A 111,310-nucleotide genomic window follows, 5' to 3' on the forward strand; every position below is an offset into this window, starting at 1 on the left:
CGGACTGGTTCCGCGGGCGCCTGCCCGACGACTGGTTCAGCGAGATCGAGGTGCGCACCGACCGTGAGGAGATCACGGTGCTGGGCACCCTCGGCGACGACCGGGCGGGTGGTGCCGAGGGCGCGGAGGCGGAGGGCCGGATCAGCCGGTTCCGTGCCGACACCAAGGCCGAGCGCATCGAGATCGCGCTGGAGGCGCAGGCCCGCTACGAGCGCAAGGTCTCGTGGGGGGTGCGGCTCGGCGACACCGAGGCGCTCTTCACCCACGTGGCCGCACCGGTCATGACCCGGCTGCGCCAGCCCGAGCGCCAGGTGCTCGACACCCTGGTCGACGCCGGCGTGGCCCGGTCGCGCTCCGACGCCCTGGCCTGGTCGGTCCGGCTCGTCGGCGAGCACGCCGAGGAGTGGCTGGGCCAGCTGCGCGATGCCATGGCCGAGGTCGACAAGCTGCGCGGCGAGGGCCCGTCCCTCTGACGCAGCACCGACCGACGACGAAATGCGTGGCTCGGCACGGGGCCGACCACTAGCGTCCCCGCCATGACGATCGAGCGGCCCGAGCCGTCCTTCAGCAACGACGAGGTGGGGATGCTGCGCGCCTTCCTCGACCACTACCGCGGCACCATCCGCCTGCAGGCGTCCGGCCTCACCGACGCGCAGCTCGACCAGCCGCTCCCGCCCAGCGACCTCACGCTCGGCGGGATGCTGAAGCACCTCGCCTTCGTGGAGGACTACTGGTTCTCCTACAACCTCGCCGGACACGATCCCGCGCCGCCCTGGGACACCGCGCCGTGGGACGACGACGAGGACTGGGACTGGCACAGCGCTGCCGGGCAGACCCGCGCCGAGCTCGACGACCTGCTCGTCACCGCCGTCCGGCGCTCCGACGCGTGCCTCGACGCCGCCCTGGCGGCCGACCCCGACCTCGGCCGCCCGGTCGCGCGGCCCCGCCCGCCCGAGAAGGGGGAGACCGCGACGCTGCGGTGGGTGCTGGTGCACATGGTCGAGGAGTACGCCCGCCACGCCGGGCACGCCGACCTGATCCGGCAGTCGATCGACGGGGCGACCGACGTCTAGGTCACGTGTCCTGGTGCAGGCAGAGCACGTTGCCGTCGGGGTCCTTGAACCAGGCCGCCTTCTCGGCGCCGAGCACGCACACGTGGTCGACGGTCGTGAGGTCGGGCAGGTCGTAGTCGTCGAAGACGACCCCTCGGCCCTCGAGGTCGCTGATCTCCGCGTGGATGTCGTCCACCTCGAAGCTCATCGCGGTGCTCCCCGACGGCGTGCTGTCGGGTCGCGGGAGCAGGACGAGGGTGGACCCGCCGTCCAGCGCGTAGACCGCGCTGCCCTCGTCGTTGGTCCCCGTGTAGTCGAGCCCCAAGGACTCGGAGTAGAACGTGCGCGACCGGTCGACGTCGGTGACCGGCATCATCATCGCGACCGTGCGGTGCGTGAGCGCCATGGCGCGCCTCCCTCTGCCCCCGTCTGGCTGCCCCCGTGGTCGCTCCCAGTGTGCGCCGGCCGGGCGCGTCGCGGCACCTGCTCCAGACCGGAGAATCCGGGGAGATGTCGTGAGGTTTGCGGCAGCAGCGCGGTGCGCACCGGCCGATCTGGTGGAATGGGCCCATGGCAGACCCGATCCGCATCTACCTCCTCGACGACCACGACGTCGTGCGGGAGGGCCTCAAGTTCCTGCTCGAGCAGCAGGAGGACATCGTGGTGGTGGGTGAATCGGCCTCCGCCACGGAGGCGGCGGCGCGGATCCCCGCGCTGCGTCCGGACGTGGCCGTGCTCGACGCGCGGCTGCCCGACGGCTCGGGCATCGAGGTCTGCCGCACCGTGCGCGCGATCGACCCGACGATCAACGCCCTCATCCTGACGTCGTACGACGACGACGAGGCGCTGTTCGCGGCGATCATGGCCGGCGCCGCGGGCTACGTCCTCAAGGAGATCCGCAGCTCCGACCTGGTGAGCGCGATCCGCCACGTGGCCGCGGGCAAGTCGCTGATCGACCCGGCGATGACCGCCACCGTGCTGGAGCGGATCCGCAACGGTCCGAGCACCCCCGACGAGCTGGCCTCGCTCACCGACCAGGAGCGGATCCTGCTCGGGCACATCGCCGAGGGCCTGACCAACCGGCAGATCGCCGAGCAGATGTTCCTCGCCGAGAAGACGGTCAAGAACTACGTCTCCAGCATCCTCGCCAAGCTCGGCCTGGAACGTCGCACCCAGGCGGCCGTGCTGGCCTCCAAGCTGCTCGGCGACCAGCACTGAGGCGACCCCCGCGAGCGGGGCCCGGGACCTTCTGGGATGTTGCGGGACCTTGGTCCCCCCGGTCGGTGACGGAAGGACCTGATGCCGCGCGCCCCGCTCGGCGACTCTGGTGGTGACCCAGAAAACACACCACCGAAGGAGGGGATGACGATGAGCGTCATCCATCGCCACCGCCACGAGGTCGAGGCCTTCGAAGCCCCGGTCGGCGTGAGCCACGAAGAGAACGACCGCGGCCCCTGGTTCCACCGGGCCCTGGCCACCCTGCGGATCGCCTACGGAGTCACCTTCCTGTGGGCCTTCCTCGACAAGACCTTCGCACTCGGCTTCCACACCGGTTACGACCAGGAAGGCACCCTGGACCGGTTCGGCCCCGCTGCGTGGATCAACGGCGGCAGCCCCACGGAGGGCTTCCTCTCCTTCGGTGTCCCTGCTGACAACCCCTTCCACGGGTTCTTCACCGGCCTGGCCGGGCACGCGATCGTCGACTGGCTGTTCATGCTCGGCCTGCTCGGCATCGGCGTGACCCTCCTGCTCGGCGTGGGGATGCGGATCGGCGCAGCGGCCGGCGCGCTCATGTACGCCTTCATGTACGCCGCATCGCTCCCGCTGGAGAACAACCCCGTCGTCGACGACCACCTCGTCGGCATCATCGTGATGGCGGTCCTCGCCCTGGGCGCGGCCGGCACCACCTGGGGGCTGGGTCGCTGGTGGAACCGCACGGAGGTGGTGGAGAACTACCCCGTCCTGAGGTGACACCAGGCCCCCCTCGAGACCCGGCGCCCTCCCGGCGCCGGGTCTTCTGGTGTCCGCTCAGCCCTGGAGCGGCACCCGCCAGACCAGCACCGTGCCGCGCTCCCCGACCGGCGCCACCTCGAGGGTGCCGCCCAGGTCGTTGGCGCGGCGCCGCGCGTTGCGCAGGCCGCTCTCCGACACCTCCGTCGGGAGGCCTACGCCGTCGTCGGCGACACGCAGCTCGAGCAGGTCGGACCCGACCACCACGTCGACCTCCGCCGAGTCGGCGAGCGCGTGCCGGGCCACGTTGGAGACCGCCTCGCGGAGCACCGCGAGGAGCTGGGAGCCGAGTGCGGGCGGCACGACCGTGTCGATGGGCCCGGAGGTGCGCACCACGGGGGTGAAGCCCAGCACGGGGACGTACTCCTTGACGAGCTTGCGGATCGCCGAGCGCAGTGAGTCGCCTCGGCGGTCCTGCAGCTCGAAGATCGTGCCCCGGATGGCCTTGATGGTGTCGTCGAGCTCGGCCACCGACTTGTCGAGGCGCTCGGTCACCGCGCCGTCCCCGGCCATGGCCGCCACTCCCTGCAGCTGGAGCCCAGTGGCGAAGAGTCGCTGGATCACGATGTCGTGGAGGTCGCGGGCGATCCGCTCGCGGTCGGACAGCAGCGCCATCTCCTGCCGGTCCGCCAGTGCCTGGGTGCGGTCGAGGGAGAGCGCGACCTGGTCGCCGAAGCCCGCGAAGAGGTCGCGGTCCTGCACGTCGAGCAGCCCCGCGTCGGGGTGGGTGACCGCGACGAGGGCGGTGACCGGCGCAAGGTGCGAGCGCAGCGGCACCACGACCATGGGTACGTCGTCGACGCGGGTCGTGGTGACCGGGCTGCCCGGTCCCACTCCGGCCTTCTGCCGCGCCGCGCCGAGGAGCCGGGAGACCTCCGCGGGGTCGGCGTCGGGCGCGACGCTGAGCGTGTCGTGCTCCGGGCCCAGCGAGGACCACAGGGCGACCGCGTGCGCACCGGAGACCTGACGGGCGGTGGAGACGATCTGGTGGAGGGCGGTCGGCAGGTCGACCGGCGGCTGGAGCAGCTCGGAGAGGTCGGCGGAGGCCTCGAGCCACTGGCGCCGACGCTCGCTCAGCGCGAACGACCGGGCGTTGCTGATGACGTAGCCGGCGGTGCGTGCGAGCTCCTCCACGAGGCGCTCGTCCTCCTGCGTGAACGGCCCACCGCCTGCCTTCTCGGTCAGGTAGAGGTTGCCGAAGACGGTGCCCCGGATCCGGACCGGCATGCCCAGGAACGTCGTCATCGGCGGGTGGTTGGCGGGGAACCCGACCGACGCCGGGTGCGCGGACAGGTCCGTCAGCCGGAGGCCCGACGGGTCCTCGATGATCACGCCGAGGATGCCGCGTCCGCGGGGGAGGTCGCCGATCGCGGCGCGGGTCCGCTCGTCGATGCCGGTCGTGATGAACTCGACCAGCTCGCCGTCGCGGCCGAGCACGCCCATCGCGCCGTAGCGGGCGTCGGTGAGTGCGGTCGCTGCCTCGACGATCCGGGTCAGGGCGAGGTCGAGGTCGAGGTCGCTGGAGATCGCGGTGACGGCCTCCAGCAGGGAGCGGGCGTCAGCGCCGAGGTCCGGTGTGTGCGTCACACGGGTGATTGTGGCGCAACCGGACCGGGTTCAGGCGAGACGACGTACGGGCAGGTGCGCCCACGGGTCCCACCCGCCGCCGAGCTGGCGGCCGCTGAGCTCCGTCCAGGGGATGCGGACGACGAGGTTGCGCTGGCCCTCGGCCCACGGACGCGGCTCCCAGTGGCGGCCGATCTCGGCGAGCTCCTCGGGGTCGTCGACGAAGGCGGCCCGGCCGCGGGCGGAGACGCTCCAGCCGCGCTGGTTCTCGTAGTCGAACTGGTCGACCTCGAAGCAGAGCTGGGCATCGCGGCCGTAGGTCCCCAGCAGGCTGTAGGCCGTCGTGCGGACCAGGATCGACTCCCCGTCGACCGCGTAGTTCACCGGCACGATGTGCGGCCCCGTCGGGGTGCTGACCGCCACGCGGCCGGCGATGCCTGCGCCGAGCAGGCGGATGCAGTCCTCACGCGAGAGGTCGAGCATGGTGCGCATGGGAGTCTCCTTCGTCGTCGAGTCCCAGCCTCCCTCTCGCCACGGCCAGGAGGCAGGGCCGAAGGTCCCGCGCGGTGGTCCTCAGGACCCGGAGTCGACGATCGGCCCCCGGACTTCGAGCGCACTCGACGTTGACGGGCGGGTCTAGCGTGGAGGGCGTGACCCAGAGCGAGACCCAGATCCCGAGCCAGCACCCCGACGCCAGCACGCTCGGCCAGCTCCGTGAGAGCGGCCACCAGCTCAGGACGCTCCGCGAGGAGATCCGCGACAACCTGCTCGACCGGCTCGGCCGGGGCGAGGACCCGTGGCCCGGCCTGCACGGCTTCGCCGACACCGTGATCCCGCAGGTCGAGCGCGCGCTCCTCGCCGGACACGACATCGTGCTGCTCGGCGAGCGGGGCCAGGGCAAGACCCGTCTGCTCCGCTCGCTGGTCGGGCTGCTCGACGAGTGGACCCCGGTCATCTCCGGCTCCGAGCTGGGCGAGCACCCCTACGAGCCGATCACGGTCGCGTCGCGCCAGGCCGCGGCGACCTACGGCGACGACCTGCGCATCTCGTGGCGCCACCGCGACGAGCGGTACGCCGAGAAGCTGGCCACGCCGGACACCTCGGTCGCCGACCTGATCGGCGACGTCGACCCGATGAAGGTCGCGGAGGGCCGCCACCTCGGCGACCCGGAGACCATCCACTTCGGCCTGATCCCGCGCAGCCACCGCGGCATCGTGGCGATCAACGAGCTGCCGGACCTCGCCGAGCGGATCCAGGTCGCGATGCTCAACGTGATGGAGGAGCGCGACATCCAGATCCGCGGCTACGTCCTGCGGCTGCCGCTCGACGTGCTCGTGGTGGCCAGCGCCAACCCCGAGGACTACACCAACCGCGGCCGGATCATCACCCCGCTCAAGGACCGCTTCGGCGCCGAGATCCGCACCCACTACCCGCGCGAGGTCGAGGAGGAGATCGCCGTCATCGCGCAGGAGGCCGAGCTGGTCGCCGAGGTGCCCGACTACCTCCTCGAGGTGCTGGCCCGCTTCACCGCCAACCTGCGCGAGTCGCAGTCGGTCGACCAGCGCTCGGGCGTGAGCGCCCGGTTCGCGATCGCGGGGGCGGAGACGATCGCCGCCGCGGCGCTGCACCGCGCCACCACGCAGGGCGAGGACGTGGCGGTCGCGCGCGTCGTCGACCTCGAGACCGCCGTCGACGTCCTCGGCGGCAAGATCGAGTTCGAGACGGGCGAGGAGGGCCGCGAGTCCGAGATCCTCACCCACCTGCTGCGCACCTCGATCGCCGAGACCGTGCGGGCGCACCTCGCGGGCATCGACCTGCGGCTCCTCGTCGACGCGATCGAGGAGGGAGCGATGGTCACCACCGGCGCCCGGGTCGGCGCACGCGACTTCCTCGCCGGTCTGCCGGTGCTGGGCGAGTCCGACCTCTACGACCAGGTGTGCGACCGGCTCGGCGCCACCAACGACGGTGAGCGGGCCGGCGCCCTCGAGCTCGCGCTGGAAGGGCTCTACCTCGCCCGCAAGATCGGCAAGGACGCCGACGCCGGGGAGACCGTCTATGGCTGAGCTGCGCGAGCGAGCGGGCGAGACCGTCCTGCGTCCCGGCACCGCCGCCGACATTCCGGCGCTGCGCGCCCTCGGCGAGGCCGTCGTACCCCCGACCTACGGACCCATCGATGCGGCGTACGCCCGGCTGATGCTCGACCAGTGGTGGACGCCCGAGCGCTTCGCCGACACCCTCCCGCGGGTGCGGATGCTCCTCGCCGAGCGCGACTGGCACGTCGTCGCGATGACCAGCTTCGGGCGGCTCTCCGCCTCGCACCGCGACTTCCCCCACGTCACCGGCGACCGCGAGGTGATGTGGAAGCTCTACGTCCACCCCGACCACCAGGGACTCGGCATCGGGCGCCGGCTGCTCGCCGAGGTCGAGGCGATGGTGGAGGGCGAGGAGCTGTGGCTCGAGGTGGTCGAGGGCAACGACCAGGCCTTCGCGTTCTACCGCGCCCACGGCTTCGAGGAGGTCGAGCGCGTGAGCGACCGCCGGTGGCCCGACGACGTCTGGCTGCGCAAGGAGCTGCGCCGATGACCCGACCCAAGGACCGTTCGCGGTTCCACCGCTACGAGGGCGGCGACCCGCTCGCCCCGCCGGTCGACCTGGCCGAGGCGCTCGACCAGATCGGCCAGGACGTGATGGCCGGCTACAGCCCCGAGCACGCGATGCGGGAGTTCCTGCGGCGCGGGGGCGCCGACCAGGCCGGGCTCGACGACCTGGCCCGCCGGGTCGCCGAGCGGCGCCGCGAGATCCTCCAGCGCCACGACCTCGACGGCACGCTCCGCGAGGTGCGCGAGCTGCTGGACCAGGCGGTGCTGGCCGAGCGCGGGCAGCTCGCCCGCGACATCACGATGGACGACGCCGACCGCACGCTGCGCGAGATGACGCTCGACAACCTGCCGTCGTCCACGGCCGCGGCGGTGAGCGAGCTGTCGTCGTACGACTGGCAGTCCAGCGAGGCGCGCGAGGCCTACGAGCAGATCAAGGACCTGCTCGGCCGCGAGCTGCTCGACCAGCGCTTCGCCGGCATGAAGCAGGCGATGGAGGGCGCGACCGACGAGGACCGCGAGGCCGTCTCCGAGATGCTCTCCGACCTCAACGACCTGCTCGAGAAGCACGCCCGCGGCGAGGACACGGACCAGGACTTCGCCGAGTTCATGGACAAGCACGGCGACTTCTTCCCCGAGGCCCCCCAGGACATCGACGAGCTGCTCGACTCGCTGGCCCAGCGGGCCGCGGCGGCCCAGCGGATGCTGAGCTCGATGACGCCGGAGCAGCGCCAGGAGCTGATGGAGCTCTCGCAGCAGGCCTTCGGTTCCCCCCAGCTGATGGAGCAGCTGGCGCGGATGGACGCGAACCTGCAGGCACTGCGACCGGGTGAGGACTGGTCGGGCTCGGAGTCGTTCGACGGCGACCAGGGCCTGGGGCTCGGCGACGGCACCGGCGCCCTGCAGGACCTCGCCCAGCTCGACGCGCTGGCCGACCAGCTCGCGCAGTCGCACCACGGCGCCCGGCTCGACGATGTCGACCTCGATGCGCTCTCGCGGCAGCTCGGCGACGAGGCGGCGGTGGCGGCGAGGACGCTGCAGGAGCTCGAGCGGGCGCTGCGCGACAGCGGCTACCTCAAGCGCGGGTCCGACGGCGAGCTGCGGCTCTCGCCCAAGGCGATGCGCCAGCTCGGCAAGGCGCTGCTGCGCGACGTGGCCGACCGGATGAGCGGGCGCTCCGGCGCCCGCGAGACCCGCACGACGGGCCTCGCGGGCGAGCCGAGCGGGTCCACGCGGCGGTGGGAGTTCGGCGACACCGACCCGTGGGACGTGCCCCGCACGATCGGCAACGCGGTGCTGCGCGACGGCGGCGCGCGTCCGGTGCGGATCCAGGTCGACGACATCGAGGTCGTCGAGACCGAGGCCCGCACCCAGGCTGCTGTGGTGCTGCTGGTCGACACGTCGTTCTCGATGGCGATGGACGGTCGGTGGGTGCCGATGAAGCGCACCGCCCTCGCGCTGCACCAGCTGATCCGCTCGCGGTTCCGCGGCGACGACCTGCAGCTGATCGCCTTCGGTCGGCATGCCCAGGTCATGGAGATCGAGGAGCTCACCGCTCTCGACGCGCGGTGGGCCAAGGGCACCAACCTGCACCACGGCCTGCTGCTCGCGAACCGGTTCTTCCGCAAGCACCCCAACGCGCAGCCGGTGCTGCTGGTCGTCACCGACGGCGAGCCGACCGCCCACCTCGAGGCCGACGGCGAGGTGTGGTTCTCCTACCCGCCCCACCCGCTGACGATCGCCCACTCCGTGCGCGAGCTCGACGCGGCCGCGCGCCTGGGGGCCCAGGTCACCTTCTTCCGGCTCGGCGACGACCCCGGCCTGGCCCGCTTCATCGACTCGATGGCCCGGCGGGTCGACGGGCGGATGGTGAGCCCCGAGCTCGACGACCTCGGGGCAGCGGTGGTGGGGTCCTACCTCGGCTCACGCGGCCCGGGGTCGTCGTACCGCGAGCAGTTCGGCGACTGGTACGGCGGCCGCGGCTTCTGGGTGTGAGCGTGGAGCAGCGCCCGCGCGGCTAGCTGCCCGCCGCCTCGAGCATCCGCAGCAGCTCGGCACCCATGTGCTCGATGACGGCGTCGAGGGCCTTCTTCGGACGCACCATGACCGTGAAGTCGACGATCCGGCCGTCGGCGTCCCACGTGATCATGTCGATGCCGGAGACGTCGAGGCCGCCGACCTCGGTGCGGAACTGCAGCACGGCGGAGTCCTCGCCGAGCCACTCGCGCTCGTACGTCAGGTGCGGTCCGAGGACGGTGAACGCGGCGGTGAGGTAGCCGACGACGGTGTCGCGCCCGACCTGCGGCGTGTGCACCGCGGGACTGCGGAAGACCGCGTCCTCGGCGATCAGCGCCGGCAGCCCGGCCGGGTCGCGGCTCTCGACGACGGCGTGCCAGCGGGCCAGGGCTTCGGCGGAGGGGGTGGCGGCGTCCATGGACGTCATCGTGCCACCCGGGCTCCTCGGTGCCGGTGTACTCCAGTGGCAAATGGTCGTGGGTCACGCCGTCCGGCAGCCGTTCGTCGCTGGACTACCCCAGCGCCACAGCCGTTCGTCACTGGACTACCCGGGGGCGGTGCCGCGGTCGCGGTCAGTCCGCGAAGCCCGGGAGCGACTCCTCGAGGATCTCCCGGAACGGCGCGGTGGCGTTGAGCTGGCTCAGCAGGCCGATGGCCCCGATCCACGTGCGGTGGATCAGGAGGTACGACGTCGGCAGGTTGAGCTTCATCGCGAGGGTGAAGGCCTCCGAGCGGGGGTCGTTGACGCGCTCGAACTGCTCGCGCATCCACTCGCGGGTGAAGGTGAAGCGCTCCTGGGCGGCCGGCTCGATGAACGGCGCGAGGTACTCCATCACCTGGTGCGGGTCGACCTCGATCCGGTCCTTGATGAAGCCCTCGGCGCGGAGCCCGGCGACGAGCGACTCCTCGTCGTTGTCCAGGGCGATCCGCATCAGCCGCCCGGTCGCGACGGGCATGCCGCCCTCCTCGAGCCGCGCCACGGCGCCGAAGTCGAGGACGCCGAGGCGGCCCAGGCCGCCGTCCGGGGCGGGCAGGACGCGGAAGTTGCCCGGGTGCGGGTCGGCGTGCAGCATGCCGGTGCGGTTCGGGCCCTCGAAGAGGAACCGCACGAAGATCTCGCCGTAGTGGTCGCGCTCCTCCTGCGTCCCCTCGCGGATGACGTGCGCCAGCGAGTGGGGCGACTCCATCCACTCGGTCACCAGCACCTCACCGCCGACGGCCACCACAGCGGGTACGACGATGTCGGGGTGGTCCGCGAACGCCTCGGCGTACGCCGCCTGGGCCTCCGCCTCGAGCGTGTAGTCGAGCTCGTCGGCCGCGCGCGCCTGCAGCTCGGCCACGAGGGGCTTGATGTCCAGGCCCGGGAACACCGGCGCCACCCCACGCGCGACGCGGGAGATCTGGAGCAGGTCGGACATCAGCGCCTCACCGGCGCCGGGGTACTGCACCTTGACGGCGACGTCGCGCTCGGTCGGCTCGTCGGAGGCGTGGTCGACCCAACGCCCGCGGTGCACCTGCCCGATGGACGCGGCGGCCGTCGGAGCGCCGTCGAGCCAGACCAGCCGCTCGGGCCAGTCGGCCCCGAGGTGCCGGGTCAGCTGCTCGCGCACCGTGGCGGTGGGCATCGGGGGAGCGGAGTCCTGGAGGGCGGTGAGGTGCTCGCGGTAGGGCGCACTGACCTCCTCGGGCAGTGCCGCCTCGAGCACGCTGAGGACCTGGCCGAACTTCATCGCGCCGCCCTTCAGCTCGCCGAGGGTGCGGAACAGCTGCTCGGCGGTGCGCTGCTGCACCTCCGTCAGCACGGACTCCGCGGACCGGCCGCCGAGGCGCTTGCCGAGCCCCATCGCCTGCCGTCCGGCGTAGCCGAGGGGGAGCGCCGCGAGTCGTGCCGTGCGGGCGGCGGCCTTGCGGGGCAACTCGGTCATGGCGCCATTGTCCCTGCCAAGGCAATGCGGTTGTCACATCGCCGCGTGACCTGGCGCACGCCGGCTCGTTGAGCGGGGTGACGACATCCCCACCTCGGGAGGATCCACGTGAGTCCCCAGCTGCCCCTCAAGCCCCTGCTCGCCGTCTCGGCGACCCTCCTCGCCGCGACGGCAATCCTGACCACGGGAGGCGGTGCCTCCGCGGCCGATCAGGCCCCGACCGAGCGGGCCAACGTCTCCGACTTCCTCGCCGACCAGCTGGCTGGTCTCGCCGGGAGGACGTCCGTGATGGTGCACGGCACCTCGATCACCGCCGCCCGCCAGGCGGTCGCCGCGACCGGGATGGCCACCCAGGGCGAGTTCCGCAAGATCGGCGTGGTCGTCGCCAACGCGACGAAGAGCCAGATCGAGGCGGTCCGCACCCAGCCCGGGGTGACGTACGTCGAGGGTGGCGCGCAGCCGATCGACTTCCTTCAGGAGACCTCGAACATCGCCACCCGCGGGGCCGAGGCGGCCGCGACGATCACCGGTGCCGACGGCACCCCGCTCACCGGCAAGGGCGTCAGTGTGGCGGTCATCGACTCCGGCGTCGACCCCACCCACCCCTACCTCACGGAGGCCGACGGCTCCTCGGCCGTCGCCGCCAACCTCAAGGCGCTGTGCGAGCCGCTCACCGAGACCTGCTCGGTCCAGCGGCTGCCCAGCTCCGTCGACACCGACACCCTCTCCGTCGGCGGCCACGGCACCCACGTCAACGGCATCGTTGCCGGCCGCCCGACCACGCTGAGCGACGGCGGCAAGGTCCAGGGCGCCGCCCCGGGCGCCAAGCTCGTGTCGATCTCCACCGGGGCGGGCATCGTCATCCTCGGCGCCGACTCGGCCCTCAACTGGGTGCTGGAGAACCACGCGGCCCCCTGCGGCGCCGGCGTCCCGGTCTCGACCTGCCCGCCGATCAAGGTCACCAACAACTCCTACGGTCCGACCGGCGGGGGCGCCTTCGACCCCGAGTCGGCGACGGTGAAGATCCAGCGCGCGCTCGCCGCCGAGGGCGTGGTGACGGTCTGGGCCGCCGGCAACGACGGTGGCGACGGCTCGGCGAGCCTCACCAACCCGCCCGGCCAGGACCCGACCGGCGGCATCCTGTCCGTGGCGTCGTACAACGACCAGGACACCGGCACCCGCGACGGCACCGTGTCCGAGTTCAGCTCCCGCGGCCTCGCCGGCGACGCCTCCACCTGGCCGGACGTCTCGGCGCCCGGCGAGAACATCACCTCGTCGTGCCGGCCCTACCTGGTGATCTGCTCGACGGGCCTCGACTTCCGCAACGGCCCGGGGCCGCTCGACATCGGCACCTTCAACACCATCAGCGGCACCTCGATGGCCGCTCCGCACGTCGCGGGCATCGTGGCGCAGCTGTTCCAGGCCGACCCGACCGCGACCCCCGCCGAGATCGAGCAGGCGCTGAAGGTCTCGGCCCACAAGTTCACCGACGGCGCGCCCTACCAGGCGGGTCCCCTCGGGACCACGTCGTACGACAAGGGCTACGGCCTCGTCGACGTGGTGGCCGCCGTCGCGGCGCTGGGATAGCCGGCACCGACACAGACCCCCTCGCGAGGGGGAGCACCGTGCACACAGGGGCGCGGTGACGAGGGCGGACGGGGAACAGGGACCCCCGTCCGCCCTCTCTGCTCGCTCCGCTTCCGGGGGTCGAACGTCCGGAACCTCTGCCACGCTGGAGGCATGGAGATCGAGTTCAGCGGTGAGCTGGTCGAGTGGCGGGGTCCCTCGCCCTACCACTTCGTGCCGCTGCCGCCCGACGAGGCCGACCTGGTCGACGAGGTGAAGGCCGACGTCGTCTACTGGGGCGTCGTTCCCGTGCGGGCGTGGATCGGCGACACCGAGTTCACTACCTCGATGTTCCCGCGCGAGGACACCTGGTTCCTCCCGGTCAAGGACGCCGTGCGCCGCGCCGAGCAGCTCGAGCTCGGCGAGGTCGTGCCCGTACGGCTGCAGGTCGGACGGGACTGATCCACGGCAGGGCAACGTTTCGGCAAAAGCAGCAACCGGGTCTGGTCGACCGTGGGACGTTCCTCGGGTCAGTGACGGGATACGACGGATCGGGTTCGCACAGGTGGACACTCACGCACCGCTGGTCTCGACCGCGGCCACCCGCAGGACGGTGATCGCGGCCGGTGCCGCCACCGTCGTCACGGTCGCCGCGCCGGACGTCGCCGAGGCCGCCGTGCCGACGCGATCGCGCTTCGACAGGCTCGTCGGGGAGACGTTCGAGGCGACCCGGGAGGGGCGCCGGCTACGGCTGCGCCTCGACGCGGTGGAGGACGCCTCCTACCGCCCACCCCGGCTGCGCGGCGCCCGGCTGGCGACGTGGCGCCGGGAGTCCTACGTCCTGGTCTTCAGCACGCGCGCCACGCTCGAGCAGGGCACGTGGAGCCTGAGGGCCCGCCGCTCCGGACGGTTCCGGATGTTCCTGGTCCCTGGCGCCGACAGGGGCAAGCGCACGGCCGTGACCGCGACCTTCAACGGATGGAGGGGCTGATGTCGACCCCGTACATCGGTGAGATCCGGCTCTTCGGCGGCAGCTTCGCGCCGGTGGGCTGGATGTTCTGCCACGGCCAGCTGCTGGCGATCTCGGAGTACGACACCCTCTTCAACCTCATCGGCACCACCTACGGCGGCGACGGCCAGTCGACCTTCGCCTTGCCCAACCTGTCGTCGCGCGTGCCGGTCCACCAGGGGAACGGCTACGTGCTCGCCGAGACCGGTGGAGCCGAGGAGGTCACCCTGACCGTCGGGCAGATCCCGGCGCACTCCCACCCGCTCATCGTGTCGACGCAATCGGCCAGCAGCCGGTCGGCGGTCGGTGGCGTCCCCGCCGCACCCGGCTCGGACGTGGCGTGGGCCGCGGCGACGGCCGACGAGGCGATGGGGCAGACGAGTCCCACCGGCGGCTCGCAGCCGCACACCAACCTCCAGCCCTACCTGGGCATCTCGTACATCATCTCGCTCTTCGGCATCTACCCGTCGCCGACCTGATCAGGAGCACCCATGTCAGGCCAAGATCCCTTCGTGGCGGAGATCGCCCTCTTCCCGTTCAACTTCTGCCCGCCCGGGTGGGCGTGGTGTGACGGGCAGCTGCTGCCCATCAGCCAGAACACCGCCTTGTTCTCGCTCCTCGGCACGTTCTACGGCGGTGACGGCAAGAGCAACTTCGCGCTGCCCAACCTCAACGGCAGGGTGCCGGTCGGCCACGGCCAGGGACCGGGCCTGTCGGTCTACGACCTCGGGCAGGAGGGCGGCTCCGAGACCGTCACGCTGCTGCCGACCGAGATCCCGGCCCACTCGCACACGCTCACCGGGTCCTCCGGCACGGCGACGACCGCCAACCCCGCGGCCGCCGTACCGGCGACGACGGAGGCCGAGCTCTACCACTCCACCGGCCAGGGCTCCGGGCCGCTCCTGCCCACCGGCGGCTCCGCGCCGCACAACAACATGCAGCCCTACCTGACGCTCTACTACGCCATCGCCCTCCAGGGCGTCTATCCGTCCCGAGGCTGAGGTCCGACGATGTCTTCCCTTCCGTTCCTGGCCGAGATCCAGTGGGTCTCCTTCAACTTCGCGCCGAAGGGCTGGGCGCTGTGCAACGGGCAGCTGCTCCCGATCAACCAGAACCAGGCGCTCTTCTCGTTGCTCGGCACCACCTACGGCGGCGACGGCCGCGTGAATTTCGCCCTGCCCGACCTCCGTGGCCGCCTGCCCATCGGCGTCGGCCAGGGCCACAGCCTCGGCGAACGGGGTGGCGAGGCCGCCCACACGCTGAACGTCAACGAGATGCCCACGCACGCGCACGGCTACCCCGTCACCGACCACCGCGGCACCACCGGTGACCCCGGCGGCCCCGCGGGCACGGCGTTCGCCAGCGGCGAGCGCGTCTACAGCGCCCCCGCCACGGCCAACGCCACCTTCCACCCGTCGGCGGTCGCGAACGCGGGTGGCAGTCAGGCGCACCTCAACATGCAGCCGTTCCTGACGCTCACCGCGATCATCGCGCTCCAGGGCATCTTCCCGAGCCACAACTGACCCGAAGGACCCCCGTGCCTCTTCGTCACCGCCTCGCCGGCGCCACTGCGCTGACCCTGGCCGCGACCCTGCCGAGCCTCGTCCAGGTGCCCGCACATGCCGGTGCCCTGGGTGCCGGCGAGACCGTCGTCTCGGGCACCACCACGCCCGCCGGAGTCGGCGAGTCCGTCGTCGCCGCACTGTCGGGCGGTCGCTCCCTGGTCGTGTGGGAGGGCGTGCGCACCGTCGCCACCGGCACCGCGCAGGGCCAGAAGCGGGAGATCTACGGTCGCGTGCTCGACGCTGCGGGTGCCGCGACGGGCGTCCCGGTGCTGGTGGCGCGGATGGGCGGGGTCGACGACGCCACCCAGGACGCCGCGGACCCGGCGGTCGCCACGCTGCCCGACGGCAGGGTGGCGCTCGTGGTCGCCGGTGACGCCCTCGCGGACACCGCGGGTGCCCCGACCCCGACCGACACGACGAGCTGGCAGATCCAGCTCGGCGTCGTCGACCCCAGCGCCCTCGGCCCGGTCACCCTCACCCCGCTGACCTCCGTGGCGCCCGGCGACCCGGCGTACGACCAGCAGCACCCCGACGTCGCGCTCGACCACGGGCTCCTGCGCGTCGTGTGGGACGGCGACACCCCGGCCACGGGTGAGGGACAGAGCCACGTCTGGACCGCGCAGCGCGCGCTGGACCTCACTGCCGTCTCGGGCCCGACGCAGGTCAGCCCGTCAGCCCCCGCCGGGGCGGCGTACGACCACACCCGCCCGCGCGTCGCGGCGACGACCGCACCCGGCAGCCCGAACGCCATGGTGGTCTGGGAGGGCGTCGGGTCCGTCGACGCCGGTGGCCCCCTGCGCCGCGTGCAGGCCGCCCGTCTCACCGGCGCCACCGCCGGCCCGGTCCCGACCCTCGGCATCGGCGCCACCCGCGACTCGGGCATCGAGGAGCTCGCGCCCGACGTCGCGGCTGCAGCGAACCAGTTCCGCGTCGTCTGGTCGACCAACGCCGGATCCGGCTACCGGATCAACACCGCGGCGGTCGGTGACACCGGCACCGTCACCCAGACGGCGACAGAGATCTCCGGCGGTCACGACACCTGGCCCTCGGTGGCCTTCGACGACGGCCAGCCCGGCCAGTTCGTCGTCGACTTCGCCCGCCGGACGTCGACGGCCGGCACCGGTCACCACGAGGTGGTGTCCGGCCGTTACGGCGCCTCGGCCGACCGGCTCGAGCCGTTCACCCAGCTGAGCACGACCGACACCGACGCGTCCTACGACAACGCCGAGTCGATGCGACCCGCCACCGCCGCGGCGGCCAGCGGGGCGGTCCTGCACGCCTGGTCGCGGGTGCGCCAGGACTCCGGCGCCGGAGTCGCCACGCGGCGCTCGGCAGCGCTGGTCGACCTCTCCACCACCCTCTCGATCACCCCGGCGCGGCCCACCCCGGCCCGGGCCGGCATCAACGCGGCCGACACCGTCACGGTGGCCATCGGCTACGGCACGACCGCCGCCTCGAGCGGCCGCGCCGCCAGCCGCCTGACCCTCGACTTCCCGGGCTTCACCGCCTCCTCGAGCACGATCACCGGCCCGGCCGTCGCCTCCGGCGGCGGGTGGGACGTCCCGGCGATGGCGCCCGGCGCCCGTGGCACGGTGACCCTCTCCGGCACCATGGACGCCGCTGCAGAGGGCACCCTCCGCAGCGCCAGCGCGGCGCTCGCGGTCGCGACCGGCCTCGTCGTGGACGACCCGTCGACGAACAACACCGCGACCAGTTCGGTGACCATCGACCACCCGCCGGCGGTGACCGGGATGACCCGCCTCGACGCCACGCCGAGCAACGACGCGGTCCGGTGGCGCGTCGACCTCGACCAGCCCGTCACCGGCCTCGCCGCCGGCGACTTCGCGCTCGCGGCCACCGGCCTCACCTCGCCCTCGATCACCGGTGTCACGTGCGGAGTCGCCAGCTGCACCGTCACCGCGACCGCGACAGGCACGGGCCGCCTCACCCTGCGGGTGCCCGCCTCCGCCACCGCGACCGACGCGACCGGCAAGGCCCTGGCCACCGGCAACCTGCCCTTCGACGGGCCCGCCTACGACATCGACACCGTCGCGCCGACCGTCACGAACACCGCCCTCGGACCGGACCCGAGCAACGCGGCGCTGGTGGAGTTCCGCCTCGACTTCTCCGAGCCTGTCGCCCAGCCGCAGTCCGCCCAGCTCACGGTCACCGGCGGCACGCTGTCCTCGGTCGTGCGCACCGGCGCCGGATCCGGCCTCGCCGACTCCTGGACCGCGCGCGTCACCCCCGCGGGGGACGGTGCCGTCACCCTGACGCCCGGGGCCGGCGCCGGGCGCGACGCCGCCGGCAACACCAGCCCCGCCGGCAGTGCCGCCTCGACCACCTCCGACCGCACGGTCCCGGTCGTCACCCTCACCGGGCCGACGGCCCCGCAGCGGACGGCGTACGACGTCACGGTGGACGCGAGCGAGACGATCACCGGCCTCGGCACCGGCGACTTCTCCGTCACCGGCGGCGCCGTCACCCGGCTCACCGGCTCGGGGCCGTGGACGGTCCGGGTCCAGCCGGACACCGAGGGGCCCGTCGTGCTGAGCCTGCCCGCCGGCTCGGTCACCGACGCGGCCGGCAACCCCAACGCGGCGGTGTCGAGCACGACGACCTACGACGTCACGCGTCCCGGCGTGGTCGTGTCGTCGGCGGCGGCCGAGCGGACGGGCGACGACCCGATCGGCTTCACGCTCACCTTCACCGAGCCCGTCACCGGCCTCACGGCCGGGGACCTGGCCGTCACCGGCGGCACCGCCACGATGTCCGGCTCCGGCGCCACGCGCACCGTCCTGGTGGCGCCCGCCGGCGAGGGCCCCGTGTCCGTCGCAGTCCCCGCCGGCGTGGCGGTCGACGAGGCGGGCAACACCAACACCGCCGGCCCCGCCGTCACCCGCACCTACGACGTCACCGGCCCGACGCCCCAGGTGAGGACGTCCACGTCATCGCCGACCAACGCCGCCTCGTTCCCGGTCACCGTGACCTGGCCCGAGGAGGTCACCGGCTTCACCGTCGGCGACGTGGCGGTCACCAACGGCACGGTGTCCGGCTTCGCGGGCGCGCACGACACCTGGACGTTCGCCGTGACCCCCGCAGCCGACGGGGAGGTCCGGGTGTCGGTGCCCGCGGGAGCCGCGCAGGACCTGGGCGGCAACCCGTCGCTGGCGGCCACCCGGCTCGACGTCGTGGTCGACACCGCGGCGCCCGGCGTCGGGCTGTCGTCGGCGAGCGGCGACCCCACGCGCAGCGCCTCGATCACGGTCGACGTCACCTTCTCCGAGCCGGTCTCGGGCCTCTCGCCCGACGACTTCGTGCGCACCAACGCCACGATCGCGGACCTCTCCGGCAGCGGGTCGACCTACACGATGACCGTGTCGCCCCTCGCCGAGGGCGTCTTCGGCGTGCGCCTCCCGGCCGGGGCCGCGACCGACGCGGCCGGCAACGCCAGCACCGCCGGCAGCGCGCTGCACCGGACCTTTGACGCGACGGCCACGGCACGGCTCGCCTACGCCGGCCCGGCGCTCGTCAACGCGCCGGTCCAGCTGACGCTCACCCTGAGCGATCCCGCGCCGATCGTGGCGGGCGACCTCACCACGACCAACGCCGACGTCACCTCGGTGGCGGGGGGCCCGCGCGTCTACGACGTCGTGCTCACGCCGACCGCCGACGGTCGGGCGTCCGTGCAGCTGCCGGCGGGTGCCTTCACCGACGCCGCCGGCAACACGAGCAGCGCCTCGGCGGAGGTCGAGGTCACCTACGACGCCACCCGGCCGACCGTGACCGACCTGGCCGCTCCCGCCCGGGCCAGTGCGCCGTACGCCGTCTCGGTCGAGCTCTCCGAGCCGGTGCAGTCGCTGTCCGCCGCCCAGGTCGTGGTGACCAACGGCACCGCCGGTTCCGTGGCGGGCGCCAGCCGTGACTGGTCGTTCGTGGTCACCCCGGCCGCCGACGGCCCGGTCACCGTCCGGCTGCTCGACGACGCCGCCCGCGATGCCGCGGGCAACGCGAGCGTGGCCAGCGGGACGGTGTCGACGACGTACGACGCAACGGCACCGACGGCCACCCTCACCTCGCCGACCGCGGCCGTGGTCACCACGTCCCCGATCCCCGTGGTGATCGCGTTCTCCGAGGCCGTCACCGGCCTGGCCGTCGACGACGTCGAGGTCACCAACGGCACCCTCACCAACCTCGTCGGTGGCGGGACCCGGTGGACCGCCGACCTCGTCCCAGCGGACGACGGCACGGTCACCGCCCGCGTGGTCGCCGATGCGGTCACCGACCAGGCGGGCCATCCGTCGCTGGCGAGCGCGACCCTCACCCGCGAGCTCGACTCCACCCGTCCGACGCTCGCCCTGACCTCCCCGCTGGGGGGCACGGTCACGGCCTCGACGATCCCGGTGACGGCCACCTTCAGCAAGCGGGTGCTCGGGTTCGGCGAGTCCGACCTGCAGACGACCCGGGCGACCGTGGCCGGCTTCACGCAGGTCGACGACCGGACCTGGCACTTCGACCTCGTCGCAACGGCGGACGGCCGGGTCGGCGTGAGCGTCCCCGAGAACGCTGCGGCCTCGGCCGGCGGCAACCTCGCCTTCGGGGCGTCCCTCGAGCTCGCCGTCGACCGGGCCGCGCCGGTGCTGCAGGTGAGGGGCCCCGCGTCCGTCACCGAGGACGGGCCGGTCACCTTCACCGTGACGGCCAGCGAGGCGGTCACCGGCCTCGACGAGTCCGACTTCTCGGTGTCCGGCTCGGCCGGCCCCGGCGCGATCGCGCTGACGCCGGTCTCCGCCGGCACCTGGCAGGTGGCGGTCAGCGGCATGGGCACCGCCGGTGACGTCACCCTGGCCGTCCGCTCCGGCGCCGTCTCCGACGCGGCCGGCAACACCTCGGTCGCGACCTCGGCGACCGCGGCCTGGCGTCGCTCCGGGCGGCTGGAGGCGTTCGCACTGGTGCAGCGCCCGGGCAGCCGCCAGGGCAACCGGGTGTCCCTGCCGGTCGCCGTACGCGGTGACGCCGTCACGTTCGAGGCCACCTCCTCGAACCAGCGACTCCTGCCCGCCTCGGCGATCAGCGTCACGGGGTCGGGCTCGGTGCGTCAGCTGACCCTGGCGGCCGGACACGCCCGCTCCGGCACCACCACGGTGGTGGTGACGGCCCGTGCCGGTTCCGTCGTCCGGACCCTCACGCTGCGCCTCGTCGTCGGCGACGCTGGCGACGAGCGACTCGTGGGCGGACGCGGCACCGACGTGATCCTCGCCCGCACAGGCGTGGACGCGATGGTCGGCCGCGGCGGCGACGACCACCTGTACGGCGGGTACGGCCGCGATCGCCTCGTCGGTGGTGCGGGCGACGACCTCCTGGTCGGCGGACCGGGTCGCGACGACCTCGTCGGCGGCTCCGGTGCGGACCTCTTCGTCACCTGGGGCAGGGACGACCTCGTCGACGTGCGCGCGGCCCGGGGCGACCGGGTGCTGCGTGCGTCGCGCGCCCTGCAGCGGCTGCTGGGTCCGTGACCTCGGCGGGCCGGTCCAGTCCGGCCCGCCCACCGGAAGCAACCTTCGGGGCTCCTGCGGCGTCCCTTACGTGTCCCCGTCCGGGGGCACGACACGAGAAACGGAAACACCATGCGCCGCACCGTCCTGAGCGCAGCCGCCCTGTCGGTGGCTGCCCTGACCCTCACCCAGCTCGCCCCGGCGACCGCCGACGGGATCGGCGTCTCCGACCCCGACGACCTCGCCCACGGCGTCGACCTGCTGTCGGTGGAGGTCGAGCACAAGGCCAGCAACGTCGTGGTGACCACCACCCACGTCGACCTCCAGGAGTCGTTCCGCAGCGGCTCGTCCGGATCGGTGTTCATCGACACCGACCCCGCGGACCCCGGCCCGGAGTACGTCTTCACCGGCGGGTTCTTCATCGGCACCGACTACCAGCTGCTGACGACCGACGGCTTCGCGCACTCGGCGTGGGGCGAGCCGGTCGAGGGGTCCTACCGGATGAAGGTCGACTACGACCGGGAGATGGTGCGGTTCCGGATGTCTCGCGAGGCGATCGGTGACCCCGACGAGGTGCGGGTCGCCGTGCGCGTTGCCGGCACCCGCCGCAACGGCGCGAACACGAAGACCGACTGGCTCGGTGCTCCGCGCTCCTTCACCGACTGGGTCGCGCAGTAGCCGTAGCCGCGTGGGTCGACGATCGCTGGCAGCGGCTGCGAGCGATCGTCGACCTCGACGAGACCGGGCGTGCGGCCCTCACTTGATCTCGCGGACCTCCTGCGGCCAGCCGCACCCCTCGGCGACGCGAGCCGCCCACATCTTCGCGGTCTCCAGGTCGGGCACCTCGATGATGGTGATCCCGCCCAGGTACTCCGTCGTCTCGGTGTAGGGCCCGTCGGTCACGACCATCGTCCCGCTGGTCCCGTCGGCACTGAACGCCTCGGCGAGGTCCTCGACGAGACCGCCGGCGAAGAGCAGCACGCCCGCCTCGGCCATGTCCGCGACCACTGCGGTCGACGGCTCGACCCGGCCCAGGAACCACTCCTCGTCGTGGTCCCCGACCCACTGCTGGTTGAAGTAGATGGCGTACTTCGTCATGTCGCTCCTCCGTCGTGGGCCGCCCGGTGCGACCCGTCACCACAATGACGGACGAGCCGGGCGCGGATCGACAGTGGCGCGACGCGAACCGGGAGCTGGCTCATGCGGTCGCGGGGAACGACACCCCGGTGTCGGCGTGGCAGCGGTAGCCGAAGGGGTTCTCGGCGCCCCGGCTGTCAGGTAGTCCCATACGTTCTGGACGCACCACACGCGTGAGAGCGTGCAAAACGTATGGGACTACCCCTGCGTGAGGGAGGTAGTCCCCTACGTTCTGGACGCCCTACGACCGCTTGTCCGGTGGGCGCGGGCCCTGGAGCGCTCAGGCGGTCTCGGGGAACGACACCCCGGTGTTGGCGTGGCAGCGGTAGCCGAAGGGGTTCTTGGCGAGGTACTGCTGGTGGGCGTCCTCGGCGTAGTAGTACGGCGTCTCGCTGGCGGGGCGGATCTCGGTGGTGATCTCGCCGAGCCCGCGGCGGGCCAGCTCGTCGCCGTAGAGCTTGGTCAGCTCGCGGGCGGTCTGCTCCTGCTCCGGGGTGGTCCAGTAGATCGCCGAGCGGTACTGGGTGCCCACGTCGTTGCCCTGGCGCATGCCCTGCGTCGGGTCGTGGATCTCGAAGAACTTCTTCACCAGGTCGGCGTACGACACGACGGCCGGGTCGAAGACGACGCGCACGGCCTCGGTGTGGCCGGTGCGGCCGCTGCAGACCTCCTCATAGGTCGGGTTCGGCGTACTGCCTCCGGCGTAGCCGACCGAGGTGGACCAGACGCCGGGGACCTGCCAGTAGATCTCCTCGGCGCCCCAGAAGCAGCCGAGTCCGAGGACGGCGACCTCGAGGCCGGCCGGCACGTCGTCGGTGACGACGGGCGTGTGCAGCACCAGGTGCTCGCCGAGGTTCCACATCGGCTCCGCACGGCCTCGCAGGGCCTCGTCGGGCGTGGGCAGGGTGGAGGGCTTCCCGAATCCGAACATGCCCCCATTCTCCCCGGTCACGCAAGCGCGGGACGCGCGTCTCGGGCGCCGGCCGCCGAGGGCCCGGTGGTCTAGTCGTCGTAGTACCACCGATGTGCAGCCACGCGGAGCCGGAGCACTGTGGACGCGCCAGGACATCACCACCGAGAGGAAGCTGCTCATGTCGTCAGGCTCGCCACGTCGTTCATTGCGCCGGCTCATCGTCGCCGTCGTCGTCGGGGTCATGGTCGGGGGCGGCCTGATGGCCGTCACGCCGGCCGGCGCCGAGGTCTCCCAGTCTCTTGCGACGAGCTGGAAGAAGATCTGGAAGAAGGAGCTCAGGCCGCTCGCGGACAAGCGCTACTACACCAAGAAGAAGTCGGACTCGACGTTCGCCACCAAGGCCGAGTCCGCCGCCGCCGCGGCCGCGGCCCAGTCGGCGGCCAACTCGGCCACGGACTCCAAGCTGGGGAGCTACTACAAGAAGACGGAGTCCGACGCGAGGTACGCACCCACGCCGACGGTCATCCGCGGCTCCTGGTCGATGATGGACAACGCGCCTGCCATCGGCACCTACCTCAGCACCGACCTCAACTGGGGCTACACCTTCACCGGCCCCCTGACCGTCCACTTCGTCCCGGCGGCCGGTCCCGTTCCCGCGGGCTGCTCCGGCAGCGTGGCCGCGCCCGGAGCCGACGCCGGCAACCTGTGCGTCTTCGCCTTCGGGACCAGTGGCGTGAGCGCCATCGACATCCGCAACGTGTCCAACCTCGCGGGGACGACCGCCCCGTTCGGCGCCAACCTGTTCGCCACCTCGACGGTGGCGGGCAACGTCTACGCCTACGGCTCGTGGGCAGCGCGGGGCACCGGGCTCGCGGCCGGCGCGCCGCGGGTCACGCCGAGCCAGGGGAGTGGCTCGACCGTCCCCGGTCAGTGACCGGCTGACCGACGGCTCCAGGGAGGGACGGCCGCCACGCCGTGGGTGTGGCGGCCGTTCCGTCGTCCGCCGGTGGGCGGCGTACGGCCCTCGAGGTCTACGCTCGCGGTGTGACCCAGGAACGCGCCAACAAGGCCGGGTTCGAGACGCGTGCGATCCACGCCGGCTACGAGCCCGACGCGATGACCGGGGCGGTCAACCCGCCCATCTACGCCAGCAGCACCTACAAGCAGGACGGCGTCGGCGGACTGCGCGGCGGCTACGAGTACAGCCGCTCCGCCAACCCGACCCGTACGGCGCTGGAGGGTGCGCTCGCGGCCGTCGAGGAGGGTGAGCGCGGGTTCGCCTTCGCCTCCGGCCTGGCCGCCGAGGACACCGTCATCCGGGCACTGACCCGTCCCGGCGACCACGTCGTGATCCCCGACGACGCCTACGGCGGCACGCACCGGCTCTTCGACAAGGTCGCCAAGGTCTGGGGCACCGACCACAGCCCCGCCTCGGTCGCCGACACCGAGGCCGTCGCCGCCGCGATCGAGCCCGGCCGTACGAAGCTGGTCTGGGTCGAGACCCCGACCAACCCGATGCTCACCATCGGCGACATCGAGGCGCTGGCGACGGTCGCCCACGACGCGGGAGCGCTGCTGGTCGTCGACAACACCTTCGCCTCCCCCTACCTCCAGCAGCCGCTGACGCTCGGCGCCGACGTGGTCGTGCACTCGACGACCAAGTACGTCGGCGGCCACAGCGACGTCGTCGGTGGAGCGGTCGTCGTGCGGGACCTCGACCTCGCCGAGAAGGTCGGCTTCCACCAGAACGCCATGGGCGCGGTCGCCGGACCCTTCGACGCCTTCCTCACCCACCGCGGGCTGAAGACGCTCGCGGTCCGCATGGACCGCCACTGCGACAACGCGGAGAAGATCGTCGAGTTCCTCGACGGCGACCCGCGCGTCACCGAGGTGATCTACCCCGGTCTCGCCGCCCACCCCGGCCACACGGTCGCCGCGCGCCAGATGAAGCGCTTCGGCGGGATGATCTCCTTCCGGGTCGCCGGCGGTCTCGAGCAGGCCCTGGCGGTGTGCGAGCGCGCGGAGGTCTTCACGCTGGGCGAGTCGCTCGGCGGTGTCGAGTCGCTGATCGAGCACCCCGGCCAGATGACCCACGCCAGCGTCGCCGGCACCGACCTCGAGGTCCCCGCCGACCTGGTCCGCCTCAGCGTCGGCATCGAGAGCGTCGAGGACCTGGTCGCCGACCTCGACCGAGCCCTGGGCTGACAGCGGTGGATCCGGACATCCGTTTCACGCTCGCCAACGAGCGGACGTTCCTCGCCTGGGTCCGCACCGCCATCGGGCTCGTCGCGGCCGGCGTCGCGGTCTTCCACCTCTTCGAGGTCACGGTGGCGACCACGACGCTGTCCCTGGTGCTCCTCGCGGCCGGAGCCCTCGCGGGCGCGGCGGGCTACTCGCACTTCCGCACGGCCGACCGGGCCATCCGTCGGGGGGAGACGCTGCCCACGCACGCGGTGACGGCCGTCGTGATGACCGCTGCGGTGCTGATCGCCGTCGCCGCCGGCGTCGCCAGCGTGCTGGTCACGTGAGCACGGTCGTCTGCGTCGACTTCGGGTCGACGTTCACCAAGGCCGCGCTCGTCGACCTCGCCAGCGGTGAGCTGCTCGCCACCGCGAGCCATCCCACGACGCTCCCCGACGCGGACGGGCGCGGCGACGTGCTCGACGCGTACGACGCCTGCGTGGCCGCGCTGGTCGAGCAGGACCACCGCGCCGCGGACGCCGAGGTGCTCGCCTGCTCGAGCGCCGGAGGCGGGCTCCGCATCGCAGTGGTGGGCAACGAGGAGCTGGTCACCGCCGAGGCGGGCCGCAGGGTGGCACTCTCCAGCGGCGGCAAGGTCGTGCTCGTGCTCTCCGGCGGGCTCGACGCCGCCCGCCTCGCCGACCTCCGTGCGGCCGAGCCCGACGTGGTGCTGCTCGTCGGTGGCACCGACGGCGGCAACTCCGAGGTGCTCGAGGGCGACGCGGCCTTCCTCGCCGACGCCCGGTGGGACGGTCCGGTCGTGGTCGCGGGCAACGTCGAGTCGCAGGACGTGGTGCGCTCGCTCCTCGCCCGCTCGGGCACGCCCCACGTGGTCGCCGACAACGTGGTGCCGAAGATCGGTGTGCTGGCGCCCGACAGCGCCCGCCGCGCGATCCGCGAGATCTTCCTGACCCACGTCATCGGCGGCAAGCACCTCAGCAGCCGCACCGACAGCCGGGGGCGGACCTTCACCGGCATGGTCCGCGGTGCGACGCCCGACGTCGTGCTGACGGGCGTCGAGCTCCTGGCGCGCGGCCTCGACGAGGAGCACCGCGGTGCGGGCGACGTCGTGGTGGTCGACGTGGGGGGTGCCACGACCGACGTGCACAGCGTGGTCGAGCTCGACCCGGAGGACAGCGGGCTGGCCCGCGAGGTGGTGGCGACGACGCCGGTCACGCGCACCGTCGAGGGCGACCTCGGCATGCGGTGGTCGGCGATCTCGACGGTCGAGGCGGCCGGGCGCGACGACCTCCACGAGGCCGCCGTACGCCGCCGGGCGCAGCCCGACCTCCTCCCCGGCTCCGGCGCCGAGCAGGACGAGGACCTCGAGATCGCGGCCGTGGCCGTGCGCCTAGCCCTCGAGCGGCACGCGGGCCGCAGCAAGGTCGTGGTCAGCCCCGAGGGCCGTGTGGTGGAGCGCAGCGGCAAGGACCTCCGGGAGGTCGACCTGATGGTCGGCTCGGGCGGCGTGCTGCGCCACGGCGGCCCCGACGCCGTACGCCGGGTGCTGCTGCCGGCGACCGGCGACGCGTTCGAGGGTGGCTGGCAGCTGCCGCGCGACCCCGTGGTGGTCGTGGACCACGACTACGTCCTGGCGGCGGCCGGTCTGCTGGCCGAGACGCACCCCCTGGCGGCGCACCGGCTGGTGGGGCGCCTCGCGAGCACCGGCACCCGTTAGCGTGGCCGACGTGACCGAGCGCACGCCCGAACCCGAGAGCGACGAGGAGTCGGGCCGCCGACGCCTGTTCGCCGCCCTGTCCCGTGGCGACGACGACGGGCTCGCCGAGCGCATCGTCGCGCAGTGGGCGCAGATGCGCGCCGAGCGGCGCGAGGAACAGCCGGCGTTCACCACCGGCCCCTCCAACTTCAGCCGCGCCCAGGTGCCGTGGGGCCTCGACCTCGCTGCGGCCTGGTCGTGGCGCCTCATCGTCATCGTCGTCGCGGGCCTCGGCGTGCTCTGGACGCTGAGGTTCTTCGCGGTGATCACGCTGCCGCTGGCGGTCGCGCTCCTGATCGCGGCGCTGGCCGCTCCTGTCGTGGCGGCCCTGCGCAGGATCGGGCTGCCCCGCGGTCCCTCGACCGGCATCGTGATGCTGGTGGGGATCGCGATGGTCTCGCTCCTCCTCACCTACGTCGGCCAGCAGGTCGCGCAGGGTGCCACCGACCTGGCCGACTCGGTGGTCCAGGGCCTCGAGCAGGTCCGCGACTGGCTGCGCACCGGACCGCTCAACGTCTCCGACTCCCAGCTCGACGGCTACATCAAGGAGGTGCAGGGCGCGATCACCGACAGCACCGGCACCAACGGCATGGTCACCCGGGTCACCGAGGTCGGCACGGCGGTCGGCCACGTGGTGGCCGGCTTCTTCATCGTGCTGTTCTCCACCTACTTCTTCCTCTCCGACGGCGCGCGCATCTGGTCGTGGCTGGTGCGCATCGCCCCGCGCGCGGCCCGCGAGCGGGTCGACGCCTCCGGGCGCGTCGCCTGGGTCTCGCTGACGCAGTTCGTGCGGGCCACCGTGCTGGTGGCCCTGGCCGACGCGATCGGCATCATGATCGTGGCGGCGATCCTCGGCGTGCCCTTCGTGATCGCCATCGGCGTCCTGGTCTTCCTCGGCGCCTTCGTGCCCATGATCGGTGCGACCGTCGCCGGCACGGTCGCCATCCTGGTCGCGCTGGTCGATCAAGGCCCCTGGACCGCGGTGCTGATGCTCGGCGGCGTGATCCTCGTCCAGCAGATCGAGGGACACATCCTGCAGCCGTTCCTGATGGGACGCTTCGTCTCGCTGCACCCGCTGGGCGTCATCGTGGCCATCGGCTGCGGCGTTCTCGTCGCGGGCATCGCCGGCGCGCTCATCGCCGTGCCGCTGGCCGCCGCGGGCAACGCAGTCGCCCAGCACCTCGCGAGCTACACCGCCATCGGCGACGACGACCCCGACGAGGCGCTCGACGAGGACAAGGCCACCGACGGCGTGCCACCCGATGCCGTCCCCGAGGATGACAGCCCCCTCGCCGGACCGGACGCGTCCGGCGACGACCACCAGAAGGACCGCGCATGAACACCCCACGACGTTCGTCTCCCCCGCTTCGCTCCGCCGAAGAACGCCGCGGGGACCCCGCATGAGCGATCAGGTGAGCCTCGACGACATCCGTGCCGCGCGCGAGATGCTCAGTGACATCACCCTCACCACGCCCATGGAGGGCGCCCGCTGGCTCTCGGCGATCGCCGGGGGACCGGTGCGCCTGAAGTGCGAGAACCTCCAGCGGACCGGGTCCTTCAAGGCGCGCGGCGCCTACGTCCGCATCGCCCGGCTGTCCGAGGAGGAGCGGGCGCTCGGAGTCGTCGCGGCCTCCGCGGGCAACCACGCGCAGGGCGTCGCGCTCGCCGCGTCGACGCTCGGCATCTCCTCCACGGTCTTCATGCCCGAGGGCGCTCCGATCCCCAAGGAGAAGGCCACCCGCGGCTACGGCGCCGACGTGGTCTTCCACGGCCGCTACCTCGAGGACTCGCTGGCCGCGGCCCGCGAGTTCTCCGAGCGCACCGGCGCGGTGCTGATCCACCCCTTCGACCACGTGGACATCGTGGCGGGACAGGGCACCCTCGGCCTCGAGGTGCTCGAGCAGGCTCCCGACGTACGCACCGTGCTGGTGCCGACGGGCGGAGGCGGGCTCCTGGCGGGTGTCGCGATCGCGATCAAGGCGCTGCGACCCGACGTCCGCGTGGTCGGCGTGCAGGCCGAAGGCGCCGCCGCCTACCCCGGGTCGCTCGCCGCCGGGCACCCGGTGGCGCTGGAGTCGATGAGCACGATGGCCGACGGCATCGCGGTCGGCCGCCCCGGCGACATCACCTTCGCCGCCGTGCGCGACCATGTCGACGAGATCCTCACCGTGTCGGAGGAGTCGCTCTCCCGCGCCCTGCTCTCGCTGGTCGAGCGCGCCAAGCAGGTCGTCGAGCCGGCCGGCGCAGCCGCCGTCGCGGCGATGCTGGACAACCCGACCGGCTTCGAGACGCCCGCCGTGGCGGTGCTGTCGGGCGGCAACATCGACCCCCTGCTGCTCAGCAAGGTGATCCGGCACGGCCTCGCAGCCGCCGGGCGCTACCTCTACCTCCGCGTCTGCATCCCCGACCTGCCCGGCGGCCTCGCCTCGCTCCTCACCGAGATCGGCGAGGAGGGCGCCAACGTGCTGGAGGTCGCGCACGAGCGCATCTCGCCGTCCCTCACCCTGAACGAGGTCGAGGTGCGCATCCAGCTCGAGACCCGCGGCGAGTCGCACGCCGAGCACCTGCGCGCGCGCCTGCGCGAGCGCGGCTACCGCGTCTACGACTGAACGGCGCCACGCCGGCGCCCGAGGGACCGGGAACGACGAAGGAGCGGTGCCCCAGCCAGTCCCGAGGATCTCGGGGGTGGCCGGCGCACCGCTCCTGCGCGGTCCGGGCGGTCAGGACCGGTAGGGCTCCGCGTCGACGATCTCGACGGAGAACTCCTTGCCGGTGGGCGCGGTGTAGGTGACCGTGTCGCCCTTGCTCTTGCCGTTGATCGCGGCACCCATGGCCGTCTGCGGCGAGTAGACGTCGAGGGTGTCGCCCTCGGAGAGATTCTCGCGGGCGCCGAGGAGGAACTTCTCCTCGTCGCCGCCGTCGATGCGTGCGGTCACGACCATGCCCGGCTCCACGACGCCGTCGTTGGGCGGCGTCTCGCCGACCTCGGCCTTGCGGAGCATGTCCTCGAGCTGACGGATCCGGGCCTCCTGCTTGCCCTGGTCGTCCTTGGCGGCGTGGTAGCCGCTGTTCTCCTTGAGGTCGCCCTCGTCACGAGCCGCGGCGATCTTCTCGATGATCTCCTGCCGCTTGGGGCCCCGGAGGTCGTCGAGCTCGGCCTGCAGCTTGTCGTAGGCCTCCTGGGTCAGCCAGATGGTGCCCTGGTCGGTCATGTCGGTACTCCTGCTTCAACGTAGAGATTCAGGTGCTGGATGCGGGTGTGCCTCAGCGCGACCGCATCTGGTCGGTGGAGCCTTCTTCCGTCCGATCGGGGTCAGCGCGGCCGCAGACGTGGGCCAGCGCTGCCGGACGGGCAGGACAACAGGCTAGCAAGCCCGGAGGAAAAGCGCAGGTCCGTGGCCGGCAAGGCGCTCCGGGGCACGTCGCAGGGACTCAGCGGGGTCGGTTCTGGTCCTCGGTGGTGCAGCCGAGCTTCTCGACGGACGTGGCGCGGCGCTCGGTCCGGATCACGACCTCGTTGTCGCCGTCGACGGGGGTGAAGGCGAGCTCCCCGACGGCCGTCTTGTCCTCCGCGAGGGCGCGCAGGCGGCAGGTGGCCGTGACGTCGTCGCCGCTGAGCCGGACGTCGAGCCGGGCCGTCACCTCGTGGTCGCTGGTCACGTCGAAGGACACGATCTCGGAGCGCACCTCCGGGGTGCCGTGGACCCACGCCACCCAGCCCAGCCAGGTCAGGCCGACCGCCGCGAGGCCTACGGCCAGCGCGATGGTGACCGGTCGTCGCCAGGCGGAGGGCGAGCCGTAGCGGTCGGCGAGGTCAGTGGTCACGACCACGAGGGTAAGTGCCACCTCCTAGACTCGCGCCCATGGCCCAGCCCACCCCCGACCGGACCCGTACGGGACTCCGACTCATGCACGTCCACGCCCACCCCGACGACGAGTCGAGCAAGGGCGCAGCCTCCACCGCCAAGTACGTCGCCGAAGGAGTGGACGTCCACGTGGCGACCTGCACCGGCGGCGAGCGCGGGTCGGTGCTCAACGCGAAGATGGACCGGCCCGAGGTCTGGGAGAACATCACCGAGATCCGCCGCGAGGAGATGCACCGCGCGCGCGACATCCTCGGCATCCGCCAGGACTGGCTCGGGTTCGTCGACTCGGGCTGGCCCGAGGGCGACCCGAAGCCGCCCCTGCCGGAGGGTTGCTTCGCGCTGGTCCCGCTCGAGGAGGCCACCGAGCGCCTGGTCCGCGTGATCCGTGAGTTCCGGCCGCACGTGCTGACGACCTACGACGAACGCGGCGGCTACCCCCACCCCGACCACATCCGCTGCCACGAGGTCTCCGTCGCCGCCTACCACGCAGCCGGCGACCCGGACCGGTTCCCCGACGCGGGCGAGCCGTGGCAGCCGCTCAAGCTCTACTACCACCACGGCTGGAGCTGGGCGAAGACCAACGCCCTGCACGAGGCGATGCTCGCCCACGACCTGGAGTCGCCCTACACCGAGCGCCTCGCCACCTGGGAGCGCGAGCCGGAGTGGGACGACCGGATCACCACCCGGGTGCCCTGCGGGGACTACTTCGGCGTCCGTGACCAGGCGTTGCTCGCCCACGCGACCCAGATCGACCCCGACGGCATGTGGTTCGCGATCCCGCGCGAGATCCAGCAGAAGACGTGGCCGACCGAGGACTACGAGCTGGTCGACAGCAAGGTCGACACGACCCGCCCGGAGGACGACCTCTTCGCCGGCATCCCGACGCCCGCTCCCTGACCCGCGAGTGGGACAATGGACGCATGCTCGAGCTGCTGATCACCCTCGCCGACGACCCGACGCCGTCTGACAACGACGTCGTCGCGGGCCCACTGGGCTTCGCGATCTGGATCTTCCTGATCCTCGCCGTCGTCGTGCTGGCGTTCAGCCTGGTCAAGCAGCTGCGCAAGGCGCAGGCCGCCAAGGACGCCGGGGTCTACGGCGACGAGCCGGTCACGCCCGAGCAGAAGGCCGACTCCGAGGGCTGATCAGCCCCGGACCGCCCGCACCAGGCAGTCCCACGCCCGACGTCGTTCCTCACCACCGTGCTCGTCGGCTGACCTGACCTCGCGCGCGACCCGCTCCGCCCGCAGCACCGTGACCTCGAACCCCGCGAGGTCGGCCAGCACGTCCTCGGCCGTCATCAGGACCGACGGGTCCTGCGGGCCGCCGGTGCCCTCGGCGAGGTTGGTCGAGTCGTGTGCGACCAGCAGCAGCGTGCCGCCGGGTCGCAGCATCGTGAACGCGCTGCGCACCGCGCGGCGCCGGTCCTCGGCAGGGAGCTGGAGGTAGGCGACCACGACGAGGTCGACCGGCTCCGGCGGCTGCCAGGTGGTGGCGTCGGCGCAGACCCAGGTGACCTCGATCCCGGCCTCGGCGGCGAGCCGTGCGCCCTTGTCGAGGGCCACCTGCGAGAAGTCGACGGCGGTCGCCGCCCAGCCGCGGGAGGCGAGCCAGATGGCGTTGCGGCCCTCGCCCGCGGCGAGGTCGACCGCGGTCCCCGGCGGCAGGTCGGCCAGCTCGGCGGCCACGAACCCGTTGGGCTCACGTGACCACACCAGCTCGCTGGCGGCGTACCGCTCGTCCCAGTCCCGTGCGTCCATGACACCAGCCTAGGTCCGGACCGGTCGGCACGTCAGGCGGTGACCCAGGCCCCCGCGCGCATCACCCGGACCACCTCGAGGCGGTCGTCGAGCACCACGAGGTCGGCGCGGCGGCCGGCCTCGAGGGCGCCGACGTCGCTCAGGCCCCAGGCCCGCGCGGGCGCGGTGCTGGCGGCGTGGACGACGTCGAGCAGCGGCAGGCCTGCCTCGCGTGCGGCGAAGCGGACGGCGGCTGCCATGGTGAGCGTGGAGCCCGCGATCGCGCCGGTGCCGTGGCCGTCGGCCAGGCGGGCCACGCCCTCGCGGACCTCGACCTCCATCGGCCCGAGGCGGTAGTCGCCGTCGGGTGCTCCGGCCGCGGCCATGGCGTCGGTGACGAGCAGGCAGCGTCCGGGTTTGGCGGCGAAGACCGTGCGCAGCACCGCGGGGTGCAGGTGCACGCCGTCGGCGATGAGCTCGACGTCGACGGGGGACTCGAGCAGGGCGCCCACCGGGCCCGGGTCGCGGTGGTGGAGCGGACGCATCGCGTTGAACAGGTGGGTGCCGAGGCGGGAGCCCGCGTCGATCGCGGCGCGCGCCTCGTCGTAGGTCGCGTCGGTGTGCCCGATCGCGGCGACGACGCCGCGGTCGGCCAGGAGGCGGACGGCGTCGATGCCACCGGCGAGCTCGGGGGCGAGGGTGACCATCCGGACCGCGCCGTCGCCGGCGCCGAGGAGCGCCTCGACCGAGGCGCGGTCGGGCGCGGCGAGCGAGCCGGGCTGGTGCGCGCCCGAGCGCCGCGGGCTCAGCCACGGCCCCTCGAGGTGTACGCCGGCGAGCCGGCCGTCCTGGGTGAGCAGGGCCAGCTCACGCACGGCGTCGACCATCCGCTGCGGGGTGTCGGTGACCAGGCTGGCCGCCATCGTCGTGGTGCCGTGCGCGAGGTGGGTGTCGGCCACGACCGCGGCGGCGTCCGCCGTACCGGTGTCGAACGACGCGCCACCGCCACCGTGCACGTGGAGGTCGACGAACCCCGGCGCGAGGGTGGCGGCCCCGAGGGCGAGGTCGGGCGTGCGCGGGGGTGCGCCCTCGCCGACCTCGCTGATGCGGTCGCCGTCCAGGAGCAGCCACCCCGGCGCGAGGATCCGCGCCGGGGTGACCACCTGGTCAGCAGTGAGGAGCACCGTCACGCGCTGGTGTCCGCCTCGACGAGGGACTCCTCGCCCTCGTCCTCGCGGCCGGGCGTCTTCAGGTTCCACTTCCGGATCACGAACCGGAACAGGAAGTAGTAGAGGGCGGCGTAGGCCAGGCCGATCGGGATGATCAGCAGTGGCTTGGTCGCGATGTTGAAGTTGAGCGCGTAGTCGAACAGGCCGGCCGAGAAGCCGAAGCCGTCCTTGATGCCGAGCGCGTTGACCAGCGCCAGCGAGGTGCCCGTCAGCAGGGCGTGGATCACGTAGAGCGGGAACGCGACGAACATGAACGCGAACTCGAGCGGCTCGGTGACGCCGGTGAGGAAGGCGGTGAGCGCGGCGGACAGCATGATGCCGCCGACGAGCTTCTTGTTCTGCGGCTTGGCCTCGTGCCAGATCGCCAGCGCGGCGGCCGGGAGGGCGAACATCATGATCGGGAAGAAGCCGGTCATGAAGGCACCTGCGGTCGGGTCGCCAGCGAGGAACCGGGCGATGTCGCCGTGGTAGACCTCGCCGTTGGCGCTGTACTCGCCGAAGATGAACCACGGCGGGTTGTTGAGGATGTGGTGCAGGCCCAGCGGGATGAGCAGGCGGTTGAGCGTGCCGTAGACGAAGCCGCCGAGGACCGCGTTGTCGGTCACCCACTCACCGAGCGAGGTGATGCCGGCATCGAAGGCCGGGTAGACGAAGCTCATCAGCACGGAGATGACCAGCATCGCGAACGCGGTGATGATCGGGACGAAGCGGCGCCCGCCGAAGAAGGCCAGGTAGGGCGGCAGGGAGATCCGGTGGTAGCGCTGCCAGAGCCAGGCGCTCACCAGGCCGGCCACGATGCCGCCGAGCACGCCGTAGTTGATCAGCTGCTGGTCGGCGCCCTCGTCGGGCAGCCCGAGGATCACCGGGGACATGGCGTCGCCGACGGCCTTGAAGACCAGGTAGCCGACCACGGCGGCCAGCGCGGTCGAGCCGTCGGCCTTCCGGGCCATGCCGATCGCGATGCCCACTGCGAAGAGCAGCGGCAGGTTGGCGAAGAGCGCGTTGCCGGCCGCGCCGATCACGGCGGCCACGTCGGTCCAGCCGAGGCCGTCCGCGCCGAGGAGGTCGGGCTGGCCCAGCCGGAGCAGCAGCGCGGCCACGGGGAGGGCGGCGATCGGGAGCATGAGGCTGCGGCCGAACTTCTGGATGGGCGCGAGGTTGAACCTGCGCCTCTCCGTGCTGGCGGTCCCGCCCGAGGCGGTGTCGTGGGTCGTCACGATGGATCCCTTCTGGTGGTGCTGGAGGTGGTGCGGTTGCGGGTGGATGCGGTCGGGGTTGCGTCGGGTGAGGCTGGGGGAGGCGTGGCCCCGAGGGTCATGTGGACCTGGTAGCGGTCGCCGCGGTAGCGCGAGACGACGTGCTCCAGGGGGCGCCCCCCGGCGCTGGACACGCGGCGGAAGACGAGCAGCGGTGTGTGCACCGGGGCCTCGAGCCGGCGCGCCATCGCGCCCTCCGCCGCCTCGCCCCACAGGGTCTGCTCGGCGGCGTCGATGGCGAGGCCGTAGCGCACGTCGAAGAGCGTGTAGAGGGACCCGGAGAGATCCTCGGCATCGAGGCCGGGCAGCAGCGAGGTGGGGTACCACCCCTGCTCGAGGGCCATCGGCTGGCCGTCGGCGAGCCGGATCCGGTCGATGCGCCAGGCGGTGCCGCGGGCGCCGAGGCGCAACGTCGAGGCGACCTGTGCCGGCGGACGCTCCTCGTCGACGCGCAGCAGCCGGGTCGAGGGGGTCAGCCCGCGCCGGAGCATGTCCTGGGAGAACGACGCCAGGTGCAGCCGGCTCTCGACGCGCGGGCGGGCGACGAAGGTGCCCTTGCCCTGGATGCGGTGCAGCAGGCCGCCGGCGACCAGGTTGTCGATGGCCTTGCGGACCGTGGCGCGCGAGACGTCGTACGTCGTCATCAGCTCGCGCTCGGAGGGGATCGCGACGTCGGGTCCCAGCTCGCGCACCGCGAGCTCGGCCAGCACGTCGCTGAGCTGCGCGTGCTTGGGCCGGGGGCCGTCGTCGATCCTGCGGGGCATCGGCACCTCTCGACGTCGGCGGAATTGATTGGTACGGTCTGGTACGTACCAGTTGGGAGCATGAACCCAGCGCGCCGACCTTGTCAAGGACCGCGATGTCGACCACAGCCCAGCCCCCGGCCCGGACGCAGATGGCGTCCGAGATCGCCGAGCAGCCCGCCGCCGCCCGGCGCACCCTCGACCACCTGCGACCCGAGCGCGAGCGCCTGCGCGCCCTGTTCCAGGGCCGTCGCCGCGTGCTGCTCGTCGCCCGCGGGTCGAGCGACAACGCCGCCATCTACGCCCGCTACCTCCTCGAGGTGTCCGCCGGCGTGCCGGCCGCACTGGCCGCGCCGAGCGTGGCGACCCACTACCGCGCACGCCTCGACCTCGACGACACGCTGGTCGTCTCCGTGTCGCAGTCGGGCTCGACCGCGGAGATCGTGGAGACCCAGGAGTGGGCCCGGGCGTGCGGGGCGGCCACGGTGTCGGTCTCGAACGTCGCCGACTCGCCGCTCGCGGCGGCAGCCGACCTCGCGCTCACCACGCAGGCCGGTCCCGAGGTGGCGGTGCCTGCCACGAAGACGTACCTCACCCAGATGGTCGCGCTGGGCGTGCTCGCCGACGCGCTGGGGCCCGCTGACTCGGGCATCGCCGCCGACCTCGGCCGCGTGCCCGACGCGGTGGACGGACTGCTCGGCCAGGACGTCGAGCCGGCCGCCGAGGCGCTCGCGGGCGTGGAGCGCGTCATCGTCTCCGGGCGCGGGTTCCTCCTCGGCACCGCGCTCGAGACAGCGCTCAAGATGGAGGAGACGTGCCTGCGCCCGGTGCGCGGCTACTCCTACGCCGACCTGCGCCACGGACCGATCTCCGTGGTCGGCGATGGCGTGCTCGCGGTCCTCGTGGCCGCCGCCCACGGGCCGCTCGCCGAGCCGATGGCCGAGCTCGCCGACGACCTCCGCGCACGCGGCGCGCGGGTGCTCGGGCTCGGGGGCACGCCGGCGTTCGGCGAGCGCTGCGACGTGCACCTCGCCGGTCCGGACCTGCCGGAGACCGTGGAGCCTGTTGCGAGCATCGTCCCGGCACAGATGATGATCGAGCGACTGGCACTCCGGCTCGGGCTGGACCCCGACAACCCGCGCGGCCTCAACAAGGTCACGCAGACCGACGTCGGTCGCTGATCCCCAGCCCGGCACCACCGACCCACCCCGACCCACAAACGAGAGGAACCACCATGAGCAGCAAGGCCGAGCAGATCCTCGCCGGCCTCGGCGGCGCGGACAACGTCGTCGAGATCGAGGCTTGCATCACCCGTCTCCGCACCGAGGTCAAGGACGGCTCCCTCGTGGACCAGGCCGCCCTCAAGGCCGCCGGCGCGCACGGTGTGATGGCGAGCGGCACGGTCGTCCAGGTCGTCGTCGGGCCCGAGGCGGACAACCTCGCCGACGACATCGAGGACCTGATGTGACCCCTCCTCCCGTCCCCGTCCTCGCCCCCTGTCCCGGTCGCGTCATCGCGATGACCGATGTGCCGGACCCCGTCTTCGCCGAGGAGATGGTCGGCCCCGGCGTGGCCATCGAGCCCGGCATCGAGCCCGACGGCGGTGCCACCACGGTGCTCTCGCCGATCGCGGGCACCGTGGTGAAGGTGATGCCGCACGCCTTCGTCGTCCTCGGCGAGGGGGTCGGCGTGCTCGTGCACCTCGGCATCAACACCGTCCGCCTCGGCGGCGCGGGCTTCGAGGTGCTGACGACGCAGGGCGCCCAGGTCGCTGCCGGCGACGCGATGGTGCGGTGGGACCCGTCCAGCATCCCCACCTCGCACGACGGGCACGAGCTCTCGACCGTGGTGCCGATCGTCGTGATGGACGCGCCGAAGGGCTCGGTCGCCAGCGACGCCGTCGGCGGCTCGGTCGCGGCCGGCGACCTGCTCTTCACCACCTCGTGACGACCGCCCGCCGACCCGGAGCCCTCCTGCTCGACCTCGACGGGACCCTCGTCGACTCCGAGCCGCTGCACCGCCGCGGCTACGAGGCGTACTTCGCCCACCAGGGGTGGGACGTGCCCGACCTGACGATCTTCACGGGTCGCCGGGCCGAGGACGTCTTCGCGACCGAGCCGGGGCCGTGGGCCGGCCTGGACCCGATGGCCGTGCTCGAGGGGGTGCTGCGCCACGTCCCCGACGAGGCCGCCGCGGCGCTCCCCGGCGCCCGCGAGCTGATCGAGGCCGCGCGCGACCGCGGCACTCCTGTCGCGATCGTCACCTCCGCCGGCCCGGCGTGGGTCGAGCGCTCCCTCGTCGAGTCACTGGGCCTGTCACTGACGAGCGTCGACGTGGTCGTCACCGCGCGCGACGTGGTGGACGGCAAGCCACATCCGGCAGGCTTCGCGCTGGCCTGCGAGCGGCTGGGAGCCGACCCGGCCCTGGCGGTCGCAGCCGAGGACTCGCCGGCCGGCGTGCGCGCCGCCATCGGTGCCGGCGTGCGCCACGTGCACGGGATCGCCACCACCCACGCCCGCTCGGTGCTGGTGGACGCGGGTGCTGTCGAGGTGCACGACGACCTCCGCCCGCTGCTGACGCTGCTCGAGGGCTAGGCGCGGGGCGTCCACGGCTCGCTGTGGGCGATGATCCGCTCGACCTCGGCCTTCATGTGCCGGGCGATGTCCCCGCCGGGGTCGTGCGCCACCTCGATGCCCTCCACCTCGTCATGGACCGAGCCGACGACGAAGATGTTCTCGTCGTTGTACTCGTTGGCCGGCGCGGTGTAGTTGAAGCTGCCGGCGACCACGACCTGCTCGTCGATGACCATCAGCTTGTGGTGCAGCTTGCGCAGGTGGGCGAACGGGCCGTCACGGCGTGGCACGAAGAGCTCGATGTTCTCGTGCACGAGCCAGGGCGGTGCGGCCCAGTCGTGCGCGGCCTGGCCGCGGTCGAGCACGCCGCGGATCTTCATCCCGCCCCGTGCCAGCGCCAGCATCGCGTCGTCGATGCCCGAGGAGCCCGCGAAGGTGAAGATCGCGAAGGTGATCTCCTCGGTCCCCTTGAGCATCTGCTTCATGATCTCCAGCTCGGGGGTGTGGTCCGGCGCGAACAGCACCTTCACCGGCACCCCGGCCAGGTCGTAGGTCTTGGGCACGTCGCCGTGCAGGCCCCGGCCGAAGGAGCCGCGACGCAGCTGCTCGACCTCGGTGGCGTACTGCCGGCACACGAAGGCGTTGCGGAAGACGAAGACGTGGTTGAGGTTCTGGTGGCAGTCGGTGACGGTGAAGTTCGCCGACCCGGACAGCAGCGCCGACGTCGGCGTCGCTGTGCCCTCGTAGTCGCGCAGCACGAACTTCTGGTGGAAGATCCTCGGGTTGTAGTCGCCGCGCACCTGCACGTCGGAGCGCAGCAGCGCCGCCAGGATGCGCCGGTTCTCGGCGAGCTCGGTCTCGTCGTCGCCCCACTGCACCCGTCGCAGCGCGTCCTCCGGGGTCTCGCCCGGACGTGGGACCGGGAGGGTCGGCGGGGTGCCGGACAGCGGCGAGCGCAGGTAGTCCTGCTCGAGGAACAGCTCGACCTTCACGCCCCGCCAGCTCGCGTCGAGCAGCGCCTGCGCGATCACCGGGTTGTCCAGCTCCTGCACCGCGACGGCGAGCGTCGAGCGCGCCCCCGCGATGAACTCGCCGATCACCGTCTCGAGGTCGTCGGCCGCGCCGAGCTCCGTCGGCCCGACGAAGGCCTCGATCTTGCCGCTCGCGAAGACGGTCATGACATCGCATTGTCCTCCGACGGACGGTCGCCGACCGTCCGGGCGTGCGGCCGGCCCGGATCGTCGAGCGCGGGCGCCGACTCGCCGGCGCGCAACGCCTCGAGCTGCGCGCACACCGCGGTGCCGTAGAAGAAGGCGATCGACGACAGCAGCGCCCACAGCAGCAGGGCGAACACGCCGGCGAGCGGGCCGTACACGCTGCCGAAGGACCCGCTCAGCGAGACGTACGTCGCCAGGCCGACCGTCGCGAGCGCGCTCAGCAGGACCGCGATGCCGGACCCCAGCGCGAGCCAGGACAGTGCCGGCTGCCGCCGCCGCGGCGCGTGGTCGAAGAGCACGGCGATGGTGAGCACGAGCAGTGCCAGCCCGCCGGGCCAGCGCAGGACCTCCCAGGTGTCGACCGCCCGGTCCGACCAGCCGTAGCTGTCCGCCATCGCCTCGCCGAAGGCGCCGCCGCCGACGATCATCAGGAAGCCGATGCCGACGGGCGCCGCCAGGACGGCGGTCAGGACCGCGGCCCGGCCGTACTTCGCAAGCGCCTTGCGGTCGCGCCGGATGCCGTAGATGCGGTTGGCTCCGCGCTCGACCTGCGCCATGGCGGTGGTCATCGAGACGAGCGCGAAGGCGAGACCGAACACCAGCGCGACCTCGCCCGCGACCTCTGCCTCGTCGGACTTCTCGACCGCGGTCGTGAGCGCGTCGCTGTCGCCGGCGCCGGGGGACAGGGAGTCGACGACGTGCGCGACCACGGCCGCCGGGCGCTCCTCGTCGATGTCGGAGGCGAGGCCGGTCAGCGCGAGCAGGAACGGGACGACGGCCAGGCAGGCCTGCAGGGCGAGGGCGCGTGAGTTCGTGAACCCGTCGCCGTAGCGGAACCGCACGAACGACTCCACCGCGATCGCGCGCAACCCGTGGCGCCGGGCGAGGTGCCAGGCATCGAGCGCGTCGAGCTCGTCACCGTCCATCTCCGTGGTGACGGGCACGGTCCGGGCAGTCGTCATGGCGGCACCCTAGGCTGACGAGGTGTCGGAGCCGACGAGGAACCGGGAGACGCTCGACTCCTACGAGCAGATCGCGCGCGACTACGCCGAGTCGACCCGGGGCACGCCGAGGGGCGTCGCTGCCGAGGCGCTCGACCGCCTGCTGGAGCAGCTGCCGGCGGGTGGAACGCTGCTCGAGCTGGGCTCCGGACCCGGCTGGGACGCCGACTTCCTCGAGGAGCACGGGCTGCGGGTGCGTCGTACGGACGGCACGCGGTCGTTCTGCGACCTCCAGCGGGCCCGCGGTCGCGCGTGCGACCTGCTGGACGTGACGGTCGACGGGCTGACGACACCGGAATGGCCGGCGTACGACGGGGTGCTGGCGCTGTTCGTTCTCCAGCACGTCGAGCGCGGGGCCACGCGCGACGTCCTTGCCAGGGCCGGCGCCGCCCTGCGACCCGGCGGTGCCCTGCTGGTGTCGATGCGCGAGGGCGAGGCCGACGACGAGTCGTGGCAGCTCGGGTCGTCGGGGCGGCGCTACCACGTGACGCGATGGACGCAGCACGAGTTCGAGGGCCTGCTGGTCGAGGCCGGGCTGACCCCGACCTGGCACGTCCGGCTCGAGGACGACGAGGGCGACTGGCTGCTCGTCCTCGCCACCCTCCGCTGACCGGGCACTTCGTCCCCGTCCGGACGGCTGACCGGGCACGTCGTCCCCGTCCGGACGGCTGACCGGGCACTTCGTTGCGCCGAGTCCTTGGGTGACGGTCAGGCCTCGCGGACTACCGCCTCCAGTGCGGCGACCGCGGCGGAGGCGTCGGGCAGGGCGCGCATCTCCTCGGCCACGGCGCGGCACCGGTCCCTCATGACGGCGTCGGCCAGGACCTCGCACGCGGCGCTCGCCACTGCGGCGGGGGAGCAGCCGGCCGCGTCGAGGGTGGAGGCGAGACCCAGCTCGAGCGCGCGACCCGCGTTGTGCGGCTGGTCGGCGCCCAGGGGGAGCAGCAGCGACGGCAGGCCGTGGGCCAACGTCGACATCAGGCTGCCCGACCCGGCGTGCGACACGACGAGGTCGACCGTGGGGAGCACCTCGGCCTGGGGCACGAATCGCTCGACCCGCACGTGGGGCGGTTGCGGGCCGAGGTCGGCCGGGGCCACCCCGCGTCCGACCGTCACGAGGACCTCGGCGTCGAGCTCGGCCAACCCAGCCACGAGCCGCTCGAAGAGGTCGCCGGACCCCCTGTTGAAGATGGTGCCGAGGGTGACGTAGATCCCGGGCCGCCCCGACCGGCCGGACGCCTCGGGGACGCTCCCGGACCGGTAGTGGAGCGGCTCCAGCGGCAGAGGCGTGTCGGGACTGCGGAACGACGGCGCGAAGTCGGACAGCACGAGCCCCGCGGTCAGACGGCTGAGCCCGGGGTCGGGTGCCAGCCCGTGCTCGGCGCGTACGACGTCCAGGCGCGACGCCACCAGCTCCGGTCGCACCAGCAGGCCGGAGGCGAGGACGAGGTGCGTGGCGACGGGCACGCCGGCCAGCTCGGCCGCGATCGTCGTACCGAGGTCGGTCTCGTCGCGCAGGACGAGGTCCGGACGGAACTCCCCGATGATCTCCGGCACCGCTCCGGCCATCCGGCGGGCGCCGCGGTCGGCGAAGTTGTCGGCGAACTCGACCTCGGTCGCCCGGGCGTCCATCACCTCGAGCGGCTCGCGGGGCTGGCTCGCCGTGGCCGGGTCGTGGTGTGGTCGCGGACTCGTCGCGAAGGCCGCGAACCCCGCCTCCTCGATCCGCGGGACCAGCCCGCCGGAACCGGCGATCGCCACCTCGTGCCCGGCATCGCGCGCCGCACGGGCCAGGGGGAGGAGCGGAGCGAGGTGGCCGAGGCCGCCGACGAAGGTCACGAGGAGCCGCATGGTGGGCTCACCCTAGTGACCGGGGGTGCCCGACCCCGCCTCCAGCCGGTCGGCGAGCCCGGTCCCGGGTGTCGGTCGTCCCCGCCAGACTGGGGACATGCGGGCTCGGGAGCGCAGCAGCGGGTTGGGTGCACGGGTCGCCGTGGAGCCACGGCGGTTCTACGACGGCGGCCGGCTGGCCCACGACGGCGGCCCCGGCGAGCCGCCCGATCCGGGCTCCGACATGAGGATCGTGCTCGAGCGCCACTCCGAGGAGGGCGTGGAGACCTTCGCCCTCGAGCGGCGTCTGGCCTACCTCGACCGTCACGTCGGTGAGATCCTGGTGCCGGCAGATCCGGGCTTCCGCACCGACCTCACGTCGGTGCCGGCGTTGTTCACCTGGCTGGTGCCCAAGACCGGTGCCCACCTACCGGCCGCCCTCCTGCACGACGCGCTGGTGGCCGGCCGCGGCGACCCCACGTCCTACGTCTCCACCGCGGGCGTCGACATCGACCGGGTGACGGCCGACCGGATCTTCCGCGACGCGATGGCCGACACCGGCACCGGTGTGGTCCGGCGCTGGATCGTCTGGACGGCCGTCACGGTGGCGACGGTCTTCGTGGGGCGGGCCGTGCCCTGGTCGCCCGCGAAGCACTGGTCCTACCGGGTCGCCGCAGCCCTCACGATCGCCACGATCCTCTACCTGGGTTACAGCTCGACGAGCGACCTGCTCGACCAGGCGTGGATCGGGGCGGTCGAGGTGCCGTGGATGGGCGACCGCCCGTTCTGGGTCGAGCTGGTCGGCGGCTTCTCCGGCGCGGTCGTGCTGCCGCTCGCGCTGAGCCTGCTGTGGGGGCGGCTCCGGATGGCGGGTGCGATCGCCGGGGTGATGCTCGCGGTGCTGCTGCACGTCACCGTCGGGCTTGCCGTCATCGCGGCGGCCTACCTCGCCCTGGAGCGGCTGGCCCGGCGCTCGCCCGTCGCGGCCTGGACGCTCGCCGCGGTCGTGGTCGGCGGGTCCCTCGTCACCTTCGGGGCGCTCAGCCTCGGCTGACGCCGATCTGCGCGAGCCAGCGGCCCGCGAACGTGTCGGGGGGGCAGGTCCTCGGTGACCAGGTGCAGGCCCGACTGGAAGGCGAACGCCACCAGCCCCAGCGCCGCGGCGGTGACCACCATGCCGCTGACGTTGCGCGGGAACGCATCCCCAGTACGACGACCGGGAGTGACCGATGGTTTCGTGACTCCGCTCACCGGACCGGGACGAAGCGCCCGGTCGGCGTCTGGGACGGGGACGAAGCGCCCGCTCAGTGCCTCAGCCCCGAGGACGCGCGAGCGGAGCGAGCGCCAATGTCACCGCAGCGAGTACGTCGCGAGCGAGACGCCGATGTAGTGGGCGACAAAGGCGAGGACCGTGAAGGAGTGGAACACCTCGTGGAACCCGAACCAGTGGGGCGAGGGGTCGGGGCGCTTGAGGCCGTAGACCACGCCGCCGAGGGTGTAGAGGATGCCGCCGACCGCGACGAGCACCAGCGTGGCGATGGCGACGCCGGAGCTGAACCGGTCGGCGCCCTCCATGAACTGCGGGATGAAGAAGACCGCCGCCCAGCCGAGTGCGAGGTACATCGGCGTGTAGAGCCAGCGGGGCGCGTCGATCCAGAACACGCGGAAGAACACGCCGCCGATCGCAGCGCCCCACACGATGGCCAAGAGGGTCGTGCGCGCGGTGCCGTCCAGGAAGAGCAGGGCGTAGGGCGTGTAGGTGCCGGCGATGAGCACGAAGATGTTGGCGTGGTCGAAGCGCCGCAGGAAGGCCCAGGTGCGGGGCGACCAGGTGCCGCGGTGGTAGATCGCGGAGACGGTGAAGACGAGCAGGGCCGAGAGCGCGAACGCCGCGGAGCCCACGCGCGTGGAGGCGGTGGGGGAGAGCGCCACCAGGACGATGCCCGCGGCGAGCGCGAGCGGGGCGGTGCAGGCGTGCAGCCAGCCGCGGAGCTTGGGCTTCACCTCGGCCATCTTGTCGTGCATCATCTCGCCCGCTCGCTCGACGGCGTTCTCCACGCGGTCGCGGGGCGTCACAGGCTTGTCCATGGTGAGAAAGTACCCAACACGGGGTGAGCCACGCAGCCGTTGGCGACGAGTGGCCCGTCACACGGCGTTACCATCGGCAGGTGGTCAAGGTGAAGGACGCGCTGCGGGGGGTGCTCTACCCGGCGTACGAGGCCCGGGTGGTCAAGTCCCTGCCCCAGGACCAGATCCCGCAGCACGTCGGCGTGATGCTCGACGGCAACCGGCGCTGGGCCAAGGCCGTGGGCCTCAACACCGCCGAGGGCTACCAGGCCGGTGCCGACAACATCCGCCCGCTCCTCGGCTGGTGCGAGGAGGTGGGCGTCAAGGTCGTGACGCTGTGGCTGCTCTCCAGCGACAACCTCACCAACCGCCCGCCCGAGCAGATGACCGGGCTGCTGAAGATCATCGAGGGCGCGGTCGAGTCGCTCGCCGAGGCCCGGCGCTGGCGGATCCACCCGGTCGGCGCGCTCGACCTGCTGCCCACCGAGACCGCCGAGCGGCTCAAGGCGGCCGAGGAGGCGACCCGCGACATCGACGGGCTCCTGGTCAACGTGGCCGTGGGCTACGGCGGTCGGCGCGAGATCGCCGACGCCGTGCGCGCCCTGCTCGCCGACCACGCGGCCAAGGGCACCTCGCTGGAGGAGCTCGCCGACCTCATCGACGTCGAGCACATCGCCGAGCACCTCTACACCAAGGGCCAGCCCGACCCCGACCTGGTGATCCGGACGTCCGGCGAGCAGCGGCTGGGCGGTTTCCTGCTGTGGCAGTCGGCCAACTCGGAGTTCTACTTCTGCGAGGCACTGTGGCCCGACTTCCGACGCGTCGACTTCCTGCGCGCCATCCGGGCGTACGCCGCGCGTGAGCGCCGCTTCGGCGGCTGACGAATCGTTACCCTGCCGGCCACCTCGCGTTCGGGCGTGTCGCCCCGGATCGGGGGAGGGGCGGGCGTACTTTCGCGGCATCGGCAGGTGGGGAAGCTTGCCGTACCGGGAGGCAAGCCTTGGGCACTCAGATGGGAGCTCTCCGGTCCGTTGAATGACATCGGGCCGGGCGAGGAGTGCGCGCGCCGACCCGCAGCAAGGGGTTAGTCGTGGCCAGCAAGACCTCATCGCCCAGCTCCGCATCGCCCGACCGTGTATCGCCCGACCGAGTCACCTACGTCCTGGACACCAGCGTCCTCCTCGCCGATCCGGGGGCGCTGAAGCGCTTCGCGGAGCACGAGGTCGTGCTGCCGGTGGTCGTGATCACCGAGCTGGAGGGCAAGCGGCACCACCCCGAGCTCGGGTTCTTCGCCCGCTCGGCCCTGCGCGCGCTCGACGAGCTGCGCATCCTGCACGGACGCCTCGACGAGCCGGTCCCGATCGGCACCGAGGGCGGCACCGTGCGTGTCGAGCTCAACCACACCGACCCCGAGTCGCTGCCGTCGGGCTTCCGGCTCGGTGACAACGACACCCGGATCCTGGCCGTGGCCCGCAACCTCGCCAACGAGGGCAACACGGTCACCCTGGTCTCCAAGGACCTGCCGCTGCGGATCAAGGCCTCGGCAGTCGGCCTCGACGCGCAGGAGTACCGCGCGGAGGCGATCAGCGACTCCGACACCGGCTACACCGGGATGACCGAGCTCGAGGTGCCGGCCGCCGACCTCGACGAGCTCTACGAGGACGGCGTGATCGACCTCGCCGACGCCCGCGACCTGCCCTGCCACAACGGGCTCGTCCTGTTGTCCGACCGCGGTACGGCGCTGGCCCGGGTCGGCGCCGACAAGCGCGTCCACCTCGTGCGCGGCGACCGTGACGCGTTCGGCATCCACGGCCGGTCCGCCGAGCAGCGGGTGGCGCTGGAGATGCTGCTCGACCCCGAGGTCGGCATCGTGTCCCTCGGCGGCCGGGCGGGCACCGGCAAGTCGGCGATGGCGCTGTGCGCGGGCCTCGAGGCGGTCATGGAGCGCCGCCAGCACAAGAAGGTGGTCGTCTTCCGTCCGCTGTTCGCCGTCGGCGGGCAGGAGCTCGGCTACCTGCCGGGCTCCGAGGGCGAGAAGATGTCGCCCTGGGCGCAGGCGGTCTTCGACACCCTGGGTGCGCTGACCTCGCCCGACGTCATCGACGAGGTGATGGGCCGCGGCATGCTCGAGGTGATGCCGCTGACCCACATCCGCGGCCGCTCGCTGCACGACGCCTTCGTGATCGTCGACGAGGCGCAGTCGCTGGAGCGGAACGTGCTCCTGACCGTGCTCTCCCGGATCGGTGCCAACTCCAAGGTGGTGCTGACCCACGACGTGGCCCAGCGCGACAACCTGCGGGTCGGTCGCCACGACGGCATCGTCGCGGTCGTGGAGAAGCTCAAGGGTCACCCGCTCTTCGCCCACGTGACGCTGACCCGCTCCGAGCGCTCGCCGATCGCCGCGCTCGTGACCGAGATGCTGGAGAACGTCACCCTCTGATCCACCCCTGCATCACGCAGCACGTCGGCCCGGTGCGAAGCGCCGGGCCGACGTGTTCTCCGCTACGCGGGTCGCCCTGTCCGGGGCTGGAGTGACCCGTGCGATCGGTGTGGCGGCTGTGACGCAAGGGACATGGTCAATTCGGGCGTTCGGTTTGCACGCTCCCGTGGCCTCATGCATGGTGGCTCGTGACCGTTTCGTGATCTTGGGTCGTGGGCAGGGCAGTGGATCGCCGTCTCGACGCCTGGTTCCTCCTGCTCCACGAGCACGCCGGTCGGGGCACCCCCGCGCCCACACCCCTGTCGTCAACCCCCCGTGAGCTCCCTGTGTCGAAGTCCGACAAGTACGTCCCCACGCACCGCGCCCCTGGCAAGCACAAGGCTGCGCGTGCCCCCCGCCGAGCCCTGCGCTCCGGCCTGGCCCTGACCGGGCTGGCCGCCGCTGTCACCGGCGTCACGATCTCCGGCGGCATGATGTCCAGCGACCCGTCGCTGACGCCCGCCGCTGCGGATGTCGCGGACACCTCCAGTGCCGCTGGTGCGGCCAGTGGCGCGGACTCCGCGACCGGCGGCGCCACGATGAGCGCGGCCGAGCTCGAGGAGCGTGCGGCCAGCACGCCGGTCTCCCGCTCCTCGCGCCGCGTGCGCCCGGCTGCGGAGAAGGCGGCGGCGCTGTCCGTCTCCTCCGGCGCGGCCGTCACGAAGTCCGAGAAGCTCTCCGAGGGCGACCCGCGCGACATCGCCCGCGCCCTGCTGCCGGCGTACGGCTTCTCCTCCGACCAGTTCTCCTGCCTCGACTCCCTCTACATGAGCGAGTCGGGCTGGCGGATCGACGCGGACAACCCGACCTCGTCGGCCTACGGCATCCCGCAGGCGCTGACCCAGCTGCACGACCTGCCGGCCGACTACATGACCTCGGCCGAGTCGCAGATCCGCTGGGGGCTGGAGTACATCCAGGGCTCCTACGGCACGCCCTGCAGCGCGTGGAGCTTCAAGGCCAGCCACGGCTGGTACTGAGCAGGACGCGCCTCAGCGCACCTGCTCGGCGTGAGCGGTGGTCGGCTCGGCGCCGAGGTCGTCGGCCGTCGAGACCAGTAGTCCGCCGAGCATGAACGCCGTGATCGCGGCCACCAGCGTGGGCGTGGCGAGGTCGGGGATGAAACGGCGTGCACCCACCGGGGTGGCGCCGTGGTACTCGTGCGTCAGCGCGTGGCCCTTGCCGCGGGTGAGCAGGTAGCGGTTGACCGGCCAGGCCGCGAAGAAGGCGACGGTCAGCGCGAGCATCATCGAGAGCCAGAACGTGGGGTTGACCAGCCCGGCGTCCATCGCCCCGGGGACCACCAGGACCACCAGGTTGTCGACCACCTCCATGGTCGCGATCGACAGGGTGTCGGCGGCGAGGACGACCGTGAGCGCCGCGCCCACACCCAGCCCCGCGCGCAGCAGCGGCAGCGTCGAGAGCGTGTAGCCGAAGACGAACGCCAGCGCGATCGCGATCGCCACGGTCGCGAGGTTGCCGAGCCCCAGCGAAGTCCCGACGACGAGGCCGAGGATCTCGCCGATCGCACAGCCGGTGAGGCAGTGCAGGGTCGCCGACACCGCCATCGCGTTGGTGCTGCCCATCCCGTGGTGCTGCTCGTGGTCGTCGTGCATGGTGTGGTCCATCGGGACAACATACCCCCAGGGGGTATGTATGTCGAGGTCAGGTCGAGGAGGGTCGCGTCATCGAGGTGACGTCGAGGGCGGCGTCGAGCTGCTCCTCGGTCAGGTCTCCGCGCTCGACGTAGCCCATCGCGATCACGGTCTCGCGGATCGTGGCGCCGTCGGCGAGGGCCTTCTTGGCGACCTTGGCGGCCTGCTCGTAGCCGATGTGCGCGTTGAGCGGGGTGACCACGGACGGGGAGGACTCGGCGTAGCGGCGCATCCGCGCCGCGTCGCCGGTGATGCCGTCGACGCACCGCTCCGCGAGCAGGACGGTCGAGGTCGACAGCACGTGGACCGACTCGAGCAGGGCGTGCGCCATCACCGGCATCATCACGTTGAGCTCGAAGGAACCGGACGCGCCTGCCCAGGCGATCGTGGCGTCGTTGCCGACGACGCGCGCGCACACCATCAGCGTCGCCTCGGGCAGCACCGGGTTCACCTTGCCGGGCATGATGCTCGATCCCGGCTGGAGGTCGGGGAGGTGGATCTCGGCGAGGCCCGTCGTGGGGCCCGACGACATCCAGCGCAGGTCGTTGCAGATCTTGGTGAGCCCGACAGCGATCGTGCGCAGCACCCCGGACAGCTCGACGAGCGAGTCGCGCGTGCCCTGTGCCTCGAAGTGGTCGCGGGCCTCGGTGAAGGGCTGGCCGGTCCGCTCCGCCAGCGCGGCGATCGCGCGCTCGGCGAAGGCCGCTGGGGTGTTGATCCCGGTGCCGACGGCGGTGCCGCCGAGCGGCAGCTCGCGGACGCGGGGGAGCACCGACTCGAGCCGCTCGATCCCGAGCCGCAGCGTGGCGGCGTACGCGCCCATCTCCTGGCCGAGCGTCACCGGGGTGGCGTCCATGAGGTGGGTGCGCCCGGACTTCACGGTGTCGGCGAACTCCTCGGCCTTGCCCTCGAACGATGTGGCGAGGCGGTCGAGGGCCGGCACCAGGTCGTCGACGACGGCGAGGGTGGCGGCGACGTGGATGCTCGTCGGGAAGGTGTCGTTGCTGCTCTGCGAGGCGTTGACCTGGTCGTTGGGGTGGACCTCGACGCCCGCCTGCGCGGCCAGCGTCGCGATCACCTCGTTGGCGTTCATGTTGGAGCTGGTGCCGGAGCCGGTCTGGAAGACGTCCAGGGGGAACTCGCTGTCGTGCTCCCCGGCGACGATGGCGTCCGCGGCGGCCACGATGGCCTGGGCCTGCTCGTGGCCGAGGACCCCGAGGCCGGCGTTGGCCGTCGCGGCTGCGGCCTTGACGTGCGCCAGTGCCTGGATGTGCCGCGGCTGCAGGGTCAGCCCGCTGATCGGGAAGTTCTCGACCGCCCGCTGCGTCTGGGCCCGCCAGAGGGCGTCGCGAGGCACGGCGACCTCGCCCATCGAGTCGTGCTCGGTGCGTGTCTCCGTCATCGTGCGACCGTACCCCCGGCAGGATGGGGCCATGCGATCACTCCGTCTCGGGATCGCCGTCGTGCTCGTGGGGGTCGGGTCCGCCTGCTCCGTGCTCGGTGGCGACGAAGCCGACCCCGCCTCCGACACCGTCGACGACCTCGCCGCTGCGTTGTCGGACCTGTCGCTGGGGGAGGTGCCGCTCACCGACGAGGCCGACCGACAGGCCTTCGCTGACCTCGTCGAGCCGCTGGACGAGGTCCCCGTCGCGGTCGAGGTGGCCGCCGTCGAGGAGCCGCAGGACCCGGACGCCGCCGACGCCGCGGCCAGCGCCACGCTGGCCTGGCGCTGGGACGTCACGGAGACGACGCCGTGGGAGTACGACACCACGGTTGCGCTGGTCCGCGCGGAGGCCGGGTGGCAGGTGGACTGGTCCCCGGAGTCACTGGCGCCCGACCTCACCGACGGCGAGACGCTCGGCCTGCGCACCCTCAACCCCCAGCGGGGCGACATCACCGGCGCCGACGGCCAGGTGCTGGTGACCGACCGGCCCGTCCTGCGCTACGGCCTCGACAAGACCAAGGTCGAGGGGCCTCAGGTGGCCCGGAGCGCGCGACGGATCGCGCGCATCCTCGACGTCGACGCGGCGTCGTACGTCGAGCGGGTTGAGGCGATGGGCCCCGATGCCTTCGTCGAGGCGGTCGTGCTGCGCGAGGACGACGCCCTCGAGGTGCTGCCGGCCTTCAGCGAGGTCCGCGGCGCGCTGGCCGTGCGCGACTCCGTGCCGCTCGCGCCGACACGCGAGTTCGCTGCTGCCCTCCTGGGGCGGGTGGGCCCTGCCACCGCCGAGCTGGTCGAGGAGTCCGAGGGCCGGATCGCTGCCGGCGACGAGGTGGGCCTGTCCGGGCTGCAGGCCCGCTACGACGAGCAGCTGACCGGCACGCGGGGCACCGCCGTGGTCGCCCGCGACGCCGAGGACCGGCTGCGCACGCTCTTCGAGGTACCGGCGACCGACGGCACCGACCTGGTGACGACGCTCGACCCCGACCTCCAGTCGAAGGCCGAGAACGCCCTCGCCACCCTGGGTGGCGACGCCCCGGCTGCCGCACTGGTCGCGATCCGGCCCTCCGACGGCGCGATCCTGGCGAACGCCAACGGCGTCGGGGCCGCGGGGGCCGACCTCGCGTCCACGGGCCAGTACGCTCCCGGCTCGACCTTCAAGGTGGTCAGCGCGCTGGCGCTGCTGCGCAGCGGGTTGGCACCCGACGCCGGGGTGTCCTGCCCGCCGACCACCGTCGTGGACGGCCGGTCCTTCAAGAACTACGACGACTACCCGTCGTCCTCCCTCGGCGACATCACCCTCGCGCAGGCGGTGGCCCAGTCGTGCAACACCGCCTTCATCGGCAACGCCGGACGGCTGGAGCCGGGTGACCTCACCGCTGCGGCGCAGGCGCTGGGCCTCGGCACCGACCACGACCTCGGGTTCCCCGTCTACTTCGGCCAGGTCCCGCCGCCGGAGACCGAGACCGGCGCCGCGGCCGACCTGATCGGCCAGGGCACCGTGCTCGCCAGCCCGTTCGCGATGGCGACCGTCGCGGCGTCGGTGGCGGCCGGCCGCGCGGTGCTGCCGGTCCTGCTGCCCGCGCACGAGGTGCAGCAGACACCTCCCGACCGGCCACTGACTCCGACCGAGGCCGGCACCCTGCGGGGGTTCATGCGGGCCGTCGTCACGACCGGGTCGGGACGCTTTCTCGCCGACCTGCCGGGTGAGGTCGGCGCGAAGACCGGCACCGCCGAGTACGGCGAGCCCGACGCGGCAGGTGAGCTGCCGACGCACGCGTGGATGATCGCCACCCGCGGCGACCTCGCGGTCGCGGTGTTCGTCGGGACCGGCGTCTCGGGCTCGCAGACGGCGGGACCGGTGCTGGAGGCGTTCCTGCGCTGACGGGTCAGCGGCGCGCGAGGTAGAGGAAGTACTCCTCGGGCCGGTCCTGGAGCAGCACGTGGTGGGCCTGCTCCTCCGCGCCGCCGAACACCCCGCGCATCTCGGCGAGCAGGTCGGGGGCGGCGTTGCCGGACCAGATCACCAGCACCCCGCCGGGGGAGAGCAGGTCGCGGCACTGCTGCAGGAACTGCCGCTCGTAGACCGCCTCGTTGGCCTGGTGGACCAGGTAGCCCGGACCGTTGTCGACGTCGAGGAGCACCAGGTCGTACGTCGAGCGCGCCTCGTCGATGGCCATCGCGATGTCGGCGTTGACGACCGTCGCGCGCTGGTCGGCGAGGATGCCGGGCCCGTGCGGCACGGTGCCCTCGCGCATCCACCGGACGAGCGACTCCTCGATCTCGACCACCACGGCCCGCTCCACGCGCGGGTCGGCGAGGACCCGCTGCAACGTGAAGCCGAGGCCGAGACCGCCGATGAGCACGGAACGCGGCTCGTCGACCAGTGCGAGCGCCTGCGCGGCGAGCTCGATCTCGCTGGTGGTCTCGAGGGTGTCCATCACGAAGACGCCGTTGACCCGCAGCTCGAGGACGTCGGCTCCCGCCGCGGACGGGCGTCGGCGCAGCACGACGTCCCCGCGCTCGGTCTCGGCGCGCGCGATCTCCACAACGTCCACGTTCGTCACGCCCCCATCCTGCACACGTCCGACTAGGTTGCTCGCATGCGGTTCCACGCGGCGGACGGCAGGGTGCTGCACGCCTGGCTCGGCGGCGACCCCGACGGCGAGCTGGTCGCGGTGCTCCACGGCTGCCCGGACACCCGCCACGTGGCGATGACCGGCGACGCGGCGGCCCGCGCGGCCGGCGTACGCCTCCTGTGCGTCAACCGTCCCGGCTACGGCGACTCGACGCTGCACGCATCGACGCACGCGAGCGTCGCGGACGACCTCGCCGGGGTGGCGGCCGAGCTCGGGAGGGAGCACTTCGCCGTGCTCGGCATGTCGGTCGGGGGCGGCTACGCCGTCGCCTGTGCCGCACGGCACCCGGACCGGGTCACCGCCGTCGGCCTGGTGGCGACGCAGCCGCCCGGCACCCGGCACGAGCCGGTCCACGAGCTCGAGGCCGAGATGGCGCCGGAGTTCCTCCGGTGGCGCGCGCAGGTCGACCCCGGCGACCCGGACGACGACGCGCTGGCAGCCCGGTGGCTCACCCTGCTGCCGGCCACCGACGCCGCGCTCGTGGCCGCGCGGACGTCGGGTGAGATCGCCGCAGCGGTGCGCGAGTCGCTCCGCCACCCTGACGGCTACCTTCGCGACGCGGCCACCATGGCGCGCCCGTGGGACCACGGGCCCGAGCTCGTGCGGTGCCCGGTGCGGGCATGGTTCGGCGAGCTCGACGACCGGTCCACGGCAGCCGGGGCGTCGGATCTCCTCGCCGGCTTCGCCGACCTCGACGTCACCGTCCGGCCGGGGACGACCCACCTCGCGACGCTGGTCGCGCACTGGCCGGAGGTGCTGACCACCCTGCGTGAGCTCTCGGCCTGACGGTCCGCCGACCTGCGGCCGCCGCGGACGTGTTGCGATCCGTACGCCGGGACGACCGCTTCGCAACACGTCCGGTGAGCATGTCGTCCACAGATCCACCAGCTCTCTGGCGGGCGAGCGGTTCTCGGGCCGACGCTCGGAGGATGGATGAGCCCGCCGAGCTCCGGAGACTTCGTGCCCAACGGATCGCGCGTGCCGTCGCGACCGCCACCGGGCAGGGAGGGGTCGTCAGCCTGGCGCAGCTGCGTGCACTCGGGGTCACTCGTTCGCAGGTACGCGCACAGGTGGCCGCCAGCCGTTGGCAGCGCGTGCACTCGCAGGTCGTGGCAGTGCACACCGGGCCGTTGTCCGGGCACGGGTGCCTGTGGGCAGCCGTCCTCGAGGGCGGGCCCCAGGCATACCTCGACGGCGTTTCAGCGCTCATCGCCGAGGGACTGAACGGGTTCACCTGGGACGTCATCAGGGTGAGCGTGCCGATGGCAGCGCGGGCGCGGTCGGGGCCGGGACTGCGGGTGGTCCGCACGCGGCGGTACGCCCCGGGTGTCGTCATCAGGTCGGGCGTGCCGCGGGCCCGGCCCGACGTCGCCGCGGTGCACGCGGCCCTGTGGGCGGTCTCGGACAAGCAGGCGGTCCTGCTGCTGACGATGCCGGTCCAACAAGGACTCACCACCGCAGAGCGGACCGGGAAGTCGCTGCTGCGTGTGCGCCGGCACCGTCGCCGTACGTTGCTGCACGCCGCGGTCCTCGACCTGCTCGACGGTGTCCGGTCGGTCAGCGAGGCCGAGTTCGCCACCGAGTGCCGTCGGCGTGGCCTGCCGAAGCCGACGCGGCAGGTCGTCCGCAGGCGCAGGGACGGCCGCTACTACCTCGACGTGTACTGGGACGAGTGGGGCGTCGTCGTGGAGATAGACGGCATCCAGCACTCGTGGGCCACGAACGTCGTCGGCGATGCGCTGCGCCACAACGACATCACCCTGGACTCCGATGTCGTGCTGCACGCGCCGCTCCTCGGTCTTCGGGTCGCGGCTGACGAGTTCTTCGCCCAGATCGCCCGCGCACTCCGCGAGCGCGGCTGCCCCCTGACCGGGACGTGTGACGATCCGGTCGCCGGGACGACCGCGTCGTAGCACGTCCTGAAGCGCTACTCGGCCGAGCGCACCCGGATGCCCGCCCCGGTCAGCGAGCTCAGCGGGACGGTGACCGCGCCCGAGGGATCGGTGAAGAAGTCGTTGCCCTTGTCGTCGACGACGATGAAGGCGGGGAAGTCCTCGACCTCGATCTTCCAGACCGCCTCCATGCCGAGCTCCTCGTACTCGACGACCTCGACGGACCTGATGCAGTCCTGCGCGAGGCGGGCGGCCGGGCCGCCGATGGAGCCGAGGTAGAAGCCGCCGTGGGTGTGGCACGCCTCGGTGACCTGCTTGGAGCGGTTGCCCTTGGCGAGCATCACCATCGAGCCGCCCGCGGCCTGGAACTGCTCCACGTAGGAGTCCATGCGTCCCGCCGTCGTCGGTCCGAACGACCCGGACGGCATGCCCTCGGGGGTCTTGGCGGGTCCGGCGTAGTAGACCGGGTGGTTGCGGAGGTAGTCGGGCATCTCCTCGCCGGCGTCGAGGCGCTCCTTGATCTTGGCGTGCGCGATGTCGCGGGCCACGACCAGCGGGCCGGTGAGCGAGAGCCGGGTCTTGACCGGGTGCTTCGAGAGCTCGGCGAGGATGTCGGCCATCGGCTGGTTGAGGTCGATCGGGACGACCGCACCGCCCTCGATGTCGTGCGCCAGTCCGGCCTCGGGCATGTAGTGGGCCGGGTCGGTCTCGAGCTGCTCGAGGAAGACGCCGTCGGGGGTGATCTTGCCGAGCGCCTGGCGGTCGGCGGAGCAGGAGACCGCGATCGCGACCGGGCACGAGGCGCCGTGGCGGGGGAGCCGGACGACGCGGACGTCGTGGCAGAAGTACTTGCCGCCGAACTGCGCGCCGATGCCGAAGGACTGCGTCAGCTCGAAGACCTTCTCCTCCAGCTCGACGTCGCGGATCCCGTGGGCGCTCATCGAGCCCTCGGTCGGCAGGTCGTCGAGGTAGTGGGCGGAGGCGTACTTCGCGGTCTTGAGCGCGAACTCCGCGCTCGTGCCGCCGATCACCACCGCGAGGTGGTACGGCGGACAGGCGGCGGTGCCGAGCGAGCGGATCTTCTCGTCGAGGAACTCCATCAGCCGCGTCGGGTTGAGGACCGCCTTGGTCTCCTGGAAGAGGAACGACTTGTTGGCCGAGCCGCCGCCCTTGGCCATGAAGAGGAACTTGTACTCCGGCTTGTCCTGCGCGGGCGTCGAGTAGAGCTCGATCTGCGCGGGCAGGTTGGTGCCGGTGTTCTTCTCCTCGAACGTCGTCAGCGGCGCGAGCTGGGAGTAGCGCAGGTTGAGCCGGGTGTAGGCGTCGTACACGCCGCGACTGATCGCCTCGCCGTCGTCCGCGCCGGTGAGCACCCCCTCGGACTTCTTGCCCATCACGATGGCGGTGCCGGTGTCCTGGCACATCGGCAGCACGCCGCCGGCGGAGATGTTGACGTTCTTGAGCAGGTCGAGGGCGACGAAGCGGTCGTTGCCCGACGCCTCCGGGTCGTCGATGATGCGGCGCAGCTGGGCGAGGTGGCCGGGGCGGAGGTAGTGGCTGATGTCGTGCATCGCCTCCTCGGTGAGCCGCCGGATCGCCTCCGGCTCCACGGTGAGGAACGTTCGCCCCCCGACCTCGACGGTGGACACGCCCTCCGTGGTGATCAGCCGGTAGGGGGTCTCCTCGGCACCGTTGGATCCGGCGGTGGGGAGCAGGTCGGAGTAGCGGAACTCAGCAGCGGTCACGGCTGCCGATCGTACGCCGGACCGGCCGCGCCGACGGAGCCGGTCCGTGCCGGTCGGTGCGGGGGCGTGCAGGACTTGCCGGGACCTTGTGGGACACACCGTTCACCGGCCGTATCGCGAACCGCCACTCGCGAGTAGCCTCCGAGACGACGGCGCCCGTGAGGCTCCGCGCGGCACACCACCCGGCCGTCGGCCGGGGACCGAACCTGGGAGGACACGTTGAACGTCCGCAAGTCACTCGTCTCACTCGCCGCCATGGCGACGCTCGCAGCCGCGGCAGGCTGCGCGGCCCCCGAGAAGGAGGCCGACACGACCACCGAGAGCGGTGTGGACGCCGCCACCGCCACGTCCGCCGAGGACTTCGGCAGCATGGAGGACCTGGTCAAGGCTGCCCAGGACGAGGGCGAGCTCAACGTCATCGCCCTGCCGCCCGACTGGGCCAACTACGGCGAGATGATCTCCACCTTCGAGGACAAGTACGACATCAAGGTCAACTCCGACCAGCCCGACGGTGCGTCCCAGGACGAGATCAACGCGGCCAACGACCTCAAGGGCACCGACCGCGCCCCGGACGTCTTCGACCTCGGCCAGTCCGTGGCCCTGGCCAACACCGACATGTTCGCGCCCTACCAGGTCGAGACCTGGGACGACATCCCCGACGAGTTCAAGGCCTCCGACGGTGCGTGGGTCAACGACTACGGCGGCTACATGTCGATCGGCTACGACTCCTCCGTCGTCCCGGACGTCACGTCGGTGGCCGACCTGATGAAGCCGGAGTTCAAGGGCAAGGTCGCGCTCAACGGCGACCCGACCCAGGCCGGTGCGGCGTTCAGCGGCGTGATGATGGCGGCGATCGCCAACGGCGGCTCCGCCGACGACATCGCGCCGGGCGTGGACTTCTTCGCCGACCTCAAGAAGGCCGGCAACTTCCTCACCGTCGACCCCGACTCGACCACCATCGAGCAGGGCACCACTCCTGTCGTCATCGACTGGGACTACCTCGGCGCTGCTGCCGCGGCCAACGTCGACACCTGGAAGACGGTCGTGCCCGAGGAGGCCGTGGTGGCCGGCTACTACTTCCAGGCCATCAACGCCGACGCGCCGCACCCGGCGGCCGCCCGCCTGTGGCAGGAGTTCCTCTACAGCGACGAGGGCCAGAACCTCTGGCTCAAGGGCGGTGCCCGACCGGTCCGCGGTGACGCGATGGCCGAGGCCGGCACGATCGACGAGGAGCTGTGGGGCGCCCTGCCCGAGGTGACCGGCGACCCGGTCATCCTGACCGACGAGCAGACCACCACCGCCGGGGAGTACCTCGCGAAGAACTGGTCGAAGGCCATCCGCTGAGCGCGACGACCACGAGTGGGGGAACGGGCCGGCGGTTCGCCGTCGGCCCGACCCTCCCGCTCCTCCCGTTCCTCCTCTTCGTCCTGGTCTTCCTGGTCGTCCCGACCCTGACGGTCGTCATCGGCGCCTTCCGGGACGGGGACGGCCGCCCGACCCTGGGCAACCTGGACGCACTGACCAGCGAGGCGGCGCTCACGGCGTTGCGGGGCTCGTTGATCCTGTCGGCTTCGACGGCCGTGATCGGCGCCCTGCTGGGGGCCCTCCTCGCCTACCTCATCGTCTCGCTGCCGCCCCAGAACCTGCTGCGTCGCAGCGCGCTCGCGGTGAGCGGCGTGCTCGCGCAGTTCGGTGGTGTCGTGCTCGCCTTCGCCTGGATCGCCACGATCGGCCCTGTGGGCGTGCTGACCAAGGCGATGTCGGACCTGGCCGGCGCCGACATCTACGGCAGTGGCTGGCTCTTCGGCCTGCCCGGTCTCGTCGTCGTCTACTGCTACTTCCAGATCCCGCTGATGGTCATCGTCTTCGCACCAGCCTTCGAGGGCCTGCGCCCGCAGTGGCGCGAGGCTGCCGTCAACCTGGGCGCGAGCACCTGGGACTACTGGCGCCACGTCGCCATCCCGCTGCTCACGCCGGCGTTCCTCGGCGCGCTGCTCCTGCTCTTCGCCAACGCGTTCGCGGCCTACGCCACGGCAGCCGTGCTGGTCAGCCAGGGCCAGCCGATCGTCCCGCTGATGATCCGCCAGGCCATCACCAGCGAGGTGCTGCTCGGCCAGGCCAACGTCGGCTTCGCGCTCGCGCTCGAGATGATCGTGGTGGTGACGCTGGTGATGGTGGCCTACAACGTCCTGCTGCGGCGCACGTCGAGGTGGATGCGATGAAGCAGTCGACGTCGTTCCGCGTCGTCCGCGCGATCCTGCTGCTGGCCTTCGCTGCGTACTTCTTCGTGCCCCTGCTCGCCATGTTCGACTTCTCCACCCAGGTCCGTGGCAGCGCGCCCGGCCGCACCTGGGCCAATTGGACGTTCATGGTCGAGGACGAGGACCTGCGCTCGTCGATCATCGCCTCGCTCCTCCTGGCGCTGTTCACCGTCGTGCTGATGGTCGCGCTGCTGGTGCCGACCATGGTGTGGGTTCGCCTGCGGGTGCCGCGCGCCACGCGGCTGATCGAGTTCCTGTGCCTGCTGCCGCTGACGATCCCCGCGCTCGTGATCGTCGTGGGGATCAGCAACGTCTACTCGTGGGTGACCTACCTGCTCGGCGACAGCGCCTTGGTCCTCACGTTCGCCTACGTCGTCCTCGTGCTGCCGTACTCCTACCGCGCGATCGATGCCTCGCTCTCGGCGATCGACGCCGTCACGCTCTCGGAGGCGGCGCGGTCCCTCGGCGCCGGGTGGTCCACGGTGATCCTGCGGATCATCATGCCCAACATCACCGGCGGCATCCTCGGAGCCGCGTTCATCGCCGTCGCCCTCGTGCTCGGCGAGTACGTCTTCGCCTCGCTGCTGCACTTCGACACGCTCCCCGTGGCGATGGCCTCGCTCTACAAGAACAACGGACCTGCCGCGATGGCGGCGGCGCTGGCCTCGATGGGCCTCGTGGCGCTGCTGCTCGTCGGCCTCACCTTCCTCGGCCGCGACCGGCACAAGCAAGGAGCCTCCTCATGACCGACCGCCCGATCGACCGCAGGGCCGAGGGCGGTCTCGCCGTCGACCTCGCCGACCTCACCCGCGTCTACGGCCAGGTCCGGGCGTTGGACGGCCTGACCCTCCACATCGAGCCCGGTGAGCTCGTCGCCCTGCTCGGCCCGTCCGGGTGCGGCAAGACGACCGCGCTGCGCATCCTGGCCGGGCTCGACCAGGCCACGGCCGGCACCGTGTCGGTGGGTGGCCGCGACCTGACCCGGGTGCCGGCGAGCAAGCGCGACATGGGGATGGTCTTCCAGGCCTACAGCCTGTTCCCGCACATGACGGTCATCGACAACGTCGGCTTCGGGCTCAAGATGCGCGGCAGTGACAGTGCGGCGCGTCGCAAGCGCGCCGGCGACATGCTGGACCTCGTCGGGCTCACCGAGCACGCCGACCGCTACGCCCACCAGCTCTCCGGGGGCCAGCAGCAGCGTGTCGCGCTCGCCCGCGCCCTGGCGGTCGAGCCGTCGGTGCTGCTGCTCGACGAGCCGCTCTCGGCCCTCGACGCCAAGGTGCGCGTGCAGCTGCGTGACGAGATCCGGCGCGTGCAGCTCGAGGTCGGCACCACCACGCTGTTCGTCACGCACGACCAGGAGGAGGCGCTGGCCGTCGCCGACCGGGTGGGCGTGATGAACGCCGGCCGGCTCGAGCAGCTCGCCCCGCCGGCGGAGCTCTACTCGGCGCCAGCGACGAAGTTCGTGGGGGAGTTCGTCGGGCTCAGCAACCGGCTGCCGGCGACCGTCCACGACGGTGTCGCCTCCGTCCTCGGGCGCGACGTGCCCGCCCTCGACGGCTCGACGACCGGTCCCGGGTTCGCGCTCGTCCGTCCCGAGGCGGTGTCGGTCGTCGCCGACCCGGACGGCCGGGCCACGGTCACGGCGGTGATGTTCCTCGGCCCGCTGTCCCGGGTGACCTGCCGGCTCGACGACGGCACGGACGTCGTCGCCCAGCTGGCCAGCACCGACGCCCTGCGGCTGGTGCCCGGCGCCTCCGTGCGCCTCGAGGTCGAGCCCTCCCCGGTGCTGGTGGTGGCCTGAGCGGCTCGGCGTACGCCGCCCCGGTGCTCCTTGCCGCGGCGTGGGCATCGTGGGTGGCGGCAGATTGCAGCTTGCGAGTGCCTGAGCCTGCGATGTGCCGCCACCTTGGCGCGGCGCCCACGGTGGGTGGCGGCAGATTGCACTCCGTCGTCGCCTGAGCCTGCAATGTGCCGCCACCCCTGGGCCGGGAAGAGGTAGCCTATCCCGATTTGCACCATCGTCGCCAGAGTGCAAAACTGCACTCTGTGACAGATAGTGCAATCCAGCGACGGGGTCGCCGTGGCACCGAGCTGCGCATCGTCGATGCCGCCCAGCGGCTCGCGGACGAGCGCGGCAGCATCGACGGCTTCACCATGGACGAGCTGGCCGAGGCCTGCGACGTCTCGCGCCGCACCCTCTTCAACTACTTCCCGAGCAAGGTCGACGCGGTGCTCGGGCCCGACGTCGTGCTGCCCTCTGAGGCGATGGACACCTTCCGCACGGGCGGCCCGTCCGGCGACCTGATCGACGACCTGCAGGCGCTCGTGCTCGCGATCCTGGAGAACGAGGACGTCGACCAGCCCACGATCCAGCGCTTCGACCGGATCGTGCACGCCAACCCCGTCCTGCTCATCACGCTCAAGGAGCGGATGCGCCACATGGTCGAGCGCCTCGTCGAGGCCGCCGTCCAGCGCCCCGGCGGCGACCTCCCGCCGCGCGACGTCCAGGTCGCCATCGCGGTGCTCGGCGGCGTCGTCGAGGTCGCCGTCACCACGTTCATCGACGACCCCGAGCAGGACTTCGCCGAGCTCATCGTCTCCGGCATCACCACGGTCCGCCGCCTCTTCGGCTGACCCGCAGACCGTCACCACGACCACCCACCCCTGAGGGGACACACCACCCATGGCTCGACTCCTGCACCGCCTCGGCCGCACGGCGTACCGGCGCTGGTACGCCTTCATCGCCGCCTGGCTGATCGCGCTCGTCGCGGTCGGCTTCACCGCAACCGCGATCAGCAAGCCCATGACCGACGCCTTCTCCATCCCGGGCATCCCGTCCGAGAAGGCCGCCGACCTCCAGGGCGAGCTCTTCCCCGACGCCGTCGACGCCTTCGACCAGGCGAGCGTCACCGTCGTGGTCGCCGCGCCCGAGGGTCACACGCTGAAGGAGAAGGCGTACGCCGACCGGGTCGACGCGCTCGTCGCCGACCTCGCCGCCCTGCCCCAGGCCCCCGCCGCCGAGACGATCCTCGACCCGGTGGACGCCGCGAAGGGCCAGGAGCAGCAGATGGTCGACGCCGTCGTCGACGCCGGCGGTGACGAGGCGCAGGCGCGGAAGGACTTCGCGGCGCTGTCCCCGCTGTCGGACGACGAGCGCATCGGCACCATCACCTACACCCTCGACGTCGACAAGGTCACCGACGTGGAGCCCGCGACGGTCGACGCGATCAAGGGCGCCGTCGCCGGGGCCGACGCCGGCGGGCTGACCGCCGAGGTCAACGGCTCCGGCCTGGTCTCCATGCCGGAGGGTGGGTCGTCGGAGCTCATCGGCATCGCCGTCGCCGTCGTCGTCCTCCTCATCGTCTTCGGCTCGGTCGTCGCGGCAGGCATCCCCATCGTCACCGCGCTCATCGGCCTCGGCACCGGCCTGCTCGGCGTCGTCGGCGCCACCGCGTTCTTCGACATCGGGTCGAGCACGCCGATGCTCGCCAGCATGATCGGCCTCGCCGTCGGCATCGACTACGCGCTCTTCATCCTGGCCCGCTACCGCAGCGAGCTCGACCACACCGACGACCGCGCCGAGGCGATGGGTGTCGCAACCGGCACCGCCGGCTCCGCCGTGGTGTTCGCCGGCCTGACCGTCCTCATCGCGCTCGCCGCGCTCTCGGTGGTCGGCATCCCGTTCCTCACCACGATGGGCCTCGCAGCCGCCGGCACCGTCTTCGTCGCGGTGCTCGTCGCCCTGACCCTACTGCCCGCCGTGCTCGGCATGCTGAAGTCGAAGGCGTTCGGTGGCCGGATCCGCCGCTACCGCCCCGCGCGTGACGAGCGTGGCCGGGTGCTCAACAACGGCGTTCGCTGGGCCCGCCTGGTCGGCCGCGCGCCGGTGGTCGCGATCCTGCTCGTGGTCGTCGGCCTCGGCGCGCTCGCCGTGCCGGTCAAGGACCTGCACCTGGCGTTCCCGACCGACTCGACCGCGTCCCCCGAGACGACCCAGCGCCGGGCGGCGGACCTGGTCGCCGACGGGTTCGGCCCCGGTCGGCAGGGCCCCCTCGTGGTCGTCGTCGACGCCCGCGAGGTCGCCGAGGACGACCGTGGACCCGCCTTCGGCGAGGTCGTCGACTGGGCCGCCGGCTTCGACGGCGTGGTCAACGCGCAGGTCGTGATGACCAACGAGGACGGCACCGGCGCCCAGGTGCTCGTCACCCCGAGCACCGGGGCCGACGAGGTCGCGACCGAGGACCTGCTCCACGAGCTGCGCGACGGGCAGGCCGGCATCGAGGCCGAGACCGGCACGAGCACCGGCGTCACCGGCATCACCGCGATCCAGGCCGACGTCTCCGAGAAGCTCGCCGGTGCCCTGCCGATCTACCTCGCCGTGGTCATCGGCCTGGCGTTCCTCCTGCTGATGCTGGTGTTCCGCTCGATCCTGGTGCCGCTCACCGCCACCCTCGGCTTCCTGCTGTCGGTGCTCGCCACCCTCGGCGCCACCGTCCTGGTCTTCCAGGAGGGCATGTTCGGCATCGTCGAGGGCGCACCGCTGGTGTCCTTCATGCCGATCTTCCTCATCGGGGTCGTCTTCGGCCTGGCCATGGACTACCAGGTCTTCCTCGTGACCCGGATCCGCGAGGCCCACGTCCACGGTGCCTCGATGCGGGAGGCCGTCGTCGACGGCTTCCGCAACTCGGCGCGCGTCGTGTCGGCCGCCGCAGTGATCATGACCTCGGTGTTCGCCGCCTTCATGCTCACCGACGAGCCGATCATCAAGTCGATGGGCTTCGCGCTCGCCGCCGCCGTCCTGTTCGACGCCTTCGTCGTCCGGATGGTGCTCGTCCCGGCGCTGCTCTACCTGCTCGGCGAGAAGGCCTGGTGGCTGCCGGGCTGGCTCGACCGGCTGCTCCCCGTCATCGACGTGGAGGGCGAGTCGCTGGAGCGGAGCCACGTCACCGAGCAGTGGCGCGACGAGCGGGAGCGCGAGCTGGTCGGCTGAGGTCCCCTCACTTCCAGGGAGTCACCAGGGCCGCGAGGTCGGGGGCCAGCTCCTTCTGCAGGAGCGGTCCGAAGGTCACCCGGTGCACGCCCATCGTCTGCAGGTCCTCCAGCGACCCGGCTGCCGAGCCCTGGCGCGGGTTCGCGATGATGTTGACCGGCCCCGACAGCGCCCCGAGCAGCTGCTCGAGCGACGGCGCATCGGGTACGCCGACGGGGTAGACGCAGCGTGCGCCCGCCTCCTCGCAGGCCCGCAGGCGGGCGACGGCCTCGCCGACCGGGTCGTCGAACTGCCCCTTCTTGAGGAAGACGTCGGTGCGGGCGTTGACGACCACGTCGACCCCCGCTGCGTCGGCGGCCTGGCGGATCGCGCCGATGTAGTCGGCGTGCTCGGCCGCCGACCGCATCCGTCCGCCCTCCGAGTGGACGGTGTCCTCGATGTTGAGGCCGACCGCGCCGGCCTCGAGCATCCGCTCGACGAGCTCGGTGGCGGTGGTGGCATAGCCCGACTCGAGGTCGGCGGTGACCGGGATGTCGGGCACCGCCCCGCAGATGCGGCGTACTCCGTCGAGGGCGTCGTCGAGCGTCATGTCCTCGTTGTCGCCCTGACCACGCGAGTCGGCCAGCGGGTGGCTGCCGATGCTCAGGGCAGGGAAGCCGGCCTCGGCGACCGTGCGGGCCGACCAGGCGTCCCAGACGTTGGGGAGGACCAGCGTGGTGCCGGTGTGGTGGAGGTCGAGGAGGGTACGTGCGCGCGCGGCGATGTCCATGCCCCGAGGCTGCCACGCGAGCGCGTGCGGGCATAGAGCCATCAGGACGAGCGTTGACCCGGCGTGGACGTCCTCGACCCCTCCGGTGAACCGATCCTCGGCTCGGTCGTCATCGGAGCCGGTCAGGCGGGCCTCGCGGCGTCGTACTTCCTGCGTCAGCGCGGCATCGACCACGTCGTGCTCGACGCGAACCCCGAGCCGGGCGGTGCCTGGCAGCACCGCTGGTCCTCGCTCACGATGGAGGACGTGCACGGCGTCGCCGACCTGCCCGGGTCCGCGGCCCCCGCAGGGTCACGGCGCGCGGCCAACCGCGTCGTGCCCGACTACTTCGGCGACTACGAGCGCGGCCAGGGCCTGCCCGTGGTGCGCCCGGTGCGGGTGGACCGCGTCGTCAGCGAGGGCGACCTGCTGGTGGTGCACGCGGGCGAGCACGCGTGGCGCACACGCACGCTGGTCAACGCCACCGGCACCTGGACCCGGCCGTTCGTGCCGTACTACCCCGGCATCGAGACGTTCAGGGGCGAGCAGGTGCACACCTCGGGCTACCCGGGCGCCGAGCACTTCCGGGGCAGGCGCGTCCTCGTGGTCGGCGGCGGAGCGTCCGCGGTGCAGTTCCTCGGTGAGCTCGCGCCGGTCACCGACACCCTCTGGGTGACCCGCCGCCCTCCGGTCTGGCGCGAGGAGTTCGACGCCACCGCGGGTCTGGCCGCCGTCGCGGCCGTCGAGGAGCGCGTACGCCGCGGCCTCCCGCCCTCCAGCGTCGTGAGCGTCACCGGGCTCAAGCTGCGGCCCCAGGAGCAGGAGGCGGCGCGGCTGGGGGCGTACGAGCGGCTCCCGATGTTCGCGCGCATGGAGCCCGACGGCGTGCGCTGGGCCGACGGACGTTTCGAGCACGTCGACGCGATCCTGTGGGCGACCGGCTTCCGGCCGGCGGTCGACCACCTCGCCCCGCTCGGCCTGCGCAGCCCCGAGGGCGGGATCGCGCTCGTGCCGGTGCCCGGCAACGTGCAGGGAGCGACCACCGCCGAGCGTGACCCGCGCGTCCAGCTCGTCGGCTACGGCCCCTCCGCGAGCACGATCGGCGCCTCGCGCGCCGGGCGGCAGGCCGCCCTGGCGGTCGCGCGTCGGCTCGCCGCCGAGCCCGCCGTCGCCGGCTGAGGCGTCAACCTTCGTCAACGCGCGTCAACCGCCCCTCCGGCGGCCACACGGTTGTCCTGACGCCGCACCCACCGAGGGTCGGTCACCACGAAGGGACACCACCATGAACACCAACGGAACCACCATCCGCAAGGGCTTCACCGCCGCCGTCGCCGCCACCGTCTTCTTCGCGGTCACCGCATGCGGTGCCGAGGTCGCCCCGCCGACGCAGGACATCGGCGGCACGCAGCAGAAGGTCACCAAGGCTCCGGAGCAGCCCGCGAACACGACGACCCCGCGGGGTGACTTCGGCGACGAGTACGGCACGCCGACCAGCCAGCCGAAGCCGGCGAGCGACGCCTGGACGGCCTACCGCCCCGGGATGGACTTCGGGGCCTGACGGGGGTGGCCGGGCGGCGGACGGGGTACGCCGCCCGGTCCCGTCCCTGCCGGGCGGCCCACCGGCCGTCGCCCCGACTCCTCACCTCGCCGCTGTCCCGGCGATCGCCCGGGACAGCGGCACGTGCTCGCGGGCATCGGTCGTTGCCCGCTTCAGCAGCTTCGCCGCAACCGTGCCCTGACCCCTGCGCAGGGCACTCTGCGCGGCCCGCCACCGGCAGTACGCCGCGTCGTGGGGGCGGTGGAGGCCGTCCCACTCGCCGGCAGCGCGAGCCCAGGACTCCACCGAGTCCTGCGCGGTGATGCGAGCGAGCTCGCAGTGCCACGTCGCGGTGTTCGCCGCGAGGTCCGCACCGAATGCCTGTGGTCCGAACGGGTCTGCGGCGCTGGCCCGGCGCAGTGCCTCGACCTCGTGGCGCAACTGGATCCTTCCCGTTCCGCCGACGTGGGCGGCGTCCGCCACGTCGGCTGCAGCGCGGGCGCGCATGACGAAGAAGGCAGCAGTCTGCAGCGCGAGGGTGCCATGGCGCAGGAAGCCGATCGCGCGGTCGAGCACGGCCGCAGAATCGCGCGCCTGGCCGGACCACAGAAGCACGTCGGTGTAGGCGTAGTCGCAATCGGCTGCCCCGATGCCGTAGTTGTCGATCTCGCGGATCCGCTCGAGTCGAGCCTGCGCCGACGCCGGGTCGTCGCGTCGGAGGTCCACCGCGCTCTGGGCACGCTGGCACCGGCGCAGCTCCGCTCCCTGGACGTTTCGCAGGTACGGCTCCACGACGCTGGCCGCCGCTCTGACGTCGCCCTCGCGCAAGAACGCCTCGGACACGACGGACACCACGACGTCGATGAAGAACCTGCGGATGTGCCAGCGCTCGGCCTGCTCGAGGGCCGGGGCCATCGCGGCGGCGATCACGGCGGCTCGGGCACCCCCTGCCAGGAGCACCTCTGATGCATGAGCGGCCACTCGGATGGTCCCGCTCGGATCCCACTCCGGGTCGGACTTCCGGACGGCACGCTGCGCCAGTCGAAGAGCCTCCTCGGCGTCACCGTTCAGGAGGCGCAGCCACGCGGACTGCGCCTGAAACACCGCCTCGACGTCCGACGCACCAATGGCGCGTGCGATCGCGCGTCCCCGGTCAACGTCCCCGCGCACCTGGTCCTCGCGACCGAGTGCGGACATGATGTTGAACCGCGTCTCCAAGGCATGAGCCGCCTCCCTGGAGGGCGGATGCCGGAGGTGGATCCTGATCGACTCGTCGAGCTGCCTGAGGCCGAGCTCGAGGTCGCCGAAACCTGCCTGGAGGTCTCCGGACCGTAACAGCACCTCCGCGCGCCCCAGCTCCGGCAGCTCCGCGGCCATGGCGTCGTCGATGATGAGTCGAACCGCATCCACTCCTTGGCCCGCACCGATCGCGGACTCGATGGTGCGGACCAGGACCTCCGCAAGGGGGGCGTCGACAGTGCCTTCTGGGGGCGGTGTCGCACGCCAGAGCTCCCGCGCGCGTGCCCACTCGGGAAAGGACTCACGAGCGGCGAACCGTGCCTCGGCGGACCGCGCGGCCCTGATCCGCCAGACCAGCTCCTCGGCCGGTCGGTGCGCCGCCTGCCAGTGCGCTGCGATCTCGGCCGCGGGCGGGTCGGGGAGCTCGGACAGCACCTCGGCGACACGGACGTGCACACCAGCTGCCTCGCCGGGGACGAGCATCTCGCGGACCGCCTCCGCGAGCAACGGATGCCTCAGCTGCACCTCGTCGTCCGAGCCACTCACGATCCGTTGCCCGACCAGGGCGCGGAGGACAGGCGTGAGGTCGACGTCGCCGTCCGTCGCCCGGGCGAGCTGGTCGACGGTGAGCGGGCGTTCCGCGACACCGAGGGTCCGGGTCAGCAGCCAGCCCGCCGGTCCGAGGTCCCGGAGTCGCTTCGACAGCACGGCGGCGAGAGCGCCCGGGACGGTGTCGCCGGACTGGCTGGTCTGAGCGAGGTGCTCGGTGAACAGCGGCTGACCGAGGCTGCGGCGGTAGATCTCCGCGACCCGGGTCGGTGACGGCGTTGTTCCGTCCATGAGGGCCAGCTGCTCCGCGGTCTCGTCCCGGGACAGAGGGTCCAGGTGGATCCGGGCCGACCGCGTGCCGACCCGGTCCCACCACTCGAGGTGGTCTCGGCTCGTGTCCGGGTCGTCCGTGCGCCAGGTGCCCACCGTCGGTACGACGGCTGGACGGCTTGCTAGGAGGTCCAGCAGGTCGAGGGTGCCCGGGTCGGCCCAGGGCAGGTCATCGACCCAGAGACCGACGGGCCTGTCGGCGCCGAGGGCGTCGAGCAGCACCACCAGGGCAGTCATCAGGCGCTGGCGCGCGAAGTCGTCCGGTCCCACCGGCGAGGACTCGACCTCGAGCTCGGGCAGCAGCGGAGCGATGGCTGATCGGACCCACGGTGGGCACGACCTCAGCACCGCCGCGGACCAGGACGCCTCCTCGACGATCCCCACGTCCCGGAGCAGGTCGGCCACCGGCATCAGTGGAACCGGGGTGGAGAGGGGGCGGCAGCGTGCGGAGGCGACGACGACCGCGGACGAGCGGGCCGCCGCACCGGCCAGCGTCGTCTTCCCGATGCCGGCCTCTCCCGTGACGAGCAGGAGGCCGGTGCCGGTTTCCAGATGGCGGCGTACGGCGTCGAGCTCGGCCCTGCGGCCGGCGATCTGCGGCGTCGAGGGCTGGGTGCCGTTGGTGGGGGTCGAGGCGGCGATCCAGAGGTCGTGGAACTGCTCGGTGTCGCCGTGCATCGCCTCGACGAGGAGCTCGAGGGTGCCCCACGCGGGCAGCGCCGCTGTCGAGAACACCTTGGACACGGTGGTGTGGGAGACCCCGGCCTCCTTGGCCAGGGTGCGCAAGGAGGGCCAGCCGGCACGGTGGTGGAGGTCGTGGAGGGCGTCGTTGAGCCTCCGAGAGGGACCCGAGACGTCGGGTCGGGGAAGTGCGCTCATGGGGCCCTCCAACCACCCACTTCTCGTGTCGAGGATCCTCCGGCCGGCGTGGTCCGGCAACCCGGTTCCGGACGGCTGTCAAGGATCGTCAGAAGACGTCAACCCCCTGTCGGGACGACCGAGGGTGGGACCACCACCGAACCACCACCGGCCCCACCCGAAGGAGCACCGCCATGTCCACCACACCGTCCACCGCCGGCTTGCGGCGCACCGTCGCTGCCACCTGTGCACTCGTGACCCTCGCCGCCTGCGGCGCCGACGTCGCGCCACCGAAGAACGACATCGGCGGAGCCGGCCCGCAGGAGCCGCCCGTCACCGCCACCCTGGAGGACTGCCTCGACACGTCGAAGCAGCCTCCCGTCACCAGCTGCCCCTATCCGGTGAAGTCCGGGGACGACGTCGCCGCAACCCTCGACCGCCTCAGGTGAGACGACGAGCACGGCGTCCGGTCCCGCTGAGCCTTCATCGGGGGCAGGTACGGCGGCATGGGGTCGCCGCGCCCGCCGGGCCTGACGCCCGTCACGGGCCAGGTGGCCCCGCAATCGCTACGCTGAGCCCATGGGGGAGATCGAGAACCGCCCGCACGACCCGTCGCAGATGCGCATCTCCGACGCCGACCGCCAGCGCGTGGCCGACGTGCTGCGTGACGCGGCCGGGGACGGACGTCTCGACCTCGACGAGCTCGAGGAGCGCCTCGAGCTCACCTTCGCGGCCAAGACCTACGGCGAGCTGGTGCCGATCACGCTCGACCTGCAGGCGACCGGCCCGATCACCCCGCCGGCGGCCGCGCCCGTGCGGCGTACGTCCCACCTGCCGGCCGTCGGGCACGCCTCCTCCACCGCGATCATGAGCGAGTGCAAGCGCCAGGGCGTCTGGGCCGTGCCGGAGCACCACAGCGCCTTCGCCCTCATGGGCAGCGTCCTCATCGACCTGCGCCAGGCCCAGCTGTCCGGTCACGAGACCCAGATCAACGCCAGCGCGATCATGGGCGAGGTGAAGGTGATCGTCCCGGCCGACATGCACGTGCTGATCGACGGGACGCCCATCATGGGCGAGTACAACCAGGCCAAGGACAAGGTCCCGGCCGAGCTGCGCCCGGACTCGCCGACGGTCCGGATCCGCGGCATGGCGCTGATGGGCTCGGTCACCGTGCAGCGCCAGCCGCCGCCCGGCACGCCGAAGAAGATCCTCGGCACCTACTGAGCCTCCCGCCTGCCCGGGGCGCCGCCGTCTCACATCAGACCGTCCGGCGGTCCTGTCGCTCCGCCCACCCGCTACTGTGACCCGCGTCACTTCACTACGGATCGTCCGGCACGTACCTGCCGGTGAAGGAGCAGACAATGGCAACAGTGACGTTCGAGAAGGCCCAGCGGTGGTATCCGGGGGCCGATGAGGCTGCAGTCCCGGGGATCGACCTGGAGATCAGGGACGGCGAGTTCATGGTGCTCGTCGGCCCGTCGGGCTGCGGCAAGTCCACCACCCTGCGCATGCTGGCGGGGCTGGAGGAGATCAACTCCGGCAAGGTCTACATCGGCGACCGCGACGTGACCAACGTGCCGCCGAAGGACCGGGACATCGCGATGGTGTTCCAGAACTACGCGCTCTACCCGCACATGACCGTCGAGGAGAACATGGCGTTCTCGCTCAAGATGGCGAAGGTCCCGGCCGACGAGCGGAAGAAGCGGGTGGCGAAGGCGGCGGAGATCCTCGGCCTGACCGAGTACCTCCAGCGCAAGCCCAAGGCCCTGTCCGGTGGTCAGCGCCAGCGCGTGGCCATGGGGCGCGCGATCGTGCGCGCGCCACAGGTGTTCTGCATGGACGAGCCGCTGTCCAACCTCGACGCGAAGATGCGCGTCCACACCCGCACCGACATCGCCCGGCTCCAGCAGGACCTCGGTGTCACCACGGTCTACGTCACCCACGACCAGGTCGAGGCGATGACGATGGGCGACCGGGTCGCGGTGATGAAGCTCGGTGTCCTCCAGCAGGTGGACACCCCGCTGAAGCTCTACGACAAGCCCGCCAACCTGTTCGTGGCCGGCTTCATCGGTTCGCCGCAGATGAATCTCCTGGAGGGCGTCGCGGCCGGCGACGGCACCGTCCGGGTCGGTGGCTACAACGTGCCCGTCGACCCGGGTGCCGAGAAGAAGATGAACGGTCGCGTGACCGTCGGCGTGCGTCCGGAGAACTGGCGCATGGTCGGCGACAGCGACGGCGGCCTCCCGGTCACCGTCACCGTGGTCGAGGAGCTCGGCGCCGACAGCTTCGTCTACGGCACGTGCGACGTGGAGGGCACGCCCGCCAACGTCATCGTGCGCATCGCCGGGCGCCAGCACCCGCAGAAGGGCGAGACGCTCTACGTCACGACCGACCCGGAGCACGTCCACGTGTTCAACACCGAGACCGGGGAGCGGCTCTCGGACTGAGGTCGGCACGAGTCCGAACGAGGCCCCGGGAGCCAGGCTCCCGGGGCCTCGTCGTTCCCGGACCGCGGTCTCGGAGCGGCCCCACCGCGGACGCGTCGCGGTCGCCCATACTGGGTCCGTGCCCGGGCCAGACGCTGCAGCCGAGGAGACCTTCGAGGACAGGCTGCGCGCCCTCGTGCCCGACCTCCGCGACACGCTCGAGCGGGTCTACGGGGCCGACGTCGCACCGGGCGTGACGGACCGGCTGGTCGCGATCGCGCGCGGCGGCCACGAGGCCCGGCCGGCCGAGCTCCGCGCCCTCGACGAGGAGCGCATGCGCAATCCGGACTGGTTCCAGCGACCCGGCATGGTCGGCTACGCCGCCTACGCCGACCGCTTCGCCGGCTCGCTGGCCGGCGTGGGGGAGCGTGCGGCGTACCTGCGCGACCTGGGCGTCGGCTACCTACACCTGATGCCGCTCCTGACACCCCGCCCGGCGCCGAACGACGGCGGCTACGCAGTGATGGACTACCGCTCCGTCCGCCCGGACCTCGGCACCATCGACGACCTGCGCGACCTGGCGACGACGCTGCGAGCACAGGGGATCAGCCTGTGCCTCGACCTCGTCCTCAACCACGTCGCCCGCGAGCACGAGTGGGCCGTCGCCGCCCGCGCCGGCGACCCGGAGAAGCGCGCCTACTTCCACGTGTACGACGACCGCACCGGGCCCGACGCCTTCGAGGCGACCCTGCCGGAGGTCTTCCCCGACTTCGCGCCCGGCAGCTTCACCTGGGACGACGAGCTCGCGGGCTGGGTGTGGACGACGTTCAACGACTACCAGTGGGACGTCGACTGGTCGAACCCCGCGGTGCTCTGCGAGTACGCCGACCTCATCCTCGGCCTGGCCAACCTCGGCGTCGAGGTGTTCCGGCTCGACGCGATCGCCTTCATCTGGAAGCGCCTGGGCACCGACTGCCAGAACCAGCCCGAGGTGCACGAGCTCACCCGCGCGCTGCGCACGGTGGCCCGGATCGCTGCCCCCGCGGTGCTGTTCAAGGCCGAGGCGATCGTCGGGCCGGCCGACCTGCCGGCCTACCTCGGCGTCGGCCACCACCACGGCCGCGTGAGCGACCTGGCCTACCACAACGGGCTGATGGTCCAGGTCTGGTCGATGCTCGCCTCCGGCGAGGTGGGTCTGGCAGCGCACGCCCTGCAGCAGCTGCCCCAGCCGCCGTCGACCACGGCGTGGGTCACCTACGTCCGTTGCCACGACGACATCGGCTGGGCGGTCTCCGACGAGGACGCGCGAGCCGTCGGGCTCGACCCGGTCGCGCACCGCCGGTTCCTCTCCGACTGGTACTCCGGCTCCTTCCCCGGTTCGTGGGCCAGGGGACTGGTGTTCCAGGAGAACGAGGCGACCGGTGACCGCCGGATCTCCGGGTCGCTCGCGTCACTGGCCGGGCTGGAGGTCGGCGACCCAGGCGCGGCCGCGCGCATCCTGCTGGCGCACGCCGTGATCCTCTCCTTCGGCGGCCTGCCGGTGCTCTGGATGGGCGACGAGCTCGGACTGCTCAACGACGCGGGCTGGGCCGACGACCCGGCGCACGCCGCCGACAACCGCTGGGTGCACCGGCCGCGGATGCCGTGGCCGGAGGTGGAGTCGGGTCGCGACCCGCACGGGATCACGGCCGGCCTGCGCCACCTGCTCGACGTACGCCGCTCGCTGCCGCACCTCCACGCGGCCTCACCGACCGAGGTGTGGGACCCGCGCGACCCGCGGGTGCTGCTGGTGGTGCGACGCCACCCCAGCGGGCCGCTGCTGGCCGCCCACAACATGTCGGGGGAGCAGGCCTGGGTGTCGGCCGACGTGCTGCACTGGCTCGGGCTCCACGCCGACGGGCTCCACGACGCACTCAGCGGGACCGCCCCCTCGCTGGTGGAGGGTGCGGTCCCGCTGGAGCCGTACGCCGCCGTGTGGCTCCACGGCGGCTCCTAGTCCGCAGGCCAGCCTCAGGTGGTCGCCTGGTCCGACCCGGGCTGGACGGCGTCCTGCTGCTCGCCGACCTCCTCGGCCTTGGCCATCGCATTGCCGCCCGGGACGATGCCCGCGTGCTCGGCGTCCATGGTGAGGTTCTCGCCCGTGGCGGGGTCGAAGAGGTGGATCTTGCGGGCATCGACCCAGATCGTCGCCTCGTCACCCTCCGCGATCCGGCTGGCCCCGTCGAGCGAGACGACCAGCTGGGTGCGCAGCGACTCGCCGTCGAGGTCGCGCTCGAGCTGCTGGAGCTGCTTCTCCACCTCGGGCGGCGCCTCGAACGGGATGTAGGCGTAGGCCTCGTTGCCGAGCCACTCGACCACGTCGACCGTGGCCTTGAACGTGGCCTCGTCGGTCACCTTGTCGCTGTCGACGACATTGGCGTCCTCGAAGTGGTCGGGCCGGATGCCGGCGATCAGCAGTCCCTTGCCCTGGGCCTTGGCGGCCTTGTCCTCGGGGATCGTCACCGTGCCGAACGGCAGCTCGACCTGGTTGCCCTTGACCGTGGCCGGCAGGAAGTTCATCGGCGGGGAGCCGATGAACCCGGCGACGAACAGGTTGCAGGGGTTCTCGTAGAGCTCACGCGGCGTCGCGTGCTGCTGGAGCACCCCACGCTTGAGGACCGCCACCCGGTCGCCCAGCGTCATCGCCTCCGTCTGGTCGTGGGTGACGTAGACGGTGGTGATGCCCAGACGCTTCTGCAGCCGCGAGATCTCGGTGCGCATCTGGCCGCGCAGCTTGGCGTCGAGGTTGGACAGCGGCTCGTCGAAGAGGAACGCCTCCGCGTCGCGGACGATGGCTCGACCCATCGCCACCCGCTGGCGCTGGCCACCCGAGAGGTTGCCGGGCTTGCGCTCGAGGTGCTCGTCGAGCTCCAGGGTCTTCGACGCGGCGCGCACCTTCTCGTCGACCTCGGAGTCCGGCTTGCCCGCCAGTCGCAGCGGGAACGCGATGTTCTCGTAGACGGTGAGGTGGGGGTAGAGCGCGTAGTTCTGGAAGACCATCGACAGGTTGCGGTCGCGCGGCGCGAGGTCGTTGACCTTCTTGCCGCCGATCACCATGTCGCCGTCGGTGATGTCCTCCAGGCCGACGATCATCCGCAGGAGCGTGGACTTCCCGCACCCGGACGGGCCGACGAGGATCAGGAACTCGCCGTCCTCCACGTCGATGCTCACGTCGTTGACGGCCGGGAAGCCGTCGCCGTACTGCTTGACGATGTTCTTCATCTCGATGGCAGCCATGAGCTGATCACCCCTTCACTGCGCCGGAGGTCAGTCCGGCGACGATCTTGCGCTGGAACAGCAGGACGATGACGATCACCGGCAACGTGACGATGACCGACGCCGTCGCGAGCTGCGCGTACGGCGGGTTGAACGGGTCGGGTCCGACGAAGAACGACATCTGCGCCGGCACCGTCCGGGAGGCGGTGGTGGAGGTGAGCGAGATCGCGAGCACGAACTCGTTCCACGCGAAGAAGAAGGTCAGGATCGCCGCGGTGAAGACCCCGGGTGCGGCGAGCGGGACGATGACCTTCCGGAAGGCCTGCCACGACGTGGCACCGTCGACCTGGGCCGCCTGCTCCATCTCCCACGGGATCTCGCGGAAGAAGGCGGAGAGCGTCCAGATCGCCAGCGGCAGCGTGAAGGACATGTAGGGGATGATCAGGCCCGGCCAGGTGTTGAACAGGCCGAACGTGCTCCACATGTCGAACAGTGGACCGACCAGCGACACCACCGGGAACATCGCGATGGCCAGGGCCAGCGACAGCACGAGCCGCTTGCCCTTGAACTCCAGGCGGGCGATGGCGTAGGCCGCGAGCGTCGCGAAGATCACCGAGAGCGCGGTGGCGATGATCGCGATGCCGAAGGAGTTGACCAGGGCCCGGGTGAAGTCGCCGTTGTCGAGGATGGCGCTGTAGTTGTCGAGGGTCGGGTCCTTGGGCAGGAACTGCGGGCTGCCGGTGGCCGTCTCGCCCTCGGACTTGAAGGACAGCGAAAGGATCCACGCGACAGGGAACAGGCACCACAGCATGATCAGGATGAACCCGATCCACGTGCCGATCGTGGTCTTGGTCTTCATCAGCCTTCACCCCTTGCCTGCGCCAGGTCGACCTTGAACAGCTTCACGATGAGCCACGCGAGCAGCAGCACCGAGAGGAACAGGATCACCGAGAGGGCCGATCCCAGTCCCAGCTGCATCTGCTCGATCACCTGTCGGTAGGTCAGGAACGAGATCGACTCGGTGTCCTGGGCTCCTCGGGTCATCACGAAGATGTTGTCGAAGATGCGGTAGGCGTCGAGGGCGCGGAAGAGGACCGCCACCATGATCGCGGCCCGCATGTTGGGCAGGATCACCTTCCACAGCCGTTGCCACCACGTGGCGCCGTCGACCTTGGCGGCCTCGAGCATGTCCTCGCTCACCTGGGCCAGGCCGGCGAGGAGCAGCAGTGCCATGAACGGCGTGGTCTTCCAGATCTCGGAGACCATGATCGCGAACATCGCGTGCCAGTGGTCGCCGAACCAGTTGGTGTCGTCGGCGATCCACGGCAGCCAGTTGAACCAGGAGTTCACGAAGCCGTTGTTGAGCGAGAACGCGAACTGCCAGGCGAAGGCCGACACCACGGTGATGATGCCGTAGGGGATCAGGATCGAGGTGCGCATCAGGCCGCGGGCGAAGACGATGCGGTGCATCACCATCGCGAACGCGAACCCGATGACCAGCTCGACGGCCACCGTGACCACCATGATCAGCAGGGTGTTCCAGGTGTCACGCCAGAACAGGCTGTCGGTCAGCACCGTCACGTAGTTGTCGATCCCGATGAACTCACGGTCGTCGGGGGCGGTCAGCCGGTAGCGGAACAGCGACAGGTAGAGCGCCTGGATCATCGGCCACGCCGTCACCAGGAGCATCAGCACGACGGCTGGGGCGACGAGCTTGAGGCCGAGCTTGTTCTCGGCCGAGCTGCGGTCGCTGGCAACCGCCTTCTTGGTGCCCTTGTTCGATTGGGGCTCCGTTGCGATCGTCGTGCTCACAGCAGCTTCCCTCCCTTCAGGATCTCCTCGATGAAGTCCTGCGAGGCCTTCGGAGTGTCGGAATCCACGCTGGCGGGCGGGTGCCAGGTGCCCTGGATGGAGCTGGAGACGTCACTCCAGTAGGGCGTCACCGTGCGCGGTGCGGCGGCGTTCACGCTCTCCTGGAACAGCGCGAGGAGGTCCTCGGGGTAGATCTCCTTGAGGGCGGCGTACTCGTAGCCGGCGGTGCTGGCCGGCATGTTGCCGGTCATCTCGGCGTTCTTGCCCTGCTGGTCCGGCTCGACGAGGCAGGCGGCCGCCTCGAGGGCGAAGTCCTTCTCGTCGGAGTACTGGCTGACCCCGATGCCGATGCCGCCGTAGGGCGGGCGGGACTCCTCACCCTCCACGGACTGCGGGTAGCGCGTGTAGCCGATGTCCTTGGCGACGTCGGGCGCGGTCTCGTCGTAGTTGTGGAAGATGTAGGTCCAGTTGACGAGGAACGAGCCCTCGTCGGAGCCGAACGTCGATCCCGCGGTGCCCTCGTTGGAGACGCTGAGGTCGGAGGGTGCGGCCGGCGAGGAGGCGAGCTTCTCGATGATGCCGGCCGCGATCTCGCCGGGCTTGTCGGCGATGGTCAGGTCGGCGTCGACGCCCTTCTCGGCGTTCTCGAGGAGGTGCCCTCCGGCGCCCTCGACGAGCGCGTTGATCCACACGACGTAGCCCTCGTACTTGTTGGCCTGCACGCCGATCTTGCCGCCGTTGTCGCTGGCGACGTCGATGATCTGGTCCCACGTGACCGGCTGGGACATGTCGATGCCGGCCTTCTCGACGAAGGACTTGCGATACCAGAGGACCTGGGTGTTCGACCAGAACGGGAAGACGACGAGCTTGTCCTCCCACGTCGCGGCGTCCATGGCGCCCTGGAACGTGCCCTGCTCCTCGAGCTGCGACTTCGCGTCCTGCGGGACCTCGGCGAGGAACCCTGCGTCGGCGAACTCGGCCGTGAACGGCGGGTCCAGGGACATCAGGTCGATCGCCGGGTCCTTGGCCGCGAGCCGGCGCGCGAGCTGGATGCGCTGCTGGTCGGAGGACTGGGGCAGGACCTGGGTGGTGATCGTGTAGTCGTCGGTCGAGCAGTCCTCGGCGATCGCTGCCTGGCCGCCGGAGTCCGGGTTGATGTACCAGACGAGCTCGGGCTTCCCGCCGTCGCTCCCGCAGGCCGCGAGCAGGCTGCTCGCGAGGGCGAGCGTGGCCACCGAGCCCGCGATCCGCCTTCCCCTGGGGCGACCCCTCGGCCGGGTCGATGATCGTGATGCCATGCGCCCTCCTCATGTGTTACTCGGGTCACTGGTCTATCGGCTGCGGATAGGGTTTGGCAACCGCCCCGACGGGCGTGACGCCCACCAGCAGACCCATGATCAGAGAGGCCTGTCGTGACGCGATGGCACGCGCCCGGACGCATCAACCTCATCGGTGAGCACACCGACTACAACGACGGCTTCGTCTTGCCGATGGCCCTGCCGATGGGCTGCACGACGAGCGTCGAGACGGCCGACTCAGGCTGGTCGGTGGTGTCCGCGCAGGTGTCGGAGACGGTCACGGTCCCTCCGTCCGGTCTGGCGGAGCGGGGCAAGGTCCCTGAGTGGGCGACGTACGTCCTCGGGGCGCTGTGGTTGCTCCACGACGAGGGCGTCGAGGTGCCGCCGCTCCGGATCTCGGTCGACTCCGACGTCCCCACCGGCGCCGGGCTGTCGTCGTCCGCGGCCCTGGTCTGCTCAGTGGTGCGTGCCCTCGACGAGCAGCTCGGCCTCGACCTGGGGGCGGACGGGCTGCTGGCCCTGAGTCGTCGGGTCGAGAACGACGCGGTCGGCGCACCGACCGGCGGGATGGACCAGCTGGTGAGCCTGCGCGGAGAGGAGGGCCACGCCCTCTTCTGCGACATGCGCGACCTGACGTCCGAGGCCGTCCCGTTCGCGCCTGGCACGAGCGGGCTGTCCCTCCTCGTCGTCGACACGCGCGCCCCGCACCGGCTCGTCGACGGCGAGTACGCCGCCCGGCGCCGCGGCTGCGAGGAGGCCGCCCGGTTGCTCGGGGTGCCGGCCCTGCGCGACGTCACCGACGCCGACGAGGCGGTCTCCCGCCTCGAGGACGAGGAGCTGCAGCGCTACGTCCGCCACGTCGTCACCGAGGACGCCCGCGTCCTCGAGGCGGTCGACGTGCTGCGGGCGGGACGGCTGGACGCGCTCGGCCCGTTGTTCACCGCCTCGCACGCATCGATGCGCGACGACTTCCGGATCACCGTGCCCGAGGTCGACACGGCGGCCGAGACGCTGCTGGCCGCCGGAGCGCTCGGCGCGCGGATGACCGGTGGTGGCTTCGGCGGCTGCGTGATCGGGCTCGTTCCCGAGGGCGAGGTCGGCCCTGCGGGTGACGCCGTACGCCGTGCGTTCGCCGACGCGGGCTACGGCGACCCGAGCCTCTTCACCGCTGAGGCGGCCGCGGGCGCTCGTCCGGTCTAGCCGGCCCGGTCGGCCGTCCGCGCGATGGCCTCGACGAAGGTCGGGAAGAGCGCCGACGGCAGGTCGTGCCCCATCCCGTCGACCAGCACGAGCTCGGCGCCGGGGATGGCGGCCGCGGTCGACCGTCCGCCGCTGACGTGCACCATCTTGTCGGCCGTGCCGTGGATGACCAGCGCCGGGACGCGGAGGCTGCGCAGCCGTGGCGTCCGGTCGCCCTGGGTCAGGATCGCCAGCATCTGGCGCACCACCCCGCTGGCGCTCACCCCGCGGTCGAAGGTCTCGATCGCGCGGCCGCGCAGCGCGTCGGGGTCCGCGGGGTAGGCCACGGAGCCGATCAGCGACCACATGGCCAGGCTGCTCTCGACGTAGGCCTCGCGGCCCGGCTTGCGCGGCGCGATGAGCCGCGGCAGCAGGCTGGGGTGCTGCCAGCCGACGCTGCGGCGACCGGTGGTGGAGCTGATGCTCGTCAGGGAGCGCACGCGCGTGGGGTGCTCCACGGCGACGGTCTGGGCGATCATGCCGCCCATCGACACGCCGACCACGTGGGCCGAGTCGAGGCCGAGGTGGTCGAGCAGCGCCACGGCGTCGCTGCCGAGGTCGGACATCGTGTAGGGCACGCGTGCCCGGCCGGTCGCGAACGCCCGCAGCAGCTGGTCGCGTCGCACCGGGGCCTTGACGCGCGACGACCTGCCGGTGTCGCGGTTGTCGTAGCGCACCACGTGGAAGCCGGCGCTCGCCAGCTGCTCGCAGAACGCCTGATCCCACCACGTCATCGGACCGCTGAGGCCCATGACCAGCAGCAGCGGCTCGCCGTCGGGGTCGCCGAAGGTCTGGTAGCAGAGCTCGACCTCGTTGCCCACGGGGGCGACGAGCTCGTCGGAGACGGCGGGCGCCTCGGATGAAGCGCGGCGAGACGGGTACATGCCCTCAGTGAACACGACCGGCGTCCCCAACAAAAAGCAATCTGGGCCACATCCCCGATCCCACGGGGCTCCTGGGCTAGGTTCGGTCGCTGTGACGCATCGCACAGTGGCCGACTTCCTGACGCCGGACGGTTTCGTCCAGCCGTCGGTGTCGGCCGTGCTGCGCGAGGGTTCCGTCATCACCGAGGCCGGCCGCTACGCGGTCCACGCCCTCGCCGCCCGCGGCACCCGGCGCCGTACGCCCTACGGCTCGCACCCGGCCCGCGCGACCGAGCCGGTGCTGCTGGTCCCGGGCTTCCTGGCCGGCGACTCCTCGCTGGCGCCGATGAGCCGCACGCTGCGCCACCTCGGCTTCCGCACCTACCGCGCCGACGTCCGCGCCAACGTGGGCTGCACGCTGGCCGCGGCCGCCCAGCTCGAGGAGCGGCTCGAGGGGCTCGCCCAGCGTCGTGGCTCGAAGGTGCGCATCGTCGGCCACAGCCTCGGTGGGATGCTGGCCCGCGGCGTCGCCGCCCGCCGTCCCGACCTCGTCGCGGGGATCGTGACGATGGGCAGCCCGATGCTCGCCCCCGGCGCCCACCACGTCTCCCTGGCCCGCAGCGTCGACCTGCTCGTGCGGCTCAACCGGGCCGGCCTGCGCAACCTGATGGCCGCGGACTGCGTGGCGGGCTCGTGCGCCCAGGAGAGCTTCGACCAGGCCCGCGCCGCGCTGCCCGCGGAGGTCGACTTCACCGCGATCTACTCGCGTCGCGACGGCATCGTCGACTGGCGCGCGTGCATCGACCCCGTCGCCCGTCCGGTCGAGGTGCGGTCCTCGCACCTGGGCATGGCGTTCGACCCCGCCGTCATCGCGGCGGTCTCGGACGCGTTGCGCCCGGCGGCGTCGTCAGTTGTCGAAGTCGATCGGGGAGAGATCGCGTAGCTTCGAGAGCCGGTGCTCGGCGGTGATCGAGCGCACCGTGCCGCTGCGCGAACGCATCACCAATGAGTGTGTCGTGATGCCGTCGCCGCGGTAGCGCACGCCGCGCATCAGCTCGCCGTCGGTGATGCCGGTGGCGACGAAGAAGGCGTCGTCGCCGGTGACCAGGTCGTCGGTGCCGAGGACGAAGTCGGCGTCGAGGTTGTGGCCGGCGTCGAGGGCGCGCTGGCGCTCGTCGTCGTCCTGCGGCCACAGCCGGCCCTGGATCTTGCCGCCGATGCACTTCATGGCACAGGCCGTGATGATGCCCTCGGGCGTGCCGCCGACGCCGAGCATCAGGTCGACGCCGGTGTCCGGACGGGCCGCCATGATCGCGCCGGCGACGTCGCCGTCGGTGATGTACTTGATGCGCGCCCCGGTCTCGCGGATCTCCTCCACCAGCCGGGCGTGGCGCGGCCGGTCGAGCAGCACGACGGTGACGTCGTGGATCGAGAGGCCCTTGGCCTTGGCGACGCGGGCGATGTTCTCCTTCACCGGCAGCCGGATGTCGACGACGTCGGCGGCCTCGGGGCCGGTGGCCAGCTTGTCCATGTAGAACACGGCGCTCGGGTCGTACATCGAGCCGCGGGGCGAGACCGCGAGCACCGAGATCGCGTTGTTCATGCCCTTGGCCGTCAGGGTCGTGCCGTCGATCGGGTCGACCGCGACGTCGCACGCGGGACCGGTGCCGTCGCCGACCTCCTCGCCGTTGAAGAGCATCGGGGCGTTGTCCTTCTCGCCCTCGCCGATGACCACGGTGCCGCGCATGCCGATGGTGGAGATCATCACCCGCATCGCGTTGACCGCGACCCCGTCGGCGTCGTTCTTGTCACCGCGTCCGACCCATCGTCCGGCGGCCATCGCGGCGGCCTCGGTGACCCGCACCAGCTCGAGGGCGAGGTTGCGATCGGGCTTCGTGGCAGTCATGGCGCGCATGTTATCGGCCGGTTGGGTCGGCTCCGTCGCGTGCTCCGTAGCGGCTCACCGCGGTGGCCTTGGCCGACAGCCAGACCTCCCGGCCGGGCACCAGTCCCAGCTCCGTCGCGGCCGCGGGCGTCACGTCGGCGAGGAGGTCGGGGGAGGCGTGCACCAGGAGGCGTACGGCGTCGCCGTGGGGTGCGAGCGTGCCGATCCGCCCGTGCCAGTGCAGGCGGCTGGACCCCTCCGGCTCGGCCAGCGAGACCACCACCGCGTCGGGGGTGAACGCCATCAGCTCCTCGCCGTCGGCCACGAGGTTGAGCCCGACGAGGCGGGCGACGTGCGAGGTGCGCGGCTCCGCGGCCACCTCGGCCGGCGGGCCGACCTGGGCCACGCGGCCCTCGTCGAGGACCAGCACCCGGTCGGCGAGGGTGAGGGCGTCGATGGCGTCGTGCGTGACGAGCAGCGCGATGCCAGGGAAGTCGCGCAGGTGCCGGCCGAGCTCGATGCGCAGAGCCATCTGGACCGACACGTCGAGGCCGGTGAACGGCTCGTCGAGCAGCAGCACGTCGGGGTCGGTGGCCAGCGCCCGGGCGATCGCGACGCGCTGGGCCTGGCCGCCGGAGAGCTCGCGCGGCCTGCGGGCCGCGAGGTCGGCGATACCGAAGCGCTCGAGCCAGTCGCGGGCGACCGCATCGGCGGTGGCCCGCTTCTCGCCGCGGGCGCGCAGCCCGAAGGCGACGTTGTCGAGCGCGCTCAGGTGCGGGAAGAGCAGCTGGCCCTGGAACACCAGTCCGACCCGGCGCTCGCGGACCGGGAGGCGCAGCACGTCGGTGCCGCCCAGGAGGGCGTGCCCGTCGACGTCGACGAGCCCGGCGAGCGCGTGGAGCAGGGTGCTCTTGCCGGCGCCGTTGGGTCCGATGACCGCCAGCACCTCACCGGGCTCGGCGGTGAACGCGGCGTCCACGCGGCCGGCGACGCGGAGGTCGGCCTCCAGCCGGCCCGTCACGGCGTCCCCAGCCAGTGGTCGCGCAGCGCGACCAGCACGCCGATCGACACCACGAGCATCACCAGGCTCAGCGACAGGGCGGCGTCCTGGTCGGCCTGCCGGGTGACGTAGATCAGCGTCGGCATCGTCTGGGTGCGCCCGGGGTAGTTGCCGTTGAAGGTGATCGTGGCGCCGAACTCGCCCAGCGAACGGGCCCAGCCCAGCACCGTCCCGGCGACGACGCCGGGCAGAGCCAGGGGCACGGTGACCCGGCGGAAGGTCGTCCAGCGGGTGGCGCCGAGCGTCGCGGCAGCGTCGTCGTACCTCGGGTCCGCCGAGCGCAGGGCGCCCTCGATCGCGATCACGACGAACGGCATCGACACGAACACGTGGGCCAGCACCACGCCGTACGTCGTGAAGGGGAAGGCGAAGCCGGTCCACTCGAGCAGCGGTGCACCGACCACGCCGGTGCGACCGAAGGCGCTGCGCAGCGCCACGCCCGCCACGACCGGCGGCAGCACCAGCGGCACGGTGACGAGGGCGCGCAGCGCCCCGCGGCCGCGGAAGTCGACGCGCGCGAGCAGCCACGCCAGCGGGAGCCCGAGGACCAGGCAGAACGCGATCGCGATCGTCGAGGTGACCAGCGAGAGACGCAGGGCGTCGAGGGCGGCGGATGAGGTGAGGTGGTCGGGCAGCTGCCGCCAGCTGGTGCTGGCGACCATCGCCACCAGCGGCACGAGCAGCAGCAGGGCCGCGAGCGCCGCCGGCACCATCAGCAGCGCGGGCGGGCGGCCCAGGCGGTCCCTCACGGGGCACCGAAGCCGGCGTCGGCGAGGATCCGTCGGCCCTCCTCCGACGTCACCCACGCGACCCAGTCGGCGGCGAGGTCGGCGTCCTCGGACTGTTCCAGCGTCGCGACGTAGTAGGACGTCAGGTCGTCCCCCGCGCCGGGGATCTCGATCGCCTCGACGTCGTCGCCCACGGCGACCGCGTCCGTGGCGTAGACCAGGCCGGCGTCGGCCTCACCGGAGACCACCTTGTCGAGGGTCGAGCGGACGTCCTCCTCGAGGCTGGCCGGCTCCGCGGTGATCTGGTTGGCGTCGAGCACGGCGAGCGCGACCTTGCCGCACGGGACCTCGTCGGCGCAGCGCACCCACGTGGCGTCGGCGAGGTCGTCGAGGGTCTCGATGCCGGCCGGGTTGCCCTTCGGCACCACGATCGTCAGCACGTTGGTCGCGAACGTCTCCACGTCGACGGTGACGCCGGCGTCCTCGGCGAGGCCCATCGACGTCGAGTCGGCGGTGGCGAGCACGTCGCCGGGGGCGCCGTCGGCGACCTGCTCGGCGAGGTCGGTGCTGGAGCCGAAGGAGAAGGTGACCGTCGCGTCGTGCTCCTCCTCGAACGGCGTGGCCAGCTGGTCGAAGACGTCGGTGAGCGAGGCGGCGGCGAGCACGGTCAGCTCGGCCCGCCCGTCGGCGGTGGCCCCGTCGTCGCCGTTGCCGCACGCCGCCAGTGGCAGCGCGAGGGCCAGCGCGAGGGCCGGCACGGCACGCCTCACTGGGGGACCTCCACGACGACGTTGGTGGACTTCACGCTGGCGATGGCGCGCACGCCCGGCTCGAGGCCGAGCTCGTCCGCGGCGTCGCTGCTCATCAGGGACACGACCCGGTAGGGGCCGCAGATCATCTCCACCTGGGCCATCACGTGGTCGCGCTTGACCCGGGTGACGATCCCGCTCATCCGGTTGCGGGCGCTGACCGAGCTGGCACGGGTGCGATCGCGCTCGCCGGTCTCGGCGGACTCGGCCAGGTGCTCGGCGAGCGCCGCGAGGTCCGGCCCCGACACCGTGGCGCGGCCGTCGGCGGTGTGGGACGGCAGCCGGCCCGCCTCCACCCAGCGGCGTACGGTGTCGTCGCTGACCGCGAGGATCTCGGCCGCTTCCGCGATTCGGTACGTGATCACGCTGCGAGTATGCCGCACCTGCGGGCACGTGCACCCGTTTCGACCGCGACTGCGGCGGGTGGTCCCCGCCCGAGGGCTCCCTGGGTGCGGCTGGGAGGATGAGGCACGTGAGTGAGCAGCCCAGCCGATACACCCGCTCGTTCGGCGGCATGACCGGCGCGCTGGTCGTGACGGTGCTCTTCGTGCTGGCGTTCGTGGCCTGGCGCGGGTTGTTCCGCGGCGATGACGACGACGCCGTGCAGGTCGTCGACTGGCAGGAGAGCGTCGGGCTCGCCGAGGGGGCGGGCCTGTCGGTCGTCCATCCGCGCGAGCTGCCCGCCGGCTGGACCGCCACCAGCGTGGACCTGGCCGCGACCGGGGACCCGCGCTGGGGACTCGGCGTGCTGACCGACGACGGTGACTTCATCGGCATCCGCCAGCAGGACGCCTCCGTCGACGAGCTCGTCGAGCGGTACGTCGACGAGAAGGCGGACGCCGGCGACGACGCCAGGGTCACCTCGGAGATCACCGACACGTGGCAGACGTGGTCCGACGACGGCGGGGACCACGGCTTCTCGACCGAGCTCGGCGACGAGGCGCTCCTGGTCTACGGCTCCGCGCCGGTGTCGGACCTCGAGGCCTACCTCGGCCTGCTGACGCGCTGATTTCGACGCGCTCGTGCGACTTCGTGCCTCAGTCGCGTCGCTTGCTCAATCTGGCCACCCGACGCCACGGACTCGTTCCTCGTCCGTGACGGGGCGTCTCAGCTGTCGGCCCCGGCGTCGCCGATGGCCTCGTCGAGGCGCTTGCGGGCGCCGTCGAGCCACTCCTGGCAGACCTTGGCCAGCGCCTCACCGCGCTCCCAGAGCGCCAGCGACTCCTCGAGGGTGGTGCCGCCTGTCTCGAGGGTGCGGACCACCTCGATGAGCTCCTCGCGGGCCTCCTCGTAGGTGAGCTGCTGCGGGGTGGCGTCACTCATCGGGGTCCTCCATCAGGGTGGCTGCGTCGATCTGGTCGGCGTCGATGCGATCGGTGGTGGCGTGGACCCGGCCGTCGGCCACGCGCACCGAGACCGCGGCGCCGACGTGCGCCTGGCCGACCGACGTGACCACGTGGCCGTCGGCGTCCTGGAGCACGGCGTAGCCCCGCCGGAGCGTGGCCAGCGGCGAGAGCGCCTGGGCCCGCGCGCGCTGGTGGCCGATGTCGTCGGCGGCGCGGTCCAGGCGGTGCGACAGGGTGCGGCGGGCGCGGGCCAGCAGCTCGTCGAGCTCGTCGGAGCGGGCCGCGAGCAGGTTGCGCGGGTCGGCCATCGCCGGCCGTGACCGGACCTGCGCCAGCCACTCCTGCTCCCGCGCGATGCGCTGCACGACGACCTGGCGGAGCCGGTCGCGCGCCCATGCCACGCCGTTGGCCTCCTCGGCCATGTCGGGCACGACCAGCTTGGCCGCGTCGGTGGGGGTCGAGGCACGCACGTCGGCGACGAGGTCGAGGAGCGGCTGGTCGGGCTCGTGGCCGATGGCCGACACCACCGGCGTACGCATTCCGTGGACGGCGCGGACCAGGGCCTCGTCGGAGAAGGGGAGCAGGTCCTCGATCGAGCCGCCGCCGCGGGCGACGACGACCACGTCGACGTCGGCGTTGCGCTCGAGCCGGTCGAGCGCCTCGATCACCTCGGCCGCGGACCGCGGCCCCTGCATGGCGGCGTAGACGACCTCGAACTCGACCGCGGGCCAGCGACGACGGGAGTTCTCCAGGACGTCGCGCTCGGCGGCGCTGTTGGGGGCGGTGACCAGGCCCACGCGGCCGGGCAGGAAGGGCAGGTCGCGCTTGAGCTCCGGCGCGAACAGCCCCTCGGCCGCGAGCAGCTGACGACGCCGCTCGAGACGCGCGAGCAGCTCGCCGAGGCCGACCATCCGGATCTCACGGGCGGCCAGGGAGAACGAGCCGCGGTTGGCGTAGAAGCTCGGGCGGGCGTGCACGACCACGCTCGCGCCCTCCACGAGGGGCGGGTTCATCGAGTCGAACAGCGAGCGGGCGCAGGTGAGCGTCACCGAGATGTCCGCCACCGTGTCGCGCAAGGTCATGAAGACGGTGTTGACCCCGGGGCGACGGTTGACCTGGGCGATCTGGCCCTCGACCCACACGCTGCCGAGCTTGTCGATCCACTGCGTGACGGCGTTGGCGACGGCGCGGACCGGGGCCGGGGAGTCGACCGTGGCGTCGCGGAGGGAGGGCACGCGGCGAGGATAGGGGAGGGGGAGGACACGCCCCAGAGGCGTGTCCCTCAACCCCGGCCTGCTGCGCCCCGCCCTGCGGGCGCCTCGCTGCGTTGTCGTCGGTCGTCGATGCTGGCGCATCGCCTCCCTCCTCCGCCTTGCGATGCACTCCGCAGGACGACGCTCGCGACGGCCGGGCTTTGAGGGACACGCCCTAGACTTGCGCCCATGAGCACCGACCTCGGCCTCCCCACGGTCCTCGACCCCGAGACCGCCAGGACCGTCCTGCTGGCGGCACCGCGCGGCTACTGCGCCGGCGTGGACCGGGCCGTGATCACAGTGGAGAAGGCACTCGACCTCTACGGCGCGCCGGTCTACGTGCGCAAGCAGATCGTGCACAACAAGCACGTGGTGGCCAACCTCGAGTCGCGCGGCGCGATCTTCGTCGAGGAGCTCGACGAGGTGCCGGAGGGCCAGACCGTGGTCTTCTCCGCCCACGGCGTGTCGCCGGCCGTGCACGCCGAGGCAGCGGCGCGCGGGCTGAAGACGATCGACGCCACCTGCCCCCTGGTGACCAAGGTCCACCACGAGGCCAAGCGCTTCGCAGGCGACGACTACGACATCCTGCTGATCGGCCACGAGGGCCACGAGGAGGTCGAGGGGACCGCCGGCGAGGCGCCCGACCACATCCAGCTCGTGCAGAGCCCCGCCGACGTCGCGGGCATCGTCGTACGCGACCCGGCGAAGGTCGCGTGGCTCTCGCAGACCACGCTCAGCGTCGACGAGACCCTCGAGACCGTCGCCGCGATCCGCGAGAAGTTCCCGCTGCTGCTCGACCCGCCCAGCGACGACATCTGCTACGCCACCCAGAACCGCCAGCTCGCGATCAAGGAGATCTCTGCCGGCGCCGACCTGGTCATCGTGGTGGGCTCGCGCAACTCCTCGAACTCCGTCCGCCTGGTCGAGGTGGCGCTCGAGTCCGGCGCCAAGGCGTCCTACCTCGTCGACGACCACACCGAGATCGACGAGGCCTGGCTCGAGGGCGTCGAGACCGTCTCGGTCACCTCGGGGGCCTCGGTGCCCGAGGACCTGGTCGAGGGCGTGCTGGCGTTCCTCTCCGAGCGGGGCTACCCCGACGCGCGGGCGGTGCACTCGGCCGAGGAGTCGCTGATCTTCGCCCTGCCGCCCGAGCTGCGCCGCGACCTGCGCGCCGCACAGAAGGCCTGAACCGTGGCCCGCTACCTCGACATCCACCCGGACAACCCGCAGCCGCGGCTGGTCACCCAGGTGGTCCAGGCGCTGCGCGACGACGCGCTGATCGCCTACCCCACCGACTCCGGCTACGCCCTCGGCGCCCAGCTGGGCAACCGCGAGGGCCGCGACCGGATCCTCCGGATCCGCGAGCTCGACGACCGTCACCACTTCACGTTGATGTGCAAGGACTTCGCCCAGCTCGGTCAGTTCGTCCACGTCGACAACGCGGCCTTCCGCGCGATCAAGGCGGCCACGCCGGGTCCCTACACCTTCATCCTGCCGGCGACGGGTGAGGTGCCGAAGCGGCTGATGCACCCCAAGAAGCGCACCGTCGGCGTCCGCATCCCCGACCACCGGCTCGTGTGCGCCCTGCTCGAGGAGCTCGGCGAGCCGATCCTCACCAGCACCCTGATCCTCCCCGGCGAGACCGAGGCCCGCACGATGGGCTGGGAGATCAAGGAGGACCTCGACCACGTCGTCGACATCGTGATCGAGTCGGGCGAGGTGACCGCCGAGCCCACGTCGGTCATCGACTGGTCCGACGCCGAGCCTGTCGTCGTACGCCACGGGGCCGGCGACGTCTCGCGCTTCGAGGCCTGACCGGTCAGCCGGTGGGCTGGCTCAGCTCGCGGCTCAGCTCGTCGGCGATGTGGCCGTTGCTCTCACGGTGCAGGCGCCACGCGAGCCAGCCCAGGCACAGGGCGTAGCCGACACCCAGCGCGACACCGTGCGTGGCGACACCGGACACGATCGCCTGCAGCAGGCTGTCGCCCCGGTCGGCGACCGCGTCGCGCGCCACGAGGGCGACGAACCAGAAGACGGCGGTCATCAGGAACGGTGGCAGCAGCGCCACGAGGAAGAAGTCCTGGCGTCGCACCAGCGTCGCCAGACCCAGGCACAGCGCCATGAAGCACAAGTCGAAGAAGAGCGTCAGGCGCCCCGCGAGGAGCACGTCGATGCTGACCGCGGTCAGCGCGACGGCGACTCCGAGCGACACCACCTGGTGGCCCGGCTCGCGCCCGGCCTGCCAGAACACGTCGGCCTGGTCCACGGCCACAACCTAGGACCGATGTCAGGCGCCCTCGGCGCGGCGCGCCGGGGGAGCGGTCGGGGGCTGGTCGAGCAGGTCGTCGAGCGTGGGCTCGCCGGTGGCGCTGCGCACGTCGCCGATGTCGGGGAGGTCCAGGGCGGCGAGCTCCGGCGCGGCGGGGGTGCGCGGCCGGGACTCGACCTGGCGCGGCTCCTCGAGGGGCTCGGAGGTGACGCCGAGGTCGACGAAGCGCCGGGCGGACACCAGCACCCGGCCCTCGAGCGAGCCCATCGCCTGGTTGTAGGCGACGACGCTGGCGTTGAGCGAGCGGCCGACGCGGTCGAGGTGCCCGGCCATCGAGCCGAGGCGCGCGTGCAGCTCCTGCCCGAGCCGCTGCACCTGCTGCGCCTGCGCGTTCAGGACCTCGTGCTGCCAGCCCTGGGCGACCGTGCGCAGCAGGGCGATCAGGGTCGACGGCGTGGCGAGGACGACGTTCTTCGCCGCAGCCTGTTCCACGAGGTCGGGCACGGCCTGGAGCGCGGCCTGCAGGATCGCCTCACCGGGCAGGAACAGCACCACGAACTCGGGCGTGCGGGCCTGTGCCTCCCAGTAGCGGCGCGACCCGAGGTCGGTGACGTGCTTGCGCACGTGCTCGCCGAGGCGGGCCAGCGCGCGGTCGTGCTCGTCGGGGTCGTCGCTGCCGGTGAGGTCGAGGAACGCCGCGAGCGGAGCCTTCGCGTCGACGGCGATGGTGCGGCCGCCCGCCAGGGACACGACCAGGTCGGGGCGCAGCCGGCCGTCGTCGTAGGTCACCTGCTCGGCGAAGTCGCAGTGGTCGACCAGGCCGGCCAGCTCGACCGTGCGGCGCAGGTGCAGCTCGCCCCACTGGCCGCGCACCTGCGGCTTGCGCAACGCGGAGGCGAGCGTCGTCGTCTCCCGCCGCAGCGTGTCGGTGGACTGACGCATCTCGGCCACCTGCTGGTTGAGCTGCGCCTGCCACGCCACCCGGTCGTGGGCGAGGTCGCTCAGCTGGTCTTGCAGGCGGTCGAGGCCGTCCTGCACGACGGCGTGGTCGGCGACGCGCTGCTCGAGCGCGGCCGCGGCTGCGTCGTCGGTCGGCCGGCTGCGTGACCACAGCACACCGATGACGGCGCCGAGGCCGAGGCCGACGGCGAGGACCAGCGCCAGGGTGAGGAGCAGGGGGAAGGTGTCCATGACACCAGCATGAACGCGGGGTCCGACAGCCGGGCCGACCCTGCACGCCGTCCCGCGGGGGTAGTCCAGTGGCCAGAGGTCGTCCCCGGGCGGGTTCGGCAGCCACATCTCACTGGACTACCCCAGCGTGAGAGCCGGAAGTCGCTGGACTACCGCGCCGCGTCGGCCGTCCCCCGGAACGTACGCCGGTAGGCCGAGGGCGAGACGCCGAGGCTGGCCCGCAGGTGCTGGCGCAGCGAGGCGGCGGTGCCCATCCCGGCGCGGGCGGCGACCTGGTCGACGGAGAGGTCGGTGGCCTCGAGCAGGTGCTGCGCGTGCCGGATGCGTTGCTGGGTGACCCAGGCGCCGGGGGACTGCCCGGTCTCCTCGCGGAAGCGCCGGGTGAAGGTCCGCACGCTCATCGAGGCCTGCCGGGCGAGGGTCGCCACGTCGAGCTGGTGGTGCAGGTGGGCCTGCGCCCAGGCGCGTACGTCGCCGGTCGCCTCGTCGCTGCGGCGCGGGACGTGGCGCTCGATGAACTGCGCCTGCCCGCCGTCGCGCCACGGTGGCACGACCATGTGGCGGGCGACGGCGTTGGCCACCGCCGTGCCGTGGTCGGCCCGGACGAGGTGCAGGCAGAGGTCGATCCCCGCGCTCAGCCCCGCCGAGGTGAGCACCCGGCCGTCGTCGGTGAAGAGCACGTCCTCGTCGAGCGCGACGGAGGGGTGGAGTCGACGGAGGTCGTCGGCGTACTTCCAGTGCGTGGTGGCGCGGTGGCCGTCGAGGATCCCGGCGGCGGCGAGCACGAAGGCGCCCGTGCAGATCGAGACCCACCGGGCGTCGGCGGGCACCGTGGCGAGGGCGGCACGCAGGTCGTCGGGGAGCGAGCCGTCGTGTCGGGGGCCGGCGATCTGGGTGCCGGGGACGATGACCGTCTGGGCGGTCGCGAGCGCGCTGATGTCCGCCGACGGCGCGATCGCGTAGCCCTTGCTGGTCGCCACGGGGGCGCCGTCGAGCGTGACGACCTGCACGTCGTAGAGCGCGCGGCCCTCGTCGTCGACGGCCTCGCCGAGGACCTGCGGCGGGATCGTCAGGTCGTAGCCGATGACGGGCGGGATGCCGAGGACCACGACGCGGTGCGGCACGGGCGCGGGAGTGGGCATGGCCGGATTCTTGCACATGTTGGCATTCGGGCCACTCGTCCTCGGGTCGCGCCGTCCGCGACGCTGGTGCGGTGACGATGACGACCCCGCCTCGTGAGCCTGCCCTCGACAGCGCGCAGGGCGTGCACTGGGCATGGGTCGTCGCTGCCGTCACGTTCGTGACGCTCGTCGGCGCGGCGGCCTTCCGGTCGGTGCCCGGCGTCCTCATCGAGCCGCTGCACGACGAGTTCGGCTGGTCGCACGGCCTGATCGGCTCGGCCGTCTCGCTCAACCTCATGCTCTTCGGCCTGATCTCGCCCTTCGCTGCGGCGCTGATGGACCGGTTCGGCGTACGGCCGGTGGTGACCTTCGCGCTCGTCATGGTCTCGGTCGGCAGTGGGCTCACCGTCTTCATGACGCAGGCGTGGCAGCTGGTGCTGTGCTGGGGGCTGCTGGTGGGCATCGGCACCGGCTCGATGTCGATGGCCTTCGTCGCGACCATCACCAGCCGCTGGTTCGTCGCCCGCCGCGGCCTGGTCAGCGGCATCCTCACCGCCGGCAACGCGACCGGCCAGCTGATCTTCCTGCCGGTGGTGGCGTGGTTCGCCACGCACCACGGCTGGCGTACGGCGGCACTGCTGGCGTCCGTGGCCGCCCTCGCCGTCGTGCCGCTGGTCCTGCTCTTCCTCCGCAACCACCCGGCCGACCTGGGGCTGCGCGCGCTCGGCGCGACCGACGCCGACCCCGGCCCGCCACCGCACCAGCACGTCGGGTCGAGCGCCGGCCGGGCGATCTCGGTGCTGGTCGACGCCGCCCGGAGCCGGACGTTCTGGCTGCTCGCGGGCGGCTTCGCGATCTGCGGGATGACCACCAACGGCCTGGTCGCGACCCACTTCGTGCCCGCCGCGCACGACCACCAGATGCCCGCCACCACCGCGGCCTCGCTGCTCGCCGTGGTCGGGATCTTCGACGTCGTCGGCACCATCGCGTCGGGCTGGCTCACCGACCGCTGGGACCCGCGCTACCTCCTGGTCGGCTACTACGCCCTGCGCGGCGTCGGGCTGATGACCCTGCCCGCGCTGATGGCGCCGCACGTCGCGCCCAGCATGTGGGTCTTCATCATCGTCTACGGACTCGACTGGGTCGCCACGGTGCCGCCCACCGTGGCGCTGTGCCGCGACCGGTTCGGCGCGGCCACCGGCCCGATCGTCTTCGGCTGGGTCTTCGCCAGCCACCAGGTCGGTGCCGCCCTCGCCGCCACGGGCGCCGGGCTCGTCCGCGACCTCACCGGCGGCTACGACCCGGCCTTCTACGCCGCGGCCGGGCTCTGCGCGGTCGCCGCCCTGATGTCGTACGCCATCCGCAGCGCGCCCGCTCCCCAGCCGGTCGCGGTCAGCTGAGGTCGACGACCACCGGGGCGTGGTCGGACGGCGAGCCGGTGCCCTGCGCGGGGTCACGCTCGTCGCGGTCGATGAAGGCGCCGGTCACCCGCGATGCCAGCGCCGGGGAGGCGAGGACGAAGTCGATCTTGAGCCCGCGGTCGCGCTCGAAGCGCTGGCGGTAGTAGTCCCAGTAGGTGTAGCCCGGTGCGTGGGCACGGGTGACCTCGGCGTAGCCGTCGTCGAGGAAGCCCTGGAACGCGGCACGCTCCGGCGGCGTGACGTGGGTGGACTTCGCGAACTGCTTGACGTCGAAGACGTCGTCGTCGGTGGGGCAGATGTTCCAGTCGCCGACCAGTGCGGTCTCCCCGTCGAGCCACCCGGCGGCGCTGGCGCGCAGGCGGGCCAGCCAGTCGAGCTTGTAGACGTAGTGCGGGTCGTCGGGCTTGCGCCCGTTGGGGACGTAGAGCGACCAGATCCGCACCCCGCCGCAGGTCGCGGCGATGGCACGCGACTCCGCGGCCGCCGGCTCGCCGAAGTGCGGCATGTCGGCGAAGCCCACCTCGACGTCCTCGAGCCCGACCCGCGACAGCAGGGCCACGCCGTTCCACTGGTTGGTGCCGGCCACGGCGACGTCGTAACCCAGCGCCTCCAGGCCCATCAGGGGCAGCTGGTCCTCGCGTGCCTTGGTCTCCTGGAGGGCCAGGACGTCGATCTCGTGGCGCTGCACGAAGGCCTCGACGCGGTCGATGCGGGAGCGGAGGGAGTTGACGTTCCACGTGGCGATGCGCACCCGCCCAGCCTAGGTGGGAGTCGCGCAACCCCCGAAAGGAGCCTTGCCAGCCCGGCGGAGCGGGGGGAAGGTACGGGGCACGCACCACTCGGGGTGCGCTGCGTGATCCGCAGGACCCCCGGGACAGGTGTGCCCCCACCACACATCTCGGAGGTTCCATCGCATGAAGCGCATCCGCCTCGGGGCGATCGCACTCGGGTCCGTCGCCGCCCTCGGCCTCGGTCTCGCCGCACCCTCGATCGCTGCTCCGGAGTCCGGCACCACCGTGCCGACCTACCAGGAGTTCAAGGCATCGACCCTGCAGGACATCGACAAGCAGTACATCGTCAACGGTGACGAGCCGGCCGGCACCAACGCCGACCTGCGCGACTTCTACGACCGGATGGTGGGCGCCGACGCCCCGATCAACGGGCTGATCGTCAACACCGTCGGCGGCGTGGACGACAAGTGGTCCGCCACCCAGGCGCTGAACCTGACCTACTGCGTCAGCAACAAGTTCGGGACCTCCAAGACCAACGTCGTCAACGCGATGAACCAGGGCGTCGCGCTCTGGGAGGGCGCGACCTCGAAGGTGAACTTCACCTACGTCCCCGCGCAGGACGCCAGCTGCACGACGCGCAACAACGCGGTGCTGTTCTCCGTCGAGCCGACCAACACCACGCAGTACATCGCCCGCGCGTTCTTCCCGAGCACCGCCAAGCGCAGCCGCAACGTGCTGGTCAACGCCACCTCGCTGATGAGCTCGGGCTCGTGGACGCCGGGCAACATCCTCGGTCACGAGCTCGGTCACACGCTGGGCTTCCGGCACGAGCACACGCGCCCGGAGGCCGGCACGTGCTTCGAGGACAACAACTGGCGCCCGCTGACGCCGTACGACAAGGCGTCGATCATGCACTACCCCCAGTGCAACGGATCGTCGAGCGACCTCTCGATGACCGACACCGACCGCGCCGGAGTGCGGGCGCTGTACGGCTCCTGATCCACCCCAGGTCCTCCGGTCCGGCCCCGTAGTGTCGGCCCCAGGTGGCGATCGCCCCTTCTGTCCCGAGCGGAGGGGGCGATCGTCATCTCCGGCGCCGGGTAGCGTCTGCCCGTGCCCACCCCAGCCCGGTCCTCCACGATCCTCTCCGCGCGCGACCTGCAGTTCATGCTCTTCGAGTGGCTGGACGTGGAGCGGCTCAGCGAGCGGCCGCGCTTCGCCGACCACGACCGCGACTCCTACGAGGCGCTCCTGGCGCTGTGCGAGGAGCTCGCCACCGACCGGTTCGCGCCGCACTACCGCCGCAGCGACGCCGAGGAGCCGACCTTCGACGGGGAGAAGGTGCACCTGATCCCGGAGATCGCGACGGCGCTCGAGGCGTTCGCGAAGGCCGACCTCCTCACGCTCACCCTCGACGAGGACAGGGGCGGCCACCAGGTCCCGCACGTCGTCGCCGCGGCCTGCATGGCGTGGTTCACCGCCGCCAACATCGGGACCGCGGCGTACTCCTTCCTCACCATGGCCAACGCGGCGCTGCTGCTCGAGCACGGGACGCCCGACCAAGTCGACCGCTACGCGAAGCCGATGCTGGAGGGCCGCTTCTTCGGCACGATGACGCTGTCCGAGCCGCACGCCGGCTCCAGCCTGGGCGACGTGGTGACCCGCGCGGTGCCGGCCCACGACGGCACCTACCGCATCTTCGGCAACAAGATGTGGATCTCCGGCGGCGACCACGAGATGGGCGACAACATCGTCCACCTGGTGCTCGCCAAGCTCCCCGACGCCCCCGCCGGGACGCGCGGGATCTCGCTCTTCATCGTCCCCAAGCACCTGGTGGGCGAGGACGGCTCGATCGGGGAGCGCAACGACGTCGCGCTGGCGGGCATCAACCACAAGCTGGGCAGCCGCGGCACGGTCAACACGGCCCCGGTCTTCGGTGGCGGTGCGTTCACGCCGGGCGGTGCCCCGGGAGCGGTCGGCTACCTCGTCGGGGAGCCCCACCGCGGCCTGTCCTACATGTTCCACATGATGAACGCCGCCCGCCTCGGGGTGGGCATGTCCGCCACCACGACGGCCTACACCGCCTACCTCAAGTCGCTGGACTACGCCCGCTCCCGCCCCCAGGGGCGTCCGCTGACCGGTGCCGACCCGGCCGCACCGCAGGTGCCGATCATCGAGCATGCCGACGTGCGCCGGATGCTGCTGGCGCAGAAGTCCTACGTCGAGGGCGCGCTGGCGCTCAACCTCTACTGCTCGCGCCTGCTCGACCTGCAGGCCAGCGCGCACGACGACGACGAGCGCAGCGAGACCGGCCTGCTCCTCGACCTGCTCACGCCGATCGCCAAGTCCTGGCCGTCGCAGTGGGGCCAGGAGAGCAACAGCCTGGCCATCCAGGTCCTCGGCGGGTCCGGCTACACCCGTGACTACGACGTCGAGGCGCACTGGCGCGACCAGCGGCTCAACCCGATCCACGAAGGCACCCACGGCATCCAGGCGCTCGACCTGCTCGGCCGCAAGGTGCTCGGCAGCGGCGGCGCCTCGCTGCGCGTGCTCGCGGCGCGGATCGACCGGACCGTCGCGAAGGCGAACGCGCTCGGGGGTGAGGCGGCCGAGCACGGTGCGGCGCTCAAGGCCGCGGTCGACCGGCTGGGCGAGGTGACGATGACCCTCGCCGGGCTCGGCGACCCCGAGCGGACGATGGCCAACGCGACCGTCTACCTCGAGGCCGCCGGCCACGTCGTCGTCGCGTGGATGTGGCTCGAGCAGCTCGTCGCGGTCGGGGAGCAGTGCAGCGACTTCCACGACGGCAAGCGCGCCGCCGCGCGGTTCTTCTTCCGCTGGGAGCTGCCCAAGGTGGGCCCCATGCTCGACCTGCTCGCCTCCGGTGACACCACCACGCTGGAGATGCGCGCGGACTGGTTCTAGGAAGCCGCCTCGACGAACGGCGTCAGCAGCCCCGGCGTGGCCCGGTCGGCCAGCGCGACGGCGACGTCGAGGCGTACGTCGCGCACCAGCACGCGCTCGTCGCCGGCCGCCGTCGTCGCGACCAGGTCGGTCAGACCGATGCGGCGCTGCCACCACGACTGCGCGAAGACCCAACCGATGATGCCGTCGGTCTCCAGGACCGTGCGGACCCGTGCGAGCTCGCCGCTGCCGGCGACGAGGTGCCGGTCGGTGAGCGTGTGCCCGAGGTGGCGGTACGCCGCCTCGCCCACGAGCGCGGCAACCACCAGCAGCGCGACGGCGAGGGCAGCGACCCACGCCCACGACACGTCGAACCACCACGCCGCGACCGCGGCGACGACCGCCATCACGAGCGCGCCGCGCAGCTGGCGGAACCACGCGCGGCGGCGCGCCCTCGGTCCGTGCTCGACGAGCGGGAACGTCAGGGGCCCTGAGCTCTCCAGCACGGCTCCGCCCACGCCGACAGCCACGTCGCGGGGGCACGGCGGGAGGACCTGGGTCACCCCGTCCTCGACGCCCGTGGCGAGCGTCGCGAGCTCGGCCCCACCGACGACGCGCAGGAGCGCGGGCTCGGTCAGCCGGACGCCGCGGACCTTGGCCTCCTCGACGGTGATCGAGCGGGTGGTGAACAGGCCGTGGGTCAGGTGAAGCGAGCCGTGCTCGCGCACCAGCAGGAAGTTCCACCACTGCACGACGTAGCCGCCGACCGCGACGACGACCCATGACACGAGCGCGCCGAGGGACAGCACAGCGACGACGGCGACGACCGCGAAACGGTTGACCCAGTGCCACACCGAGGTCGCGGTCTCCTCGTTCCAGATCGGCAGGTTGTCGGCGAACTGCGAGAAGACGCCGAGGGCGCCGGCGAGGATCACCAGGCGGCTGAGGCTGAAGGGTGCGAACCGCAGCCACGACCAGTCGATCCGGGCGAGGAGCACGGGCGCGGGCTGGGGGGTCGGGGGCAGGCCGTCGAGCGGCTCGGACGGATGGGTCGCGAGCGCCGGGTCGCCGGCCGGCTGGGTGGCGCGTCGGCGCAGCAGCGTCGTACGCAGTGCCTGGGCGTCGGCGGCCGCGAGGGCGTCGAGCGTGATGCGGTCGTCGTCGACGCCCGTGCCGACCTGCACCTTCTGGAGGCCGAGGACGCGGTGGAGCAGCGAGGCCTCGAGGTCGACGCTGCGGACGCGGTCGAGGGGTGCGGTCGAGGTGGTCTTGTTGAGCAGCCCGCTGCGCACCTGGATCTGCGCCTCGGTGAGGCGGTAGTGCGTGGTGAGCCACGGGATCGCACCGAGCGCGAGGGGCGCGAGGATCGCCAGCGGCAGGAAGTACGGCCACCAGCGCATGTCGCTCTGGCTCACGCCGACCAGTGCGACGACGACGGGCACGAGGGCCTGGCCGATGGCCTTGACGGGGTCGAGCAGCAGCTTGCGGGGGCTCAGCCGGACCCAGCCGTCGCCGGGGACGGGGATCACGTGGCGTCACCCTCCGTGACGGCCGTGATCGCGGTCAGCCGGGCGACGACCTCCCGGGCGACCTCGGCGTCGAGGCAGTCGATGGTGATCGGGCCGGCGGCCGAGGCAGTGGTCACGGTGATCGACGCGAGTCCGAACAGCCGCATCAGGGCGCCCTGCCGCGAGTCGACCGTCTGCACGCGGCTGATGGGAGCGATCCGGCTCTGCCGGCCGATCCATCCCTCCCGCGTGTGGACCGCGGTGTCGGAGACCTCCCAGCGGTGCACCCGGAACCGGATGCGCGGCATCACCAGCACGTGCACGACGGCCAGCACGCCGAGCAGCAGCACGACGAGCCCGACCCACCCCGGGGCGTCCGGGACCAGCACGTAGGCGAGGGTCGCGGCGATCACCAGGAGCGCGTCCCCGACGAGGGCCGACACCGTCCAGAACGGGATCGCCCGCGGCGAGACCTGATGGCCCGGCGCGCGCAGCACCGGCGTACCCCCGCTGTCACTCATGGGGCGAGTCTTGCAGGTGGGACCAGTGGTCCGGAGAGGTGCAACTTCGTGCAGTGCACACACCCGGCCCCGTGGGCCGGGCCCTGTCTCGTTTCGTCCGGGCGTCGGCGCCCGCCGTAGACTCCCCGCCCGTGGCTCTCACCATCGGCATCGTCGGACTCCCCAACGCGGGCAAGTCGACGCTCTTCAACGCCCTGACCAAGAACGACGTGCTCGCGGCGAACTACCCGTTCGCCACGATCGAGCCCAACGTGGGCGTCGTGGGCGTCCCCGACGAGCGCCTCCCGCAGCTCGCGTCGGTCTTCGAGTCCGCCAAGATCCTGCCGGCCACCGTGGAGTTCGTCGACATCGCCGGCATCGTCCGTGGCGCATCGCAGGGGGAGGGCCTGGGCAACAAGTTCCTCGCCCACATCCGCGAGTCCGCCGCGATCTGCCAGGTCACCCGCGTGTTCCGCGACGAGGACGTCACCCACGTCGACGGCGAGGTCAACCCCGCCAACGACATCTCGACGATCCAGACCGAGCTGATCTTCGCCGATCTCGAGACCGTCGAGAAGGCGATCGCGCGCCTGGAGAAGGAGTCGCGCAAGAGCAAGGACCTGGTCCCCAACCTCGACGCCGCGAAGGCCGCCAAGGACGCGCTCGAGGCCGGCACGCCGGTCATCGCCACCGACATCGACCGGTCGCTGCTGCGCGAGCTCTCGCTGCTGACGGCCAAGCCGTTCATCTACGTCTTCAACTGCGACGCCGACGAGCTCGCCGACGAGGCCCTCAAGGACAAGATGCGCGAGATCATCGCGCCCGCCGAGGCGATCTTCCTCGACGCCAAGTTCGAGGCCGACCTCGCCGAGATGGACGACGACGAGATGGCGCACGAGATGCTCGCCGAGATGGGGATCACCGAGTCCGGTCTCGACCAGCTCGCCCGCGTGGGCTTCGACACCCTCGGCCTGCAGACCTACCTGACCGCCGGCCCCAAGGAGACGCGGGCCTGGACCATCAGGAAGGGCGCCACCGCCCCCGAGGCCGCGGGAGTCATCCACACCGACTTCCAGAAGGGTTTCATCAAGGCCGAGGTCGTCTCATTCGACGACCTCCTCGCCGCCGGCTCCATGCTCAAGGCCCGCGAGGCCGGCAAGGTGCGCATGGAGGGCAAGGACTACGTCATGGCCGACGGCGACGTGGTGGAGTTCCGCTTCAACGTCTGAGCGGTCACTCCGCCGCGGCGACCGCGGCACGCAGCTCCTCGGCGGAGGCCCGCCGTGCGGTGTCGCCGCTCCAGGTGCCGTCCGAGCTGCCGTCGTAGGGCAGGCCGTAGGCCGGGGTGCCGGGCTGGAAGCGCCGGCCCTCGCGGAGCGGACCTGCGTCCACGACGTCGTACCCGATCGTGTCGAGCAGCGCGGTCGCTGCTGCCTTGGCCTCGGCGTCGTCGCCGGCGATGGCGAGCGCGCTGCGGTCCTGACTGCCTGCGGCTGCCTGGGGGCGGGCGAGCACGCCGAGGTGCTCGAAGAAGATGTTGTTGAAGACCTTCACGACGCGAGCCCCTGCAAGCGTGCGCGCGATCAGCTCGCTGGAGGTGGACGAGCCGTCGTCGAGCTCGGCGATCTGGCCGTCGCGCTGCGGGTAGTAGTTCCCGGTGTCGAGCACGACGCGACCCTCGAACGCGGTGACCGGCAGGTCGCCCAGCGCCTTGAGCGGGACGGTGAGCACGACGAGGTCGCCGGCCCGGGCGGCCTCCGCCGCGGTGGCGGCCCGGGCGCGCGGACCCAGGTCGGCGACCAGGTCGGCCAGGGTCTCCGGGCCACGGCTGTTGGCGATGACGACGTCGACTCCTGCGTCCACCGCGAGCCGTGCGACCGTGCTGCCTATGTGTCCTGCGCCGACGATTCCCAGAGTGGTCATGGTCGGCACAACGGCGTCATCGGCGCGCTTGTTCCGGCTGCCGCGTCTGGGCTGCGGCCCTGACCGGAGCATGGTGCAGGCAGTTCGCCGTGCGCCGGGGCGTGTCCACGCGGGCCGCGCCCTTGACCAGGGTCGAACTGCCTTCCGAGTGCATGCAGCGCGGGGCTACCGTGGGGTAACCAGCTCACCCCATCACGAGGACGACGACCATGCCGCACATGGATCCGCACCGGGTCGTGCTCCACGGCCACGAGCTCTCGTACGTCGACAGCGGCTCGGGTCCGGTCGTGCTCTTCATCCACGGCATCCTCGGGTCCAGAGGACAGTGGCGGGACCTCGTCGACCTCATCGACGACGATCACCGCGTGGTGGTCCCTGACCTCTTCGGACACGGTGACTCCGCGAAGCCGACGGGTGACTACTCGCTCAGCGCCCACGCCGCCACGCTGCGCGACCTGCTCGACCACCTCGGCGTGGAGCGGGTCACCCTCGTCGGGCACTCGCTCGGGGGCGGGATCGCGATGCAGTTCTACTACCTCTTCCCCGACCGGGTGGACCGTCTCGTCCTGGTGGCGAGCGGCGGTCTGGGGCGTGAGGTCAACCTGGTGCTGCGGTCGGCCACGCTGCCCGGGGCGCAGCAGGTGCTCGGCGTGATCGCCTCCGCCCCAGTGCTCCAGCGGGTGGAGGCGTTGGGTCGCGGAGCGCAGAAGGTGGGCTGGAAGCCGGGCGCCGACATCGGCGCGATCTGGCGCGGCTTCACCTCGTTGGGCGACCGCGACAGCCGCCGGGCGTTCCTCGCCACCACGCGAGCGGTGATCGACATCGGCGGCCAGAGCATCAGCGCCCACGACCACCTGCAAGCCGTGACGCCCCCGCCGACCCTCATCGTGTGGGGGTCCCGCGACCGGATGATCCCCGCCTGGCACGCGCTCAGCGCCCAACGCGCGGTGCCCGACTGCCGCGTGGAGCTGTTCGAGGGCGCCGGCCACTTCCCGCACCTCGACGACCCCGACCGCTTCGCCCGGGTGCTCCGCGAGTTCATGACCGGGCCCGACACCGGGCCCGCCGCGGTGGCCGAGGCCTGAGCGCCGGCGTTGCGGTCGCCCTCAGCGCGTACGCCACGCGTCCGCGAGGAGGGGAGGACCACCTGGGTGACGCAGGCACCCGCTGTGACCGGGCAGATCTCGTCGCGGTTGACGTCACCGACCCTCGCCAGGCGCAGGACGCGGCAGTCGGCGTCGTGGCCCGGGCCGAGGTGTTCTCACCACTGACGCTCGTGGAAGCTCGCCGTCGTGTGGGCGGGATCCCAGTACGGCGTGCAGCCGTAGCTGCGGTAGACGGCCGCGTAGTCGCACGGCTCGAGCGCTGCGCCGTCCTGGTGCTCGCCGTGGAGCACCGAGGCCTCGACGTGATGCAGGCGGACGTGGTCGCTGACGCGGGCGACTGCTTCCACGGGGACCAGCCGGAGGTGGGCCCCGAGACCGAGGACCCCTCCCGAGGCAACCACCAGCATGCGGGCGCGCCGGTGCTCCTCGTCGACCAGGATGTCGTCGACCTCGCCGACGCGATGCCCGCTCGAGTCGAGCACGACCAGCCCTCGCACGTCGTCGGCGTCGGTGGCGAGGTCGATCGCACCCTGTTCGAGGGCGACGAGGGGAGTGGGGGGAGTGGGGGGAGCGGAGGGAGTGGAGGGCTGGAGCGACGTCATGAGGACTCCTCTGGGCAGGCAGGCGAGCGAGGTCCCATCGTGCCCGGCGGGTGTGTCGGCCCGCGTCTGGCCGGTTTGCAGTTCCGTGACAATGCCGGGTGCGCGTCACCCTGAGGCGTCGGTTGACCGACGATGGGAGCATGGCGGCGATGGCTACCCGACTGCTCGTGCTCGAGGACGACGACGGACTCCGTGCGTCCCTGCGGTTGCTGCTCGAGGGCGACGGGTACGAGGTCGCGGAAGCCGCGGACGCCGAGCGTGCGCTCGAGCTCGTGCACGCGGCTCCTGTCCACCTCATGCTGGTGGACCTGATGCTCGGGGGCATGGACGGCTTCAGCTTCATCCGCCGCGTGCGGCCCACCACCGAGGCCCCCATCGTCGTGATCAGTGCCCGGGACGGAGTGGAGGACATCGTCTCGGCGCTCGAGGCAGGTGCCGACGACTACGTGACGAAGCCGTTCGACGTCCAGGAGGTACGAGCCCGGCTGCGCGCGCTGCTGCGCCGCCCGGTGCTGGTGGCCGGCGAGCCCGCGGGCGGGCACTCGTCGGACGGCGCGCCCCGCGACGACGAGGTCTTCGTGCTCGACCAGGAGGACGGGCCGCTGGTCTTCAACAGGGGCGCGGCGCAGCTGAGCCGCGGGCAGCACGAGATCCACCTGACCATGACGGAGTACCGCTTGTTGTCGGTGATGGCCGAGAACTCGGGTCTCGTGCTGTCGCGGTCCTCGCTGCTCGAGCACGTCTGGGAGGAGGGCTTCTTCGGCGACGAGCGCATCGTCGACGTGCACGTGCGCCGCCTTCGCAAGAAGCTGGAACGTGACCCGAGCGCCCCTCGCACGCTGGTGACGGTGCGCGGGCTCGGCTACCGGCTCGACACCCGTTGAGGGGGTGGCCGGCCCGGAGGGGGCTCCGGGCTTCGGTGACCCTGGTGTTCGCGTCGGGGGCCCTGGCGCTGTCCGCCTCCTTGTCGCTCGGCACCTACTTCTCCGCCCGGCACCTGCTGGTGGAGCAGCGGGAACGCACCGCGCTGCGCCAGGCGTTCACCGACGCCGCGCTGGTGCGTGACCGCCTCCTCACGCCGGGCAGCGAGGGCAGCGAGGTGCTGGGCTCGATCGCGCCGGCGACGGGCGCCGTGATGTACCTCCACCGCGGCGACACCTGGTACTCCTCCTCCCTCGACCGGCCGCGGCAGGACGTCACCGACGTCGTCGTCCGGACCGTGGACGCGGGATCGGCGGGCCTGGCCTGGACCGACCTGACCGACCCCCACGCGATCGTCGTCGGGGTTCCGCTGCCGGCCGTCGGCGCCTCCTACTACGAGGTGTCGGTGGCGGAGGAGCTGGCCGCCACGCTGCGGACGCTCGCGTGGGCACTCGTCGTCTGTGCGGCGCTCACGACCGCAGGGGGCGCACTGCTCGGACGGGCCGCGAGCAGGCGGGTGCTGCAGCCGCTCGGTGCGGTGGCCGGTGCCGCGGTGCAGGTGTCCGCAGGTGACCTGAAGACCCGTCTCGACGAGACCAGCGATCCCGACCTCGCCGTGCTGGTCGGCGCCTTCAACCACATGGTCGACGCGCTGCACGAGCGCATCGAGCGGGACGCGCGGTTCGCGGCGGACGTCAGCCACGAGCTCCGCACGCCGCTGACCACCCTGACGACCAGCCTGGGCGTGCTGCAGGGCGTGCCCGACCTGAGCGCAGGGGCCAGCAGTGCCGTGCAGCTCATGGCCACCGAGCTCGCCCGGTTCCGCCGTGCTCTCGAGGACCTGCTGATCCTGGGGCGTCTCGACGCCGGCGCGGGCGAGGGTGAGACCGTGACCGTCGGTGCCCGGGAGCTGGTGCGACAGGCCCTGCAGGCAAGCAGGCGCCCCCCGAACCTGCTCTCCACGGGCGAGGGCACGCACGAGCCGCCCGTCGACCCGCTCCTCGACGTCGACCGGCGTCAGCTGCTCCGGGCGCTGATCAACCTGTTCCAGAACGCCGACCTGCACGGCGGAGGGCTCACCGGGGTCGCGGTCGACGCCGTCGACGACCACGTCGAGATCCGGGTCCGGGACGAGGGTCCCGGGGTGCCCGCACAGGACCGGGAACGCATCTTCGAGCGCTTCGCGCGTGCTGGTGGTGCCAAGGAGGGGACCGGGAGCGGCCTGGGCCTGAGCATCGTCGCCCGGACGGCCGCCAACCACGGCGGCGACGTGTGGTGCTCGGACGTGCACGACCGGGGAGGCGCCGAGTTCGTGCTGCGCCTGCCACGAAGTGGCGCCAGTGGGACCGCCGGATGAGAGCCACGTCGGTCGGCACCGCCACGCCACGCCACTCGCGCGCCCGCGGCGCCGTCCTGGCGGGCACGGTCCTCCTCGTCGCCGGCTGTGGCCTCCCGGGCAGCGGCGAGGTCCGGCGGGTGGACCCGGAGTCCGTGCCGTACCGCCTGTTGGAGACCGAGACCGGAGCGCAACCCGGACAGGCGCAGGGGCCGGTGCCGGCACACACCCCCGTGGTGTTCTGGCTGACGGCCGACGACATGCTGGCGCCGGCGTCGGCGGACGTCGCGTGCTCCGATCCGACCGAGGAGGTCGTGGCGAGCATGCTGTCGGCCCTGGTGGCGTCGGAGCAGGACGACCGGGCCGCCGGGAGGTCGTCGGCCGTCCCGCCCTCCTCGCGCCTCGAGCTCCTCGGCGTCGCGAACGGCGTCGCGGTGGTGGATCTCGAGGCATCGAGCTCCCTGGCCGCCGACCGCCTGCCGCTTGCCGTGGGGCAGCTGGTCCTGACCCTCACCTCTGCGCCCGGCATCGACGTGGTCCGGGTGAGCACCGGCGGGTCCCTCGTCGAGATTCCGCTCCCCGGTGGGGCGCTGACGTCCCGGCCCGTGACGGCCGACGACTACGCGCCTCTCGTGCCGGGTCGCTACCTGGCGCGCGGCCGGTCCGACCGACTGGCGGAGGACATCGGCTGCCCGGAGAGTGCCAGCGGCGATCCCGGCTGACGACCTCCTCGGTCGAGGCGCCGGGCCGTCACTGCACCGGACCGGCGTCGACGATCATCCACAGCCCGGGCCCCTGGTCGACCCCCCACCGGACCGCCGTGGTGTCCATGATGTCGGCTGACGCACGAAGGGCCTCGTCGCGCACCTCGTCGGTCACTGCGGCGACAGGCCCGCGCCACTCCACCTCGACCCGCACGTGGTCGAGGTCCGCCCACTGCAGCCGGACGCAGACTCCGTGGGGATCGCGCCCGCCGTGGGGTGCCAGGGCGGCGCAGGTGAGGACGCACAGGTCCTCCACCGTCGCGGCAGGGAGCGCCCGGTCCTGCCCCCAGCGACGTACGAGCGCGGCCGCGTCCTCCTCCAGGTCCCGACCGGGGGGCAGGTCGAAGCGGGAGACGCCGAGTCCGTCGTCCACGAGGCGGGCTGCGGAGCCGGCGCGCGTCACGAGTCGGGTCCGTCCACGTCGAGGGTGGTGACCAGGCCTGCCCGCCGCAGCGTCGCGACACCCGCCCGGGACACGTGGCGCAGCCGCATCGGGACGCCACGACTCCGGCAGGCCACGCCGGTCCACAGCAGCGCGGCCACCGCTCCGGACGAGAGCCGCGTCATCCCCCCGAGGTCCACGACGAGCGCCCGCGGAGGGACGTCGAGCAGCGGGGGGAGACGTTCCTTGACGTCACCGAGCAGGTCCTCCGGGCGCGTGGGTCCCCACCTCACGACCACGTCGTCACGCCGTCCTGGGAGGCGGTGCGCCGGATCGGCGCCCAGCCCTCCGGGCACCGCGGGACCCGTCTCCTCATCCACCATGCGGGCAAGGGTGCCCCTGCCACATGACACTGGGCCGTACGGAGATGTGGCGGGTTGATGACAACCGCCCGACGACCCTCGGCCACTTCCGTCGGGGTCGTTGTCGCCAGCCGTGCGACGTGTCTTGATGGAGGGACAGAAGTTCTCGGCCCGCCACTCCAGGAGGCACGACATGATCACCATGACCTCACGAGCCCGTTCCGTCGTCCGCAGGGTGACCGGCCACCGCTCCCTGTCCGCGCGCTCGGGCCTGCGCATCGCGCGAGGTCAGTCCCCCGAGGGCCCCCTGCAGGTCGAGGCCACGCCCGGACCCGAGCCGCGCGACACGGTGCACGAGCGCGACGGTGCGCGGCTCTTCTTCGGCCCCGGAACGGCCTCGCGCCTGCGGGGACGCACCCTCGACGCAGTGACGGAGAAGACCGGTCGCGTGCGCTTCGTCCTCAAGACGCACCGGTGACCGCGTACAACCGGACGGTGCGTCGCGCGGCGATCATCGCCGCGGTCCGTCGACGCGCGCAGCAGGTGGAGAGGCGACACCTCCCGTCGATCCACCTGCTCAGGGTGGGCTGAGGCCGTCCGCCTCGTCGAACAGCTGTCGCAGGTCGTCGACGCGATCAGCGCAGCCCGCTGTCGGTCGGCTCGGGGTCGCGGTCGGCGTGCGGACCCGGGAGGCGGCCGGAGAGCTCCTCGAGCACGTGCGCGACGGCCGGACGGTGGATCGGGATCGCCGCGTCGTGCAGGTCGCGCAGCATCACCGCCAGCCGTCGCTGCACACGGTCCACGTCAGCCGCGCAGTGCGCGATCTCGTCGACGGCCAGGGCGATGAGGTCGCCGAGGTCGGGTTGCGGCACGTGCACCGCCAGCCGGCCGGTGCGGCCGACGCGCTGCCGGGGCTGGAGCGGCCGCGTCGCGAGCCGGCGGAGCAGGTCGTGGATGTGGTCGATGGCCTGCACGGCCGTGCTCGGGTCGTTGATCCCGGGGGAGAGGGCGCGCTCGGCGATGTCCACGAGCTGTCGGATCCCGAAGCCGACGTCCTCGTCGAGCACGCGCTCCTTGCCCTGGTGGACCGCCGACCGGAGCGTCCCGTCGTCCGGAGGCCGGGCGCCGTGCACCTCCAGGAGCGGTGCGCCCGCCGGCACGAACTCGCCGACAGCACGGAGCAGGCAGATCGTCACGTCGTGCTCCTCGGCCAGGCCGAGCAGCACCTGGTCGTCGACCTGCTGCACGACGCCCGGCGCGTCCGCAGGGACGCGGTGCCCGCGGGAGTCCGGCACAGGTTGCAGTGCGCGATGTTCAGCATCCTCCGGGTGCCGTCGTTCGAGCACCTCCCGGGTCTCCTCGCCGATCCGCGTCACGATGGTGGCCGCGCGGATCGACTGGGCGATGTGGTCGATGTAGACGAGGAACACCACCACGCTCGCGAGCACGAAGGCGAAGGCGACCGTGACCGAGACCTGCGGCACCACGGTCTCGGTCTGGGCGGTGCCGCGCACCGCCCGGAGCACGACCAGCGCATACACGAACGTGGCGACGAAGACCCCGAGCGCGATCTGGTTGACGGCGTCGCGGAGGAACGTGCGCAGCACGCGTGGGGAGAACTGGCTGCTCGTCAGCTGCAGCACCACGACGGTGATCGAGAACACCAGGCCGGTGAACGAGATCATCGAGGTGATGATCGCGGACAGCAGTGCCCGGGCTCCCTCGGGTCCGCCGGAGAAGAGGAACGGCACGTGCAGCGACGTGTCGAGCCGGTCGTCCAGGACCGTGAGTCCCAGGGCCAGGAGGGCGGAGAGCACCGCGAACAGGACGGGCACGACCCAGAACCTGTCCTGCAGGCGTCGCCAGGCGCGCGTCATGAGTGCCGCGAGGAGCCGACGGGGCTGGGGGCGTGCGGCCGTGCCAGCGGTGCGCGGACGGTCGTGACCTCGTGCGGAGCCCCGGTCATGGATCCGTCCTCTCGGAAGTCGGGTGCCTGTCACACCCGTGCTGCTGGGTCGGCGCGGCGCCGCAGGCGAGTCCACGGCTGCGCGCCCGTTGCCATCCTCGCTCGTCCCGGCCCGCCGAGGTGCGACGTCCTCGCGACACTTCGGCGACAAGGTCGTGACAGGCGTTGAACCCGCGGCCGGTGGGCTGGTTGCATCGACGGCCCCCGACGTGAATGTGGTGAACACCCATGGCAACCGACGACCAGTGGCAGTGGCTCTCGACGGTCGAGGAGACCATCAACTCCGCCTTCGACCCCGTCGCCAGCGCGGTGACGTCCGTGATCTTCTACGCCCCGACCGTCGGCGGGGTCACGTTCCCGCTGATCGTGCTGTGGCTGGTGGTCGCCGCGATCGTGTACACGATCCTGTTCAGAGGCATCCAGTTCGTCTCCTGGCGCACCAGCTTCGACCTCGTGCGGGGCAAGTTCTCCCGGGCGAGCGACCCCGGGGAGGTCACCCACTTCCAGGCGCTCTCGTCTGCGGTGTCGGGCACGGTCGGTCTGGGGAACATCGCCGGCGTCGGTGCCGCGGTCACGATCGGCGGGCCGGGAGCGACGTTGTGGATGATCGTCGCCGGGCTCTTCGGCATGTGCACGAAGTTCGTCGAGTGCACCCTCGGCGTGAAGTACCGCGAGGTGCACGAGGACGGTTCGGTCACCGGCGGACCCTTCCGCTACCTCCCGGTCGCCTTCGAGCGCTTCGGCAGCAGTGCGTCACGCACCCTGACGCTCGTCTTCGCCGTGGCGCTGTTCCTGTTCGGCGCGGTCGGCGGCAACATGTTCCAGGCCAACCAGACCTTCGCCCAGGCCCGCGAGGTGACCGGTGGTGACGACGGCTACCTCGGCTCGTCCGGCTCCGCGCTCATCTTCGGGCTGGTGCTCGCGTTCCTCGTGGGAGCCGTCATCATCGGGGGGATCAGCTCGATCGCGCAGGTGACGTCGCGGCTGGTTCCGGCGATGGGGCTCCTCTACCTCGGCACCTGCCTGCTGGTCATCGCCGGCAACATCGTCAACGTGCCCGCCGCGGTCGGGGAGATCGTCTCCGGTGCCTTCGCCCCGGAGGGGGTCGCCGGTGGTGCGATCGGCGTCCTCATCATCGGGTTCCAGCGCGCGGCCTTCTCCAACGAGGCCGGCGTGGGGTCGGCGCCGATCGCGCACTCCGCGGTCAAGACCAAGCACCCGGTGAGCGAGGGCTTCGTCGCCCTGCTCGAGCCCTTCATCGACACGGTCATCATCTGCACCCTGACCGCGCTCACGATCGTGATCGCGGATGCGCCCTACTACAGCGAGCAGCGCGACGTGGTGGCCAACGGCGGCCCGACACCCGATGGTGTGGTCGTCACCTCGCGTGCCTTCGAGACCTTCCTCCCGCAGTTCCCGGTCATCCTCGCGATCGCCGTGGCGCTCTTCGCGTTCTCGACCCTGATCACCTGGTCCTACTACACGATGAAGGCCTGGACCGAGATCTTCGGGCGCTCGAAGCGGAGCGAGACGACCTTCAAGGTCGTGTTCTGCTGCTTCACCGTCATCGGCAGCGTCATCACCTTCACCTCGGTGCTCGACTTCGCCGACTCCATGCTGTTCGTGTGCGCGATCATCAACCTGCTGGGCTGCTACATCCTGCTGCCCAAGGTGCGCGACGAGCTCCGGTCCTTCCGAGAGGGCCGGCGGGACGGCAGGATCACGGAGGTGCCGGTCGAGGAGCGCGCCACGACCTGAGTGGTCCGCGTCATCGTCCCGGGGCAGCACCGACAGGACGGCTGCCTGCGTCGGTGCCGACCGCCATCGGCCCTGCGAGCTGTGCATACGTGGTGACCGCCAGCGCCGATGCCAGCCCGATCCCGGCCATCACCACCCCCGCGTCGAGGAAGCCGTCCCAGCCGCCTCCCGGGCGGACCCCGACGGCGACCAGGCCGGCGACAGCCAGCACCACGCCGGTGGTGGCGAAGATCCGGTGGGGGCGCGCGGGTGCGATGCCGCGCATCCCTCCTCGCAGCAGGCTCCAGACGGCGAGCACGGCAGTACCCCACACCAGGGACACCAGCAGTGCGCCGATGATGTCCGAGGGTCGGTGCCAGCTCGCCACGAGCGTGGCGGCCGCGGTGACGGTGATCGCGCCCGAGCCGACGAGGGAGACCGTGGTGCGGGCTGCGTCGGGGGTGACGAGCAAGGCGGCGAACACCAGCGAGACGACGACGGTCGCATGGCCGCTGGGGAAGCTCTCGACGGTCAGGTAGCCGTGGTCGGGACGGTCGATCAGGGCCTTCATCGCCTGGGTCGTGACGTTGGCACCCAGGACCAGCGCGACAGCCGCGGCGGCCGCGGCGTACCGCTCGCGCACCACGGCGGTGCCCACCAGGACCAGCACGGCGACCGCGATCGAGCCCAGCGAGACGTTGCCCAGGACGCCCACCAGCCGCCGCGTCGTCGCCTCGTCGCCGGCCACGACGTCCATGCCCACCTGGTCCAGCGACTGCCCCAACCGCGTCTGCTGGCTCCGGTCACCCAGCCAGACGAGGGCGACCGTGCAGAGCAGGCCCACTCCGACGCACGCCGCCGTGCTCCTCCAGCGCCGCCAGTGCTCGGTCAACCGCTGCGGTCCTCCGAGGTCCGGGTGCATGCCGCCATCGTGGCACGCGGTGGTGTGCCCGCTGCGTGGTCCACGAGGTCAGCGACCCTCGCGCCGGGTCTCGGCCCTGGCGTCGGGCACGTCTTCGGCGGCCGGTCGGCGGGAGGACCCTCAGGGCGTACGCCACTCGTCCGCGAGGAGGGCGAAGACAAGCTGGGTGACCCACTCGCCCTTGAAGAACGCACCGTCGACGAACCGGGCCTCCTGGCGGAAGCCGAGGCGCCCGAGGAGGCGGGCGGAGGGGTCGTTGCCCTCCACCACGACGGCGACGATCCGGTGGAAGCCGAGGTCGTCGAAGCCGAGGCGCAGCATCGCGGTGGCGGCCTCGGCGGCGTACCCCTGTCCCTGCACGTCCCGAGCGAAGGCGAAACCGACCTCGCCCTGGCCGTCGGAGGCCCACTTGAGCAGGACCTCGCCGATGACGCGGCCTGTTGCCCGCAGCTCCACCGCGAGGACCAGCCACTGGCCGTGCGCCACCAGCTCGGTCTGGGTGAGCTTGACCCGCAGGGTCTCCTCGGTCGCCTCGCGGTCGCGGACCGGCCACGGGACGTAGCGCACCACCTCGGCGTCGCCGTGGAAGCGCGCGAGGTCGTCGAGGTCGTCCATCCGGTGCGGCCGCAGCACCAGCCGCTCGGTCTCGATCGGGAGGCCGAGCTCCAGGCCGCTCACAACGAGAAGTGTCCCGGTGCCAGGCTGCGCAGCACGCAGAACTCGTTGCCCTCGGGATCGGCGAGCACCGTCCAGGACTCCTCGCCGCTCTGCCCGATGTCGGCGCGGGTCGCCCCGAGGGCGAGGATCCGGTCGACCTCGTCCTCCTGCGGCACGTCGACGGGGGAGACGTCGAAGTGGATCCGGTTCTTGGCCACCTTGTCCTCCGGGACCTGCGCGAAGAACATCGTCGGCACGACCGGACCCGACCGGACCGCCTCGAGCAGCGCGGCGTCGTCGGGTGGCGACGCGGCGATCTC

111 protein-coding genes (2 of these 111 only partly in view) are annotated in these 111,310 nt (G+C 72.2%); 62 read left to right on the forward strand and 49 right to left on the reverse strand.

Going from position 1 to position 111,310, the window contains the following annotated elements; genetic code table 11:
- Positions 1–473 carry the 3' portion of a hypothetical protein gene (locus tag ASC64_RS14715; protein ID WP_283100241.1) on the forward strand. Its footprint begins 127 nt before the window's first position, so 473 of the gene's 600 nt are visible here — the last part of the coding sequence; its start codon lies off the left edge, out of view; its stop codon occupies positions 471–473.
- Positions 474–536: 63 nt separating this feature from the next.
- Complete coding sequence (locus tag ASC64_RS14720; protein WP_056908270.1) at positions 537–1,073, forward strand: DinB family protein; 537 nt, start codon at positions 537–539, stop codon at positions 1,071–1,073.
- Between the two features lies 1 nt (position 1,074).
- On the opposite strand, the gene ASC64_RS14725 is transcribed toward ASC64_RS14720, so the two are convergent.
- Positions 1,075–1,458: a VOC family protein gene (locus ASC64_RS14725; RefSeq protein ID WP_056908271.1), complete on the reverse strand. Its 384-nt coding sequence runs from the start codon at positions 1,456–1,458 to the stop codon at positions 1,075–1,077.
- Between the two features lie 164 nt (positions 1,459–1,622).
- Between ASC64_RS14725 and ASC64_RS14730 the strand changes: the two genes are divergently transcribed.
- Both ASC64_RS14730 and ASC64_RS14735 read left to right on the forward strand, forming a co-directional pair.
- Positions 1,623–2,270: a response regulator gene (locus ASC64_RS14730; protein WP_056908272.1), complete on the forward strand. Its 648-nt coding sequence runs from the start codon at positions 1,623–1,625 to the stop codon at positions 2,268–2,270.
- 150 nt (positions 2,271–2,420) lie between these two features.
- A complete protein-coding gene (locus ASC64_RS14735) occupies positions 2,421–3,023 on the forward strand; it encodes a hypothetical protein (protein ID WP_082550523.1) in 603 nt (200 codons plus the stop codon).
- A 57-nt stretch (positions 3,024–3,080) separates the two neighbouring features.
- Here ASC64_RS14735 and ASC64_RS14740 read toward each other — a convergent pair whose 3' ends face one another.
- Positions 3,081–4,649, reverse strand: coding sequence for a GAF domain-containing sensor histidine kinase (locus ASC64_RS14740; protein ID WP_056908274.1), 1,569 nt, complete (start codon positions 4,647–4,649; stop codon positions 3,081–3,083).
- 30 nt (positions 4,650–4,679) lie between these two features.
- Positions 4,680–5,120 (reverse strand): pyridoxamine 5'-phosphate oxidase family protein, encoded by a 441-nt coding sequence (locus ASC64_RS14745; protein ID WP_056908275.1) that lies wholly within the window; start codon positions 5,118–5,120, stop codon positions 4,680–4,682.
- 158 nt (positions 5,121–5,278) lie between these two features.
- Here ASC64_RS14745 and ASC64_RS14750 point away from each other — a divergent pair, with 158 nt between their 5' ends.
- The 3 genes from ASC64_RS14750 to ASC64_RS14760 are packed head-to-tail and all read left to right on the forward strand — an operon-like array spanning position 5,279 to position 9,220.
- Positions 5,279–6,691, forward strand: a complete 1,413-nt coding sequence (locus tag ASC64_RS14750; RefSeq protein WP_082550524.1) for a sigma 54-interacting transcriptional regulator — start codon at positions 5,279–5,281, stop codon at positions 6,689–6,691.
- Complete coding sequence (locus ASC64_RS14755; RefSeq protein WP_056908276.1) at positions 6,684–7,211, forward strand: GNAT family N-acetyltransferase; 528 nt, start codon at positions 6,684–6,686, stop codon at positions 7,209–7,211. Before ASC64_RS14750 ends, ASC64_RS14755 begins: the two co-directional genes overlap by 8 nt.
- Positions 7,208–9,220 (forward strand): vWA domain-containing protein, encoded by a 2,013-nt coding sequence (locus ASC64_RS14760; RefSeq protein WP_056908277.1) that lies wholly within the window; start codon positions 7,208–7,210, stop codon positions 9,218–9,220. Before ASC64_RS14755 ends, ASC64_RS14760 begins: the two co-directional genes overlap by 4 nt.
- 22 nt (positions 9,221–9,242) lie before the next feature.
- Here ASC64_RS14760 and ASC64_RS14765 read toward each other — a convergent pair whose 3' ends face one another.
- Both ASC64_RS14765 and ASC64_RS14770 read right to left on the reverse strand, forming a co-directional pair.
- A complete protein-coding gene (locus ASC64_RS14765; protein ID WP_056908435.1) occupies positions 9,243–9,659 on the reverse strand; it encodes a nuclear transport factor 2 family protein in 417 nt (138 codons plus the stop codon).
- Positions 9,660–9,813: 154 nt separating this feature from the next.
- Complete coding sequence (locus tag ASC64_RS14770) at positions 9,814–11,166, reverse strand: ABC1 kinase family protein (protein WP_056908278.1); 1,353 nt, start codon at positions 11,164–11,166, stop codon at positions 9,814–9,816.
- Positions 11,167–11,274: 108 nt separating this feature from the next.
- On the opposite strand from ASC64_RS14770, the gene ASC64_RS14775 reads away from it, so the two are divergent.
- The 8 genes from ASC64_RS14775 (at position 11,275) to ASC64_RS14810 (ending at position 21,479) form a co-directional block, all read left to right on the forward strand.
- Positions 11,275–12,753, forward strand: a complete 1,479-nt coding sequence (locus ASC64_RS14775) for a S8 family serine peptidase (RefSeq protein ID WP_056908279.1) — start codon at positions 11,275–11,277, stop codon at positions 12,751–12,753.
- A gap of 153 nt (positions 12,754–12,906) precedes the next feature.
- Complete coding sequence (locus ASC64_RS14780; RefSeq protein ID WP_056908280.1) at positions 12,907–13,194, forward strand: DUF1905 domain-containing protein; 288 nt, start codon at positions 12,907–12,909, stop codon at positions 13,192–13,194.
- Between the two features lie 103 nt (positions 13,195–13,297).
- Entirely contained in the window at positions 13,298–13,723 is a 426-nt protein-coding gene (locus ASC64_RS14785; RefSeq protein WP_056908281.1) for a DUF6916 family protein, read from the forward strand.
- On the forward strand, positions 13,723–14,220 hold the full coding sequence (locus ASC64_RS14790) for a phage tail protein (protein ID WP_056908282.1): 498 nt from the start codon (positions 13,723–13,725) through the stop codon (positions 14,218–14,220). The genes ASC64_RS14785 and ASC64_RS14790 overlap by 1 nt, the downstream gene beginning before the upstream one ends.
- A gap of 12 nt (positions 14,221–14,232) precedes the next feature.
- Positions 14,233–14,742 (forward strand): phage tail protein, encoded by a 510-nt coding sequence (locus ASC64_RS14795; RefSeq protein WP_056908283.1) that lies wholly within the window; start codon positions 14,233–14,235, stop codon positions 14,740–14,742.
- Positions 14,743–14,751: 9 nt separating this feature from the next.
- Complete coding sequence (locus ASC64_RS14800) at positions 14,752–15,264, forward strand: phage tail protein (protein ID WP_056908284.1); 513 nt, start codon at positions 14,752–14,754, stop codon at positions 15,262–15,264.
- A 14-nt stretch (positions 15,265–15,278) separates the two neighbouring features.
- Positions 15,279–20,822: a beta strand repeat-containing protein gene (locus tag ASC64_RS22140; protein ID WP_056908285.1), complete on the forward strand. Its 5,544-nt coding sequence runs from the start codon at positions 15,279–15,281 to the stop codon at positions 20,820–20,822.
- A 111-nt stretch (positions 20,823–20,933) separates the two neighbouring features.
- The gene (locus ASC64_RS14810; RefSeq protein WP_056908286.1) at positions 20,934–21,479 is read left to right on the forward strand and encodes a hypothetical protein; all 546 of its coding nucleotides are present in this window, start codon (positions 20,934–20,936) and stop codon (positions 21,477–21,479) included.
- Between the two features lie 78 nt (positions 21,480–21,557).
- Here ASC64_RS14810 and ASC64_RS14815 read toward each other — a convergent pair whose 3' ends face one another.
- Both ASC64_RS14815 and msrA read right to left on the reverse strand, forming a co-directional pair.
- On the reverse strand, positions 21,558–21,899 hold the full coding sequence (locus tag ASC64_RS14815) for a YciI family protein (protein ID WP_056908287.1): 342 nt from the start codon (positions 21,897–21,899) through the stop codon (positions 21,558–21,560).
- Between the two features lie 319 nt (positions 21,900–22,218).
- The gene (gene msrA, locus ASC64_RS14820) at positions 22,219–22,869 is read right to left on the reverse strand and encodes a peptide-methionine (S)-S-oxide reductase MsrA (RefSeq protein WP_056908288.1); all 651 of its coding nucleotides are present in this window, start codon (positions 22,867–22,869) and stop codon (positions 22,219–22,221) included.
- Between the two features lie 160 nt (positions 22,870–23,029).
- Between msrA and ASC64_RS14825 the strand changes: the two genes are divergently transcribed.
- From ASC64_RS14825 to ilvA, 6 genes are all read left to right on the forward strand, one after another.
- Complete coding sequence (locus tag ASC64_RS14825) at positions 23,030–23,785, forward strand: hypothetical protein (RefSeq protein WP_156385220.1); 756 nt, start codon at positions 23,030–23,032, stop codon at positions 23,783–23,785.
- A 110-nt stretch (positions 23,786–23,895) separates the two neighbouring features.
- Positions 23,896–25,056, forward strand: coding sequence for a cystathionine gamma-synthase (locus ASC64_RS14830; protein WP_056908290.1), 1,161 nt, complete (start codon positions 23,896–23,898; stop codon positions 25,054–25,056).
- 5 nt (positions 25,057–25,061) lie between these two features.
- Entirely contained in the window at positions 25,062–25,379 is a 318-nt protein-coding gene (locus tag ASC64_RS22370) for a YidH family protein (protein WP_162245808.1), read from the forward strand.
- Positions 25,376–26,770, forward strand: a complete 1,395-nt coding sequence (locus ASC64_RS14840; protein WP_056908291.1) for a glutamate mutase L — start codon at positions 25,376–25,378, stop codon at positions 26,768–26,770. Before ASC64_RS22370 ends, ASC64_RS14840 begins: the two co-directional genes overlap by 4 nt.
- A 10-nt stretch (positions 26,771–26,780) precedes the next feature.
- Complete coding sequence (locus ASC64_RS14845) at positions 26,781–28,148, forward strand: AI-2E family transporter (RefSeq protein ID WP_235563760.1); 1,368 nt, start codon at positions 26,781–26,783, stop codon at positions 28,146–28,148.
- 61 nt (positions 28,149–28,209) lie between these two features.
- Positions 28,210–29,418 (forward strand): threonine ammonia-lyase, encoded by a 1,209-nt coding sequence (gene ilvA, locus ASC64_RS14850; protein WP_056908293.1) that lies wholly within the window; start codon positions 28,210–28,212, stop codon positions 29,416–29,418.
- Positions 29,419–29,529: 111 nt separating this feature from the next.
- Here the strand turns inward: ilvA and greA are convergent, their stop codons facing one another.
- Positions 29,530–30,021 carry a transcription elongation factor GreA gene (gene greA, locus ASC64_RS14855; RefSeq protein WP_056908294.1) on the reverse strand — a complete coding sequence of 164 codons (492 nt, stop codon included), beginning with the start codon at positions 30,019–30,021 and terminating at the stop codon, positions 29,530–29,532.
- A gap of 220 nt (positions 30,022–30,241) precedes the next feature.
- Positions 30,242–30,634: a DUF4307 domain-containing protein gene (locus ASC64_RS14860; protein WP_162245809.1), complete on the reverse strand. Its 393-nt coding sequence runs from the start codon at positions 30,632–30,634 to the stop codon at positions 30,242–30,244.
- A 38-nt stretch (positions 30,635–30,672) separates the two neighbouring features.
- Here ASC64_RS14860 and mca point away from each other — a divergent pair, with 38 nt between their 5' ends.
- Both mca and ASC64_RS14870 read left to right on the forward strand, forming a co-directional pair.
- Positions 30,673–31,572 carry a mycothiol conjugate amidase Mca gene (gene mca, locus ASC64_RS14865; protein WP_056908296.1) on the forward strand — a complete coding sequence of 300 codons (900 nt, stop codon included), beginning with the start codon at positions 30,673–30,675 and terminating at the stop codon, positions 31,570–31,572.
- A gap of 23 nt (positions 31,573–31,595) precedes the next feature.
- Complete coding sequence (locus ASC64_RS14870; RefSeq protein WP_056908297.1) at positions 31,596–31,820, forward strand: hypothetical protein; 225 nt, start codon at positions 31,596–31,598, stop codon at positions 31,818–31,820.
- Here the strand turns inward: ASC64_RS14870 and ASC64_RS14875 are convergent, their stop codons facing one another.
- From ASC64_RS14875 to ASC64_RS14890, 4 genes are read right to left on the reverse strand one after another with little or no spacing between them, the layout of a single operon-like run.
- Positions 31,821–32,435, reverse strand: a complete 615-nt coding sequence (locus tag ASC64_RS14875; RefSeq protein ID WP_056908298.1) for a class I SAM-dependent methyltransferase — start codon at positions 32,433–32,435, stop codon at positions 31,821–31,823.
- Between the two features lie 32 nt (positions 32,436–32,467).
- Positions 32,468–33,598 carry an N-acetylglucosamine-6-phosphate deacetylase gene (nagA, locus tag ASC64_RS14880; RefSeq protein WP_200937778.1) on the reverse strand — a complete coding sequence of 377 codons (1,131 nt, stop codon included), beginning with the start codon at positions 33,596–33,598 and terminating at the stop codon, positions 32,468–32,470.
- 2 nt (positions 33,599–33,600) lie between these two features.
- Entirely contained in the window at positions 33,601–34,860 is a 1,260-nt protein-coding gene (locus ASC64_RS14885) for a PTS transporter subunit EIIC (RefSeq protein WP_308195196.1), read from the reverse strand.
- On the reverse strand, positions 34,857–35,663 hold the full coding sequence (locus ASC64_RS14890) for a GntR family transcriptional regulator (RefSeq protein WP_082550527.1): 807 nt from the start codon (positions 35,661–35,663) through the stop codon (positions 34,857–34,859). Before ASC64_RS14890 ends, ASC64_RS14885 begins: the two co-directional genes overlap by 4 nt.
- Before the next feature lie 95 nt (positions 35,664–35,758).
- Between ASC64_RS14890 and ASC64_RS14895 the strand changes: the two genes are divergently transcribed.
- Genes ASC64_RS14895 through ASC64_RS14910 form a run of 4 tightly spaced genes read left to right on the forward strand, consistent with a single transcriptional unit; the run spans position 35,759 to position 38,236 of the window.
- The gene (locus ASC64_RS14895; RefSeq protein ID WP_235563761.1) at positions 35,759–36,823 is read left to right on the forward strand and encodes an SIS domain-containing protein; all 1,065 of its coding nucleotides are present in this window, start codon (positions 35,759–35,761) and stop codon (positions 36,821–36,823) included.
- Positions 36,823–37,110 (forward strand): PTS glucose/sucrose transporter subunit IIB, encoded by a 288-nt coding sequence (locus ASC64_RS14900; protein WP_268788247.1) that lies wholly within the window; start codon positions 36,823–36,825, stop codon positions 37,108–37,110. Before ASC64_RS14895 ends, ASC64_RS14900 begins: the two co-directional genes overlap by 1 nt.
- On the forward strand, positions 37,107–37,589 hold the full coding sequence (locus tag ASC64_RS14905; protein ID WP_268788245.1) for a PTS sugar transporter subunit IIA: 483 nt from the start codon (positions 37,107–37,109) through the stop codon (positions 37,587–37,589). Before ASC64_RS14900 ends, ASC64_RS14905 begins: the two co-directional genes overlap by 4 nt.
- Positions 37,586–38,236 (forward strand): HAD family hydrolase, encoded by a 651-nt coding sequence (locus ASC64_RS14910; RefSeq protein WP_056908301.1) that lies wholly within the window; start codon positions 37,586–37,588, stop codon positions 38,234–38,236. The genes ASC64_RS14905 and ASC64_RS14910 overlap by 4 nt, the downstream gene beginning before the upstream one ends.
- Here the strand turns inward: ASC64_RS14910 and ASC64_RS14915 are convergent.
- Together ASC64_RS14915 and ASC64_RS14920 are read right to left on the reverse strand one after the other, a co-directional pair.
- Positions 38,233–39,393 carry a phospholipase D-like domain-containing protein gene (locus ASC64_RS14915; protein WP_056908302.1) on the reverse strand — a complete coding sequence of 387 codons (1,161 nt, stop codon included), beginning with the start codon at positions 39,391–39,393 and terminating at the stop codon, positions 38,233–38,235. The genes ASC64_RS14910 and ASC64_RS14915 overlap by 4 nt on opposite strands.
- Positions 39,390–40,394, reverse strand: coding sequence for a YihY/virulence factor BrkB family protein (locus ASC64_RS14920; protein ID WP_056908303.1), 1,005 nt, complete (start codon positions 40,392–40,394; stop codon positions 39,390–39,392). The genes ASC64_RS14915 and ASC64_RS14920 overlap by 4 nt, the downstream gene beginning before the upstream one ends.
- A 22-nt stretch (positions 40,395–40,416) precedes the next feature.
- On the opposite strand from ASC64_RS14920, the gene ASC64_RS14925 reads away from it, so the two are divergent.
- Positions 40,417–41,043: a class I SAM-dependent DNA methyltransferase gene (locus ASC64_RS14925; RefSeq protein WP_056908304.1), complete on the forward strand. Its 627-nt coding sequence runs from the start codon at positions 40,417–40,419 to the stop codon at positions 41,041–41,043.
- A 98-nt stretch (positions 41,044–41,141) separates the two neighbouring features.
- On the opposite strand, the gene ASC64_RS14930 is transcribed toward ASC64_RS14925, so the two are convergent.
- On the reverse strand, positions 41,142–42,284 hold the full coding sequence (locus ASC64_RS14930; protein ID WP_056908305.1) for a glycosyltransferase: 1,143 nt from the start codon (positions 42,282–42,284) through the stop codon (positions 41,142–41,144).
- Positions 42,285–42,381: 97 nt separating this feature from the next.
- On the opposite strand from ASC64_RS14930, the gene ASC64_RS14935 reads away from it, so the two are divergent.
- Positions 42,382–43,317: a DUF1353 domain-containing protein gene (locus ASC64_RS14935; RefSeq protein ID WP_082550499.1), complete on the forward strand. Its 936-nt coding sequence runs from the start codon at positions 42,382–42,384 to the stop codon at positions 43,315–43,317.
- 296 nt (positions 43,318–43,613) lie between these two features.
- Here the strand turns inward: ASC64_RS14935 and trhA are convergent, their stop codons facing one another.
- The gene (gene trhA, locus ASC64_RS14940) at positions 43,614–44,351 is read right to left on the reverse strand and encodes a PAQR family membrane homeostasis protein TrhA (RefSeq protein WP_082550500.1); all 738 of its coding nucleotides are present in this window, start codon (positions 44,349–44,351) and stop codon (positions 43,614–43,616) included.
- Positions 44,352–44,431: 80 nt separating this feature from the next.
- Between trhA and ASC64_RS14945 the strand changes: the two genes are divergently transcribed.
- The 3 genes from ASC64_RS14945 (at position 44,432) to ASC64_RS14955 (ending at position 47,786) form a co-directional block, all read left to right on the forward strand.
- The gene (locus ASC64_RS14945) at positions 44,432–45,211 is read left to right on the forward strand and encodes an isoprenyl transferase (RefSeq protein WP_056908307.1); all 780 of its coding nucleotides are present in this window, start codon (positions 44,432–44,434) and stop codon (positions 45,209–45,211) included.
- A gap of 209 nt (positions 45,212–45,420) precedes the next feature.
- Entirely contained in the window at positions 45,421–46,770 is a 1,350-nt protein-coding gene (locus ASC64_RS14950) for a PhoH family protein (protein ID WP_056908308.1), read from the forward strand.
- Positions 46,771–47,096: 326 nt separating this feature from the next.
- Positions 47,097–47,786 (forward strand): hypothetical protein, encoded by a 690-nt coding sequence (locus ASC64_RS14955; protein WP_056908309.1) that lies wholly within the window; start codon positions 47,097–47,099, stop codon positions 47,784–47,786.
- A gap of 12 nt (positions 47,787–47,798) precedes the next feature.
- Here the strand turns inward: ASC64_RS14955 and ASC64_RS14960 are convergent, their stop codons facing one another.
- Positions 47,799–48,434, reverse strand: a complete 636-nt coding sequence (locus tag ASC64_RS14960) for a DUF4396 domain-containing protein (protein WP_235563762.1) — start codon at positions 48,432–48,434, stop codon at positions 47,799–47,801.
- Positions 48,435–48,471: 37 nt separating this feature from the next.
- Positions 48,472–49,863, reverse strand: coding sequence for a class II fumarate hydratase (locus ASC64_RS14965; RefSeq protein ID WP_056908310.1), 1,392 nt, complete (start codon positions 49,861–49,863; stop codon positions 48,472–48,474).
- 31 nt (positions 49,864–49,894) lie between these two features.
- On the opposite strand from ASC64_RS14965, the gene ASC64_RS14970 reads away from it, so the two are divergent.
- On the forward strand, positions 49,895–51,787 hold the full coding sequence (locus tag ASC64_RS14970; protein ID WP_056908311.1) for a penicillin-binding transpeptidase domain-containing protein: 1,893 nt from the start codon (positions 49,895–49,897) through the stop codon (positions 51,785–51,787).
- Positions 51,788–51,791: 4 nt separating this feature from the next.
- Here ASC64_RS14970 and ASC64_RS14975 read toward each other — a convergent pair whose 3' ends face one another.
- Positions 51,792–52,469, reverse strand: a complete 678-nt coding sequence (locus ASC64_RS14975; RefSeq protein WP_235563763.1) for a spermidine synthase — start codon at positions 52,467–52,469, stop codon at positions 51,792–51,794.
- Between the two features lie 36 nt (positions 52,470–52,505).
- Here ASC64_RS14975 and ASC64_RS14980 point away from each other — a divergent pair, with 36 nt between their 5' ends.
- Positions 52,506–53,327: an alpha/beta hydrolase gene (locus ASC64_RS14980; RefSeq protein ID WP_056908312.1), complete on the forward strand. Its 822-nt coding sequence runs from the start codon at positions 52,506–52,508 to the stop codon at positions 53,325–53,327.
- A 143-nt stretch (positions 53,328–53,470) separates the two neighbouring features.
- Positions 53,471–54,454 carry a hypothetical protein gene (locus ASC64_RS14985; protein ID WP_056908313.1) on the forward strand — a complete coding sequence of 328 codons (984 nt, stop codon included), beginning with the start codon at positions 53,471–53,473 and terminating at the stop codon, positions 54,452–54,454.
- Between the two features lie 14 nt (positions 54,455–54,468).
- On the opposite strand, the gene ASC64_RS14990 is transcribed toward ASC64_RS14985, so the two are convergent.
- The gene (locus ASC64_RS14990) at positions 54,469–56,178 is read right to left on the reverse strand and encodes a fumarate hydratase (protein ID WP_056908314.1); all 1,710 of its coding nucleotides are present in this window, start codon (positions 56,176–56,178) and stop codon (positions 54,469–54,471) included.
- 255 nt (positions 56,179–56,433) lie between these two features.
- Here ASC64_RS14990 and ASC64_RS14995 point away from each other — a divergent pair, with 255 nt between their 5' ends.
- The 6 genes from ASC64_RS14995 (at position 56,434) to ASC64_RS15020 (ending at position 63,432) form a co-directional block, all read left to right on the forward strand.
- Positions 56,434–57,522: an ABC transporter substrate-binding protein gene (locus ASC64_RS14995; RefSeq protein ID WP_056908443.1), complete on the forward strand. Its 1,089-nt coding sequence runs from the start codon at positions 56,434–56,436 to the stop codon at positions 57,520–57,522.
- 212 nt (positions 57,523–57,734) lie between these two features.
- The gene (locus tag ASC64_RS15000) at positions 57,735–58,400 is read left to right on the forward strand and encodes an ABC transporter permease (protein ID WP_235563764.1); all 666 of its coding nucleotides are present in this window, start codon (positions 57,735–57,737) and stop codon (positions 58,398–58,400) included.
- Positions 58,397–59,185 (forward strand): ABC transporter permease, encoded by a 789-nt coding sequence (locus tag ASC64_RS15005; RefSeq protein WP_056908315.1) that lies wholly within the window; start codon positions 58,397–58,399, stop codon positions 59,183–59,185. Before ASC64_RS15000 ends, ASC64_RS15005 begins: the two co-directional genes overlap by 4 nt.
- Positions 59,182–60,243: an ABC transporter ATP-binding protein gene (locus ASC64_RS15010; protein ID WP_056908316.1), complete on the forward strand. Its 1,062-nt coding sequence runs from the start codon at positions 59,182–59,184 to the stop codon at positions 60,241–60,243. The genes ASC64_RS15005 and ASC64_RS15010 overlap by 4 nt, the downstream gene beginning before the upstream one ends.
- A gap of 245 nt (positions 60,244–60,488) precedes the next feature.
- Entirely contained in the window at positions 60,489–61,076 is a 588-nt protein-coding gene (locus tag ASC64_RS15015; RefSeq protein WP_056908317.1) for a TetR/AcrR family transcriptional regulator, read from the forward strand.
- A gap of 49 nt (positions 61,077–61,125) precedes the next feature.
- A complete protein-coding gene (locus ASC64_RS15020) occupies positions 61,126–63,432 on the forward strand; it encodes an MMPL family transporter (protein ID WP_056908318.1) in 2,307 nt (768 codons plus the stop codon).
- A 7-nt stretch (positions 63,433–63,439) separates the two neighbouring features.
- Here the strand turns inward: ASC64_RS15020 and ASC64_RS15025 are convergent, their stop codons facing one another.
- Positions 63,440–64,201 (reverse strand): isocitrate lyase/PEP mutase family protein, encoded by a 762-nt coding sequence (locus ASC64_RS15025; RefSeq protein ID WP_056908319.1) that lies wholly within the window; start codon positions 64,199–64,201, stop codon positions 63,440–63,442.
- Between the two features lie 63 nt (positions 64,202–64,264).
- On the opposite strand from ASC64_RS15025, the gene ASC64_RS15030 reads away from it, so the two are divergent.
- On the forward strand, positions 64,265–65,359 hold the full coding sequence (locus ASC64_RS15030; protein WP_235563765.1) for a flavin-containing monooxygenase: 1,095 nt from the start codon (positions 64,265–64,267) through the stop codon (positions 65,357–65,359).
- Positions 65,360–65,462: 103 nt separating this feature from the next.
- Positions 65,463–65,738 carry a hypothetical protein gene (locus tag ASC64_RS15035; protein WP_056908320.1) on the forward strand — a complete coding sequence of 92 codons (276 nt, stop codon included), beginning with the start codon at positions 65,463–65,465 and terminating at the stop codon, positions 65,736–65,738.
- 81 nt (positions 65,739–65,819) lie between these two features.
- Here the strand turns inward: ASC64_RS15035 and ASC64_RS15040 are convergent, their stop codons facing one another.
- Positions 65,820–68,714, reverse strand: a complete 2,895-nt coding sequence (locus tag ASC64_RS15040; RefSeq protein WP_056908321.1) for an ATP-binding protein — start codon at positions 68,712–68,714, stop codon at positions 65,820–65,822.
- A gap of 173 nt (positions 68,715–68,887) precedes the next feature.
- Between ASC64_RS15040 and ASC64_RS15045 the strand changes: the two genes are divergently transcribed.
- The 4 genes from ASC64_RS15045 (at position 68,888) to ASC64_RS15060 (ending at position 73,115) form a co-directional block, all read left to right on the forward strand.
- Complete coding sequence (locus ASC64_RS15045) at positions 68,888–69,142, forward strand: hypothetical protein (protein ID WP_056908322.1); 255 nt, start codon at positions 68,888–68,890, stop codon at positions 69,140–69,142.
- 130 nt (positions 69,143–69,272) lie between these two features.
- Positions 69,273–69,917 (forward strand): DUF1707 SHOCT-like domain-containing protein, encoded by a 645-nt coding sequence (locus ASC64_RS15050; protein ID WP_056908323.1) that lies wholly within the window; start codon positions 69,273–69,275, stop codon positions 69,915–69,917.
- A 137-nt stretch (positions 69,918–70,054) separates the two neighbouring features.
- Positions 70,055–71,140 carry an ABC transporter ATP-binding protein gene (locus ASC64_RS15055; protein ID WP_056908324.1) on the forward strand — a complete coding sequence of 362 codons (1,086 nt, stop codon included), beginning with the start codon at positions 70,055–70,057 and terminating at the stop codon, positions 71,138–71,140.
- A gap of 346 nt (positions 71,141–71,486) precedes the next feature.
- The gene (locus ASC64_RS15060; protein WP_439956817.1) at positions 71,487–73,115 is read left to right on the forward strand and encodes an alpha-amylase family protein; all 1,629 of its coding nucleotides are present in this window, start codon (positions 71,487–71,489) and stop codon (positions 73,113–73,115) included.
- Positions 73,116–73,129: 14 nt separating this feature from the next.
- On the opposite strand, the gene ASC64_RS15065 is transcribed toward ASC64_RS15060, so the two are convergent.
- From ASC64_RS15065 to ASC64_RS15080, 4 genes are read right to left on the reverse strand one after another with little or no spacing between them, the layout of a single operon-like run.
- Entirely contained in the window at positions 73,130–74,395 is a 1,266-nt protein-coding gene (locus ASC64_RS15065; RefSeq protein ID WP_056908326.1) for an ABC transporter ATP-binding protein, read from the reverse strand.
- A 7-nt stretch (positions 74,396–74,402) separates the two neighbouring features.
- Positions 74,403–75,233 carry a carbohydrate ABC transporter permease gene (locus tag ASC64_RS15070; RefSeq protein ID WP_056908327.1) on the reverse strand — a complete coding sequence of 277 codons (831 nt, stop codon included), beginning with the start codon at positions 75,231–75,233 and terminating at the stop codon, positions 74,403–74,405.
- Positions 75,233–76,186 carry a carbohydrate ABC transporter permease gene (locus ASC64_RS15075; protein WP_235563766.1) on the reverse strand — a complete coding sequence of 318 codons (954 nt, stop codon included), beginning with the start codon at positions 76,184–76,186 and terminating at the stop codon, positions 75,233–75,235. Before ASC64_RS15075 ends, ASC64_RS15070 begins: the two co-directional genes overlap by 1 nt.
- On the reverse strand, positions 76,183–77,484 hold the full coding sequence (locus ASC64_RS15080) for an extracellular solute-binding protein (RefSeq protein ID WP_082550502.1): 1,302 nt from the start codon (positions 77,482–77,484) through the stop codon (positions 76,183–76,185). The genes ASC64_RS15075 and ASC64_RS15080 overlap by 4 nt, the downstream gene beginning before the upstream one ends.
- Positions 77,485–77,598: 114 nt before the next feature.
- On the opposite strand from ASC64_RS15080, the gene galK reads away from it, so the two are divergent.
- Positions 77,599–78,684, forward strand: a complete 1,086-nt coding sequence (gene galK / locus ASC64_RS15085) for a galactokinase (RefSeq protein ID WP_056908329.1) — start codon at positions 77,599–77,601, stop codon at positions 78,682–78,684.
- Here galK and ASC64_RS15090 read toward each other — a convergent pair.
- Complete coding sequence (locus ASC64_RS15090; protein WP_056908330.1) at positions 78,681–79,607, reverse strand: alpha/beta fold hydrolase; 927 nt, start codon at positions 79,605–79,607, stop codon at positions 78,681–78,683. The two genes, galK and ASC64_RS15090, sit on opposite strands and share 4 nt — an antisense overlap.
- Before the next feature lie 91 nt (positions 79,608–79,698).
- Between ASC64_RS15090 and ASC64_RS15095 the strand changes: the two genes are divergently transcribed.
- Complete coding sequence (locus ASC64_RS15095; protein ID WP_162245810.1) at positions 79,699–80,529, forward strand: alpha/beta fold hydrolase; 831 nt, start codon at positions 79,699–79,701, stop codon at positions 80,527–80,529.
- On the opposite strand, the gene glpX is transcribed toward ASC64_RS15095, so the two are convergent.
- The 5 genes from glpX to ASC64_RS22155 are packed head-to-tail and all read right to left on the reverse strand — an operon-like array spanning position 80,494 to position 84,433.
- Entirely contained in the window at positions 80,494–81,492 is a 999-nt protein-coding gene (gene glpX / locus ASC64_RS15100; protein WP_200937779.1) for a class II fructose-bisphosphatase, read from the reverse strand. The genes ASC64_RS15095 and glpX overlap by 36 nt on opposite strands.
- A gap of 10 nt (positions 81,493–81,502) precedes the next feature.
- Entirely contained in the window at positions 81,503–82,492 is a 990-nt protein-coding gene (locus tag ASC64_RS15105) for a sulfate/molybdate ABC transporter ATP-binding protein (RefSeq protein ID WP_156385222.1), read from the reverse strand.
- Complete coding sequence (gene modB, locus ASC64_RS15110) at positions 82,489–83,280, reverse strand: molybdate ABC transporter permease subunit (RefSeq protein WP_235563767.1); 792 nt, start codon at positions 83,278–83,280, stop codon at positions 82,489–82,491. The genes ASC64_RS15105 and modB overlap by 4 nt, the downstream gene beginning before the upstream one ends.
- Positions 83,277–84,029, reverse strand: a complete 753-nt coding sequence (modA, locus tag ASC64_RS22150) for a molybdate ABC transporter substrate-binding protein (RefSeq protein ID WP_056908333.1) — start codon at positions 84,027–84,029, stop codon at positions 83,277–83,279. Before modA ends, modB begins: the two co-directional genes overlap by 4 nt.
- Positions 84,026–84,433 carry a TOBE domain-containing protein gene (locus ASC64_RS22155; protein ID WP_056908334.1) on the reverse strand — a complete coding sequence of 136 codons (408 nt, stop codon included), beginning with the start codon at positions 84,431–84,433 and terminating at the stop codon, positions 84,026–84,028. The genes modA and ASC64_RS22155 overlap by 4 nt, the downstream gene beginning before the upstream one ends.
- Before the next feature lie 107 nt (positions 84,434–84,540).
- On the opposite strand from ASC64_RS22155, the gene ASC64_RS15125 reads away from it, so the two are divergent.
- Positions 84,541–85,077, forward strand: coding sequence for a DUF4245 family protein (locus ASC64_RS15125; protein ID WP_056908335.1), 537 nt, complete (start codon positions 84,541–84,543; stop codon positions 85,075–85,077).
- Positions 85,078–85,175: 98 nt separating this feature from the next.
- Here ASC64_RS15125 and ASC64_RS15130 read toward each other — a convergent pair whose 3' ends face one another.
- Together ASC64_RS15130 and xseA are read right to left on the reverse strand one after the other, a co-directional pair.
- Positions 85,176–85,391: an exodeoxyribonuclease VII small subunit gene (locus tag ASC64_RS15130; RefSeq protein ID WP_056908336.1), complete on the reverse strand. Its 216-nt coding sequence runs from the start codon at positions 85,389–85,391 to the stop codon at positions 85,176–85,178.
- Positions 85,384–86,649, reverse strand: coding sequence for an exodeoxyribonuclease VII large subunit (gene xseA, locus ASC64_RS15135; RefSeq protein ID WP_056908337.1), 1,266 nt, complete (start codon positions 86,647–86,649; stop codon positions 85,384–85,386). Before xseA ends, ASC64_RS15130 begins: the two co-directional genes overlap by 8 nt.
- 207 nt (positions 86,650–86,856) lie before the next feature.
- Here xseA and ASC64_RS15140 point away from each other — a divergent pair, with 207 nt between their 5' ends.
- A complete protein-coding gene (locus tag ASC64_RS15140) occupies positions 86,857–87,855 on the forward strand; it encodes a 4-hydroxy-3-methylbut-2-enyl diphosphate reductase (RefSeq protein WP_056908338.1) in 999 nt (332 codons plus the stop codon).
- A gap of 3 nt (positions 87,856–87,858) precedes the next feature.
- The gene (locus ASC64_RS15145; RefSeq protein WP_056908339.1) at positions 87,859–88,482 is read left to right on the forward strand and encodes an L-threonylcarbamoyladenylate synthase; all 624 of its coding nucleotides are present in this window, start codon (positions 87,859–87,861) and stop codon (positions 88,480–88,482) included.
- Between the two features lie 4 nt (positions 88,483–88,486).
- Here ASC64_RS15145 and ASC64_RS15150 read toward each other — a convergent pair whose 3' ends face one another.
- From ASC64_RS15150 to ASC64_RS15160, 3 genes are all read right to left on the reverse strand, one after another.
- Complete coding sequence (locus ASC64_RS15150; protein WP_056908340.1) at positions 88,487–88,933, reverse strand: DUF6542 domain-containing protein; 447 nt, start codon at positions 88,931–88,933, stop codon at positions 88,487–88,489.
- A gap of 21 nt (positions 88,934–88,954) precedes the next feature.
- The gene (locus ASC64_RS15155) at positions 88,955–90,127 is read right to left on the reverse strand and encodes a DNA recombination protein RmuC (protein ID WP_082550506.1); all 1,173 of its coding nucleotides are present in this window, start codon (positions 90,125–90,127) and stop codon (positions 88,955–88,957) included.
- A gap of 149 nt (positions 90,128–90,276) precedes the next feature.
- Positions 90,277–91,269, reverse strand: coding sequence for a GlxA family transcriptional regulator (locus ASC64_RS15160; protein ID WP_056908341.1), 993 nt, complete (start codon positions 91,267–91,269; stop codon positions 90,277–90,279).
- 77 nt (positions 91,270–91,346) lie between these two features.
- Between ASC64_RS15160 and ASC64_RS15165 the strand changes: the two genes are divergently transcribed.
- Positions 91,347–92,648, forward strand: coding sequence for an MFS transporter (locus tag ASC64_RS15165; RefSeq protein WP_056908449.1), 1,302 nt, complete (start codon positions 91,347–91,349; stop codon positions 92,646–92,648).
- Here the strand turns inward: ASC64_RS15165 and ASC64_RS15170 are convergent.
- Positions 92,641–93,420: an exodeoxyribonuclease III gene (locus ASC64_RS15170; RefSeq protein ID WP_056908342.1), complete on the reverse strand. Its 780-nt coding sequence runs from the start codon at positions 93,418–93,420 to the stop codon at positions 92,641–92,643. The genes ASC64_RS15165 and ASC64_RS15170 overlap by 8 nt on opposite strands.
- 163 nt (positions 93,421–93,583) lie before the next feature.
- Between ASC64_RS15170 and ASC64_RS15175 the strand changes: the two genes are divergently transcribed.
- Positions 93,584–94,399 carry a M57 family metalloprotease gene (locus ASC64_RS15175; RefSeq protein WP_056908343.1) on the forward strand — a complete coding sequence of 272 codons (816 nt, stop codon included), beginning with the start codon at positions 93,584–93,586 and terminating at the stop codon, positions 94,397–94,399.
- A 114-nt stretch (positions 94,400–94,513) separates the two neighbouring features.
- Positions 94,514–96,325 (forward strand): acyl-CoA dehydrogenase, encoded by a 1,812-nt coding sequence (locus tag ASC64_RS15180; RefSeq protein ID WP_235563768.1) that lies wholly within the window; start codon positions 94,514–94,516, stop codon positions 96,323–96,325.
- On the opposite strand, the gene ASC64_RS15185 is transcribed toward ASC64_RS15180, so the two are convergent.
- Positions 96,322–97,833: a PH domain-containing protein gene (locus tag ASC64_RS15185; protein WP_056908344.1), complete on the reverse strand. Its 1,512-nt coding sequence runs from the start codon at positions 97,831–97,833 to the stop codon at positions 96,322–96,324. The two genes, ASC64_RS15180 and ASC64_RS15185, sit on opposite strands and share 4 nt — an antisense overlap.
- A complete protein-coding gene (locus ASC64_RS15190; RefSeq protein ID WP_056908345.1) occupies positions 97,830–98,333 on the reverse strand; it encodes a PH domain-containing protein in 504 nt (167 codons plus the stop codon). Before ASC64_RS15190 ends, ASC64_RS15185 begins: the two co-directional genes overlap by 4 nt.
- A gap of 131 nt (positions 98,334–98,464) precedes the next feature.
- Here ASC64_RS15190 and ychF point away from each other — a divergent pair, with 131 nt between their 5' ends.
- A complete protein-coding gene (gene ychF / locus ASC64_RS15195) occupies positions 98,465–99,541 on the forward strand; it encodes a redox-regulated ATPase YchF (protein ID WP_056908346.1) in 1,077 nt (358 codons plus the stop codon).
- Positions 99,542–99,545: 4 nt separating this feature from the next.
- Here the strand turns inward: ychF and ASC64_RS15200 are convergent, their stop codons facing one another.
- On the reverse strand, positions 99,546–100,235 hold the full coding sequence (locus ASC64_RS15200) for an NADPH-dependent F420 reductase (RefSeq protein WP_056908451.1): 690 nt from the start codon (positions 100,233–100,235) through the stop codon (positions 99,546–99,548).
- A gap of 218 nt (positions 100,236–100,453) precedes the next feature.
- Between ASC64_RS15200 and ASC64_RS15205 the strand changes: the two genes are divergently transcribed.
- Positions 100,454–101,320, forward strand: a complete 867-nt coding sequence (locus ASC64_RS15205) for an alpha/beta fold hydrolase (protein ID WP_056908347.1) — start codon at positions 100,454–100,456, stop codon at positions 101,318–101,320.
- Between the two features lie 176 nt (positions 101,321–101,496).
- On the opposite strand, the gene ASC64_RS15210 is transcribed toward ASC64_RS15205, so the two are convergent.
- Entirely contained in the window at positions 101,497–101,943 is a 447-nt protein-coding gene (locus ASC64_RS15210; RefSeq protein WP_056908348.1) for a PRC-barrel domain-containing protein, read from the reverse strand.
- 140 nt (positions 101,944–102,083) lie between these two features.
- Between ASC64_RS15210 and ASC64_RS15215 the strand changes: the two genes are divergently transcribed.
- The 3 genes from ASC64_RS15215 to ASC64_RS15225 are packed head-to-tail and all read left to right on the forward strand — an operon-like array spanning position 102,084 to position 104,922.
- The gene (locus ASC64_RS15215) at positions 102,084–102,827 is read left to right on the forward strand and encodes a response regulator transcription factor (protein WP_235563769.1); all 744 of its coding nucleotides are present in this window, start codon (positions 102,084–102,086) and stop codon (positions 102,825–102,827) included.
- Between the two features lie 35 nt (positions 102,828–102,862).
- A complete protein-coding gene (locus ASC64_RS15220) occupies positions 102,863–104,221 on the forward strand; it encodes a sensor histidine kinase (RefSeq protein ID WP_056908349.1) in 1,359 nt (452 codons plus the stop codon).
- Complete coding sequence (locus tag ASC64_RS15225; RefSeq protein WP_056908350.1) at positions 104,218–104,922, forward strand: GerMN domain-containing protein; 705 nt, start codon at positions 104,218–104,220, stop codon at positions 104,920–104,922. The genes ASC64_RS15220 and ASC64_RS15225 overlap by 4 nt, the downstream gene beginning before the upstream one ends.
- Before the next feature lie 28 nt (positions 104,923–104,950).
- Here ASC64_RS15225 and ASC64_RS15230 read toward each other — a convergent pair whose 3' ends face one another.
- Entirely contained in the window at positions 104,951–105,367 is a 417-nt protein-coding gene (locus ASC64_RS15230; RefSeq protein ID WP_056908351.1) for a hypothetical protein, read from the reverse strand.
- Entirely contained in the window at positions 105,364–105,639 is a 276-nt protein-coding gene (locus ASC64_RS22375) for an STAS domain-containing protein (protein ID WP_162245811.1), read from the reverse strand. The genes ASC64_RS15230 and ASC64_RS22375 overlap by 4 nt, the downstream gene beginning before the upstream one ends.
- Positions 105,640–105,901: 262 nt before the next feature.
- On the opposite strand from ASC64_RS22375, the gene ASC64_RS22380 reads away from it, so the two are divergent.
- The gene (locus ASC64_RS22380; RefSeq protein ID WP_056908353.1) at positions 105,902–106,186 is read left to right on the forward strand and encodes a hypothetical protein; all 285 of its coding nucleotides are present in this window, start codon (positions 105,902–105,904) and stop codon (positions 106,184–106,186) included.
- A gap of 157 nt (positions 106,187–106,343) precedes the next feature.
- On the opposite strand, the gene ASC64_RS15245 is transcribed toward ASC64_RS22380, so the two are convergent.
- Entirely contained in the window at positions 106,344–107,585 is a 1,242-nt protein-coding gene (locus ASC64_RS15245) for a DUF2254 domain-containing protein (RefSeq protein ID WP_056908354.1), read from the reverse strand.
- 317 nt (positions 107,586–107,902) lie between these two features.
- Here ASC64_RS15245 and ASC64_RS15250 point away from each other — a divergent pair, with 317 nt between their 5' ends.
- Entirely contained in the window at positions 107,903–109,432 is a 1,530-nt protein-coding gene (locus ASC64_RS15250) for an alanine/glycine:cation symporter family protein (RefSeq protein ID WP_056908355.1), read from the forward strand.
- 10 nt (positions 109,433–109,442) lie between these two features.
- Here ASC64_RS15250 and ASC64_RS15255 read toward each other — a convergent pair whose 3' ends face one another.
- From ASC64_RS15255 to ASC64_RS15265, 3 genes are all read right to left on the reverse strand, one after another.
- On the reverse strand, positions 109,443–110,333 hold the full coding sequence (locus ASC64_RS15255) for a phosphatase PAP2 family protein (RefSeq protein ID WP_156385225.1): 891 nt from the start codon (positions 110,331–110,333) through the stop codon (positions 109,443–109,445).
- 120 nt (positions 110,334–110,453) lie between these two features.
- On the reverse strand, positions 110,454–111,011 hold the full coding sequence (locus tag ASC64_RS15260; protein ID WP_056908357.1) for a GNAT family N-acetyltransferase: 558 nt from the start codon (positions 111,009–111,011) through the stop codon (positions 110,454–110,456).
- Positions 111,008–111,310 carry the 3' portion of a VOC family protein gene (locus tag ASC64_RS15265; protein ID WP_056908358.1) on the reverse strand. Its footprint extends 114 nt past the window's final position, so the window shows 303 of its 417 coding nt (coding positions 115–417); the start codon falls outside the window, past its right edge; the stop codon is at positions 111,008–111,010. The genes ASC64_RS15260 and ASC64_RS15265 overlap by 4 nt, the downstream gene beginning before the upstream one ends.

Origin of the sequence: Nocardioides sp. Root122, from assembly GCF_001425025.1 — a bacterium.
In the GTDB taxonomy this organism is placed as follows: domain Bacteria; phylum Actinomycetota; class Actinomycetes; order Propionibacteriales; family Nocardioidaceae; genus Nocardioides.

Excerpts from the sequence above, each read along its gene's own strand:
- ASC64_RS14970 (WP_056908311.1), top strand. The coding sequence starts at position 49,895 with ATGCGATCACTCCGTCTCGGGATCGCCGTCGTGCTCGTGGGGGTCGGG.
- ASC64_RS15070 (WP_056908327.1), bottom strand. The coding sequence starts at position 75,233 with ATGAAGACCAAGACCACGATCGGCACGTGGATCGGGTTCATCCTGATC.
- ASC64_RS15130 (WP_056908336.1), bottom strand. The coding sequence starts at position 85,391 with ATGAGTGACGCCACCCCGCAGCAGCTCACCTACGAGGAGGCCCGCGAG.
- ASC64_RS14810 (WP_056908286.1), top strand. The coding sequence starts at position 20,934 with ATGCGCCGCACCGTCCTGAGCGCAGCCGCCCTGTCGGTGGCTGCCCTG.
- ASC64_RS14870 (WP_056908297.1), top strand. The coding sequence starts at position 31,596 with ATGCTCGAGCTGCTGATCACCCTCGCCGACGACCCGACGCCGTCTGAC.
- ASC64_RS15040 (WP_056908321.1), bottom strand. The coding sequence starts at position 68,714 with ATGAGCGCACTTCCCCGACCCGACGTCTCGGGTCCCTCTCGGAGGCTC.
- ASC64_RS14795 (WP_056908283.1), top strand. The coding sequence starts at position 14,233 with ATGTCAGGCCAAGATCCCTTCGTGGCGGAGATCGCCCTCTTCCCGTTC.
- ASC64_RS14935 (WP_082550499.1), top strand. The coding sequence starts at position 42,382 with ATGCGGGCTCGGGAGCGCAGCAGCGGGTTGGGTGCACGGGTCGCCGTG.
- ASC64_RS14980 (WP_056908312.1), top strand. The coding sequence starts at position 52,506 with ATGCGGTTCCACGCGGCGGACGGCAGGGTGCTGCACGCCTGGCTCGGC.
- trhA (WP_082550500.1), bottom strand. The coding sequence starts at position 44,351 with ATGGACAAGCCTGTGACGCCCCGCGACCGCGTGGAGAACGCCGTCGAG.
- ASC64_RS15035 (WP_056908320.1), top strand. The coding sequence starts at position 65,463 with ATGAACACCAACGGAACCACCATCCGCAAGGGCTTCACCGCCGCCGTC.
- ASC64_RS14995 (WP_056908443.1), top strand. The coding sequence starts at position 56,434 with ATGGCGACGCTCGCAGCCGCGGCAGGCTGCGCGGCCCCCGAGAAGGAG.
- ASC64_RS15090 (WP_056908330.1), bottom strand. The coding sequence starts at position 79,607 with ATGTACCCGTCTCGCCGCGCTTCATCCGAGGCGCCCGCCGTCTCCGAC.
- ASC64_RS15055 (WP_056908324.1), top strand. The coding sequence starts at position 70,055 with ATGGCAACAGTGACGTTCGAGAAGGCCCAGCGGTGGTATCCGGGGGCC.
- ASC64_RS14735 (WP_082550523.1), top strand. The coding sequence starts at position 2,421 with ATGAGCGTCATCCATCGCCACCGCCACGAGGTCGAGGCCTTCGAAGCC.
- ASC64_RS15250 (WP_056908355.1), top strand. The coding sequence starts at position 107,903 with ATGGCAACCGACGACCAGTGGCAGTGGCTCTCGACGGTCGAGGAGACC.
- ASC64_RS14755 (WP_056908276.1), top strand. The coding sequence starts at position 6,684 with ATGGCTGAGCTGCGCGAGCGAGCGGGCGAGACCGTCCTGCGTCCCGGC.
- greA (WP_056908294.1), bottom strand. The coding sequence starts at position 30,021 with ATGACCGACCAGGGCACCATCTGGCTGACCCAGGAGGCCTACGACAAG.
- ASC64_RS15050 (WP_056908323.1), top strand. The coding sequence starts at position 69,273 with ATGGGGGAGATCGAGAACCGCCCGCACGACCCGTCGCAGATGCGCATC.
- ASC64_RS15165 (WP_056908449.1), top strand. The coding sequence starts at position 91,347 with ATGACGACCCCGCCTCGTGAGCCTGCCCTCGACAGCGCGCAGGGCGTG.
- ASC64_RS14760 (WP_056908277.1), top strand. The coding sequence starts at position 7,208 with ATGACCCGACCCAAGGACCGTTCGCGGTTCCACCGCTACGAGGGCGGC.
- ASC64_RS15140 (WP_056908338.1), top strand. The coding sequence starts at position 86,857 with ATGAGCACCGACCTCGGCCTCCCCACGGTCCTCGACCCCGAGACCGCC.
- ASC64_RS15200 (WP_056908451.1), bottom strand. The coding sequence starts at position 100,235 with ATGACCACTCTGGGAATCGTCGGCGCAGGACACATAGGCAGCACGGTC.
- ASC64_RS15190 (WP_056908345.1), bottom strand. The coding sequence starts at position 98,333 with ATGAGTGACAGCGGGGGTACGCCGGTGCTGCGCGCGCCGGGCCATCAG.
- ASC64_RS14800 (WP_056908284.1), top strand. The coding sequence starts at position 14,752 with ATGTCTTCCCTTCCGTTCCTGGCCGAGATCCAGTGGGTCTCCTTCAAC.
- ASC64_RS15065 (WP_056908326.1), bottom strand. The coding sequence starts at position 74,395 with ATGGCTGCCATCGAGATGAAGAACATCGTCAAGCAGTACGGCGACGGC.
- ASC64_RS14825 (WP_156385220.1), top strand. The coding sequence starts at position 23,030 with ATGTCGTCAGGCTCGCCACGTCGTTCATTGCGCCGGCTCATCGTCGCC.
- ASC64_RS14780 (WP_056908280.1), top strand. The coding sequence starts at position 12,907 with ATGGAGATCGAGTTCAGCGGTGAGCTGGTCGAGTGGCGGGGTCCCTCG.
- ilvA (WP_056908293.1), top strand. The coding sequence starts at position 28,210 with ATGAGCGATCAGGTGAGCCTCGACGACATCCGTGCCGCGCGCGAGATG.
- ASC64_RS15205 (WP_056908347.1), top strand. The coding sequence starts at position 100,454 with ATGGATCCGCACCGGGTCGTGCTCCACGGCCACGAGCTCTCGTACGTC.
- ASC64_RS14960 (WP_235563762.1), bottom strand. The coding sequence starts at position 48,434 with ATGGACCACACCATGCACGACGACCACGAGCAGCACCACGGGATGGGC.
- ASC64_RS15210 (WP_056908348.1), bottom strand. The coding sequence starts at position 101,943 with ATGACGTCGCTCCAGCCCTCCACTCCCTCCGCTCCCCCCACTCCCCCC.
- ASC64_RS14745 (WP_056908275.1), bottom strand. The coding sequence starts at position 5,120 with ATGCGCACCATGCTCGACCTCTCGCGTGAGGACTGCATCCGCCTGCTC.
- ASC64_RS15010 (WP_056908316.1), top strand. The coding sequence starts at position 59,182 with ATGACCGACCGCCCGATCGACCGCAGGGCCGAGGGCGGTCTCGCCGTC.
- ASC64_RS14790 (WP_056908282.1), top strand. The coding sequence starts at position 13,723 with ATGTCGACCCCGTACATCGGTGAGATCCGGCTCTTCGGCGGCAGCTTC.
- ASC64_RS15020 (WP_056908318.1), top strand. The coding sequence starts at position 61,126 with ATGGCTCGACTCCTGCACCGCCTCGGCCGCACGGCGTACCGGCGCTGG.
- mca (WP_056908296.1), top strand. The coding sequence starts at position 30,673 with ATGGCCCAGCCCACCCCCGACCGGACCCGTACGGGACTCCGACTCATG.
- ASC64_RS14720 (WP_056908270.1), top strand. The coding sequence starts at position 537 with ATGACGATCGAGCGGCCCGAGCCGTCCTTCAGCAACGACGAGGTGGGG.
- ASC64_RS15005 (WP_056908315.1), top strand. The coding sequence starts at position 58,397 with ATGAAGCAGTCGACGTCGTTCCGCGTCGTCCGCGCGATCCTGCTGCTG.
- ASC64_RS14920 (WP_056908303.1), bottom strand. The coding sequence starts at position 40,394 with ATGACGACTGCCCGGACCGTGCCCGTCACCACGGAGATGGACGGTGAC.
- ASC64_RS15045 (WP_056908322.1), top strand. The coding sequence starts at position 68,888 with ATGTCCACCACACCGTCCACCGCCGGCTTGCGGCGCACCGTCGCTGCC.
- ASC64_RS14770 (WP_056908278.1), bottom strand. The coding sequence starts at position 11,166 with ATGACCGAGTTGCCCCGCAAGGCCGCCGCCCGCACGGCACGACTCGCG.
- ASC64_RS15025 (WP_056908319.1), bottom strand. The coding sequence starts at position 64,201 with ATGGACATCGCCGCGCGCGCACGTACCCTCCTCGACCTCCACCACACC.
- glpX (WP_200937779.1), bottom strand. The coding sequence starts at position 81,492 with ATGACTGCCACGAAGCCCGATCGCAACCTCGCCCTCGAGCTGGTGCGG.
- ASC64_RS14730 (WP_056908272.1), top strand. The coding sequence starts at position 1,623 with ATGGCAGACCCGATCCGCATCTACCTCCTCGACGACCACGACGTCGTG.
- msrA (WP_056908288.1), bottom strand. The coding sequence starts at position 22,869 with ATGTTCGGATTCGGGAAGCCCTCCACCCTGCCCACGCCCGACGAGGCC.
- ASC64_RS15225 (WP_056908350.1), top strand. The coding sequence starts at position 104,218 with ATGAGAGCCACGTCGGTCGGCACCGCCACGCCACGCCACTCGCGCGCC.
- ASC64_RS14895 (WP_235563761.1), top strand. The coding sequence starts at position 35,759 with ATGTCGACCACAGCCCAGCCCCCGGCCCGGACGCAGATGGCGTCCGAG.
- ASC64_RS15215 (WP_235563769.1), top strand. The coding sequence starts at position 102,084 with ATGGCGGCGATGGCTACCCGACTGCTCGTGCTCGAGGACGACGACGGA.
- ASC64_RS14815 (WP_056908287.1), bottom strand. The coding sequence starts at position 21,899 with ATGACGAAGTACGCCATCTACTTCAACCAGCAGTGGGTCGGGGACCAC.
- ASC64_RS14890 (WP_082550527.1), bottom strand. The coding sequence starts at position 35,663 with ATGCCCCGCAGGATCGACGACGGCCCCCGGCCCAAGCACGCGCAGCTC.
- ASC64_RS15255 (WP_156385225.1), bottom strand. The coding sequence starts at position 110,333 with ATGCACCCGGACCTCGGAGGACCGCAGCGGTTGACCGAGCACTGGCGG.
- ASC64_RS14965 (WP_056908310.1), bottom strand. The coding sequence starts at position 49,863 with ATGACGGAGACACGCACCGAGCACGACTCGATGGGCGAGGTCGCCGTG.
- ASC64_RS15155 (WP_082550506.1), bottom strand. The coding sequence starts at position 90,127 with ATGGACACCTTCCCCCTGCTCCTCACCCTGGCGCTGGTCCTCGCCGTC.
- ASC64_RS14765 (WP_056908435.1), bottom strand. The coding sequence starts at position 9,659 with ATGGACGCCGCCACCCCCTCCGCCGAAGCCCTGGCCCGCTGGCACGCC.
- ASC64_RS15175 (WP_056908343.1), top strand. The coding sequence starts at position 93,584 with ATGAAGCGCATCCGCCTCGGGGCGATCGCACTCGGGTCCGTCGCCGCC.
- ASC64_RS14915 (WP_056908302.1), bottom strand. The coding sequence starts at position 39,393 with ATGACCGTCTTCGCGAGCGGCAAGATCGAGGCCTTCGTCGGGCCGACG.
- ASC64_RS15060 (WP_439956817.1), top strand. The coding sequence starts at position 71,487 with ATGGTCGGCTACGCCGCCTACGCCGACCGCTTCGCCGGCTCGCTGGCC.
- ASC64_RS15160 (WP_056908341.1), bottom strand. The coding sequence starts at position 91,269 with ATGCCCACTCCCGCGCCCGTGCCGCACCGCGTCGTGGTCCTCGGCATC.
- ASC64_RS14725 (WP_056908271.1), bottom strand. The coding sequence starts at position 1,458 with ATGGCGCTCACGCACCGCACGGTCGCGATGATGATGCCGGTCACCGAC.
- ASC64_RS15245 (WP_056908354.1), bottom strand. The coding sequence starts at position 107,585 with ATGACGCGCGCCTGGCGACGCCTGCAGGACAGGTTCTGGGTCGTGCCC.
- ASC64_RS14985 (WP_056908313.1), top strand. The coding sequence starts at position 53,471 with ATGGATGAGCCCGCCGAGCTCCGGAGACTTCGTGCCCAACGGATCGCG.
- ASC64_RS22380 (WP_056908353.1), top strand. The coding sequence starts at position 105,902 with ATGATCACCATGACCTCACGAGCCCGTTCCGTCGTCCGCAGGGTGACC.
- ASC64_RS15080 (WP_082550502.1), bottom strand. The coding sequence starts at position 77,484 with ATGGCATCACGATCATCGACCCGGCCGAGGGGTCGCCCCAGGGGAAGG.
- ASC64_RS14930 (WP_056908305.1), bottom strand. The coding sequence starts at position 42,284 with ATGCGGCTCCTCGTGACCTTCGTCGGCGGCCTCGGCCACCTCGCTCCG.
- ASC64_RS14875 (WP_056908298.1), bottom strand. The coding sequence starts at position 32,435 with ATGGACGCACGGGACTGGGACGAGCGGTACGCCGCCAGCGAGCTGGTG.